Below are 105,450 nucleotides of genomic sequence, written 5' to 3' on the forward strand. Positions count from 1 at the left end.
CACGAATAATTGAGCGCATTTCAGAAGAGCCAGATTCAGGAATAGGAGGAGGAATAACTCCTTTTCCGATGCGACGCGCTGCATATTCCACTTCATTAAGTGGGCGATTTTGAAAACGACTATAGAGCCAGAAAAAAGCGACAACGATAATAATAAAAATAATCGCTTGCCGATAAACGGGGAGTAAGAAGTTTTGCCCTAATTCAGTCAACGGAACACGTATCCAAAGCGAGGGAGACATATGTGTATTGACCCATAAAACAGGGTATTCCAGCGTATTCTCGATCCAAATTTCGGTTTCTCCCCCCAGATGTTCAGTCATCTGCTCACTTAATTCATCATCTATTTTTGCCCAATAAAGACCTTCTTCAAGTGCTGCTTTTTTATCAAAGAAAGAAATGCCTAATTCGTTATAGATTTTATTGCGTAAAGCAGGGGATATTTTTAGCGGGGTGCCATCAACGAGGATCAATTCTTCAGGCATTAAAGTGCGTATTTCATACGCTAATACTTTATTAAATTGCTGAAGGCTTGGCCCAACAATAAGATGCTGCACAACGATATAACTGGCTATCAAGCTAAAAAAAAGTAGCGAGATAACCAGAAATAACGAGCGTGTTAGTTTATTGTGAGGGGAAAGCCTCAGCCTTCTCATTGAGCGCTGGTTCCATCAGGAACAAAGACGTAACCAAGACCCCAAACCGTTTGAATGTAACGAGGGTGTGTTGGATCTTCTTCAATCATGCGACGTAAACGAGAAATTTGAACGTCAATTGAACGCTCCATAGCACTGTATTCTCGACCACGAGCAAGGCTCATTAATTTGTCACGAGACAGTGGTTCACGAGGGTGTGATACCAGTACTTTCAATACAGCAAATTCACCACTCGTCAGAGGCATATGCTCTTCTTCGTGGAACATTTCGCGTGTACCAAGGTTCAGCTTGAACTTACCAAAAGAGATAATGGCGTTATCTTGTGAAGGTGCGCCCGGTAATTCATTTGCTTGACGACGAAGAACGGCGCGAATACGTGCGAGTAATTCTCTTGGGTTAAATGGTTTTGAGATGTAATCATCAGCACCAATTTCAAGCCCAACAATTCTATCAACCTCTTCCCCTTTCGCTGTCACCATAATAATAGGGATAGGGTTGTTTTGGCTTCTTAAGCGGCGGCAAATAGATAGGCCATCTTCACCTGGAAGCATTAAATCGAGCACAATAAGATGGATAGATTCGCGAGTGAGCAGACGATCCATCTGATCGGCGTTTGCAGCAGTACGGATTTGAAAACCCTGCTCTGTCAAATAGCGCTCTAAGAGTGAACGTAGACGTAAATCATCATCCACGATTAGCACTTTATAACTTTCTTGCATTTTTTAAGCTCCCGAAGTGCAAATGCTTTTATTAGCGAATTCTATCATCGATAAGAATATTAAACCAAAACCAAAGAATAAATGTTAATAATTTATAGATAAAACTTGTTCATTGGTCCTAGGGAAGGGCATAAAACTATTTATTTATCTTATTCCGAATGATATTTGATAGATAATACGCAGTAATTAACTTCACCACCTGGTGTCTGCACACTAATTTCATCATCAACTTGTTTACCAATGAGCGCTCTGGCAACGGGTGAATCAATAGAAATCCACTGTTTTGCTGGATCAAACTCATCGGGACCCACAAGTCGAAAAGTTTTGACGTTTTCGTCATCATCTTCAAGCGTGACCCAAGCACCAAAATAGACTTTTCCTTCTTGGCGAGGATCGGGGTCAACAATTTTTAGTTCATCAAGGCGTTTTGATAAAAAACGAACACGTCTATCAATTTCACGTAATCGCTTCTTTCCATAAATATATTCAGCATTTTCTGAACGGTCGCCTTGTGCTGCTGCTTCTGAAACCGATTGTGTAACACGAGGGCGCTCTTCTTTCCAAAGATATTTTAGCTCTTTGTCTAAGGCATACCAGCCATCGCGAGTAATATAGTTACTTTTTGCCATTACGAATAAAAACTATCATCAACATTGAATTTCATAAAGGTACTATAGCGTGAATGTTAAAATAATCTGTTAATTTCCTCATAATTGTCGAGCTAGATGGGAAATTTGCCAAATTTTTTTAGTGCTCTGCGTGTATAATAGCCATCTTTTTTAACTATTCCTCTCGGTAGGTAAATATTTTATGAATGAATCATTAAGCCGAATTATTGCAGATGAGCTCTCGGTTAAGCCCCAGCAAGTCCTTTCGGCGATAACGTTACTGGATGAAGGGAATACGGTGCCATTTGTTGCCCGTTATCGTAAAGAGGTCACAGGCGGATTAGATGATACTCAATTACGTCAATTAGAAACTCGCCTCGGTTACCTACGGGAACTCAACGATCGCCGCCAAACAATTTTAAAATCAATTGAAGAACAAGGAAAGCTGACGCCCGAATTGCGATCTTCAATTAATGAAACTCAAAGTAAAACAGAGCTTGAAGATCTCTATCTTCCTTATAAGCCTAAGCGCCGTACTCGTGGTCAGATTGCGATTGAGAATGGATTAGAACCCTTAGCGGATTTACTGTGGAATGAACCACAAAATAGCCCAGAAGAAGCGGCAGCCGCTTATATCAACACAGAAAAAGGTGTTGATGATACGAAGGCGGCTTTAGATGGCGCGCGTTATATTTTGATGGAGCGTTTTTCAGAAGATGCTGGATTATTGGCAAAAGTTCGCCAATATTTATGGAAAAATGCGCATCTTGTTGCCAAAGTGATTGAAGGAAAAGAAGCCGAAGGGGCGAAATTTAGTGATTATTTTGATCACCATGAGCCAATCGCTAATGTTCCTTCTCATCGCGCATTAGCGATGTTTCGTGGTCGAAATGAAGGGATACTTCAATTATCACTCAATCCAGATCCGCAATTTGAAGAAGCGCCTAAAGAGAGCTACGGTGAACAACTGGTCACGGAACATTTAGGATTACGTTTAAATAATCAGCCTGCTGATAGCTGGCGTAAAGCTGTTGTGAGTTGGACTTGGCGTATTAAAGTTTTAATGCATATTGAAACAGAATTGATGGGCCAATTACGAGAAAAAGCGGAAGAAGAAGCGATTAATGTTTTTGCTCGTAACCTTAATGATCTACTGATGGCGGCTCCTGCTGGCATGCGTGCCACAATGGGGCTCGATCCTGGTTTACGTACTGGTGTTAAAGTTGCGGTTGTTGATAGCACGGGTAAATTAATTGCCACAGATACAATTTATCCACATACAGGACAAGCTGATAAAGCGGCGGCAAGTGTAGCTGCATTGTGTATTAAGCATAATGTTGAACTGGTGGCGATTGGTAATGGTACGGCATCTCGTGAAACAGAGCGCTTTTTCGCTGAAACAGTAAAACGTTACCCAGAAGTCAAAGCGCAAAAAGTGATTGTCAGTGAAGCAGGTGCATCGGTGTATTCTGCGTCAGAGCTTGCGGCTAATGAATTCCCTGATTTGGATGTTTCTATCCGTGGTGCGGTTTCTATCGCGCGTCGCTTACAAGATCCGTTGGCTGAACTTGTAAAAATCGATCCTAAATCGATTGGGGTTGGTCAATATCAGCACGATGTTAGCCAAACATTATTAGCGAGAAAACTGGATACTGTTGTTGAAGACTGTGTGAATGGTGTTGGTGTTGATTTAAATACCGCATCAGTACCGTTATTAACGCGTGTTGCAGGGCTTAGCCAATCTATTGCTCAAAATATTATTAGCTGGCGTGATGAAAACGGTCGCTTTGTCGATAGAAAACAGTTGCTCAAAGTGGCGCGTTTAGGGCCGAAAGCCTTTGAGCAATGTGCCGGTTTCTTGCGTATTCGTGATGGTAAAAATCCGCTAGATGCCTCAACGGTTCACCCTGAAGCGTACCCAGTAGTTGAAAATATCCTGCAATCTACACATCAAAAAATTGATGATTTAATGGGTAATAGCGCTTTAATTTCACAAGTGGATGCAAGAGCATTTATTACAGATCAATTTGGTTTGCCAACAATTAATGACATCTTAAAAGAGTTAGCAAAACCGGGACGTGACCCTCGTCCAGAGTTTAAAACTGCAACCTTTGCTGAAGGTGTCGAAACGATGAATGATTTAGTCAGTGGCATGATCCTTGAAGGAACTGTGACCAACGTGACTAATTTCGGTGCATTCGTTGATATCGGCGTACACCAAGATGGTCTGGTTCATATCTCTTCTTTAGCAGACAGATTTATTGAAGATCCACATACAGTGGTGAAAACTGGAGATATTGTTAAAGTTAAAGTTCTTGAGGTTGATTTAGCTCGTAAACGTATTGCACTGACTATGCGTTTAGATGAAGTCGCAGGCGATAGTGATAAAAAACAATCATCATCAAATAATACGAATTCTGCTAGAAACAACAAAGGACAGAAACCAGCTCGCAATAACCGCCAGACAATAAATAATGGTAATAGTGCGGGAAATAGTGCAATGGGTGATGCTTTAGCTGCCGCATTTGGAAAAAAACGCTAATAGCGCATTTATTGCTACCGTATTAGTCGGTAAAAAGAGTGAAAATAATGAGCGTGATATAACTAATATTGGTTATATCACGTTTTTTATTACACATTATTTAGATGTTGCTTTTAGATAAAAATATTTATAAAAACTAATTAAATAGCAACGTAATACAAATTCTTTTTCATTTTTTTATAAGTTTAATTTTAAGCTGACTTAAGGGATATTGATAAAATAATAGATAAAGCATTCTCTATTTTATCTCTATATTTATTTGTTGTTGTTTTTATCACCCATCTTCTATTCTCCCCGCCGCTGATTGCCTTTATATTATAAATAAGAGCTGATATATCTTTTAACCTTATTATTACTGAGGTTTATAAGTGTGGGCTTTATGAGCTAAAACTGAAAATTATTATTTCCGTTTATATCAACTCTACTTCAATTAATAGAATGAATATCTATAGGTTTATTTCACCTTTATTGGGTTATTAATATGAATTTAAATAAATTATCACTTGGTTTGATCTTGGTTTCTGCATCATTACTTGCAGGATGTGCATCAGAATCTTCACGCTCTTTAGAAGTTGCTAAAGTTGCAACCTATAACACAACTTATACCGGCACTAAGAGCGCTATTTCTATTGGTAAGTTTGATAACCGTTCTAGTTATATGAATGGAATATTCTCTGATGGAGTTGATAGATTAGGAAATCAATCCAAAACGATTTTAATGACGCACTTACAGCAAACAGGGCGTTTTAATGTATTAGATAGAGCTAACTTATCTGAATTAAAAGAAGAAGCAGGCATTAAAGGCCAAAGCCAACAGTTAAAAGGTGCAACATATGTTATTACTGGCGATGTCACTGAATTTGGCCGTAAAGAAGTTGGTGACCGTCAATTATTCGGTATTTTAGGCCGTGGTAAAACACAAGTTGCTTATGCCAAAGTGAACTTAAACGTTGTGAATGTGAATACATCAGAAGTGGTGTTCTCATCTCAAGGTGCGGGCGAATACGAGCTTTCTAATCGTGAAATCATTGGGTTTGGTGGAACAGCAAGCTATGACTCAACACTTAACGGTAAAGTGCTTGATTTAGCTATTCGTGAAGCGGTTAATAACTTAGTTGCAGGCATTGAAAGCAATGCTTGGCAGCCTTCAAAATAATGCACATTCTATAAGGATATAACGATGTCAAAATCATTAATAAGCCTTGTTTTTGGTGCATTATTACTGACGGGCTGTGCAAGTGGTCCTAAACCACTTTATAACTGGGATAGTTATCAACAAGTGGTGTATCAGCACTATCAACAAAGTGAAAGTGATCCTCAAGTACAAATCGATGCATTAAAGAAAAGTATTGAGCTTTCTCGTGCCAAATCATTAGGTATTCCACCGGGATTACATGCACATTTAGGTATGTTATACGGTGCAACAGGTGCATTAGATTTAGCGATGGCTGAATTTAGTGAAGAGAAAGCACTTTACCCAGAATCAGCGGAATTTATGGATCGCCTGATGAAAAATAAAGGAATGCAAAAATGAGTCGCTTATTCACTTTAATTTGTTTGGCTTTTGCGCTGGTATTAACGGGATGTGCCCAGCCTGTTAAAACAGATTACTCCGCATTTAAACAGAGTAAACCAAAGAGCATTTTAGTCTTGGTGCCCCAAAACCATACAACAGAAGTTGGAGCTGGACACAGTTTCTTATCTCAAGTGACATATCCTTTAGCTGAAGCAGGATATTATGTGTTCCCTGTTGCTGTCGTTGAAGAGACATTTAAGCAAAACGGCTTATCCATGGCTGGGGATATTCATGCAGTAAGCCCTAATAAATTACGTGAAATCTTTGGCGCTGATGCTGTTTTATACTTAGATATCACCGAATTTGGAACGTCATACCAAATTATTTCTAGTGATACGCGAGTTACTGTCGCAGCCAAGCTTGTTGATCTTCGTAATGGTGGTGTGTTGTGGAGCAGTTCTGCAACGGCATCAAGTACAGAAACAGAAGGTTCATCAGGTAGTTTAGTCGGGATGCTTGTTTCAGCGGTTGTGAATCAAATCGTGAATACAGTATCAGATAAAAGCTATCAAATTGCGGGTATAACCAGTGTTCGCTTACTTTCTGCTGGAAATGCGAATGGCATTCTGTATGGTCCTCGTTCTCCTAATTATGGTAAAGAAGCAGAATAAATAAATGCTATAAAATAAGCATAATAAAGAGAAAGGCTCTGCTTATTAACTTTAAAATAAGTAGAGCCTTATTTTATTTATAGGTATAAATAATAATTATTCTTATTTGGTGCTAGGTAATGCTACATATATTTATTGTAAGATAAACGTGAAGTAGAAGAGTGAATAAAAGAGATGAATTGTTATTGAAGAGATAAACCATCCTTGGTTGCTAGTCCGTTTCCTTCCGTGGTTAATAATCCATAATTCGGGTATATAAAAGAGACTGATTAAATAAGAGAAACGTCAATTAGAATAAGATAAGGTATGGGGGATGCTATCTTTCCTTGTAATATAGCGACCTTTATTCTTTAAATGAGCCTCAAATTTAAATCAAAACACGACCTAGTTGGATATTAATCAATGTTTGTCTCTAGGATATGTAATATTATAATTTAGGTAAAGATATAATTGTTACTATTATTATAATCATCGAATTAAGAGGGAATAAAAGAATAATAAAACTAATATAACGAGATATTTAATTAATTTAAATCGTATTTTGAGTAATATATCGTTTTAAACTCGGCGTAAAAGTTTTCTTCTGATATTTCGCGATGAATTAAAACTACTAACATATTGAATAAACTTAATTTATTCATGAATATATTTAATGGATAAGACTATTTTTACATAATGTGATTTACATCACGTCGTATATTTGAGTGTTATCGCCTATCAATAAGAAGAAAGGGATTTATACGATACCTCTTTCGATCATATTCAGTTCTCGATTTATTGGTTACACTATTCTTTCAGATATTCATAATGTCTGTTTGCTGGTATGAAATATCAGCGGTTCACTTTTGGAAGGTAGAGGCATGTCAGAACAAACAATTATTTGGGATCTTGACCTGATCCATAAGTATAACTATTCAGGTCCTCGCTATACATCATACCCAACAGCATTAGAGTTTAATCAGCAATATGGCGATGATGATTTTATCAAAGCGACTCAACGTTATCTTGAGCGCCCTTTATCGCTTTATATTCATATCCCTTTCTGCCATAAGCTGTGCTATTTCTGCGGCTGTAATAAAATTATTACGCGGCATAAACATAAGGCAGATGAATATCTTGATGTTTTAGAAAAAGAAATTATTAACAGGGCTCGTTATTTTAAAGACAGAAAAGTGACTCAAATGCATTGGGGTGGGGGCACACCTACTTTTCTGGATAAGCAACAAATTAGCCGATTAGTTTCGCTATTACGTCACCATTTTCATTTTGTTGATAATGCAGAACTCTCTATTGAAATCGATCCTCGTGAAATTGAGCTAGATGTTATCGACCATCTGCGCCATGAAGGATTTAATCGCCTAAGTATGGGTGTGCAAGATTTCAATAAAGAAGTACAGCAAAAAGTCAATCGAGAGCAAGATGAAGCGTTTATTTTTGCATTGGTAGAGTGTGCGCGTGAAGTGGGTTTTCACTCCACCAGCATTGACTTAATTTATGGTTTACCTAAGCAAACCAAAGAGAGTTTTGCCTTTACATTAAAACGCGTTATTGAATTATCACCCGATAGATTAAGTGTTTTCAATTATGCACACTTACCTAATTTATTCGCTGCTCAGCGTAAAATTAAAGATGAAGATCTCCCTTTAGCTGAAGAAAAATTAGAAATATTACAAGAAACAATTTCTACGCTGACAACAAACGGCTATCAGTTTATTGGTATGGATCACTTTGCTAAACCTGATGACGAATTAGCAGTTGCTCAGCGCAAAGGTATTTTACATCGTAATTTCCAAGGCTATACCACTCATGAAGAGTGTGATTTATTAGGCATGGGAGTTTCTGCAATAAGTATGTTAGGTGATAACTATGCGCAAAATGAAAAAGTATTGAAAGAGTATTATGCGCGCGTAAATAGTGAAGGAAATGCACTATGGCGAGGTTTATCTCTGACTAATGATGATTGTATTCGTCGAGATGTAATTAAAACCTTAATTTGTAATTTTAGTCTGCGTTTTTCTGATATTGAAAAAATGCACAATATTGTCTTCCATGACTATTTTAAAGAAGATTTAGAATTACTTGTGCCAATGAAGGATGATGGTTTAGTTGAAATAACAGTAGACGGTATCCAAGTTACACCACGAGGACGTTTGCTAATTCGTAATATCTGTATGTGTTTTGATACCTATTTACGAAATCAAATGCGCCAACGTCAATTCTCGCGTGTTATTTAATTGATGAAGGGTTAGAGGATCAATATTCCTCTATCCCTAACTCTTTTAATTTGCGGGTTAATGTATTTCTACCCCAACCTAATAATCTTGCCGCATCTTGTTTATGCCCTTGTGTGTATGCCAAGGCACTAAGTAATAATGTACGTTCAAATTGGGGTAGGGCATCTGTTAAGATATTTTCTTTTCCTTCCCCTAATGCTTCATCTGCCCATAATGAAAGGTGCTGTGACCAGTGTTGAGAAGAAGCAATTCGACTGATATTTTTGGCTTTCTCATCAGGTTGGCGAATTTCTTGTGGTAAATCTTGAGGCATTATCTCTTGGCTTGCCGTCATTACGGTTAACCAGCGACACACATTCTCTAATTGTCTGACGTTACCTGACCAGTTGTATTCCATCATTATTTGCAAACTTTGCTGATGAAGCGCTTTGGTTTCGACACCTAATTCTTTTGCTGTTTTTTGCAGAAAATAGCGTGCTAAGCTGGGAATATCTTCCGTTCTATCTCGTAATGGGGGTAACTGAATACGTATTACATTGAGTCGATGATAGAGATCTTCACGAAAATCACCTGCTTGAACTCGCTTTTCTAAATCTTGATGTGTAGCGGCAATAATACGTACATCGACTTTTACAGGGGCATAACCACCTACTCGATAGAATTGCCCTTCAGCAAGGACTCGCAGTAAACGTGTTTGAATATCAAGAGGCATATCGCCAATTTCATCAAGAAACAGTGAGCCGCCATTCGCTTGTTCAAATCGACCTTGTCGTACTTGAGAAGCACCTGTAAATGCGCCTTTTTCGTGACCAAAAAGCTCTGATTCAATCAGGTCTTTAGGAATGGCTGCCATATTTAAGGCGATAAAAGGAGAGGAAGATCTCGGGCTGTGGCGATGTAATGCATGTGCCACTAATTCTTTCCCTGTCCCTGATTCCCCATTAATCAGCACACTAATTGAAGAGCGAGAAAGCCGACCAATAATACGGTAAACCTCTTGCATTGCAGGTGCTTCGCCAATCATATCTGAAACTGATTGCAATGAAGTTTCATCGTTATTCGGTTGTTTTTGCTCGCGATAATGAGTAATGGCGCGATCAATTAGTGCCAACGTTTCGTCGATATCGAACGGCTTTGGTAAGTAATCAAAAGCCCCTTGTTGATAGGCATTAACAGCAGCATCGAGATCGGAATGTGCCGTCATAATAATAACGGGAAGAGTTGGATATTGTTCTTTAATTATTTTTAGAAGAGATAAACCATCAATATCAGGCATACGAATGTCTGATAACAATACATCAGGTATTTCTGTATTAAGTGCATTAAGCACATCATTCGCATGTTCAAAGGTTTTACATGACAGACCTTCACGAGAAATAGCGCGTTCAAGTACCCAGCGAATAGAGTTGTCATCATCAACAACCCATACATTTCCTTTTTGCATTGGTTATCTCCTACTTAATTGGTAAATAAATAGAAAATTCAGTATTTCCGGGCCAACTGGTAAATTCAATTTTACCTGCATGCTGATCCACTAAATTACGTGCAATAGATAGCCCCAATCCATTGCCACCTTCTCGACCACTAACCATGGGATAAAAAAGTGTATCTTGCAGATGAGGAGGAATGCCATCACCGGTATCAATCACATCAATGCGAGCAACAAGGCGATGGCGTTCGCCATGAAGCGTGACTTGAAAAGCAGTACGGGTACGTAAAATAATCGTCCCTCCTGTTTTTTCAACGGCTTGTAAAGCATTGCGTGTAATATTTAGGAGTACCTGTTCTATTTGATCTGGGTAATGTGATAACTCAGGTAAACTCGGATCGTAATCTTTCAATAAGGTGACATTTTCAGGGCATTCAAGGGAAATAAGCTGAGCTACGCGCTCAACAACGTGATGAATACTCTGATGAGTTTTTGTCCCCGGATGTTGAGGACCAAGCAATCTATCCACCAGCACCCGTAGGCGATCAGCTTGTTCAATAATGACTTGCGTGTATTCCGTTAAAGCAGGATCAGGTAAGGATTTTGCTAGCAATTGAGCTGCACCTCGTAATCCTCCTAACGGGTTTTTAATTTCATGTGCCAGCCCCCTAACCAATTCCCTAGCAGCCATTTGTTGGGCTTGTTGGATCTGCTCTTGGCTTAACCGGCGTTGACTATCCATAGGCGCCAGTTCCAGCAAAATATGTTGCTCGGAAATAGGTTGGGCACTGAGCGACATTGTGTGTGATTGGTTATTGACAACCAATATCACTTCATTGTCGGTAAAGCTTTGTCCATTCGCTAATGTTTCACGCATTAAATCAGCATCAAAAGAGTAATAGCTGAAAAGGGCAGTGAAAGGTGTTTCAAATAGTTTTCGACGGCTTTGTGCTAAAACCTGTAACGCAGAATGATTTGCGTAGCAAATAATAAACTCTTTGTTGATAACCAATACAGAGTGTATCAGTGAGTCTAAAATTAATGTGTTGTCAGGTAAGTCTGCCGTTTCCATATTGAATACCCCATTGCACCATTTTAGTGCATCTTACCTTTATTACATTAATGAACCAATGCGTAAGTGAAAAGACTGACTCCTTAAGTGGGAGAAAAGTGCCCATCCGAAGATGGGCAAAATAGCTTCACGGCAAAAAAAACAGTTTTACATCTAGGCTTAAGTGTTTATTAGTAAAAATAGTCTTAAGCGCTGTAATACATTTCAAATTCAAGAGGATGCGGAGCCATACGTACACGTTGTACATCAGCACGTAATAATTCTAAATAAGCATCAATAGCATCATCAGTAAATACACCACCGCGAGTTAAGAATTCACGATCTGCATTTAATGTATTTAATGCTTCTTCTAATGAACCTGCGACAGTTGGGATCTCTTTCGCTTCTTCTGGTGGTAAGTCATAGAGGTTTTTATCCATAGCATCACCAGGGTGAATTTTATTGATAATTCCATCAAGACCAGCCATTAACTGCGCAGCAAACGCAAGGTAAGGGTTTGCTAACGGATCTGGGAAACGAACTTCAATACGGCGCGCTTTCATGCTAGCAACAACTGGAATACGAATTGACGCTGAACGGTTACGTGCAGAGTAAGCCAGCATTACAGGTGCTTCAAAACCCGGAACTAAACGTTTGTAAGAGTTAGTGGTTGGGTTAGTAAATGCATTTAATGCACGAGCGTGTTTGATAATACCGCCGATGTAATACAGTGCCATTTCAGATAATCCGCCGTATTTGTCACCTGCAAACAGGTTTACGCCGTTTTTAGACAGTGACATATGGCAGTGCATACCTGAACCGTTATCACCAACTAATGGTTTTGGCATAAAGGTCGCTGTTTTACCAAATACGTGAGCCACGTTTTGTACCACGTATTTATAAATTTGAGTTTCATCTGCTTTTTTGGTCATGGTATTAAAGCGAGTAGCCACTTCATTTTGACCCGCAGTTGCTACTTCATGGTGATGAGCTTCAACAACTAAGCCCATTTCTTCCATGATGTTACACATAGTAGAACGAATATCTTGTGATGAATCAACGGGTGGCAGTGGGAAATAACCCCCTTTAACCATTGGGCGGTGACCTTTGTTACCGTCTTCATATTTGGTATTGGTGTTCCATGCAGCTTCAATATCATTGATAGCGTAAGAAGCGCCTGAAATATCGTTTTTGAAACGAATATCATCAAACAGGAAGAATTCTGGCTCTGGCCCAAACAGCACTGTATCTGCGATACCACTTGATTTTAAATAGTCTTCAGCACGTTTTGAGATTGAACGTGGGTCGCGATCGTAACCTTGCATTGTGCCAGGTTCTAAAACGTCACAACGAATAATCAGGGTTGGATCTTGGAAAAATGGGTCAAGCATTGCAGTTGTTGCATCTGGCATCAGCACCATGTCTGATTCGTTAATGCCTTTCCAGCCACCAATAGAAGAACCATCGAACATTTTTCCTTCTTCAAAGAAATCATCGTTAACCTGATGAGCCGGAATAGTAAGATGTTGTTCTTTACCGCGGGTATCAGTGAAACGTAAGTCAATATATCTAACTTTATGTTCTTCAATCATGGATAACACATGTTCAAGGGACATAGGAACTCTCCTGGCGAATGGTTTTATTGAGTGCAGTGGCCTTACACATTTTTCGGTGAATTTTTTGCTCACCTAAATTCTATTGCGAAAAGCATGCCAACTTATCTAAAAAGGGATATATACTGTATTGATGAAGTTTAGTGTAGAATATCTCCTGTGATTTTTTAATTATTGCACAAAGTTGGTGCAAATTAAGCCTAATTAGTTGCACTATTTTGGTGCAATTGAACGGATGCTACTAAATTCTGAGGCGTGAAAAGGATCACAATTCAATTAATTGCATATTGTTAAGCAATCATTATTGTGATCTTGTTTAGTCTCTCGTCTAAAGCGTGTACAATACTGCGCTTATTTCTACAATGCCTGAGGCAAATTTTGTGATCGAAAACTTGCGTAATATCGCCATCATCGCCCACGTTGACCATGGTAAAACAACTATCGTCGATAAATTACTACAGCAATCTGGTACGTTCGGCGAACGTGAAACCGTTGCTGAGCGCGTGATGGACTCAAATGATCTCGAAAGAGAGCGCGGAATTACTATTCTTGCGAAAAATACAGCGATTAAATGGAATGACTATCGTATCAATATCGTAGATACCCCAGGACACGCCGACTTCGGTGGTGAGGTAGAACGCGTTATGTCTATGGTAGACTGCGTTCTATTGCTGGTTGACGCGATGGATGGCCCAATGCCACAAACTCGTTTTGTGACACAAAAAGCGTTTGCTAACAACTTAAAACCAATTGTTGTTATCAATAAAGTTGACCGCCCTGGTGCGCGTCCAGACTGGGTTGTTGATCAGGTATTTGACCTGTTCGTAAACTTAGGTGCAACTGACGAACAACTTGATTTCCCAATTATCTATGCATCTGCATTAAATGGTATTGCGGGAACAGATTACAATGACATGGCTGAAGATATGACTCCGTTATATGAAGCTATTGTCAAATATGTAGAGCCACCAAAAGTTGATCTGGAAGGCACATTCCAGATGCAAATTTCTCAGTTGGACTACAACAACTACATGGGTGTTATCGGTATCGGTCGTATCAAGCGTGGTAAGGTTAAACCTAACCAGCAAGTTACTATCATCGATAGCGAAGGTAATACTCGTAACGGTAAAGTCGGTAAAGTGTTAGGTCACTTAGGCTTAGAACGTATTGAAGTTGAAGTCGCAGAAGCTGGCGATATCATCGCAATCACAGGCTTAGGCGAACTGAATATTTCTGATACGATCTGCGAAACAGGTGCTGTTGAAGCATTACCTGCATTAGCCGTTGATGAACCAACTGTTAGCATGTATTTCTGTGTTAATACTTCACCTTTCTGTGGTCGTGAAGGTAAGTTTGTGACTTCTCGTCAGATTTTAGATCGTCTGAAAAAAGAGTTAGTCCATAACGTAGCATTACGTGTAGAAGAAACTGAAGATCCAGATGCATTCCGTGTATCAGGTCGTGGTGAGCTTCACCTGTCAGTTCTGATTGAAAATATGCGTCGTGAAGGTTACGAATTAGGTGTATCTCGTCCTAAAGTTATCTTCCGTGATATTGACGGCCGTAAACAAGAGCCTTTCGAACAAGTTACTATCGATATTGAAGAACAACACCAAGGTGATGTGATGCAAGCGATGGGTGAGCGTAAAGGCGAAATGCGTGATATGCAACCAGATGGTAAAGGACGTGTACGTTTAGACTACATTATCCCTAGCCGTGGTCTGATTGGTTTCCGTACTGAATTTATGACCATGACATCAGGTACTGGTTTACTGTACGCAACATTCAGTCATTATGATGATGTTCGTCCAGGAGAAATCGGTCGCCGTAATAACGGTGTTATGATCTCTAATGGCCAAGGTAAAGCTGTTGCTTACGCACTGTATAGCTTACAAGACCGCGGTAAATTATTCGTTACTCATGGTGCAGAAGTTTATGAAGGCCAAGTAATTGGTATTCATACTCGCTCTAATGACTTAACAGTAAACTGCTTGACGGGTAAAAAGCTGACTAACATGCGTGCTTCTGGTACAGATGAGGCGACAACGCTGACTCCACACCTGAAACAAACATTAGAACAAGCATTAGAATTTATTGATGACGATGAGTTAGTTGAAGTAACTCCGCAGTCTATCCGTCTGCGTAAGCGTTATCTGTCAGAAAACGATCGTCGTCGCGCTTACCGTAGCAAAGACTAATTCGTTATTCTGATAACATAATTCTTAGGGCGCGTTAGCGCCCTGAGTTTATACTCGTCATACTTTAAGTTACAGAGGCGTTTGACTACGCTCAGTTAGTCGAGTCACATAGCTTATCTATGTTCCCCGTCTATCCGTAACTCAAATTATTTAGAGTATAAGTACTATAAGACGAATGCGGTGGTTTATTTGCCATCGCATAAGTTTTTCTCTCCTTTCCTGTCTTTCTTTTCTTATCTTTTATTCCCAAGTTGCATTTACAACTTAGGCGTTGTTTTCTGGTATCAATATCAAAAGTCATCATCCACTCTATTATGCATTATAGATAATGATGCTTTTAGTCTCATTTTTCGTCTCTCCCTATTCTGGTTTTATGTTTTACAAAAAAATTAAGTGTGATTATTGTACTTTTTTGGTGTTTAAGCCTGTTCAGTAAAGCGATTTATGATTAAAGTAAAATGAGTTTTCTATTATGGAGAGGATTTATGCTTTATATCTTTGATATGGGTAATGTGATTATTGATATCGATTTTAACCGGGTATTCGCAGTATGGAGTAAACTCAGTGGTGTTCCATTAGCGAACATAAAAAAGAACTTCACCACAGGAGAGATCTTTAAATTACACGAACGCGGCAATATTACAGACATCGAGTTTGCAGAAGAAATCAGTTCAGAATTAGAAATGAATTTAAGCTTTGAACAGTTTGCTGAAGGATGGCAGGCTATTTTCGTCGCATTACGCCCTGAAGTCATTGATATAATGAATAAGTTAAGAGAGCAAGGACATCGGGTTGTGGTGTTATCAAATACTAACCGTTTACACCAAAATTACTGGCCGGAACACTATCCTGAAATAGCTGCCTCAGCAGATTTCCTCTATCTATCTCAAGATATCGGTATGAGAAAACCTGATCCTGAAATCTATAAATATGTTTTACAGTCTGAAGACGTCGAAGCACAAGATGCCGTTTTCTTTGATGATGTGAAAGCCAATGTTGATGCAGCCATTGCTGTAGGTATGAAAGGTGTACATGTCATTGATAAACAAACTGTCATTGACTACTTTAAAGATTATGATTTTTCTCTCCCAGTAGAAGAATAATGCTATTGTAAGGATAACAATGGATTGAATTTGTTATCCTTTTTTATTGATTTATTTTGGAGAGAGTATGATCGCGTTAATTCAACGAGTGACACAGGCAAAAGTGGATATTGCAGGTGAAACAGTCGGCGCTATTAATCAAGGTTTGTTGGTTTTATTAGGTGTAGAGAAAGACGACAACGAACAGAAAGCCAAAAGATTATGTGAAAAAGTGTGCGGTTATCGCATATTTAGCGATGAAAACGACAAGATGAACCTAAATGTGCAACAAGCAGGTGGTAGTTTATTAGTCGTCTCTCAATTCACCCTTGCCGCAGAAACACAAAAAGGAATGCGCCCTGGTTTTTCGAATGGTGCCCCCCCTGAATTAGCGAAAGATCTCTACCACTACTTTATAGAACAATGTCAGCAACAAGGTTTAGAAACACAAACAGGCCAATTCGCCGCGGATATGCAAATCACACTGACTAATGACGGTCCAGTCACCTTTTGGTTGCAGGTATAACGTCGAACATGTAGTGATGTTAAAAGGAGCTCAGATATGTACCATTTACGAACCCCAAAAACAGAGGCGGAATTTGATGCCTATTATGCTTTTCGCTGGGAAATGCTTCGTAAACCTCTACATCAACCTGAAGGCTCTGAAAAAGACGGTTATGATACCCTTGCTCATCACCAAATGGTTGTCGATGAAACCGGGCAACCTGTCGCGATTGGGCGGCTTTATATTAATGCGGATAACGAAGGCGCTATCCGCTTTATGGCAGTACGTACAGATGCACAAGGTAAAGGATTAGGCACTCTTGTTGCTATGGCGCTAGAGTCATTGGCTCGCCAAGAAGGTATAAAACGGATCGTGTGTAGTGCAAGAGAAGAGTCTGTAAACTTCTTCGAAAAATTGGGTTATGAAAATTGTGGTCTAGTCACAGGCCCACAAACTACACCCATTAAGCACTTCTTTATGAAAAAAAGTATTGAGTCTTTAGATGATATTCTTCATCGACCAGATTGGTGTGCTGAATTACAAAAACAGTGGCATCAACATATTCCTTTAAGTGAGAAAATGGGATTACGTATTACTCAATATACGGGAACCCGTTTTTATACCACCATCCCAGAAGCGGGAAACCAAAACCCTCATCACACTATTTTTGCTGGCAGCCAATTTTCACTCGCAACATTAACCGGTTGGGGATTGATTTGGCTATTAATGCGAGAGCATAAGTTGCAAGGTGATATTGTGCTGGTGGATGCTCATATTCGTTATCGCAAACCTGTATCAGGACGTCCTGCGGCCGTTGCAGATATGGAAAATTTAAGCGGGGATTTAGGGCGATTAGCGAAGGGCAGTAAGGCTCGCATTAAGCTAGATGTTGATATTTGTGGCGATGAAGGTGTTGGTGCTGTTTTTAGTGGTACTTATATTGTATTACCTTCACAAAATAAGCAATGTTAAGTGTACTTATTTTAATTAATTGAATTTAATCTGTTTTTTACCAATCTTATCGACGTTTTTGTTATCTTTTCTACGTTAAAGCGTGGGGATAATCAATCTATGCTCTAATGCTTATTTTATAGTGTTTCTATCGCTATCCAATTGATGTATATTTCGCAGTTTACGGAGGGAAGCATGGACACCAATTTATCTACTCGTCTTAATAAATATATCAGTGAAAGCGGGATCTGCTCACGCCGTGAGGCTGACCGTTATATTGAGCAAGGACTTGTCCTTATTAATGGCAAGCGTGCCGGTATTGGCGACCAAGTATTTGCTGGCGATGAAGTCAAAGTCAATGGTCGATTGATTGAAGCACAGGATAACTCTGAGCTAGTTTTGATTGCACTGAATAAGCCAGTAGGTATTGTCAGTACCACAGATGATGGCGAAAAAGATAATATTGTTGACTATGTTAACCACAGTACTCGTATTTTCCCGATTGGACGTTTAGATAAAGACTCTCAAGGGTTGATTTTCCTGACCAACCATGGCGATTTAGTGAATAAAATCCTACGTGCGGGTAATGATCACGAAAAAGAGTACCTCGTGACAGTGAATAAGCCGATCACAGATGAGTTTATTCATGGAATGGGTGCAGGTGTTCCTATCATGGGACAAAAAACCAAGAAATGTAAGGTTAAGAAAGAAGCGCCGATGGTGTTTCGTATTACCTTAGTTCAAGGGTTAAATCGTCAAATTCGTCGTATGTGTGAATATTTTGGTTATGAAGTCACTAAGCTTGAACGTATTCGTATTATGAATGTGAGCTTATCAGGATTGCCTGTTGGTGAATGGCGTGATCTGACTGATGATGAACTAATTACCTTATTTGAGGCGATTGAAAAATCAACTTCTGAAGCACCACCGAAACCAAAGCAAAATAAGCCGAAAAAACAAGTCAGTAGTAATGCAAAAGCATTGGGTATTCATATTCCTCAAACAAAAACCAAAGAAACGGAAAATAATTCCCGTAAGCGTTTTGTTCAGCCTGGTCGTAAAAAGAAAAAACGCTAAGTTTATTTTTGAAGATGCGATAAAAACAAAAAAACACCTGAAAGGGTGTTTTTTGTTTGTTCTATTTAAGACAAATTATACATCGATAAAATTAGTCTAAATCAAGTTCATCTAATTTATTTTGGCGACGTTCAAGTACAATCGCTGCAAGTTCAGCATCCATAACTCGCTCAATCAATGCATCATAATCTTCTTTAGAAAGGCAATAGAACAACGGAGTTTTGTTGTCATCACACACAAGCAGTGTGCTGTTATCTTCAAGTGCAGTTAAAGGAGATTGTTGAAACACATTTAAAGATATTTTTTCAGGGGAAAAATCTTCGTCAGACATGAAAACTCCACAATAAAGAAAAGGGCAATAGCGCATTGTAACGCTTTTTATAAAGGGAGCAATCCGTGCTCCTGCGAAAGATCAATATTATAGGTGATTAATTATTTCGCCATTTTGTATCACTGAGTTGAGTATTTGTTGCTCACCTTTACTTCCAGTTAATGTACCATTAAGTGTTGATTCCACTGGGCTTGAACGTAAATCCCCTTTCAATTTTAGTGTGAATTGGCCTATTTCGTCAGAGTAGGTTGTTTTTAAACCCAATGTGTAAGGCGTTGATAAAGGTACATTTAGTCCATTAGCAATAAGTGAGAATTGGCGCTGTTGGTTAGATTGCACTAAACCGGCTGAACCTCGAACAATGCCGTCACCAATAAATGCTGAATATTGCTCAACGATAGCGTTGTCTTGTTGAGTGACAATTTTTAAATCAGGGCGACGTAATTCAATACGATTTAATGTACCACTATCAGCATTAAATACCGCTGAGCCTTGCCATAATCCCCATTCCCCTTCTTTTGCAATCACTAAATTTTGCAGTTTTCCTGTTAAGTTGGTGAATTGGAATGGAAATTCTGGCGTGATATCAATCAAGATGGATTGATTGATAGATAATTGTTCGACAGTGATATTTTGAATATTACTCTTATCATCTATTGGTTTAGCTAAAAAAGTGAGCCAATTTTCAGGTAGTGTATATAAAAGGCCTGATAATGTGGCGTCTTGGATCGTAATAGTTTTATTGTCTTTATTCCAATTACCAGCAAGCTTAATTAAGCCTTTCTCGTAGCGTAGGCTGAGGCTATCTAGATTGAGTTGATGATTTTGTTGATTAAGTTTTGCGATAAGATCAGTGAAGTGTTCATCTTGAAAAACAACATCATTTGTATTGAGTTCACCAGTTGTAAATGAAAGAGCGTTATCCCAACTAAACTGAGAAAATTGCCCATCAAAACCACTGACTGCCCACTGTTTTCCTTCAGCAGTAAAATCAACAATATTAAGTGCTCTTATACTAATACGAGGGTAATTAGAGAGAGACTGAATTAATTCGTTAAAGGTTTGCGAGGATTGCCAGCGCAAGCCATTCATATAAACTTCATCAAGTTTCCATTGATTATCTTGATATTGCCCACTCAAAGATAGTGAGCCATTAAGTAGACGAGTACCTAATTTCTCTATTTGAATACTATTTGGTTGATATTGCCCAGAGATAATGAAATTACTGAATTTGTTATTATTTATCATGCCGTTAGCAATAGAAAACTGGAAATGACCCGCTCCAATCAAGTCGGTTGATGTTGGATTCCACGGCGTAATACCGCCAGTTACTTTCTTGGCATCAAAAGAAAAATCAGTTTTTTCACTGCTTAGCGCCATATTTTTAAATTGTAAGATATCGGCACTTAAGGGTATTGAAGACATTTTGTCTGCAAACTCAATATTGCCATTTTCTAATGTAATTTTTTGCAGATGAGAAGGGGTGGTAAAAAATTGCCAATTAAATCGAATTTGTGCTGATTTTGCCGATACTGTGGCTTTATCTTGTTTAGGATTAACGAGGAGATCATGAACAATGACTTGCTCGGGTTGCATAAGATCATGCTCAATACCTGAAAAGCGAATATCATAGTCAGTGTATTGTGTCAGCCATTCACTGGTTTTCTGCGCGCCCCACTGAGTCTGAATAAAAGCGTAAATTATAATAATAAATAAAATAACGATAAGTATCAGAGATACCAAACTTTTCATCAGCCAGCGCATAACCCTTCTCCTGTTTTATACTCCATCAAAACATTATACAGTTATGCCTGAAAACTAGACGATGCTCAAGTATTCATCGGATAAATCAAAGAGATTTCACTCATTTATTAAGGATGTTAGATATTCTAGTTGTCAGGTTTTCCGTATTGGGTAATTGTTTTAAATGACTGTTTACCTCCTCTAGTATTTTCATCACCAATTGGGCATGTTGTTCTTCTGTTGTACTTAATTTTTGCTGATGAAGTTTGTTACTGTAGTTAATTAACTGAGAAATCAAATCATTAGGCTCAAGACTTCCAGAATGGTAAACATCGTAGAGATTAGGTGTAATGTAAGATTGATTCTGTAAGTAATTAAATGAATATTTAAGGGCATCCACTGTAGGCTTATTAAGATATGGATTAGCTAAAAACGTACCTAAATCTTTTTTAATATGTTCTAAATTAAATTCAGCAACAGACTTATTTCCTAAATAAGTAAATTTATGATCACTATTAAATAACGAAAGAATAGAATCTTTGAGATAAGTAAAAAATTGCCCAATAGTTTGTATATGAAAATCTTGAGTAGATGGATGGCTTTTTAAGTATTCGAGTGCAGGGTTTTTAATTGGGTTCAATGGTGTAGTCATGTTATTTTCCTTTGATTTTCAGTATTGAGATAAAGATTTACCGTAACTCAAAGGACAATACTTTTATAAAAATACCATTGACCTAAAGATGATAAATAAAGCGCTATTTTCATAATCCAAAATAGCGCTTTACTCATTTGTTGCTAGTTAATTATTATTTTTCTGGTGGGAAAATCAGATTTAAAATAATGGCTGTTAAACCGCCCGCAGCAATACCTGATGACAGCAATGTTTTTAGCCAATCAGGGGCAAACTGTAATATTTGAGGCTGTTGCGAAACGCCTAACCCTACTGCAAGTGAAATAGCGAGGATCATGATAGCTCGGCGGTTTAATGCCTCTTTAGACACAATACGTACACCGGACGCAGCTATCGTACCGAACATCACTAATGTGGCTCCGCCTAATACTGGCTCAGGAATTCTTTGTACAAATTCAGCAACGAAGGGAAATAAACCCAAGATAACAAGCATTGCTGCAACAACATAACCTACGTAGCGACTAGCAACACCCGTTAATTGGATCACTCCATTATTTTGACCAAAACAAGAGTTTGGGAAGGTATTGAAAAATGCTGAAACCATGGAGTTAATTCCATTAGCTAATACGCCCCCTTTAATGCGTTTCATATACAAAGGACCGCTGACGGGTTGCTCTGAAACATCAGACGTTGCTGTGATATCACCAATAGTTTCTAGCGAAGTGATCATAAACACCAGCATTAAAGGGATAAGCAAATGCCAATCAAATGACAGCCCATAATAAAATGGCTCAGGAATAGTCATAAAAGGTGTTTCTTGATGTTCTGCGGGTGCGGGTAACATATCTAAAGCCCAAGCAAGAACATAGCCCACAGCCATTGCAATGACTAAAGAAGCTACTCGTAAGTAAGGATTTTTTTGTCGATTAAGTAAAATAATAACGATAAGAACAGAGCCTGCTAATAACAAGTTTTGTGGTGAGCCAAAGGTATTATTCTCGATAGCGGCATAACCACCACCAATAGAAGTTAATCCAACTTGAATTAAAGAGAGGCCAATTATCATCACTACGACACCTGAAACTAACGGTGTAATGATACGTCTTGCTAAGTGAAGTACACGAGAAAGAATAATCTCGGTTAATGAGGCAACCATTAATGTCCCAAAAAGGGCTGCCATCATCGTTGGAATATCAGCTCCACCATTTTTAAGCGCTAACCCCCCCATAATGAGCGGAGCAACAAAGTTGAAGCTCGTTCCTTGAATTGATAACAACCCTGAACCTATCGGACCCCAAGCTCGAATTTGAATAAGAGAGGCAATGCCTGATGCAAATAAAGACATGCTGATAATGCGTTGGGTATCGTGTGCAGGTAATCCTAATGCTTGGCAAATGAGGATCGCAGGTGTAATAACCGCGACAAACATGGCTAAAAGATGTTGGCAAGCAGCAAAAAGTGTTTGTGGTAATGGCGGTTTCTCTTCTAAAGCAAAAAGAAGTTCGCTATTTTTTTTAATTGAAACGTCACTATTTTTAGGCAATTTTTGATTTTCTGAAGTAACCATGGTGTGAATTTCTTATTCGACAAAAACGGTATTTTAATGATCTGCGCCACAAAAGCAATCGTTTGCGTAAAAATGATGTTATCAAAATGCATAAGAGGCGCTCACATTTTTATATGTTTTAACTTGTGTTTGTCTCCGTTTTTTTTTCTAATCGGGGATACCTGCTTTTGGCGTTGTTTATGGATGAACTTAGCGTCGTAGTATTTTTATATAAAATTAACAAATAAGACGGGGTACATAAATGTATCATCTTGATGTTTATGGCACGCTGGTTGCGGCCACTTTGGTTCTCTTGATCGGACGTAAGTTAGTGAAATCTGTTCCTTTTTTAGAACGGTATACGATCCCAGAACCGGTTGCAGGTGGGCTACTTGTTGCAGTTCTTCTATTAGCATTCAAATCTTTTATGGACTGGGAAGTGAGTTTTGATCTCTCACTTAAAGATCCATTAATGCTGGCCTTCTTTGCAACAATTGGTTTAAACGCAAACCTCGCGAGCTTAAAAGCGGGAGGAAAAGCGCTTTTTATTTTCATCTTTGTTGTTGTTGGGTTGTTGCTAGTGCAAAACACAGTCGGTATTGCATTGGCGAAAATGTTAGGTCTTGATCCATTAATGGGATTACTGGCTGGCTCGATTACATTATCGGGTGGTCATGGTACAGGGGCTGCTTGGGGTAAAACCTTTGTTGAAAGCTATGGTTTTATGAGTGCGTCTGAAGTGGCGATGGCTTGTGCGACCTTTGGTTTAGTTTTAGGGGGATTGATTGGTGGCCCAGTTGCACGCTACTTAATCAAAAATATCCCAACGCCGGGATTAGGTGCTGACGACCATGAAATGCCAACGGCGTTTGAGAAGCCAACAACAGGCCGAATGATTACTTCAATGGTTTTATTAGAAACTATTGCGATGATCTCTATCTGTTTAATGGCTGGTACGTTCCTTTCTCAACTGTTAGAAGGTACGGCATTCTCACTACCGACCTTTGTGTGTGTTCTGTTTATTGGTGTGATTTTAAGTAATAGCCTTTCAATGCTTGGGTTCTACCGAGTTTTTGATAGAGCAGTGTCAGTCTTAGGTAACGTGAGTTTATCGTTATTCTTAGCAATGGCATTAATGAGCTTGAAATTATGGGAGCTTGCGTCACTGGCGATCCCGATGCTGGTTATTCTAGGTGTTCAGGCGGGTGTTATGGCGTTGTACGCTATTTTTGTGACATTCCGTGTGATGGGTAAAAACTACGATGCAGCGATTTTAGCGGCGGGTCACTGTGGTTTTGGTTTAGGTGCTACACCAACGGCGATTGCGAATATGCAAGCTGTAACAGACCGTTTTGGACCGTCTCATCTTGCGTTTTTAGTCGTGCCAATGGTTGGGGCGTTCTTTATTGATATTGTGAATGCGATAGTGATCAAACTGTATCTACTGCTGCCATTCTTTACGCCTATAGCGGGATAGTTTTACTGTTATAACTTGAGAAATATCTCTGTATTAAATCGCACCCCAACGTTGGTTTTCAGCATTGGGGTGTTTTTTATGGTGTGTTCTATTTCAATATCGCACTAAATCGCGTTTAACGGCATGCTAAGGCTATGCAAAAAGTGATCTTACGCTTGGCTATATTGTGTCTTGGCAGGTAGCCAGCGTTCGATTAAGGCTTGAGAATGCTTAGGATAGTGTTGATGTAGGTAACGAGCGATACGTTGAACTTCAGGAATAAGCCCTTGATCACGTAATAAATCAGCGACTTTAAATTGTGCATTACCCGTTTGTTTCGTGCCTAAAAGCTCACCGGGGCCACGAATTTCGAGATCTTTTTGTGCAATGACAAAACCATCATTGCTATCCCTTAATACCTGCAATCGCAACCGCGCGGTTTGAGTGAGTGGGGTTTTATATAACAAGACACAATGAGAGGCGATAGCACCTCTGCCTACACGCCCACGTAATTGGTGTAACTGTGCTAGCCCTAGTCGTTCTGGGTTATCAATGATCATCAAACTTGCATTAGGTACGTCAACGCCAACTTCAATCACTGTTGTTGCAACTAAAAGTTGTAGCTCATTTTCTTTAAATGCCGCCATTACAGCTTGCTTCTCTGCGGGTTTCATTCGCCCGTGTACCAATCCTACTTTGATTTCAGGGAGCGCAATTGTCAGCTCATCATAGATAACTTGGGCTGCTTGTGCTTCAAGTACTTCCGAATCTTCAATTAAGGTACATACCCAATAAGCTTGTCGATCCTCTTCTGTGCAAGCTAGTCTAATGCGTTCAATAATGTCATTACGGCGAGTGTCAGGGATAGCGACAGTGGTAACAGGTGTACGCCCTGGCGGTAATTCGTCGATGATAGAGGTGTCCATATCAGCATAAGCGGTCATCGCTAATGTGCGTGGGATTGGCGTTGCTGTCATCACCAATTGATGAGGGTGAAAGCCTTGCTCTTCACCTTTTTTCCATAAGGCAAGGCGTTGATGCACACCAAAACGGTGTTGTTCATCAATAATCACTAAGGCTAGAGAGTGAAATTTAACTTGTTCTTGGAAAATCGCATGTGTTCCAATAATGATCGATACTTCACCATTCGCAATGGCATTTTGCTGCGTTTCGCGGGCTTTCCCTTTCTGTTTTCCTGCCAACCAACCTACTTGGATACCAAAAGGCTCAAACCATTTCCTAAAGGTTAATGCATGTTGCTCTGCCAATAATTCTGTTGGTGCCATTAAAGCCACTTGCTTGCCATTAGCAATAGCACGTAACGCACTTAATGCGGCAACTAGCGTTTTACCTGAGCCTACATCTCCTTGGATCAATCGCATCATTGGATAGTCTTTTTCTAAATCTGTTTCTATCTCATTGACGACACGTTGTTGTGCATTAGTCGGGGTAAAGGGGAGAGAGGCGAGAAACTGCTGACGTAATGTTGATGTATTTGGCATAAACAATGGCTCTGCACGATAAGATTGTGCGCCAGCTCTTGCATTGAGCATACCTAGATTGTGAGCCAGCAATTCTTCAATAATTAGCCTTTTTTGTGCAGGGTGCTGTCCTTTCTCAAGCTCTGCAAAAGCGATATCTGGAGGCGGATTATGCAGTGTACGTAATGCAGTAGCCAACGGCGGCAAACCGTGGATAAATTGCTCAGGTAATAATTCGTTAATAGCACAGGTATCAAGCAATTCTAATGCTTGCTCTATTAATTTACGTAATGATGTTTGGCGTAAGCCTTCTGTCGTTGAATAGATGGGAGTGAGTGTTTCTTGCAGTTTAACTTCAGAGCCTGCAACTTTGATTTTATATTCAGGGTGAATAATTTCAGGGCCCCGACTTCCTCGCTTAACTTCGCCATAAGCAGTGACTTGTTTACCTTGAGCAAGGTTATTTTTCATCGCCGCTGTAAAGTTAAAAAAGCGAAGTGTTAAAATTCCAGAGCCGTCAGAAATTTGACAGGTCATCATTTTACGACGACCAAAACTGACTTCAGTTCTTAATATTTCGCCAGAGACAGTGGCAGGAATACCGGGAAGGAGATCACTGATAGCATAGAGGTGCGTTTGATCTTCATAACGCAAAGGAAGGTGGAGTAACAAATCCTCAATAGTCACAAGCCCTATTTTTGCCAGCTTGTCTGCCTGACTTGCACCTACGCCGTGAAGAGTGGTTAAGGGGATTGTATCAAGCAGTTTTCCTTTCATGGGATCAATACTCCGTCTTTTTTAATTTCCTAAGTTGTTTTTGCGTCATTTGCATTTCCGCCCACCATGATTCAGGGGCTTCAATTTCACCGCTGCCATTAATATAAGGGCGAGGCAGTCCTTTACGACGAGAAACTTCTGCCAAAACCGGGTATCCGCCTTCAAAGAGAAGAATTTGCTGTTCTTCTTCTGTTAAGGTGCTCTCTGTTCGGTTATACATACCCGCAGCCTGACGTTGGCGTTGTGCTTCATATAAAATTAGTGCACTGGCGACAGAAACATTTAGGGATTGTACCATTCCCATCATCGGCACAATAATATCTTGATCTGCAAGCGCGATAGCATCTTGTGAGATACCTGTTTTTTCTTGTCCCATAATAATACAAGTTGGGCGCGTGTAATCAATCTCACGAAAATCAACCGCTTTATCTGAGAGATGAGTCGCAAGAACTTGCATACCTTGGGCTCGAAAGGCGTTAACCGCTTCTGTGATAGTAGGATGAGTTTCTACATTGACCCAGCTATTACTTCCTGCTGCGGGGGAAACTAACATCCGCATTTTTTCTTCAGGCCAAATAGCATGAATTTTAGGAATGCCCACAGCATCAGCCGTTCTGATAACGGCTGCAACATTATGGGATTTATGCACTTCTTCAAGGCAGACGGTAAGATCAGGCTGCCGCATCGCCATCATTTGGCAGATGCGGGCATATCGAATTGAATTCATGACTAGTTTTTATTACGGCTAACGCGCAGAACGTCTGGCATGATGCGAAGTTTACGCATGATATTGGCTAATTGAATTCTGTCTTTCGCCGTTAAGCGAATAAAAGCACAATATACGCGACCGTCTTTCTCTTCTGTATTCATACTTTGAATACTTGAGTTAGCATCGTTAATAGCTGCGGTTAAGTTTGCTAAAGCGCCTTGGTGGTTAATCATATCGACTTTAATTTCAGTAATGAAATCGCTGTTGATCTCTTTATCCCACTCGACAGGCATGAATTTTTCAGGCTCTTTTTGGTAACCACGAATATTACGACAAGATTCATGGTGAATAACCAAACCTTTACCTGGGCTAATATGTGCAACGATAGGATCACCCGGAATAGGGCGGCAACATTTAGCGAAGGAGATTAATACGCCATCAGCGCCTTTAATTGGGAGTTTAGGAGTTTCATCATTGGTTGTTTCTGCTTGTGCGTTTTCATCTTGATTTTGACTATCAATCAATAAATTACGCGCAACAACAACGCTCATGGTATTACCTAAACCAATTTCAGCCATTAAGTCGTCGATTGAATGAAGCTTCATACGCTTCAACTCGCGCTCAATATTTTCAGCTGAAATATCAGCAAGCTTGTGCTCGCCTAATGCGTGATTAAGTAAACGACGACCTAGATTAATAGAGTCTTCACGTTTTAGGTTTTTCAGTAGTTGTCGAATTTTAGAGCGTGCTCTTGAACTGACAACAAAGTTTAGCCAAGCCGCATTGGGTCTTGCACCTGGAGCGGTAATAATTTCAACCGTTTGTCCGGTGCGTAGCGATTGTGAAAGTGGGTAAGGTTGTCTATCAACCCTTGCACCTACACAGGCATGACCGATATCAGTGTGTACAGCATAAGCAAAATCGACAGGAGTAGCGCCTGTTGGTAATTCAACAATGCGACCTTCTGGCGTGAAAACGTAGATTTCATCAGGAAAGAGATCGGATTTTACGTTCTCAATAAATTCAAATGAGCTACCCGCGCTTTGTTGCAATTCAAGTAAACTTTGCATCCAGCGTTGAGCTCTAACTTGTGCCGTTGTGCCCGGTTGTTCACCTTGCTCTTTATAAGCCCAATGTGCTGCAACCCCCATTTCTGCCATTTGATCCATATCTTCAGTACGAATTTGCACTTCAACTGGCACGCCATGAGGGCCAATAAGTGAAGTATGAAGAGATTGATAGCCGTTGGCTTTTGGGATTGCAATATAGTCTTTAACTCGACCGGGGCGCGGTTTATAAAGACTGTGCATTTGACCTAAAACGCGATAACAGGTATCGACTTCTTTCACGATCACGCGAAAGGCGTAAATATCCATGATCGAGTGAAAACGTTGCTCTTTTAACAACATTTTCCGATAGATAGAGTAAAGGTGTTTTTCGCGACCGTTAACTTTGCATTCGATATGCGCTTCTGTCAGGCGACCTTCAATTTCAGAGAGGATTTTATTAATCATCTCTTTACGATTGCCTCGAGCTGCTTTAACGACTTCTTTGATTACACGGTAGCGATTTGGATGTAGCGCCTCGAAACCCAGCTCTTCAAGCTCTGTTTTGATATGGTGTATACCTAAACGGTGTGCGAGAGGGCTGTAAATTTCGAGTGTTTCGCGAGCAATACGGCGACGTTTATCTGGGCGTAATGATCCCAGTGTGCGCATATTGTGAGTTCGGTCTGCCAGCTTGATCAAAATGACGCGGATATCTTTTACCATCGCCATAATCATCTTACGGAAGTTTTCAGCCTGAGCCTCTTTTTTGTCTCTAAACTTCAATTTATCAAGTTTAGACACCCCTTCAACAAGATCGGCAACCGTACTACCAAAGAGGCTTTCGATATCTTGGAAGGTTGCAGGTGTATCTTCGATAACATCATGCAACAGCGCCGCCATCAGCGTTTGCTGGTCTAATCGCATATCTGCGAGAATACACGCAACCGCAACAGGGTGAGTAATATAAGGCTCACCACTTGAACGAGTTTGTCCCTCGTGGGCATTTCGGGCGACGATAAAGGCTTTTTTAAGTTGTTCAACTTGCTCCGATGGCAAGTATTTTTGAACGATTTGATTCAGGCTTTCAAACAGGTACAAGGCAGACCTACCCCTATTTTATAAAACGATTAACGACGACCTTCCGCAATCGCTGAAACAGCTTGTAATTCTGCTGCTTCTTGCTCTTGTTGCTCTTGGCGTTCACGAGCATCAAGAATTTTACCGTTAATCAGGCCTTCTTCGATTTCACGTAGCGCGACAACAGTCATTTTATCATTTTCTTCTGGAACTAAAGGATCTTTAGCGCCAACTTGTAACTGACGCGCACGACGTGCTGCGACCAGAACGAGGTCAAAACGGTTACCAATTTTCTCTACAGCGTCTTGAACGGTTACGCGTGCCATATTTGTGTTACTCCACCATTAACGAAATGACTGGGCATAATACTGAAAGTTAACTCAGTCTGCCAATAATTTGCTGATTAAATCACCATGTCGTAGCGTTTGACGATCAAGGCGTAATTTTTCTGAACGAATAATTGATTGTAAATCAGCAAGCGCAGTATTGAAATCATCATTAATCAGCAAATAATCATACTCATTAAAATGTTCCATTTCCGATACAGCTTGCGACATACGTTTTGTAATCACTTCTTCGCTATCTTGTCCACGTCCACGAAGTCGGCGGTAAAGCTCTTCTTTTGACGGTGGCAGAATAAAAATACTGCGAGCTTCTGGCATCGCTTTACGCACTTGCTGTGCGCCTTGCCAGTCGATATCTAAAAAAACATCTACACCACTGGCTAAGATTTCTTTGATAACTTTGCCGGATGTTCCGTAATAGTTACCAAAAACACAAGCATGTTCGAGGAAATCCCCGCTGTCTATCATGCTTTTAAATTCTTCTTCAGTAACAAAGAAGTAATGTTCACCATGGTTCTCTCCCGGTCGCATAGAGCGGGTTGTATGAGAGACAGAAACCTGTGTGTCATATAAAGGCTGTGTTTTTAACAGCGCTTGAATAAGACTTGATTTACCCGCACCGCTTGGAGCGGAAACAATATAAAGTGTTCCTTGGATCATGATGACTTTCTGAATTTGACTGGAGAATTAAGTATAAATACATGTTTAGGGAGCAAATCCCCCATATAGTATACACATACAATGAATGACATACAGTGCCCATGTTTAATACAGGGCCATTTTTTTCTTATTACATTCTATTTTCTGAATATAGAAACAAGAGAAAAATTAAACTATGTCAATATTAACATACAATTAAAGGCTCAGTGATAGGAATTACCTTTTATCACAATAGCGAAAAGAGATTATATTTTGAGATACCCCACAGAATCAAAAAGAACCGCTGTCGTTAAAACAGCGATTCGTTAATCTTGATTCTCGTAATTAAAGACAGGTAAGCCTAATTTATAACGAATAGCGAGAAGTCGAGCTGTTAACCCTGCAATTAGGGTAATGATGATAATGACGTCTCTTGGTAACGGTGTATAAAACAGTAATCCCATATAAAGCCACGCAGCACCAAAAGCGATACCGGCATAAATTTCTTTTTGGAAAACTAAAGGAATGGTATTACAAAGCATATCTCTTAATACGCCACCAAAAGCACCCGTAATCACCGCAGCAATAGCAGCAATAATTGGGCCATAGTCCATATCGAGTGCGATTTGCGCACCGATAATAGAGAAAACCATTAGACCAATGGCATCTAAGATAAGAAAGAGTCTCTGTAGGTGTTTCATCATGGGAGCAACCCACATGGTGATAACAGCAGCACATGCAACAGTGACGATATATTCAGGGTGTTTTACCCAACCCAGCGGGTAATGGCCGAGCAGAATGTCTCTGACAGAGCCACCACCAATGGCAGTTGCAGAGGCGATAATAATAACGCCAAAAACATCCATTTTACGACGACCAGCAGCAAGCGCACCGGTCATGGCTTCTGCAGTAATACCAATAATATAGAGAACACTAAGTAACATGATTTTCTAATTTTCTGACTATTTAGTGAGGGTAGAATAATTACCTTGCGAAAAAGTCTCGACTGAATTTTTTTAGTGCCAGGTAAAATTAATTAGTTTTTATAATGTGGAAATTTATTTCCCGATAAGGATAAATATGTCTTTTCAGGAACACCAGATTACGTTTGATAGCCGTCATCATCAGCTAACTAATATAAATGTTTGGACGCCAGATAGCCAGTGGTTAGTCTATGATGTACGTCCCAATGGGGGATCTTTTACAGGTCTAACCATAGAAAAAATTCATGCGAAAACAAAACAGCAACAGATCATTTACACAGCAACACAAGGGGCACATGCAGGGGTTGCGACAGTAAGCCCAACAGGGCCCGTGCGTTATGCCTTTATTCATGGGCCAGAAAACCCAGATAATGAATGGCATTATGACTTTCATCATCGTCGAGGTGTGATTGTTGATGAATCAGAAAATAATCGTGCATTTAATATCGACGCTTGTTCGTTGACATCACCTTATCAAGCCGGCGCATTACGTGGCGGTACACATGTTCACGTCTTTAGCCCTGACGGCACACGTTTAAGCTTTACCTACAATGATCATATTATGCATGAACTGGGGAGCGAATATGATCAACGTAATGTGGCTGTTGCTGTGCCACTAAAAGCGGTTAATGTCGCTAAAAAACATCCTCGTGAATATGACGGTGAATATTTTTGCACTGTAATAAGCCAAACTGTTGCTTATCCACAAAAGGGAAGCGACGAAATTAATAAAGCTTATGAAGAGTGTTGGGTTGGTACTCAAGGTTATATAAAGGCTGATGGTTCACAGCAGCGTTGGGCTATTGCATTTATCGGCGATACCATGAGTGAAAATGGTGATAAAGTCGCTGATATTTTCTTAGTGGATTTACCTGATGATAATCAGGCTTTCAGTGTTGAAGGTGATAAACCATTGGCAGGAACGGATACAACAATGCCCGCGGTGGCTAAAGGTATTCATCAAGTTCGCCTAACAAATACAGCAAATAGAAAATATGCAGGTGTTTTAAATCAGCCCCGTCACTGGTTAAGAAGTTCCCCAAAAGGTGATGCGATTGCTTTTTTAATGAAAGATGATAACGGTATTGTGCAGTTATATACGGTATCACCGAGTACGAAAGAGATAAAACAAGTCACCTCGCAGGATTGGGATATTCAGTCAGCCTTTACGTGGAATAGTAACGGACAATATCTCACCTTTATTTGTGATAACAGCGTGATGCTATGTAATGTGAAAACGGGTGAGTTAACTCGATTAACAGAAAGAACAGCACAAGCACCAAGTAGTGATGCAGTCGTATTCTCTCCAAATGACCAATATATTGCATTTATGCGTGATGTTGATGGTTATCGCCAAATATTTACAGTAGAGACTGGGTTGTAAAGTTTTATCATATATAAATAAGGTATCTTAAATAATAAGGTACCTTTTAATTTAATAAAAAACTAATAGTTTAAATATGAATTAAAATATTTGTTTATTTTGATTTGTTTTATTATTTTTTCTATTTTCATTTATTATGCTAAATTACTAAACTTTAGTAAGATAATAACTAGTAATATTTAAAAATAATTTATTATTAATGGAATGATATATAAAAATGGAATTGAATTTATGCTGGTGGAATATGGGATTATCTCCACCAATAAGGTCAAGTAAGCAAATAGATATAGAAGATATTGGATTGGCAAAACAATATCTTAGAAAAATAATAAAAGAGAGAACGCTTGATATAGTTGCACTTTGTGAGATTTCTAAAAGGGAAAACATAGATTTTAAACAATTAGCTTGCGAATTAAACATGGAATATGTCGATTTATCAGGAAAGATAGGTCGTATACTTATTGATATTTCTATAATGTACAATATGAATAAATTAGCATTTATCTCAAGTAAGTTTTTAACTAAACTTCAACCTGATAATAGAACAATAAGAGTGGGTGTCAGTGTTTCATTTAAAGATTTTGAAAATCAAAAAATGATCACATTCTTTTTATCACACTGGCCATCTGTACTAAGTACTGATGAAAAAACTAGGCGTATAGCTGCCCAAGAGTTGAGAAATAGTATTGATAAGTTATTTGAAAATAAAGGAAAAGACACACAAATTATTTGTATGGGTGATTATAATACTGAACCTTATTCTGATGTGATGATTAATACATTATATGCAACAAGAGACTATCACATCATAAAAAAGAAAAGAGAACTATTATTTAATCCATTTTGGTATCTTTTGTCGGATAAGAAAACGAATAACTTAGGCACGTATTATTATAATTCAGTATCAATAAATCGATGGTATGTTTTTGATCAAATGATTTTCTCTTCTTCATTTTTATATGGGAAAGAAGACTGCTTTAAGTTAGATCTCGAACAGCTTGATTTCTATCGGATATTAAATGATGCTAATCACTGCCTCGATGATATTTTCTTTAAAAAGTTTGATCATTATCCAATATTTTGTAGGGTTTCACATGAACGATGAAAATAATTTTTTTGAAAAGATAAAGGCTTCATTGGATAGAGCATCCTCTATTATTGATATAAAAAATAAAATAGAGAATAAAATAAATATAGTTATCGAAAAATTAGAAGTGATCACTAATAATAAAATTAAAGTATTATTTAAAGATAATCATCATTACAGCCCTAAATTTATTAATAGTGAAAGACTTATTTATATTGATAAATTAAATACAAGTGATAAGTCTGGATTTATATTATTTGGTTATAGTTTTAGTAAAATAAATGGTTTTCCTATTGAAATAGAAACTGAAATTGAATCTTTTTATGCGGAAGACATTGATGATTTACTGCATATTATTGTGAGTATTATTGATAAAGAATCGATAAGAATTATGGAGCTTGTTCATCATCCTTTAAAAGATAATTTAAGTAAGAATAATGATGTTTGATAAAAACCGGCATTGCTTTCACAATGCCGGTTTATCTACTAACAAGTATTTAGTAGAAATAATCTTAGATTGAAATTGCTTTATTATCTATTAAATTCAAAAGTCTCAGTGCTGCTCCATTGGGTTTAATTTCGTTCCGCTCCCATTTTGATACACTCTCTTTTGTCATATTTAGTATTAAAGCAAGAGACGATTGCGAAATGTTATTTTGCTCGCGAATTCTTTTTATATCTTCACCACTCATTGGAGTCAGGTGAGCATATCTTTCTTTTAATTCTTTGGCTTTTATTCTGGCTGCAATTCGTCTAGCCGATTCTCCATCGGTTATTCCCGCAACTTCCATTTCTTGTGCAAATTTCAGCATTTCTTTCATTTTATCAGTCATGTTTAACCTCCGTTAAAAGGCCTAGTGCAATCATCTTATCTATTTTATTTTTAGTTGCACTGAAGAGATCTTTTGCCAGATCTTTATAGGATTCTAGCTCATCATCTGTAATTTCTTTAGATTTTTTAGAGCTTAAGTGAGATTTTTTCCATCCATCAGCAAAGAATAAATTACTTCCCTGTTTATAAAATATAATTGTTCTAATTCCACTACTCTTTCCTTTTCCTTGGATACAGATCCGTTTTTTGATAATCCCACCACCTAAGTCAGCTTCAAAGTGTCCTGCATATACTTCGTTGGCAATATCTATTAAATCAGCATCATTGATAGGTATTTTCTTGAAATTATTTTTGAACATCTTTGTTTTATAGATAACCATCACTTCCTCTGTGGTAGTTTTTACTATGGTAAATTTTACCACTATAATTTTCTATGTAAATAAATCTTTTTTATGTCAATCCTATTAAAAATGAACAAAAAAACCGGCATTGCTTTCACAATGCCGGTTTCTGTTTTCTGGGGTTTACAACTTATTGTAAAACAGAAATATCCGCGACTTTTAAGAACAGTTCACGCAATTGGCTCAACATGGTTAAACGGTTGATACGAACTGCTTCGTCTTCATCCATTACCATGACTTTATCAAAGAAGTTATTGACCACATCACGTAATGAGGCAAGTTCAACTAATGCTTCTTGGTATTTGCGCTCTGCAAATAATGGTGCCAATTTATCTTGTAATACAGAAAGATTAGCCGCTAGTTGAACTTCTTCTGGTGCTTTTAAGACGGAAGCTAAAACAGTGTCATTCAGTTTTACATCAGCGGATTTTGCTAAGATGTTAGAAACACGTTTATTGGCTTCTGCTAATGCAGAGGCTTCGTCTAATGTGCGGAAGTAAGTTACTGCTTTAACGCGAGCATTGAAGTCAGCAGGTTGTGTTGGGCGACGTGCTAATACAGCTTGAATAGTATCAATGCTGTAACCCAGTTCTTGATACCAAGAACGGAAACGACCTAACATAAACTCAACCACATCACTGACCACATTTTTGTTGGTCAGTTTGTCACCATAAAGGCGAACCGCTTCTTGTGTTAATTCTTCAATATCTAACGGTAAGTCTTGCTCAACGATAATACGTAAAACACCCAGTGATGCGCGACGTAGAGCAAATGGGTCTTTATCCCCTTTAGGATGTTGACCAATACCGAAAATACCCGCAAGTGTATCCATCTTCTCTGCAATAGCGAGGGCGCTAGCAACAGGATTAGAAGGTAATTCATCACCCGCGAAACGAGGCTGATATTGTTCTTTCAATGCAACCGCGACTTCTTCGGCTTCACCATCATGACGCGCATAATACATACCCATAACACCTTGGGTATCTGTGAATTCGAACACCATGTTGGTCATTAAGTCACATTTTGACAGTAAACCTGCACGGGTTGCTTTATTAACATCAGCACCCATTTTGCCAGCAATAAAGCCAGCTAATGCTTGAATACGGTCTGTTTTATCACGCAGTGTGCCTAAATCTTTCTGGAATAATACGGTTTCAAGGCGTGGTAAGTTATCTTCTAAACGTTGTTTACGGTCAGTTTTGAAGAAGAACTCAGCATCAGCTAAACGAGGACGCACTACTTTTTCGTTACCGCTAATGATCTGTTGTGGATCAGAAGATTCAATATTAGTGACAAAAATAAAGTTAGGTAATAATTTGCCTTGCTTGTCATAAACAGGGAAGTATTTTTGGTCACCTTTCATGGTATAAACCAGTGCTTCAGCAGGAACTTCAAGGAATTTTTCCTCAAATTTTGCTGTTAACACAACTGGCCATTCAACCAATGAAGTGACTTCTTCGACTAAGCTATCGCTTAAATCTGCGATACCGCCAAGTTTTTCAGCAGCAAGACGAGCATCATGAAGAATAATTGATTTACGTGTTTCGTAATCAGCAATAACTTTTCCGCGCTCATAAAGAATTTCAGGATACTGATCTGCATTATCAATAGTGAATTCAGCTTCACCCATAAAGCGGTGACCACGAATAATGCGATCGCTTTGGATACCTAAAATTTCACCATCAATAACGGTATCACCTAATAATAAGGTGACGGTATGAACAGGGCGTACAAAGTGAGTTTCTTTATCACCCCAGCGCATTAATTTTGGAATTGGTAATTTTGATAATGCATTGCTTACCATGCCAATCAGTAATTGGTTAACAGCTTCACCTTTTACTTCTGCACGATAAAATAACCATTCGCCTTTATCTGTTGATAAGCGCTCTGCTTGGTCAACAGTAATGCCATTACCTCTTGCCCAACCTTCAGCCGCTTTTGTCGGTTTACCGTCAGCGTCAAATGCTTGAGCAATCGCAGGACCACGTTTTTCAATGGTTCTATCTGCTTGTGATTTCGCCATATTAACCACTTTAATGGCTAAACGGCGAGGAGCTGCAAACCAAGATACATCACCATGAGTGATATTTGCGTTATCCAGTTCAGCAGTAAAATTAGCAGCAAAAGATTCGGCTAAAGAACGAAGCGCTTTCGGCGGTAATTCTTCTGTGCCGATTTCCACGAGGAAAGTCTCAGTTGTCATGATAGCCTCTTACTTTTTACACATAGGGAAACCAAGCGCTTCACGAGAAGCATAATATGCTTCAGCAACCGCTTTGGTTAAAGTACGGATACGTAAAATATAACGCTGGCGCTCTGTCACAGAGATAGCTTTACGTGCATCCAATAAGTTAAAGGTGTGTCCTGCTTTTAAAATACGTTCATAGGCAGGTAAAGGCAGAGGTTTTTCTAACTCTAACAACTCACGAGCTTCTTTTTCATATTGCTCAAAGCAAGAGAACAGGAAGTCTACGTCGGCGTATTCAAAGTTATAGGTTGATTGCTCAACTTCGTTTTGATGATAGATATCGCCATAGGTGGTTTTACCTAATGGACCATCACACCAAACTAAGTCATAAACGCTATCAACACCTTGAATATACATGGCAAGACGTTCTAAGCCGTAAGTGATTTCACCCGTAACAGGCTTGCATTCTAATCCACCGACTTGTTGGAAATAGGTAAACTGCGTCACTTCCATGCCGTTGAGCCAAACTTCCCAGCCTAAGCCCCAAGCACCTAAAGTTGGGTTTTCCCAGTTATCTTCCACAAAACGAATATCATGAATTGTTGGGTCTAAACCTAATTCTCTTAATGAGCCAAGATAAAGTTCCTGAATATTATCAGGTGATGGCTTAATGATAACTTGGAATTGGTAATAGTGCTGTAAGCGGTTAGGGTTTTCACCGTAACGTCCATCTGTTGGACGACGAGAAGGCTGTACATAAGCCGCAGCGATAGGCTCTGGGCCTAATGCACGTAAACAAGTCATTGGGTGTGATGTGCCCGCACCCACTTCCATATCTAATGGTTGGACAATGGTACAGCCCTGGCGAGCCCAGTAATCCTGTAGTGTCAGGATAAGACCTTGAAAGGTTTTGGTATCAAACTTTTGCATGTTATATCCGCATGGCGATACATAGAATAAAAAGAAAGGTTTCAGTATACCTTCTAGACGAAAGATATACAGCAAGGAATGCGGGCAATTTTCCCTCGATCAAAAAAATAATCCCTTAATTGACTTTATGACTATGCTCAAAGAATTAGATTGAATTTTTTTTCACCTATTTACATGTATATTTATACAGTATATAAAATGGTGCTATTACAAGTTATTGGTAACAAGGAATGAGAAAATGAATAAACAGCGTTGCGATTGGGTAACCAGTGATCCTGAATATTTGGCATATCATGATGATGAGTGGGGTAAACCTGAACGAGATAAATACAAGCTTTTCGAAATGATCTGTCTTGAAGGTCAACAAGCTGGGTTATCTTGGTATACCGTACTTAAAAAAAGAGAAGGTTACCGCCGCTGTTTTTTTAATTTTTCACCCGAAAAAATTGCCAAAATGACAGATAAGGATGTTGAAGCTTTATTGCAAGATCCCGCAATTATTCGTCATCAAGGAAAAATTAACGCCATTATTAATAACGCCCGTATTTTCATGGCAATGGAAGAACAAGGTGAAGATTTTAGTCAGTTTATTTGGCAATTTGTTGATAATAAACCCATTATTAATCAGTGGAGCGATATATCTCAAGTACCTGCATCTACTGAAATCTCAGATAAAATGGCAAAAACGTTAAAGAAAAAAGGCTTTAAATTTGTTGGTACAACAACGTGCTACGCATTTATGCAAGCCGTTGGTATGGTAAATGACCATATTCTCTCTTGTTTTTGTCGCCAAGAAGGGAGTGAAAACGCCAATAAAAAGTAAAATATGAGTTGAGTTATCTTTAATCGAGAGTGTTATTGGCTTTATATTTCAATATTTAAAATCATATTAATATTACTATTCTATCATTTCGATTATAACTATTGATGCAGGTTAAAGCTCGCGGTATGGTATTTCTTAACGAGAAAGCAACATAGAAGATACCTGCAAAGATGACTCAACTATCACAATTTGGGCAAAAATTTGCTCAGCACTCAGGCATTGCTCGCTTGATGCAAGACTTAAATGAAGGAATACGTACACCCGGTGCGGTGATGCTAGGGGGCGGAAATCCTGCTCATATTCCTGAAATGGATAACTATTTTCGTCAATTACTTAAAGAGATGACCGAAAATGGCTCATTAAGTGATGCGGTTTGTAACTATGATGGTCCGCAAGGCAAAGATGCCATGTTACAAGCGTTGGCGGCATGTTTAAAAGAGAAGCTAGGCTGGAATATTTCGGCAAAAAATATTGCACTAACTAATGGCAGTCAAAGTGCTTTTTTCTACCTATTTAATTTATTAGGTGGCACAACCAAAGATGGAAAGAAACGTAAAATTCTTTTCCCAATTGCCCCTGAATATATTGGTTATACTGATTCTGGATTAGAAGAAGATCTGTTTGTTGCGAATAAGCCAACAATAGAAATGTTGCCGAATGGACAATTTAAATATCATGTCGATTTTGCTCATCTTGAAATTGGTGATGACATTGCCGCTATTTGTGTTTCTAGACCAACCAATCCAACAGGTAATGTAATTACTGACGATGAAGTTGAAAAGCTAGAGGCTTTAGCTAAACGGCACAATATCCCTCTGATTATAGATAATGCTTACGGTGTTCCTTTTCCGGGTATTATTTTCACTCAAGCAACACCTCGTTGGAATGACAACACTATCCTTTGTATGAGTCTGTCTAAGTTAGGCCTACCGGGAGCACGTTGTGGCATTATTATCGCCAATGAAGCGCTGATTTCAGCTATTACAAATGTTAACGGTATTATTAGTCTCGCGCCCGGTGGAATTGGACCTGCAATGGCATTAGAAATGCTAAAACGCGATGATTTAATGCGGTTATCTCAAGATGTGATAGGCCCCTTTTATCATCAACGAGTACTTGAAACTATTAATATTATCCGCCGCTACTTACCTGAAGAGCGTTGTCTTATTCATAAGCCGGAAGGTGCGATCTTTTTATGGCTTTGGTTTAAAGATTTACCTGTTTCTTGTGAAGAGCTTTACCGTCGTTTGAAAAAACGTGGTGTATTAATGGTGCCGGGACATTACTTCTTTCCAGGATTAGAAGATTCATGGGATCATGCTCATCAATGTATGCGGATGAATTACGTGCCAGAGCCTGAATTGATTGAGAAAGGAATAAAAATTCTGGCTGAAGAAATCGAGAACATCTATCAGCCAGTGAATATCTAATAAAAATGCCCCTTCAGCGAGAAGAAGGGGCAAAGACAATAACGAGGACTTTTGAGCATAAGTTTGACGGAAAGAAATTGATTACTAAAAATTTAGCAATCCGTCTCAATCTAAATTTCTTAGCACGAGAACTATTAAAACAGACATTTATAAAATCTATGGCTTAAATAAGAGCCATTCATTGCCTTAATTATCCCTCTGCTAAGCCAAATGTGGATTTTTATAACAAATTTGGTTCAACTATTTAATATATTTATTATTTTTACTACAAAGTCCATATAATAAGTGCCATTAATTGTGGTGTTATGATGCGTAAAAACATTGCTAAAGGATAAACTGTGGCATAGGAAAGCGCGGCGGCCCCACTTGAGCTATGAATTGAGTTTGCGAAGGCTAATGCAGGGGGATCGGTCATTGAACCAGCCAACATTCCGCAGAGGCTTAAATAATTAAGCTTAAAGAAGACTCTGGCAATCACACCGACAATCAATAACGGTAATAATGTAATCAAAATACCATAACCAATCCAACTCAAGCCTTGACCGTAAATTAATGTTTCGACAAATTCACCGCCAGAGTTTAGCCCTACCACAGCAAGAAACATGACAATACCTAGCTCTCGCAATGCCAAGTTTGCACTTGGAGGCATAAACCAATAGAGCTTACCAAATGTACCAATACGTCCTAAAATTAAGGCAACAACAAGAGGACCACCAGCTAAACCTAATTTAAGTGCCACAGGAATACCGGGAATAAAAATAGGAATAGAGCCAAGTAGAACCCCTAAGCCGATACCAATAAAGACAGGAAGCATTTGGACTTGTTCTAATTTCTGACGGGCGTTACCTAACAGAACTGTAATGGCTTCAATAGATTCAGGGCGTCCAACAACATTAAGAATATCCCCGAATTGCAACATACTATTATTACTTGGAATAAGTTCGATACCTGCGCGGTTCAATCGAGTCACTACAACATCGTATTTTCTTTTAAGATCCAGATCTTTTAAACGTTTACTGAGCACGGAATCATTCGTTACAACGACTCGTACTGATTGAAGTAAATTTGTTGATGTTGAAAGTGAAGCATCGACCTCTTCACCAAGTATTAGGCGAACTTTATTGAGATCTTCTTTTGAACCGACAATATGGAGTAAATCCCCTAACTGAATAATTGTTGATGGCATTGGTACCATAATGTTATCTCCACGTTTTAAGCGGGAGCAGACGATGGCATCTTCATTGAGCAGAGGAATATCTTGCATTAATAAGCCATCTAAATTGGGGTTTTTAATCGCAATATTAATGGTATGTAGTGTATCTTTAGTGCTGTGTTGTTGGTTACTAAAGGCTTTGGCTTCTTCATCAATGTTGATTTTAAAGAACACACGAATAAGCCACATTACGAGTAGAATGCCACAGATACCCATAGGATAAGCCATGGCATAGCCCATTCCCATTTGTCCCACAGAAGTTGGGTCAACATGCAGATCCGTCAGTATTTGTTGCCCAGCACCCAAAGAAGGCGTGTTGGTAACAGCACCAGAAAAAATACCCAAAATAATAGGTAAAGGAACGTCAAATAGACGATAAATAGAAGCGGTTATGATGGAGCCAAGAAGAATAATTAAGATGGCGAAGGCGTTTAGTTTTAAGCCTGAAACACGTAGTGAGGAGAAAAAACCCGGACCGACTTGGATACCAATAGTATAAACAAAAAGAATAAGCCCAAATTCTTGAATAAAATGAAGAGTTTGTGCATTAAGCGAAAAGTTATAATGCTGAGCAAAGTGGCCAATAATAATTCCACCAAAAAGAACACCACCTATCCCTAGGCTGACTCGATAGATTTTGATATTGCCAATCCAAAGACCTAGAGCGCCTGCTAATGACAACATCACCATTGTTAATGCAATATCACTCATAGAAAAGATCCTGTACCCAAAAATAAAAATGAGAAAATTTGAGCTAAAACGATAAACCTATTTTGGCAAAGAATAATGAAAGTCGCTGTGTCTTATCGCACAGATCTAGCATATATAGAGATAAAACAAACAAGAAAGATAAATATAAAGCTAAAATGTTTATTTAAAATAATGAAGGTTGAATTTTAATATCATGGAAACATAATAATTAATAATATTATTATGCTTTTTAAAATTAGATAAAGTGAAACTTTTTCACGCGAGACTTATTTATTTAATAACTAAAAAATTAAGCTTTTTTATATCATCTTTCTCTTGTCCTGTAAGAGAAAACAGGTTTAACTATATGATAAAAAGCGTTGACTACGGATCTCGTTTTATAGGTGCCCTATGATATTCAGAACGACAAGTAAAAATTTAACATTAGTCACATTTTTGACGACATTACTGACAGGTTGCTCAAGTGTTATGACTCATGCTGGTCCGAATAAAGAACTTTATTCAGGGACAAAAAATAACATGACAATGCTAAAAGATGATGAAACTGGATGGGCAATGAAACCATTGGTTATTCTCGATCTTCCTTTTAGTGCCGTATTAGATACTTTATTATTACCTTATGATTATTATACTCAGGGTGATGATAAAAGTGATAATTCACCTAAAGAACGCATAAAAAGATTGGAAAGTACAACTGCGAATAATAATCATGAAAATAAGAATTAATATCAAATTAATGACTAAATAATAAATAAGTAATTATATTTAGTCATTATCTGTTTATTTGATTATTTATTTAGTACCGTTTCTTCTTTAGGTCCAAACATTTTATTCAAACTATTAAGCTCTTGCATTTCCTTGTCACATATTACTTTTTGTTCTGACAGAGGCGCTGTCATTATCTGCTTTTTGCTTTGCTCGAAGTTAGCCTTAATCTCCGGCATATTATGTTTTAGATCTTCTCTTTGAGAAATGTACTGAATAAATCTATCCGCTTCTTTAAAGTACACTCGGCAAGCATGAACTGTAGATGCTTGAGCTGGAAGTGTGGTTGACAATAAAAGTAATGCGACACCCCACCAACGTTGTTTCATTCTCTAAACTACCTACCTTATTTGACATAAGGGAATTATATAAAAAGCACACTAATTAGACGATAATAATTAAGAATAAATTTGTTATTTTTTTTCATTTTTTATGGGTAACGTAAAGAAAGCCATAGTAAAACGAAGATAGACAGGTAAGCTTGTTACAATAACGCTAAAATTCACCTCTTTTTATGATAAAAAAGTTAAAAATCAACCGTTTTGGTTGAAAACCATACGAACAGTCAGGAGATACTAAAAAAGTATTGACGGAGTGGGCTTCAGGCAGTAAGATGCACCTCGTTTTCGGCGAGTAGCGCAGCCTGGTAGCGCAACTGGTTTGGGACCAGTGGGTCGGAGGTTCGAATCCTCTCTCGCCGACCATATTAAGAAACCCCGCTTTTAAAGCGGGGTTTTGTCGTTTTAGCCTTACCAAAAATACCTCACTCTTATTTTTGATTTCACCATAAAGGGTGTTTTCTCTCGATCAACCTTACTTCTATCTCATCTCTATTTACATTCCAAATTCCCATACAGTTCAGAAACAGAAGATCGTGGAAATATTTTCCAAATCAAGATAAATATTGGCTAAAAATGCAGTAGGTTTCGCTGATCTATAAAGTCGTTTAGGCATTAAATTATTTTAGAAATTTTTTAATGAACAACCTAAAGATGTCTGTAAATTTTCTTTCAATGCCACTTTTTATGGGCGATAGAACTTCTGGTAATGTTTAAAGAATATAAATTTTTCACTATGAAAGAATTAAAATCATTAATAACAGACTGAATTTCATGGTCTTATCTAGTTAAGTGATTTGCTAAGAGGTAAAAATTGATACTTTTCACTCTATTTGCTTGATTAAAACTAAAATCAGTATCCTCTAGTAAGATAATTATTTTTCTTCCATAACAGAATAAAGCGCCAAGTTCTTTGTTTCATTTCAAAATATTCGTTCAATATTTAAGCGGTTAATCACAAATTATGGCTTTTTTTAAAATAGTCATTTTACTTAAGGATTCCTTAATGTGTGGTTTTATTGACTAGATATTAGTCAGAGACTTATTTTTTTATTCTGAGTTTGTTCAATATTTGTTTCATTTGTGTTTATAACGAGTTCTTTTTACCTTCTAACACCTTATTGACGTAAGGGGATACAGTTGGTTAATTGAACAATGACAAAATAAAAAGGTATTCCGTTTTTAAACAGGAAACCAAAACACAACAGAACAATTTCGGAGAGTAATGATGAAAAGCTCCAAAAAACAGACAGGAATTTTGACCGCTACAATTGGATTGCTCGCATTAGCTGTTTCTGCGGGTGTACAGGCAAAAACATTGGTGTATTGCTCTGAAGGCTCACCTGAAGGATTTAACCCTCAGTTATTTACCTCTGGAACAACCTATGACGCAAGTTCAGTGCCTATTTATGACCGTTTAGTTGAATTTAAACTGGGTACAACAGAAATCATTCCAGGCTTAGCTGAAAGTTGGGATGTGAGCGATGATGGTAAAGTGTATACCTTCCATTTACGTAAAGGCGTGAATTGGCATAATAGTAAAACCTTTAAGCCAACACGTGAATTTAATGCGGATGACGTGATGTACACGTTTATGCGTCAAATGGACCCGAAACATCCTTACCATAAAGTGTCTGGCGGAAGTTATGAATACTTCTCCGGAATGGATATGAACAACATGATCGAGAAAATCGAGAAGGTTGATGATCATACCGTTCGTTTTGTTTTGACGCGTTCAGAAGCCCCTTTTATTGCTGACATGGCAATGGACTTTGCTTCTATATTATCCGCTGAATATGCGGATAACATGATGAAAGCAGGTACACCTGAAAAAGTGGACTTAGATCCTATCGGCACAGGGCCTTTCCAATTACAGCAATATCAGAAAGACTCTCGTATTCTTTATAAAGCTAATGACCAATATTGGGGTAAAAAACCAGATATTGATCGTTTAGTCTTCTCTATTACACCTGATGCCTCTGTACGATATGCAAAACTGCAAAAAGGCGAGTGTCAGGCAATGCCTTTCCCAAATCCTGCTGATATTGCGAAGATGAAACAAAATAGCGATATCAATCTATTAGAACAACCGGGCTTAAACGTGGGTTATATCTCTTTTAACGTTGAGAAAAAACCACTGGATAACCAAAAGGTTCGCCAAGCATTAAGTATGGCGGTAAATAAAGACGCCATTATTGAAGCTGTTTATCAAGGCGCAGGCCAGAAAGCGAAAAACCTCATTCCTCCTACAATGTGGGGTTATAACGACGATATCGTCGATTACGAATATAACCCTGAAAAAGCCAAAGCGCTGCTAAAAGAAGCGGGTCTTGCAGATGGCTTTACTATCGATTTATGGGCAATGCCAGTACAGCGCCCTTATAATCCAAATGCCCGCCGTATGGCTGAAATGGTACAAGCGGATTGGGAAAAAATTGGTGTTAAAACCAAGATTGTAAGTTACGAGTGGGGCGAATACCTCAAACGTGCTAAATCTGGTGAACACCAAGCAGTGATGATGGGTTGGACGGGGGATAATGGGGACCCAGATAACTTCTTTGCTACGCTATTTAGTTGTGCCGCAAAAGAGCAAGGATCTAACTATTCAAAATGGTGCTATAAGCCATTCGAAGATCTGATCCAACCTGCTCGAGTCGCAGCCGATCACGACAAGCGTGTTGAACTCTACAAACAAGCTCAAGTTGTTATGCATGATCAAGCACCCGCACTGATTATTGCTCACTCGACCGTTTATGAACCTGTGAGTAAAAAAGTAGAAAACTATGTGGTTGATCCGTTAGGCAAACATCACTTCGAGAATGTCTCTCTTAAATAATAGCAATACCTAATCGTTGGATTGCCTTAAGTACGGTGTCTTTCTTTATGAAAGGCACCGCTATTCAATAATAACGAATACATTCAGTACACTGTGGGCGCAGGGGACTTTCCCCTGATTTATCAGCGCTATCTTTTAGCTGATGTTTGAAAAGAGAATTAGGATATGCTGCAATTTATCCTTCAACGTTTGGGACTTGTGATCCCTACGTTTATCGGAATTACATTACTGACGTTTATTTTCGTCCATCTTATTCCCGGTGATCCGGTAATGATTATGGCGGGTGAGCGTGGCCTTTCTCCAGAGCGTCATGCTTATTTAATGGCAGAGTTGGGGCTGGATAAGCCTTTATGGCAACAATATATCAATTACCTAAATGGCATTCTTCATGGTGATTTGGGTATCTCATTAAAAAGTCGCATTCCTGTATGGGATGAATTTTTACCTCGCTTTAAAGCCACTTTAGAACTTGGCGTTTGCGCCATGATTTTTGCGGTTTCAGTTGGGATACCTGTTGGTGTTTTAGCTGCGGTAAAACGTGGGTCTATCTTTGATCATACTGCGATTAGTGTGTCCTTAGCAGGTTACTCCATGCCAATTTTCTGGTGGGGGATCATGTTAATCATGTTAGTGTCTGTAAAATTAGACCTAACTCCTGTCTCTGGGCGTCTCGCTGATAGTGTCTTTTTAGATGACAGTAATCCACTTACTGGGTTTATGCTGATTGATACTTTTTTTTGGGGTGAGGAAGGGGATTTCTTAGATGCCGTTCATCACATCATTTTACCTGCCATTGTATTAGGAACCATTCCTTTAGCGGTTATCGTGCGTATGACGCGCTCTTCGATGCTTGAAGTATTAGGCGAAGATTATATTCGTACTGCAAGAGCAAAAGGTTTAAGCCGTGCTCGCGTCATTCTTATCCACGCATTACGTAATGCGATGTTGCCTGTTGTCACCGTTATTGGATTACAAGTCGGGACAATGCTGGCAGGTGCAATCTTAACAGAAACCATTTTCTCATGGCCGGGATTAGGACGCTGGTTGATTGATGCTTTACAGCGACGTGACTACCCCGTTGTTCAAGGTGGTGTGCTTTTAATTGCAACGATGATTATCTTCGTCAATCTGTTGGTTGATGTTCTTTATGGCATTGTGAATCCTCGTATTCGCCATAAAAAATAAGGAATGCATAAATGACTGAAAATAAAGTAACACCGGTCATCAGTGCACCGGCTCCCATGACGCCCTTTCAAGAATTTTGGCACTACTTTAAACAAAATAAAGGTGCCGTAGTTGGGTTAATCTATATTGTAATTATGTTGCTTATTGCAGCACTTGCAGGTTTTCTTGCGCCTCATGCCCCCAATGAGCAATTTCGAGATTTCTTATTGGCACCTCCTGTTTGGCAAGAAGGTGGAAGCTGGCAATTTATTCTAGGTACAGATGATGTTGGCCGCGATATTCTTTCGCGCTTAATGTTTGGTGCTCGCCTTTCGTTATTGGTGGGCTGTATCGTTGTTGTGTTATCACTTATTTTAGGGATCATTCTAGGGCTGGCTGCGGGTTACTTCGGTGGTCTTGTGGATATCGGCATTATGCGTGTTGTCGACATCATGCTGGCATTACCAAGTTTATTATTGGCGTTAGTATTGGTCGCTATTTTTGGTCCCTCTATTGTTAATGCTTCTATCGCATTAACTTTTGTTGCCTTGCCGCATTATGTTCGACTGACTCGTGCTGCTGTTTTAATTGAAGTTAACCGTGACTATGTGATTGCTTCTCGTGTTGCGGGCGCAGGTTCAATGCGTCAGATGTTTATTAATATCTTACCTAACTGCCTTGCACCTTTAATTGTTCAAGCCTCTTTAGGTTTTTCTAATGCAATCTTAGATATGGCGGCATTGGGCTTTTTAGGTATGGGCGCGCAACCACCAACACCTGAATGGGGGACCATGTTATCTGATGTGTTGCAGTTTACACAAAGCGCATGGTGGGTTGTGACGTTTCCTGGTCTGGCGATTTTGTTTACCGTATTAGCCTTTAACTTAATGGGTGATGGTTTACGAGATGCGCTTGATCCGAAATTAAAGCAGTAACGGAGTAAGAACATGGCATTACTAAATATTAATCAACTATCTGTTCACTTTGGTGATGAAGATACTCCGTTTAAAGCGGTAGACCGAATTAGCTATCAGGTTGAAGAAGGGCAAGTGGTCGGCATTGTAGGGGAATCTGGTTCAGGTAAATCTGTTAGCTCGTTGGCGATTATGGGGCTTATTGATTTTCCGGGACGAGTGAGTGCACAAGAGCTCTATTTTGATGGTAGAGATCTTATGAAAATCTCTGAATCAGAACGACGCAATTTGGTTGGTGCTGATGTTGCGATGATTTTCCAAGATCCAATGACAAGCCTGAATCCTTGCTTTACGGTTGGCTATCAAATTATGGAAGCGTTAAAAGTCCATCAGGGTGGAAGTCGTAAAACACGTAAACAACGTGCTATTGATCTCTTAACGCTGGTGGGTATCCCTGATCCGGCTTCTCGCTTAGATGTTTATCCACACCAGCTTTCAGGGGGAATGAGTCAGCGTGTTATGATCGCAATGGCGATCGCTTGCCGCCCTAAATTATTGATTGCTGATGAACCGACCACTGCGCTGGATGTGACTATTCAGGCACAAATCATAGAGCTTTTGCTCGACTTACAAAAACAAGAAAATATGGCACTAGTGTTGATCACTCATGATCTCGCATTAGTGGCCGAAGCCGCAGATACTATTATTGTGATGTATGCGGGGCAAGTCGTGGAATCAGGAAAAGCATCAGAAATTTTTAAAGCGCCTCGCCATCCTTATACTCAAGCATTATTAAGAGCACTCCCAGAGTTCGCGAGTAATAAAGCACGATTAGCATCACTACCGGGCGTTGTACCGGGACGTTATGATCGACCAACAGGTTGTTTACTTAATCCACGTTGCCCATATGCTCATGATGAATGTTATAAGATTGAGCCTGAATTAAAAGAACTAGGAACGCACCGTGTGAAATGTCATACACCGCTAGATAATGCAGGGAGACCTACCCATGGCTGAAGTTAATCCCAATGTATCAACGCCCCTATTAAAAGCGGTTAATTTAGCGAAGTATTACAGCGTAAAAGGCGGGCTTTTCTCAAAAGAGAGAACGGTTAAAGCCCTTGATGGTGTCTCTTTTGAATTAGAGCGCGGTAAAACTTTGGCTGTTGTTGGTGAATCGGGATGTGGCAAATCCACATTAGGTCGATTATTAACGATGATTGAGATCCCTACTTCCGGTGAGCTTTCTTATCGTGGGCAAAATTTGTTAATTAAAGATAAATCGGCTGAGAAGTTACGTCGCCAGAAGATCCAAATTGTATTTCAAAATCCTTATGGATCATTGAACCCGCGTAAAAAAGTGGGGCAAATTTTAGAAGAGCCTCTATTGATCAATACAACACTGAATGCCTCTGAGCGTAAAGAAAAAGTATTATCAATGATGGCTAAAGTTGGATTAAAAACAGAACATTATAGCCGATACCCACATATGTTTTCTGGTGGTCAACGTCAGCGTATTGCTATTGCGCGTGGCTTGATGCTTGATCCAGATATTGTGGTAGCGGATGAACCGGTTTCTGCACTGGATGTATCAGTTCGTGCCCAAGTACTGAATTTAATGATGGATCTGCAACAAGATATGGGGCTTTCTTATGTTTTTATTTCCCATGATCTTTCGGTTGTTGAGCATATCGCCGATGAAGTTATTGTAATGTATTTAGGGCGTTGTGTAGAAAAAGGAACAAAAGCACAAATTTTTGAAAATCCACAGCACCCTTATACGCAGGCATTATTATCAGCAACACCTAGATTGACGCCTGAATTAAGACGAGAGCGCATTAAATTGACGGGCGAATTACCAAGCCCATTAAATCCGCCACCGGGTTGTGCTTTTGCTGCTCGTTGTCGTCGTGCATTTGGACCATGTAGTCAATTACAGCCAACATTAAAAGAGTATGACGGTCAGCTTATTGCTTGTTTTGCCGTGGAGCAAGATAACGCAATAGTTTAAATAAACTCATCTCATTAAATAAGAGCAATATATTGATTTATATTGTTCTTATTTTTTCATTAATAATATTTAATTAATCTTAACTAAATAATCTAATAATGATTTGATAGATATCAAATATTATATTTATGTGAATTTTTTAAAATATAAACTTCAACGATATTAAAGGGGAATAATATTTTCCATTAAGAAATATACTGTGCTTAGAATTGTTTTTTAACTCTGGATTAAGGGTTTAATAGTGTTTAATTTTATATGCTCTGGTGTTTTTTAGTGAATTGTATCTTTTCATTAATATAAAGTAGATTTGTTGTAAATAACAAAGAGAGTAAGATTTTATTTTTATTTTACTATTTTTATATTATAACTATACTCAAATAATAATAATTATATATTTATCTACTTTCATTTTAATGGATAGGCGCTTTTTATAACGTTATTTTCTTTATTGAGAGTGATACATAATCACAAAAATACAGTATAATCACTCTGATCAGACATGTATATTGGAAATAGCAACGATGAAACCTCATCTTAAACATTCATTAACAATAAAACAGATGGCCGCTGTTGCGGGCGTTACGTTGGTGACTATTGCTATTTTTATCAGTATTCAACTTGTTTATTTGATAGATCAACGTCGTGAAGATTATCAAAATCAGCTTTTTAATGCCGGTGTAAGTATCCAGCAACCACTCGCTGATGCATTGTTACGGTCAGATTTGAACGATGCTAAACAACAGATAGTTGCACTAAAAGCAACGGGGATTTTGGGTAAAGCGATTGTCATGCAACCCGAGAATGTGCAAGTAATGAATTTAGATTTTGCACCTAAAAAAGAAGTCTCTGAATTTTCAAGTTGGCTTTTTGGTATTCCCGTTGAAGCTGTTATTCCTTTACAGCCATTAGGTATTACTTCAACAGATGATAAGTCCTATAGTGGTCATCTCATTTTGCAGGCTGACACAAACCGTTTTTATCGTTTTGCCAGTAATACTGTTGCATTGATGCTAACAACATATCTGTTGATGGGGCTTATTCTGACGGTTGCTATTAGTTGGTGTATTAATCGTATTGTTGTAAAACCTTTACGCCAAATCGCCGTCACCCTCAATAAAGATAGCCAAGTTTCAGCGTTATCTTGTCCAAAATCACATTGTGATGATGAGATTGGTTTGCTGGTTAAAGGATATAATCATCAAAAATCTGATCAAAAATTGCCGAAGGTCTGAACCTTCTTACGCCATAATGAGTCTAATCACTATAGTGATTTCATTTCATGTTTCTGTGGTGATAAAGAATGATAATACAAAAAATAGACATCCAACATCTAACATGTCTTTTGGCACTTATTGTTAAACCTCATAAGTGGTTTAATACCAAGGATTAATACAACAGAGGTTCACATGCAGGGTGTAATGACACGAATTTTATTGGGAAGCGTTATGTTCGGCGCTGTTGTTTGCCAAGTTCAAGCAGAGGCTTTACAGCCTGATCCGGCTTGGCAAGAAGGGCGACTAGCAAATGGCTTTCAGTGGCAAATCTTACAAACACCGCAACGCCCAAATGATAGAATACAGATCCGTTTATTAGTCAATACGGGGTCTTTATCGGAAAAAAGCAGTGAAACGGGTTTTTCATCCTTGGTGTCCAAACTCAACGTTTTGGAAAATACAGGTTTAACGCCAGAAAAACGCGATAATCTATGGAAAAATGCGTTAGATCCTGACTATCCGTTACCTCCAATGATCGTTTCATACGATTTTACTGTTTATAATCTAAGTTTACCGAACAACCAGCCTGAGCTGTTAAAGGATGCTTTTGCATTATTAGCAGGTATTGCTAAACCTGCACAATATACAGAAAATGCAGTTCGTAACGCAGTTCAATCTCCACTTCCGATTGCAACATTTCCTCTTAATATTGAAGATCCTATCTGGCGCTCACGTCTTGAAGGTTCTAATTTAAAAGGTCACAATCCGGGCAAACCCGTTAATCAATCTGTAAATACTAAAGAGTTGTCGGATTACCAACAGCGTTGGTATACCCCAGATATGATGACGCTTTATGTTGCAGGTAATGTTGATAATCGAGTATTGACTGAAAGTATTAATCAGGCTTTTTCATCTCTATCAGGAAAACGTGTAACACCAGTTCCAGTCCCTATTCTTGCTGATATGAAACCTGAAACGCTATATGTGCAAGAACCTATGCGTGCAAAAGACCAGATTGCTTTAATTTGGGATTTAGATTGGTCGCCAGTAAAAGACTCTGACACGTTAAATAAATATTGGTTAAGTGATTTAGCTCGTGAAGTAATTTTTGTACATTTAGGTCGTAGTCTTGAACAACGCAAAGAAAACGACAGCACTCAAATTAACATTGATTGCCGAGTACAATATCAGCGTGCAAGTTGTTCTTTAAATCTTGATACTGCCACAGCACACATTCCTGCATTAGCATCATGGGTAGGAGAAGAATTAGGTCGCTTGCGTAACCAAGGTATTAGCGATGAGTTGTACCAAGAGCTTCAACAAGAGAAACAACTTCAATTAACTCAGTTGTTTGCGCGTTATGCAAAAACCAGTACGGCTATTTTAATTAATCAGCGTCTGTTATCACAACAAAGCAATATTATTGATATTCCACCTGAACAATATCAGCGTTTACGCCAAGCATTTTTAGCCGGATTAACAAAAGAGACGTTAAATCAGGAACTTTCAAGAATTTTATCTGAAGATATTGCTTTTGTACTAACGCAAAGTGGTGAAACGCCAACCGTAAATCTAGGTGAGTTACGTATTCAATTTGAAAAGCAAGTTCATCCAGAAACGGCAAATACACCAGCTCCTGTTGCAACTAATGCTACACCAAAATAAAGCAGTTGAAACCCCTGCGGTAACAACTCCAGTGGTGGAAACAACACCGACGAAGAAATCGTAATAAAACAGAGATAGGCTGATATTGAAAAAATATCAGCCATAAAGCAAATAAAAAGCCAAAAGTGTTATCGATACACTTTTGGCTTTTTATTTGTTTGATCTTAAAGACGTTTAAACGCTTCTTTAATAATAGCTATCAAATCTTCACGGCTATTTCTCTGGGTTGTAAAACCTGCAATAGCAATCTGTTTTTCAGGTAAATAATAAGCTACCGAGCCCCAGTAACCAAGGTGATAGTAAAGTGTGCCTAGGCTAGTTTCTTCAGCCATTAAACCTAAACGGTAATTTGCAGCACCCGTGTGCGAGCCTTGCCATTTCATCTCTTTCAAGGTTGATGTATGCAAGTAAACTCGATCTTCGAAGAGATCAGCTGTAAATTCAGCTAATTCAAGGGTTGTCATCACAAGTCCGCCGCCACCAAAAGTGTCCATTGAAGGATCAATATGAGTACCTTCATGCTCACCTGTAAATTGTCTAGCGCGTGCTTTAGGGGGCTTAGGTTGTAGCTCCAAACCTTCCCACCATGTTTGTGGTAAATTTAAGTCTTGAAAATGCAATAATTCACGAACGGCGATGGCCATATTTTTTCTCATAAACTGAGAAAGAATATCACCTAACAAAATGTAGCCTGTATCTGAATAAATAAAGCGTTTTCCTGCTGGGATAATGGGAAAGCCTTGTTGAGCATAGCGTGCTATTTGTTCTTCTCGTGTCCATTTATGAGAGGGATCTTTAATCACCTCTTCAAGGTAGGCTTCATTTGCATGATCGAATAAACCACTACTGTGGCTTAATAAATGGCGTAGTGTAATGGTTTTGAGATCATACCCTAGCTCTAATAATGTCTGTTGATAATTAGCACTTAAATACTTAGTTATGTCATCATCAAGGGATAGAGCATCTTGTTCCCATAAACGTAAAAAAGCGGCAGCAAGAAAGGTTTTTGTATTACTAGCGATTCGAAAAGGCGTATCTACAGTTAATTTTTTCTGGGTACTTTCGTCAGCAAATCCGTGTGCCATACCAAAGGGGTATTGAATACCTGCACCTGTAATATAGATAGCACTTGCTGAAGGTAAGGCATGAAAAGCATCAGTCATTGATTGAACCATAGTTACTTCCTTATCTGTCAGGAAAATAAATCAGCAAAAAGGGTGTACTTGGCACCCTTTATTTATATTACAGAATTCTTTATTTACTTTTTGTTGCTGCTCGTAATTCTGTTACTGTTTTACCGCCTATTCCCCAGTTATCTGTTTCAACTTCATCAATTACCACAACAGTGGTTGCTGGGTTTTTGCCTAATACATCAACTAAAAGTTGTGTCGCGCCTGCAATAAGTTGCTCTTTTTGCTCTGCGGTTGCACCTTCGCGTGTAATTTTAATATTAACGTATGGCATTGTTTTTCCTTATTACGTTATTTATAGGCGGTTAATGCAGGGAATTAACCATATAGTTTTATCATAAAGTTAAGATGTTGATTGCGTTTCAGCCAACTGTTCTTTACGCATATTTGGGCCATCAGTAGCGATCCACGCGGCACAAAAGAGCGTTAATCGGGCAAAAAAGTAGAAAAAAGCCATTAAACCTATCACTGAACCAAATGCAGCACCTGATGGTGAGCTTGCGATTTTGGGTAGCATCCATGTCATTACCGATTTCAATATTTCAAAACCAATGGCAGCGATAAGAGTACCTTTAATAAGTGAAATACGCTTTGGTTGATGGCGAGGTAGGATCCACAATATCCATAAAAATAGTAAATAGTTTGCAGTAATAGAAATGGTTAAGCCGATTGTTGTCCATGCGGGGGTTAGCCATTCAATACCGTCTAATCCCAATGTATGAACAATCATCCTTTGGGCCGAACCTGCTACTGAAGTAAGCGTAATCGTGACAATTAACGCAAAAAGTAAGCCAATTAGCGCTAAAAAGTCACGAAAATAGCGGAAATAGATTTTTTCTTGCTCTTCTTTATTTCTTTCCCATACGGGACGAGATTGCGCCAAAATGGCTTGGCGTAAATTACCCACCCAATTGACACCAGAATAAAGTGCAATCGCTAAACCAGTTAAACCAACGGTTGTACGCTGGCGAACTGCGGTATCAATACTCTGTTGAACCGTGGATGCAAGCGTTGGATCATCAATACTATTTGCAACACCTGTAATTAATTTAGCGAGTAAATCTGGGTTTGAGGCTAAAACGAAACCCGCACAAGCAAAGGAGAGCATTAATACAGGGATTAATGATAAGAATGAAAAATAGGTAATAGCGGCACCAAACTGATTTCCCATTCTGTCAGTAAAGCGTTCGGCGGTGCGAATTAGATGTGCAATAAAAGGAATGTTAGTAATAAAATTACTGATTTTTATCCCAACACCAATGGCTTTCTTTCCGCCGTGAAGCCCTTTTTCCAGCCCTTTCTTGAGTGGCTGAGTCAGTTGAGTTTTTTCATTTTCTGTTTTGGGTTGCTGCTCTTCTGACATATATCCTCTTTAATTAGATCTGTCCATTTTTAATAACTGAGTGTCACTACTATAGTTTTCATTCAAAAATATCATAGCTTAATTTCTATTACACACCTTATGCTTATTGTAATTAGCCACTGATTTAGGAGATGTATTTGTTTGTTCTGGCTTAAGTGTAGATGATGCACTATCAAAAGGCGTAGATAATCTTCTAATTAATAAAGGATAAAAAACCAATATAGCAATTCTGAAATTAAGTTTAGTTTAATAAGAGAATGGCTACTCACTTATTGTTTTATTCTGTATTTCACAGTCAAATAAGGAGTAGGCATTAATTACTGATGACAACTACTTTGTCAGTAGATTTAATTCTGCTTCAATTGCCTTTAAATCTGCCTTTTCTTCAGCCAGTTTTCTTTCTTGCTTAGCAATTTTGTCTGCATCACCTTTAAGTTGTGCCTCTTTTAATTCAAGTTCGCGCTCTTTAACATCAAGTTGTTTTTCGCGTAATTCAAGGCGTGTATTTTCAACCACTTTTTCAGGTGTGCAATAACGTTCAACATTTTGCAATGCTCGCTCTAAACCTTGGATACGATATTGATTACCATGTGCTTTTGCATATTCCATCTGTTTTTGGATATTCTGTTTTTTTATCTCACAGCCATTGGCTGGTCTATCTGCATAAGCATTGCTTGCGAGTAAACTTAAAGTTATGGCTGTAAAAAGTAATTTTTTCATCTTTATATCCTATTTAAACTTAAGTGAAATATAGACTTATCATAACGGCTGAATGCTAAGACACAACGTTTCTTTCGCTTTCAATGAAGAAGTTCGGCTTTTTCTGATACACTGAGTTTAATCACGATTTCAGAGTAAATTAATTACTAAGCTATACTTATTTCTAACGGAAGATAAAGAATGCTGAGCTATCGCCATAGTTTCCATGCTGGCAACCACGCCGATGTTTTAAAACATATTGTTCAAACACTCATCATTGAGTCTTTAAAAGAGAAAGAGAAACCTTTTCTTTATCTTGATACTCATGCTGGCGCTGGACGTTATCAATTAACCAATGCTCACGCGACTCGTACTGGCGAATATTTAGAGGGGATCGCACGCTTATGGCAACAAGAAGAGGTGCCTGAGCTTATTTTGCCTTACCTCGAAGCGGTTGGAGAATTAAACGCAAGCGGAGAATTGCGTTATTACCCAGGGTCTCCTCTATTAGCGGGTAAATTACTAAGAGAACAAGATTCCTTAGTGCTAACAGAATTACATCCAACGGATTTTCCTTTATTACGTACTGAATTCTCTCGTGACGAGCGAGCTAGAGTTTCTCGTGAAGATGGTTTTGGTCAATTGAAATCTAAGTTACCGCCTTCAAGCCGTCGCGGATTCGCATTAATTGATCCACCTTATGAACTTAAACAAGACTATTCTGCTGTTGTTAAAGGTGTTGTTGACGGTCATAAACGTTTTGCGACAGGAACTTATGCGATTTGGTATCCAGTTGTTCATCGTCAGCAAATTAAACGTATGTTAAAAGAGCTTGAAGCAACAGGGATCCGTAAGATTTTACAAATCGAATTAGCAGTAAAACCCGATAGTGATCAACTTGGAATGACGGCATCAGGCATGATTGTGATTAATCCACCTTGGAAATTAGAATCACAAATGAAATCAATACTCCCGTGGTTACATAAAACTTTAGTTCCTGAGGGTATTGGGCATACATTAGTTGAGTGGGTTGTACCAGAATAAGCATCTTTATTATTGTTTTTGCCTATTACTGTAAAAGCTAAAATCTGACGTGCTATGTTTTAAATTTTGTCATAATAGACATCATGATATGAAAGACTTAGCCTGTGAGTTACCTATTTTTCTACAGATAAATGGATCAGAGAAATGACGAGCAAACATTACGATTATATCGCCATCGGTGGCGGTAGTGGCGGTATTGCATCAATTAATAGAGCAGCAATGTATGGTCAAAAATGTGCATTAATTGAAGCGAAAGCATTAGGTGGCACTTGTGTAAACGTGGGTTGTGTACCTAAAAAAGTGATGTGGCATGCAGCGCAAATTGCCGAAGCTATTCATCAATACGGCCCTGATTATGGTTTTGATACCACAGTGAACCATTTTGATTGGGATACTCTCATCAGTAGCCGTTCTGCTTATATTGACCGTATTCATCAATCTTATGACCGTGTCTTAGGCAATAACAAAGTTGATGTTATCCAAGGGTTTGCTCGATTTGTTGATGCCAATACTATTGAAGTGAATGGTGAGAAGATCACCGCTGATAATATTCTGATTGCAACAGGGGGGCGTCCTGTTCAGCCTAATATTCCAGGCGCTGAGTATGGTATTAATTCTGATGGCTTCTTTGAATTAAAAGCTTTACCAAAACGCGTTGCAGTTGTTGGTGCCGGTTATATCGCTGTTGAACTTGCAGGTGTGTTAAATGCTCTAGGTAGCGAAACACATCTATTTGTACGTAAACATGCACCACTGCGTAATTTCGACCCATTAATCGTTGAAACACTGTTAGAAGTGATGGAAACCGAAGGGCCTAAGTTACATACACATGCTATTCCTAAAGCTGTGATTAAAAATGCAGATGGAAGTTTAACGCTACAACTAGAAAACGGCACAGAGCAGACAGTTGATACCTTAATCTGGGCAATTGGCCGTGAACCTGCAACAGATAACCTGAATCTGGCAGTAACGGGCGTTGAGTTAAATGAAAAAGGCTATATCAAAGTCGATAAATTCCAAAATACCAATGTAAAAGGAATTTATGCGGTTGGCGATAATACAGGAGCGGTTGAATTAACGCCTGTTGCTGTTGCAGCAGGACGTCGTTTGTCAGAGCGTTTATTTAACAACAAACCTAACGAACACTTAGACTATTCAAATATCCCAACTGTTGTATTTAGCCATCCTGCTATTGGTACTGTTGGTTTAACTGAGCCTCAAGCAGTTGAGCAATACGGTGCTGATCAAGTCAAAGTATACAAATCATCTTTCACAGCAATGTATAGTGCTGTGACTCGTCATCGTCAACCATGTCGTATGAAGTTGGTTTGTGTTGGTGCAGACGAAAAAATTGTGGGTATTCATGGTATTGGTTTTGGTATGGATGAAATGCTACAAGGTTTTGCGGTTGCACTGAAAATGGGCGCAACGAAGAAAGACTTTGATGATACTGTGGCAATCCACCCAACTGCAGCAGAAGAATTTGTTACGATGAGATAAGCTATTTCCATTTATATAGCTTAAGCTTATTTTCATTATTACGTAAAAAGCTAGAGTTAACTCTCTGGCTTTTTTTATTGTAAATTTGTACTGATCCCCGTTTTGTTTCGAACTCAAACATCTTCTTTTCTACGTATTTTTCAAAAAGCATATTCGTCTACAAACTAACCAATAAACCAGTTAGTAAGTAAAATCACTTATTTTGTAAAAAAAAGGTTATTACTTAGTCGATATCCTCTTTTTATTTTATGCATTTGTGCGATGGGTTTTGCTTATTTTGTAAACAAATATTGACAGGTTTACAGATTAATTTGTATCTAAATGTTAATTAAATAAACATTTATGTTTTTTATTAATAATTTGAAGTTTGGTAATTATATCTTTATTTATCAGCAGTTAACTGAAGTTTACTCAAGAGGAAGATGTCTTTAGATGATGTTTTCTTATGAGAAAAAGCGATTGAAGTAACCATATTTTATCTATGGATATTGTTGCTGATATAAATGATTAACAAATAATTATAATTATTAACAATATAATGAACTATGATATTATTCACTTTTAAAGATACAAATTAATAACATTATAAATATAAATGGTAAATCCATTACTGAGGTAGAAGATGAAAATTTCAAGGAGAAAGCTGCTTTTAGGTGTTGGTGCTGCGGGCGTTTTAGCTGGTGGTGCTGCGTTAGTTCCAATGGTTCGCCGCGATGGCAAATTCGTTGAAACTAAATCTAGAGTATCATTTGTCGAAGGTACAGAGGGTGCTCTGCCTAAAGAGTCTGATGCAGTGATTATTGGTGGTGGTATCCAAGGTATTATGACCGCTATCAACCTTGCAGAACGTGGCATGAGCGTCACTATTTTAGAAAAAGGCGAGATTGGCGGTGAACAATCGGGCCGAGCATACAGCCAAATTATTAGTTATCAGACATCACCAGAAATTTTCCCATTACATCATTACGGGAAAATCTTATGGCGTGGAATGAACGAGAAAATTGGTGCTGATACCAGTTATCGTACACAAGGTCGAGTAGAAGCCCTTGCTGATGAAAAAGCGTTTGATAAAGCTCAAGCGTGGATCAAAACAGCTAAAGAAACGGCTGGATTTGATACACCATTAAATACTCGCATCATTAAAGGTGAAGAGTTATCAAACCGTCTTGTTGGTGCGCAAACACCCTGGACTGTTGCCGCTTTTGAAGAAGACTCAGGCTCTGTTGATCCAGAAACGGGAACTCCTGCATTAGCTCGCTACGCTAAGCAAATCGGCGTAAAAATCTACACCAACTGCGCGGTAAGAGGCATCGAAACTGCGGGTGGTAAAATTTCTGATGTTGTAACAGAAAAAGGCGCAATTAGAACATCTCACGTTGTTCTTGCGGGTGGTATTTGGTCACGTTTATTTATGGGTAACATGGGCATTGATATTCCAACGCTGAATGTTTACTTATCACAACAACGTGTATCAGGCGTTCCGGGCGCACCTCGTGGCAACGTGCATTTACCAAATGGTATTCACTTCCGTGAACAAGCCGATGGTACTTATGCTGTTGCACCACGTATTTTCACAAGTTCTATCGTGAAAGATAGCTTCTTGTTAGGGCCTAAGTTCATGCACCTGTTAGGTGGTGGTGAGCTGCCATTAGAATTCTCTATCGGTGAAGATTTATTTAATTCATTCAAGATGGCAACATCTTGGAAATTAGATGAAAAAACACCGTTTGAACAATATCGTATTGCAACAGCAACACAAAATACTGAGCACTTAGATGCTGTATTCCAAAGAATGAAAGCAGAATTCCCAGTATTTGAAAAATCACAAGTTGTTGAACGTTGGGGTGCTGTTGTTAGCCCAACATTTGATGAATTACCAATTATTTCTGAGGTCAAAGAATACCCGGGTCTGGTTATCAATACCGCGACAGTATGGGGTATGACCGAAGGCCCAGCAGCAGGTGAAGTGACTGCTGATATCGTAACGGGCAAAAAACCAGTTATTGATCCAACGCCATTTAGTATGGATCGTTTTAAGAAATAAGTAACCCCTTGTTTTACTGTAAATTAAACATATTAAGGAGTTTTCATGCGCTATAAAAGTTTACTTGTTGCCCTACCTTTTATTTTTGGTGTAGCAAGTGCGAACGCGGAGGGTGTTGTGCACCATAAATTAAACGGTATGCCTATTTCGGAATCTGTTGAAGTTAGTGCAGGTAACAACCTTGTTTTCTTAAGCGGCAAAGTACCTGCAAAGAAATCAGCAGATGCGCCAGAAGGTGTATTAGCTTCTTATGGTAACACTGAAGAACAAACTATCAGTGTATTAGAGCAAATCAAAACTCACCTGAATGAACTTGGCTTAGACATGAAAGACGTTGTTAAAATGCAAGTCTTCTTAGTCGGTGGTGAAGAAACTAAAGGTGAGATGGACTTTAAAGGCTTTATGGACGGTTATTCTAAGTACTTTGATGCTTCGAAAACTGAACAACTGCCAGCTCGTTCAACGTTCCAAATCGCTAAACTGGCAAATCCAGCATGGCGTGTAGAAATTGAAGTTATCGCTGTTCGTCCTGCAAAATAAGAACGATAGCTTTTACTCAATTTTGAAGTAAAACATAATCGAATAAAACGCCAAAGAGGGGCAACTTTCTTTGGTGTTTTTTTATGGTATCGATATGTTATGGCGATATGTCGATATAAATGAGTTTTATAAACATATGAGTTGGTCTCCTAAAACACCCTATAACGATTTACCACTGTTACCACCAGATCTGGAACTCATTGAACACGTGAAATATTAAAAGCGTGCATCAATGCGCGCTCAGCAATTGCTGAATTAAAAACAGCAGGAGAGTTAATTCCTGATCAGGAGTTATTGATAAATATCCTTCCAATATTGGAAGCAAAAGACTCTTCACGTATTGAAAACATTGTAACAACCAGTGATCAGCTTTTTCAGTATATTGATCATCAAGTTGGTGCTGATCCTGCAACTAAAGAAGCACTTCGTTATCGTACTGCTCTTTATGATGGTTATACTCATCTTGAAACTTATCCACTTTGTACCAACACAGCGATAGCAATTTGCACCAAATTACGCGCAATACAAACTGATATAAGAAAAACCCCTAGTACCGTATTACGTGATCAGAATAATCATGTGGTGTATACGCCACCAGAGGGTGAAGAGTCTATTCGTAATTTGCTGTCAAATTGGGAGCGTTTTATACACAATGAAGATGATTTAGACCCATTAGTAAAAATGGCTATTGCACATTATCAGTTTGAATGCATTCATCCATTCCCTGATGGGAACGGTAGAACAGGGCGAATACTTAATATTTTGTATTTAATTCAAAGCGGATTACTTACATTACCTATTCTTTATTTATCACGCTTTATCTTGGAAAAGCGTGATGATTACTACACGCTTTTACGTAAAGTAACCGAAGAAGGTGATTGGGGATCTTGGATACTATTTATGTTAAAGGCTGTTGAAAGTACATCTCAATGGACAACAAGTAAAATATTATCTATACGTCAACTAATGGAAGAAACAACTGATTATGTGCGTGAAAACCTTCCTAAAATATATACTTACGAGCTAATCCAAATTCTTTTTATGCAGCCATATTGTCGGATTGATAATCTTGTTCAACAGGTTGTAGCTAAACGGCAAACAGCATCGATATATCTTAAACAGCTAGTTGAAATTGGTGTGTTGGAAGAAATGAGTGTTGGTCGTGAAAAGTTGTATCTCAATACCAAATTATTACAAGAGTTGAATCAATAATGTTTTTTATTGCCTCGATAACTTAGAGGCAATAAAGGAATAATTGACTTTATAATATATGCTTTAACTACTTTCACCTTGAATAAACTTCACTGGAATAACAGAGACGTTATCGGTTATTTCTTTATTCTCAATTAATGCACTAATCACTTCTACGCTTTTTTCAGCTAATCGTTCAAAGGGTTGTTCAATACAAGTTAATTGGCGCAGTGTCTGATTTAGCCAAGGGCTTCCATCGTAAGCAACGATTTTTAATTGTTCTGGAATGGCAATATTTCGTCTTGTTGCTTCATTAAATAATGCCATTGCTGGAATATCAGCGGCAAAAATGGCATCAATATCTGAATGCACAGAAAGTATTTTTGTGGCAAAAGAGTGAAAATAATCTTTCTCCTCTTCTTTCCAATTTACTTTGCATGGAATAGGTTTAATACCTGCCTGAATAAGCGTTTCTTTAAAAGCTAAACAGCTTTGATATGAAGGTGTTGATGATAAATAACTTGAGTTATCTTCAATATAGAGGATTTTTTGGCAACCTTTTTGAATAAGGTGTTCCGCTGCTAATCGACCGCCAGTATGGTGATCAGAGCAGACTAATGGAATATCACGAAGATGACGATCTAGTGTTACCACAGGCCTTTGAATATGTTGATATTCACTATCATCCAATAACAGATATTCTGCAATAATACCGTCGATCTGACCGCGTTTAAGCATATCAAAAAATATACGTTCGCGTACTTTGCTATTTTGTGTTGCACATAACATCATGCTATAGCCATTTTCAGCGAGCTTATTCTCAATAAAACGGGTTACTGTCGCAAAATAAGGGTATTCAAGGCTATTAATAATAACACCAACAACGGCACTTTTTTGTTGATATAAATTTCTTAGCCAAGTATCAGGAATATAATCTAATTCCTCTACCGCTTTCTTTATTTTTTCTCGTGCAGCTTGAGATACATAACCACTGTTATTTAATGCTCTAGAGACAGTACTTGCTGCGACATTGGCTTTTTTTGCGACATCACGGATCCCGGCCATTGAGTATGCTGTTGCTCCTTTCAATTAGTTGATGACCTAATATATCTTAATATGATTATGACAAACCCATCTTTATTGAGGTAATTGTGTTTTTTTAGTATGAGCCATTTCACATTTTAGTATGTTAATTACCTTCCCCTCTCTTTTAGTGCTTATAGTATCTTATATTAACTATGGAACTGTTCCATATATACTAATTACCTTAGTGAGGCGAATATGTCTAATACTTGGTGGAAAGAAGCGGTGGTCTATCAAATTTATCCCAAGAGTTATTATGATAGTAACGGGGATGGTGTTGGGGATTTAGCAGGGATCACAGAGAAATTAGATTATATTCAGTCACTCGGTACAAATGTTATTTGGTTATGTCCCATTTTTAAATCGCCAATGAAAGACAATGGTTATGATATTGCAGATTATTCTGTTGTCGATCCTATCTTTGGGGATAATAACGCGTTAGATAAGCTTATTAGCGAAGCTAAAAAACGAGATATTAAAATACTGTTAGATTTAGTATTAAATCACTCTTCTGATGAGCATCCGTGGTTTAAAGCGGCAATTGAAGATCCTAATAGCCCATATGCCGATTATTATATTTTTAAACAATGGGATAAACCGACCCCCCCTAATAATTTACGCACTTATTTTGACTGCTCTGTTTGGAGTCGTGTTGGAAAAACTAATCGTTGGTACTTCAATTCATTTGGTCCTGAACAGCCGGACTTAAATTGGGAAAATCCACAATTACGTAAAGACATTATCAATATGATTAATGTCTGGATCAAAAAAGGAGTTGCTGGATTTCGTATTGATGCGATTGGTAATTTAAAAAAATCTCCTGAAGCTTTATCTGAATATCAATTTGAACCTGATAAAGATGATGGTTCTGCATCTTTAGTGCCTTGGGTTTTAAATCAACCAGGTATTGATAAGTTTTTAACTGAATTAGTTGAGAATACTTTTAAGCCTGCAAATAGTATGACAGTTGCAGAAATTGACGTGCCTGAAAAAGATTTATGTGCTTATGTTGGTGAGAATGGTTATTTCTCGATGGTCTTTGATTTTAGTATTGCTGATTTAGATATCCGTAATGAAAAGCCATTCACTATTAACCCTATTACAGGTGAAAGATTAAAACCGGTCTTTATTAAAAGCCAATTAGATACTCAACGAGTAGGTTGGGGCGCACCTTATTTAGAAAATCACGATCAACCGCGTTCATTAAATAAATTTCTCCCTAAAGGAGGCATTAATCCGATTAGTGCCAAAATGTTAGCGACATTTTTGTTAACTCAACGAGGAACGCCTTTTATTTATCAAGGGCAAGAAATTGGTATGACAAATTGTCCGATGACATTAGAGGAACATGATGATTTACATGTTTTTAAATTGCATAAATGGGGCAATAAATTAGGTTATAGCGACAAGCAAATTGTTGAATACTTTAATGGTCGTAGTCGTGATAATTCAAGAACACCTTTCCAATGGAATAGTGAAATAAATGGGGGCTTTAGTACAGGTAAACCTTGGTTAAAAGTTAACCCCAACTACGTGGATATTAATGCACAGCAAGAAACGCAAGATAAGCACTCTCTTTTCGCTTATTACCAACAATTAATTGCATTAAGACGACATTCAGAGATCAGTGATATTTTGATTTACGGTGAGTTTTTACCATTAGATTCACCAGAAAATGTAATTGCTTTTAAGCGTACTCATAAAGGCAACTCAGTCAATATTTACTGTAATTTTAGTGGCGAAGAAAAAGCACTAACTATTAAAGCTAAAGATATTTATTTGCATAACAGCCCAATAGTGGAAGATGCTCAAGGCAACCTTATTCTTCAGCCTTATCAAGCAATTATTTTGAAATAAAAATAACTGCTTTAATAGATAGGTTCTGATTTTTATTGGAACCTATTTTTATTAATCTCTCCATTAGCTACATTTTATTGGTGATATTGTTTAAATTAGAAATTAATATTAGACATAAACTAAATTACCTTATTTTTATTACTAGAAAAAAAATGGATATTTCCCCAGTTATTGTTCATAAAGTAATCCAGCGTATTACGACAGAACGAAAATCTTATGACAAAGCGAAAAAGCGCTACTATAAAAAGCTAAGTCCAGATTTTTCACCTTTATCTCTATTCAAGATAAATGAAAACACAATTTCAAAATGCTTAGCATTTCTTCTTGATCCAACGGAAACGCATGCTCAAGGTAAATTATTTACTCGAAATTTTTATCAACATTTTATTAAAAATAATAAATATCAGTCTGTAAAATCGGTTTGCCTTGAACAAGCAGTTGAGCAAGATGATAGCTATCGACGTTTAGATATTTTCGTTGAAACATCTGATTTATTGATTGGTATTGAAAATAAACCATGGGCTGAAGATGAAGAAAACCAGTTATATGATTATGGCTGCTGGTTGAAAAAAAGAGCAGGAAGAAGTCGAAAAAAATGGATCTTATTTTATTTAAGTAACACCGAATATAGTGAGTATTCTTTATCTAACGATGCAGATAAAGAGATAAAAGATAATGTTCATCATATTACTTATTATGAAATTATTAAATGGCTAGAAGAGTGTACCTATAAAATAGAGTCAATTCAGGTAAAAATGTTTATTGAATCTATTATAAAATTTATTAACTCAGAGATTAATTACGAGCTAAATATGGAATTGCAAGACGAAATAGTAGAAAAAATATTAGAAGATAATGATGCAATTAGCTCTGCTCTTTTAATTTCTAAAAGTATTGAAAATATTAAATTGTCAATAATGAATGAGTTTATAACTCATATTATAAATAAGACGGAAGAGCTCTCTATAGAGTTTTATTTTGATGAGGAAAGCTTTAGAAAAGGGAAAAAATATACTGGATTTTATGTCGATTTTAACGATGACTGTCTTTATTCTTTGACATTCCAATTTGAGAGCTCAAATTTAAGAGATTTCTTCTGGGGCTTTGAAAGGAAAGATGAAGCGCCAAAAAGAGATAAATATAAAAATCATAAAGAAATTGGGAATGAGATTGAAAGAATATTTCCTAATTTTTATATAGCAACGGAATATAAAAATGAAACCTACCCTTGGAGTGCATATTCAGAAGAGAGCCTTAATATTCCACAGAATTGGAACGCTGATGATAATATTTGGCTAATGCTGAGAGATTTTGGAGAAGATAGTTTTGCAGAAACGGTGGTGACTATCATTAAAACAATCAGTGAAGAGTTTGATTTAGAATTATTAGAATGATATTTAAGAAACTGTTATTTAATGTGGGCTAATTTTATAGCCCACAACGATCATTTACTATTTTTCAGCCAATCTACAATAAATTCTGCGATAGCCTCGGGTGCGTTGATATCGAGTAATGGAAAATTGACGCTTAAATCACAATCACTGGCGACGGCAATAACATGCTCATCAAGTAAATCATTAAAATCACGTTCGTTGATATGGCGATAAAGGGCAATTTTAGGAATGGTCTCGCCTTTAAATCCTTCCACTAAGATTAAATCCAGCTTACTCGCATCAAAGCGAGATGCGAGGTAATACAAATCTAATTCTGGGAGTTCTGGCGTTTCAGTCATTAATGCCCAACGTTGTTGGCTTGCGACTAAAGTCTGGTCTGCTCCTGCTTTTCTAAGTTCGTAGCTATCTTTTCCGGGTTTATCCACATCCATATCATGATGAGTGTGTTTGATCATGCCTACACGAATTTCTCTTTTGCGTAATTGTGGAATAAGCTGTTTTAGCAGTGTCGTTTTACCTGTTCCACTCCACGCCGTGATCCCTAAAAGGGGTAAATCTACTTGTGCCATATTTTCATTCCTATTTTTTTAATTTGTTGGCTTTTTCAATATCGTCAGGGGTATTTAAATTAATAAAAGCATTTGCTTGATCTGCGAACAAAACAGGGTGCGCATTTATCTGCTTCATAAACAACATTAATTTTCGATCTCCTTGTGCTAAATAAGCTTCTAGCATAGGAATAATACGGCGATTTAACAGTGCTAAGGTAGGATGCTCTCTTTCACCATCATCAACATAAACGGCTAATGCCTCTCCTCTTTGTTCATAGAGTTTTTCAACTAAATCAAGAGGAAAATAGGGGACATCACAAGGTACAAAGGCAACCCAAGGTGTTGATGCTTGCTTTAATAACGTAAGCATGCCAGCTAAAGGCCCTGAAAATCCCTCTATTTCATCGGTAATCACGGGATATTGGCTTTGGCGATATTGTTCTAAATTTCGGTTAGCACTAATCAGTATGCTATCAACTTGAGGTGCTAGTTTTTGGGCTATATGGTGGTATAAAGGCTGTCCATGTAGAATTTGAAGCCCTTTATCAGCACCTCCCATTCGTGTTGCTTGGCCACCCGCAAGTATACCACCTGTAATATTCTTCATTTTCATATTCAATATTTGTGAATAAATTGGCTAAAATTTCCGAACGATTTTTATCAAGTAAAGACGATATACTAATAAAAAATATCGACTTAATGAGATTTCATGTAAAGCGACAGCAATTTTTATCAAAAAAGCGTAATCTTTACGCATATTGACAGAGGTTTCCTTTTTCTATCGGATAATAATTGGTACTTTGTTGTTGTAATTAATAATAAGGATTTTTTGTATGAAATGTCACCGTCTTAATGAAGTTATGGAATTACTGCACCCAGTTTGGGAAGAGAATTCTGATTTAAACTTAGTTCAATTATTGCAGAAACTGGCTGATGAAGCGGGTTTTAAAGGTCAATTATCTGATCTGACTGATGATATTTTGATTTACCATCTGAAAATGCGTGGTTCAGCACCAACAGATGTGATACCAGGACTGAAAAAAGATTACGAAGAAGATTTTAAAACCGCCATTTTACGTGCTCGTGGCGTGATTAAAGATTAAATTCAGGATAGAAAATGGAAATGTCTGCCTCATTTAATTTTCAGGGACTTTCACCTGATAACATTTGGGACGCGTTAGTTAAAATCGGTTTTTATCCTGAATCAGGGTTAACGGAATTAAATAGCTATGAAAATCGTGTTTTTCAATTTATGGATGAACATCGACAACGTTATGTGGTGAAATTTTATCGCCCTCAACGCTGGTCGTATGAACAAATAAAAGAAGAACATGAATTTGTTTTAGCATTAAAAGAGGCTGAGGTATCCGTTGCTGCCCCTTTAATGATTAATAGTGAGACAATTCATCTTTCTGATGATGGCTTTTATTTTGCAATATTCCCCAGCATAGGGGGAAGAGCATATGAAACTGATAATTTATTTCAACTAGAAGAAGTAGGACGCACATTAGGGCGCATTCATCAAATAGGTAGAAAAAAGAGTTATGAGTATCGACCGACAGTTTCTATTGCAGAATATCTGATAGCGCCAAAATTAGAATTTGAAAGTAGTGCGTTAATTCCTAATAACCTCAAACCCCAATTTATAGAGGTTATAGATAAACTTATTCATGATGTGCGTCCTAGAATTGAGGACTCTGCATGGCAAATATTACGGCTACATGGTGATTGCCATCCCGGTAATATATTGTGGCGTGATGAAGTTGTAATGGTTGATTTTGATGATTCCCGAATGGGACCTGCGGTACAAGACTTTTGGATGTTATTAAACGGCTCACGGCAAGAGCAGGTTATGCAATTAGATACGATCCTTGAGTCTTATTATGAATACCAAGATTTTGATTTACGTGAATTGTCATTAATTGAACCACTAAGAGCGATGAGAATGGTGCATTACCTCGCATGGGTATTAAAACGCTGGAATGATCCTGCTTTCCCACGCGCTTTTGTTTGGTTTAAAGAGCAAGATTTTTGGTTTAAACAATTAGCCTTATTCAAGGGACAAGTGGAGCAATTAAATGAGCCTCCTTTACAACTTAGTCCAATGTATTAATTCTTAGGAGACGATGAGAAATGAAAAAGATTTGGCTGGCGTTAGCAAGTATGGTATTGGCATTCAGTGTTTCTGCTGCCGATATTTCTGAAGGAAAACAGTACACTAACCTTTCTAAACCTGTTGCTTCGGCGCCTGATGTTGTTGAGTTTTTCTCTTTTTATTGCCCACACTGCTATCAGTTCTCTGAAGTGTATAAAGTTAATAGCACTGTAGAAAAGAATGCGCCAGAAAATACCAATATTGTCCGCTATCACGTTGATTTTTTAGGACCTTTAGGTAAAGATTTAACGCGTTCTTGGGCTGTGGCAATGGCATTAGGTGTTGAAGATCAAGTTTCTCCAGTTTTATTTAAAGGAATTCAAGAGACTCAATCTATCCGTTCTGTTGATGATATCCGTAATGCCTTTATTAACGCTGGCGTAAAAGGCGAAGATTATGATGCTGCAATGAATAGTTTTGTGGTGAATTCTTTAGTTAGCCAACAACAAAATGCTGTCGCTGATTTTCAAATCAATGGTGTTCCAGCCATGATAATTGGCGGTAAATATAAAATGAAAAATGATGGTATCAGCGCAAAATCACCAGAAGAGTATGCAAAAACATATTCCGAGATTGTGAATCAATTATTGCTGAAAAAATAATATAGGCTTAATCTTTTCCTATATGGACTAAGTAAAAGTATATAGATTTTTATATGAAAAATAGCACTCAAGAAATAAGAGTGCTATTTTTTTACTTTCATATTTTTGTCATAATATAAATATCCACATTAATAAAAAATACTACGATTAATTTATAATATCTTAATGAATTCTCTAAGTGATTGATTTTTTAATTGTGTTAATAAATTGAAAAGAAGCCTAACTTATTAATATAGAGAGAGTTACAAAACTACTCACAGAGTTATCCACAGGTTATTTTTATGCTGGTTAAAAAATAAAGCCTTAGTAGGAAAAGATGACACTAATATGACCGTTAATATTAATGATGAGTCAATGGCTTTATCTTAAATACTCTCTAAATAAAGTAGTCAGTTTGCTTTTTAGTCTTTATTTCTAATTAGGATCAGATTAATGGGAGTAGTTTCTGATAAAAAAGTACTTTAATTAATATTAATTTATCTTTCATACTTATTTTTTCTGTTAAGTTCGGTTAATAATAAATAATTGAGTATTTAAGCTGAATTTCTGCATTTAAGAACAGGTAATATTCGTCTATTGGGCTGTGATGTGGCATTCTAGTCATATCAACGAACCTCAGAACAATGATGAACAGATTATGGTCCAGATAGCAGAAAACCCCTTTATCCTTGTAGATGGCTCCTCATATCTTTACCGCGCCTATCATGCATTTCCACCGCTAACCAATAGCCAAGGTGAGCCAACTGGTGCGATGTATGGTGTGTTGAACATGTTACGTAGCCTGATAATACAGTATAAACCAAGCCATGTTGCGGTTGTGTTTGACGCTAAAGGTAAAACATTCCGTGATGAGTTGTATGAGGAATATAAATCTAATCGTCCTCCAATGCCGGATGATTTACGTGAGCAGATAGCGCCTTTACATGAGATGGTGCAAGCAATGGGTTTACCCTTGTTATCTATTTCAGGCGTGGAAGCGGATGACGTTATTGGAACATTGGCACTAAAAGCGGCGGCGGATGGACGTGATGTTTTAATAAGTACTGGTGATAAAGACATGGCGCAATTAGTGACGCCAAAGATCACGCTTATTAACACCATGACTAACGTTATTTTAGGCCCCGATGAAGTTAAAGAAAAATATGGTGTTCCTCCTGAATTGATTATTGATTTCCTCGCATTAATGGGTGATTCATCAGATAACATTCCTGGTGTTCCGGGTGTGGGTGAGAAAACCGCATTAGGCCTTTTACAGGGGCTTGGTAGTTTAGATGATATCTATCAACAGCTTGATAATATCGCAACCTTGAGTTTCCGTGGTGCCAAAACACTTGGCGCAAAAATGGCGGAGCATGAGAAAGTGGCAAAACTTTCTTATAAGCTGGCAACGATTAAAACGGATGTTGAACTCGATAAAACGTTTGATGATTTAGTGGTTAATGAGCCAAATTTAGATCAACTATTAGATATGTTCACGCGTTATGAATTTAAACGCTGGATAAGTGATCTTCAAAATGGTGGCTGGTTAGCACAACGTAGTACACACAAAGTCGCAGTGCCTTACACCTCAGAAACTGTAAAACCCAAAGAAGTACCTGCGTCAACTAATTTCCCTGTTATTACACAAGAGAATTATGAAGCTGTCTTAACGCACGAGAGCTTAGCGCGATGGGTTGAGCTTCTCAAAAAGGCATCGGCATTTGCATTCGATACAGAAACTGACAGCTTAAATAATATTGATGCTCGCTTAGTCGGATTGTCATTTGCTATTGAGCCGGGTAAAGCCGCTTATATTCCACTGCGTCATGAGTATTTAGATGCTCCAGACCAGCTTCCAGTTAATGATGTACTAGCGGCATTAAAACCTATTTTAGAAGATAAAAATATTCTAAAAATTGGGCAAAACTTGAAGTTTGACCGCGGTATTATGGAAAATGAAGGTATCGAATTAAACGGTATTCATTTTGATACAATGTTGGAATCTTACGTATTAAATAGCGTAAGTAATCGACATGATATGGATACGTTGGCTGAAAAACATTTAAACCATAAAACCACAACATTTGAAGAGATAGCGGGTAAAGGTAAAGGCCAACTGACTTTTAACCAAATCGAGGTTGAGCAAGCAACGTTATATGCTGCTGAAGATGCGGATATCACTTTATTACTTCATCAAGCGTTGTATCCTCAAATAGAAGCCATCGAGCCTCTTAAACATGTTTACCGCGATATCGAAATGCCATTAGTTCCTGTGCTTTCTAGAATGGAACGCAAAGGGGTATTAATTGATGCTCAAGTGTTAGCTGCTCAATCTCAAGAGATCACACAACGTTTAGCTGAAATTGAAAAAGAGACATTTGCGTTAGCGGGACAAGAGTTTAATCTCTCTTCACCTAAACAGTTACAAGAAATCTTATTTGATAAACTGCAATTGCCAGTTATCAAGAAAACCCCGAAAGGGGCACCATCCACCAATGAAGAAGTATTGGAAGAGTTAGCGCATAGCCATGAATTACCTCGCTTAATTTTAGAGCATCGTGGTCTTGCAAAACTAAAATCAACCTATACTGATAAATTGCCATTAATGGTGAATAGTAAGACGAAGCGTGTACATACTTCATATCATCAAGCGGTGACGGCAACGGGTCGTTTATCTTCTCGCGATCCGAATCTTCAAAATATCCCAGTGAGAAATGAAGAAGGACGTCGAATTCGCCAAGCATTTATTGCGCGTGAAGGTTTTAAAATTGTTGCTGCCGACTATTCACAAATCGAATTGCGGATCATGGCGCATTTATCGCAAGATAAAGGTTTGTTAGATGCCTTTGCGCAAGGTAAAGATATTCACCGTGCAACCGCATCTGAAGTATTTGGCATACCTTTAGAGGAAGTGACCTCTGAACAACGTCGTAGTGCGAAAGCGATCAACTTTGGTCTTATTTATGGCATGAGTGCATTTGGCTTATCACAACAGATTGGTGTTGAGAGAAGAGAAGCTCAGCGTTATATGGATCTCTATTTTGAACGTTACCCTGGTGTCTTGGACTATATGGAGCGCACACGTAAACAAGCTTCTGAACAAGGCTATGTTGAAACGTTAGATGGTCGTCGTCTCTATTTACCAGAAATAAATTCAAAGAATGCAATTCGTCGTAAAGCTTCAGAGCGTGAGGCAATCAATGCCCCAATGCAGGGTACTGCTGCTGATATCATCAAAAAAGCGATGATTGCTGTGGACAACTGGATTTGCAATGAATGCCCTGATGATGTGCATATGATTATGCAAGTACACGATGAATTAGTATTTGAAGTGCGAGAGTCTTATTTAGAGAACGCAAATATCATGATCCACAAATTAATGGAAAGCAGTATGGAATTAGCTATTCCATTAAAAGTTGAAGTGGGTGTAGGTAATAATTGGGATGAAGCACACTAGATTTTAAGTATTATTCTTAACTAGAAAAGGGCACAGGATTGTGCCCTTTTTTGTTTATGCTTTGGTGTTTAGATCAAGCTCTGATTCTTCGAATTCAAGAAAGTCTTCGTGCAAACCTTGGATTAATCTATCCGTTGTTGTGCCTTTGTTATCGAGTTCCATCAAAGACCAACCTACATTGTCATTCACGTCATAAAGATAGCCTTGATCAAGCATATCAATCACTTTACCAATGATTGATTTACCATAGAAATGCAGCAATTCCTTAAGTTCTTGCTCATCAAATTGGGAAGCTAGCTTTTGGTGTGCTTCGGTTGCTTCATCAGAGTAACTCTCTATTTCACTGAGATTTCCCTCAACATCACGATAGATATCGGTGAGTCCTTTTAACACAAGGAAGCGTGCAAATTGTGGAATGTTTTCTTGTAATTCACTATTTGCCCATGATTTTGGGTTTGTTGCACCGGCGGCTTTGAGTTGTTCACATAAATCCTTAAATCGACTATTTTCCATTTGTTCCTCAAGTGATTTACTGATGAGATTTTAAATCTATTGTATAAGGGATGGAGAGAAAAACAGTGAGAATTTATCTGTATTAGGCCTGAAAAAAGAAAAGCTCGGTTAATTACCGAGCTTTTTTATGTCAAAACTTATCAAAATGTGAAAAAGAGATAAGTGAATAATTAAGCAACTTGTGAGTCGATCAGTTTGCTCAATTTCTTCTGTTTTTTCTCAATACGTTGACGTTTTAACGGAGATAAATGGTCAATAAAGAGTTTGCCATCAAGATGGTCTAACTCATGCTGAATGCAGCCTGCAAACAAATCAGAGGCTTCAAGTTCAATTTCATCACCATTTCTATCCAATGCCTTAACCTTTAAGAAGCGGTAACGCTCTGTTGGGGCAAAAGAATCTGGAATAGATAGACACCCATCCATCATATCCATCACTTCATCTTCAGTGCTGATAATTTCAGGATTGATAAGTGCAATCGGTTGATCTCGGTTTTCAGAAACATCAATTACAACAATGCGTTTAGATACATTAACCTGAGGTGCCGCTAAGCCAATACCTCGTTCTGCATACATGGTTTCAATCATGTCATCGATTAATGTGCGTATTTCGTCATCTACTTTTTCCACTGGTACTGCGACTCTACGCAGACGCTCATCTGGAAAACGCAGGAGCGTTAATACAGCCATGGATACCTCATTTTATCGCTAATTACATATTTACTACGGTCTCGCGATAAGCGTATCACAAAATCATTAAGGATAAACCGCACCTTTTGTGTGATTTGTTCTATTTTTAATCATATTCACACAAGTGATTAAAGTCTCATAATTATGTAATTAAACTACATTTATTTATGGTTTGAATACATAAATACATTGCTGAATCGTGTCTGCATGTGAAAAAAAATTACAAAAGGGCTTTTATTAACCAATAAAATAGAGTACATTATCTCTCGTAGGGTACAGAGGTAAGATGTTCTATCTTTCAGACCTTTTACTTCACGTAATCGGATTTAGCTGAATATTAGCTGCCCCAGTCGACTTTATTTCGACTGGGGCATTTTTTTGCCTAAAATTCACTGGAGTGGTTTGTGCGAGAAGTGAAAGGGAAAAGTGATTTCCCTTTTATCAATAGAAGATCAGAACGCTATCGTTGAGGAAAAAGAAGATAATTAAGCGTTATCATCATTTGTAGGCTGCTCTTCTGAACCTGAAAACCATTCATTAAGTGTGTTACGTAGCTTATCAATGCCAATTTTTTTCAATGATGAAAAATATTCTACGCGGATATCGCCTACTTTATTTGCCAGCTCTTCACGTACGCTCATTAGCTGCTTTTTACGCGCACCTGATGCGAGTTTATCTGCTTTAGTCAGTAAAACCAGAGTAGGAAGCTCTGAGCCCACAGCCCAGTCAATCATTTGCATATCGAGATCTTTTAATGGATGACGAATATCCATTAAAATAACGACACCTTTTAGGCACTCTCTTTTTTGTAGGTATTCACCTAAAGAGCGTTGCCACTTACGTTTCATTTCTTCAGGAACTTGAGCATAGCCGTAGCCGGGTAAATCGACTAAGCGTAAACCTTCTTCAATTTGGAAAAGGTTGATTAATTGAGTACGGCCTGGCGTTTTACTGGTTCGGGCTAATCCATTTTGTTGGGTTAACGCATTTAAAGCACTGGATTTACCGGCATTAGAGCGACCCGCAAAGGCAATTTCAATTCCTGTATCTAGTGGTAAATGACGGATATCAGGCGCACTGATGATGAAATGTGCTTTTTGGTAGTTAAATTGGGCCATTATGGTATAAACCTCTCTGAAATAATGCGGCTTTTCATGCATACTCATTTCAATTTTGCATGAAAATGAATATCTAAAATATTTATTTGCTCTATTTTGGCGCAATTTAATGACTTATAACAGTGCTTAAAAATTAAAATTTACCCTGTTATAACGTAATTAGACTTATTGAGCGTAAATAAAGGTAAATGATTGGCACTATTTACCTCAGCGAATTAGAATCGCTGCATATTAAGTAAGTTGTAGACTATTAAAGTAAAGGATCCCTGCATGTTAAAACGTTTTCTTGTCACCTTCGTTACCGCTTGCACTTTAACAACAGCGACTTTTGCAATGGCAACGGGAGAAACCTTCGTTAAATTAGTCACCTCTGAAGGCAATATTGAAATATCACTGGATAATAAAAAAGCCCCAATTACAACGAAAAATTTTATTCAGTATGTCGAAGATGGATACTATAACGGCACCACTTTTCATCGTGTTATTCCAGGTTTTATGGTTCAAGGCGGTGGTTTTACTGCTGATTTACAGCAGAAACAAACCAGAGCGCCAATTAAAAATGAAGCCGACAATGGTTTACGCAATGTAAAAGGTTCTATTGCCATGGCGCGCACGTCAGATAAAGACAGCGCAACCAGCCAGTTCTTTATTAATGTGGCTGATAATGCATTTTTAGATCACGGCCAACGTGATTTTGGCTATGCCGTATTTGGTAAAGTTGTGAAAGGAATGGATGTAGTTGATAAAATTTCACAAACTCCAACTCGTAATATTGGACCTTACCAAAATGTGCCTGTAAAAACGGTCACTATTTTATCTGCGGAAGTCGTAAAACAATAAACGCATTATTAGGATAGGATATTTACTTATTCTGATAAGATAAAATGCATATAAACCGGAATGAATGTTTTCATTCCGGGGTTTTTGGTACGAAAAAAATATTTTTTATCCTTCCTTTTTTCGTGTGATCTCCTGCAATAAGTATTCACTACGCTATTAATCACTCTATTCATCATCAATTACCGTCATTCTTGTTATTGCGCAATAAATCAGCAGGTTTTCTTGCTTACTATTCATATTTTATACCTGTGCTATGATAATCGGCTTTGTTGTACCCAAGTCGGTTAAACAACGAGCTATTTTGGCAAATCTACACTCGCTTTAAAATAGTAATAAAATAGATAATGATAAGAAAATCAGTCGGATAGGCTAATATGCTGTTACTTATTGATAATTACGACTCGTTTACCTACAACCTCTATCAGTATTTCTGTGAATTGGGTGCTGAGGTTGTTGTTAAGCGTAACGATGAGATCGGACTTAAAGAGATAGAAAAGATGATGCCAGCACATCTTGTTATCTCGCCAGGACCTTGTACTCCTGATGAAGCCGGGATCTCTCTTGAGGCTATACAGCGGTTTGCCGGTGAAATTCCTATTCTTGGAGTTTGTCTTGGACATCAAGCAATAGGGCAAGCTTTTGGTGCATCGGTTATCAGAGCACGAGAAGTGATGCATGGTAAAAATTCATTAATACATCATAATCAACAAGGTGTTTTTAAGGGACTTAATCGACCTTTAAGTGTGACGCGTTACCACTCTTTAGTGATTGATGCGACAACATTACCAGTACCTTTTGAAGTGACGGCATGGAGCCAACATGATGGAAATGTTGATGAAATTATGGGAATTCGCCATCGTACACTTCCAATTGAAGGGGTTCAATTTCACCCAGAAAGTATTTTAAGTGAACAAGGACATGAGCTATTAAATAATTTCCTTAAATATTAAATGGATAGCATTTAAATAGCGAAATAACACCTTTTTATACAAAACCACATTTGATTTTTTATTCATATTTAGTGATTATATTTTCATATTGAATATGAATAACGATCAGGTGGGGTAATGACAAAGCAAAGCATCAACAGGGCAACTTACGATCAAGTAATGTTGCCAATTTATTCACCCGCAGAATTTATTCCTGTTAAAGGGATGGGTAGCCGTGTTTGGGATCAGCAAGGAAAATCGTATATCGATTTTGCTGGTGGTATTGCGGTTTTAGCACTAGGGCATGCCCATCCTGCTCTAAATCAAGCCTTAAAAGAACAAAGTGAGCAACTTTGGCACGTCAGTAATATTTTCACGAATGAACCTGCATTACGTTTAGCACAAAAATTAATAGATAATACATTTGCAGAACGTGTCTTTTTTGCCAATTCTGGCGCAGAAGCAAATGAAGCCGCATTTAAATTGGCTCGCCATTATGCCATTACTCGCCATAGCCCTTATAAAACAAAAATTATTGCCTTTCACAATGCATTTCATGGCAGAACGCTGTTTACAGTATCTGTTGGTGGACAACCTAAATATGCGGATGGTTTTGGTCCTAAGCCTGCCGATATCGTGCATGTTCCGTTTAATGACTTAGATGCCGTTAAAGCGGTAATGGATGACCACACTTGTGCCGTTGTTTTAGAGCCAGTTCAAGGTGAAGGTGGTGTAACAGCAGCAACGCCTGAGTTTATGAGAGGGCTACGTGAGTTGTGCGATAAGCATCAAGCTCTGCTTGTTCTTGATGAAGTACAAACAGGTATGGGGCGTACCGGCAAGCTTTTTGCCTATATGAACTATGATGTGACACCAGATATTATTACAACCGCCAAAGCGCTGGGAAGTGGTTTCCCACTCAGTGCGATGTTAACAACATATGAGATAGCTTCTGCAATGGGTGTTGGAACTCATGGTACAACTTATGGTGGCAATCCATTAGCTTGTGCAGTGGGTAATGTCGCATTTGATTTAATTAATACACCAGAGGTACTTGAGGGTGTAGAAAAGCGCTATCAATGGATTGTAGATGAGCTGGCGTCAATCAATCAAACGTATCAGGTCTTTTCGCAAATCCGTGGACAAGGTTTATTGATTGGTGCGCAATTAGCGCCACAATATAAAGGTAAAGCCAAAGAGTTACTCGGTCTTGCTGCTAAACATGGCTTAATGATGTTAAATGCAGGAGCTGATGTGATGCGTTTTACACCGTCGTTAATTATTACCCAAGAAGAGCTACAAGAAGGAATGGTGGCATTAAAAGCGGCTATTGCGGAATTTGTAAAAGGGTAGTATCAACTAAAAACCCCATCAGCGAGGATGGGGTTTACACAAAAAGTATATCAATAGCCCTGTTATGGGCTATTGTTTGTTCGAGCGGGGAAACTTAACGAGTCCCGTAAACGACGATAGTTTTACCGTGTGCGGAGATCAAGTTTTGATCTTCCAGCATTTTCAGAATACGGCCTACAGTTTCGCGTGAACAACCAACGATTTGACCAATTTCCTGACGTGTAATTTTAATTTGCATGCCATCAGGATGCGTCATTGCATCGGGTTGTTTTGCTAAGTTTAATAAGGTTTGTGCAATACGACCTGTTACATCAAGGAAAGCAAGATTACCTACTTTTTCTGATGTTGTTTGTAATCTATTCGCCATTTGAGCAGAAAGGCGCATCAGAATATCAGGGTTAACCTGAATTAATTGGCGGAATTTTTTATAGGAAATTTCTGCTACTTCACAGGCTGTTTTTGCTCGAACCCATGCACTACGTTCTTGATCTTCTTCAAATAATCCAAGTTCACCGATGAAATCCCCCTGATTTAGGTAGGAGAGGATCATTTCTTTTCCTTCTTCATCTTTAATAAGAACAGCCACGGAACCTTTAACAATATAATAAAGTGTTTCCGCTTTCTCACCTTGGTGGATCAGCGTGCTCTTGGATGGATATTTGTGAATATGGCAGTGTGACAAAAACCATTCAAGAGTCGGGTCTGTTTGCGGCTTGCCGAGAACCATTCGCGTTATCCTCTGTACGTTAAATGCAGCCTTTCAAAACGGATAGGCTCCCTTTTGAGACAGCGTGCTTAAAAATCCTATCTTTACCTATTAACTTCCTGAGAACACGGTAAGTTAATATGGAGTAGATTATAATAAATGAGAAAATAATGCATTGATCTTAACCACTATCATCAAGCAGATATTGTTTTTAACACAATTAGTGCATTAAGTCTCGTTTTACGCAGTCAGCATAATAAACCTATTTGCTAATTGCTAGTTGAATTATGAGAATGTACTCTTTTAGTTTCTGTCATCTTTAGGGGGAAAATAAATGGAAGCACGAGTTAAGTGGGTTGAAGATTTATCTTTTGTCGGCGAATCTTCATCTGGCCATCAAATTATGATGGATGGGAATTCAGGCGATAAAGCCCCAAGCCCAATGGAAATGGTATTAATTGCTGCGGGTGGATGTAGTGCTATTGATGTCGTAAGTATTTTACGTAAAGGGCGTCATCAAGTAACTGATTGTGAAGTGAAATTAACATCAGAGCGCCGTGAAGAAGCCCCTCGTTTATTTACTGATATCAATTTACATTTTATTGTTTCAGGTAAAGAATTAACGGATAAAATCGTAGAACGAGCGGTTCAATTATCCGCAGAAAAATATTGTTCTGTTTCTTTAATGCTAGGAAAAGCAGCCAATATTACGCATTCATTTGAAATAAAAGATGCTGACTAATTTTGATATTTTAAAATAAATTTTAATTTGAAAAATAATATCCCTTAATTAATGGGATATTATTTTTATAGAGAGAAATTTTATTTTGGTTAACTTATCTTTTCGCCATTTAATAATTTTTTGACTAATGGTGCCATAATTAATTCCATCGCTAATCCTAATTTCCCGCCCGGCACAACAATAGTGTTTATTGTTGACATAAACGAGCCATGTAACATCGCAAGTAAATAGGGAAAATCAATATCAGTTAAGCCACGAAAACGAATAACAATAAAGCTTTCATCGAGAGTGGGAATTGCTTTGGCAGAAAAAGGGTTCGAAGTATCAACAGTCGGAACGCGTTGGAAGTTAATATGAGTGCGTGAGAATTGAGGAATAATGTAGCTAATATAATCATCCATTGAGCGTACAACGGAATCTCTTACCGCCTCTTGTGAGTGTCCTCTTTCTGTCGTGTCTCGAATAAGCTTTTGTATCCACTCTAGGTTGACGATAGGAACAACACCAACCAATAAATCAACATGTTGAGCTACATCATGTTCGTTGGTAACAACGCCGCCGTGCAATCCTTCATAAAAGAGAACATCAGTATTATTAGCTAATGGCTCCCAAGGGGTAAATGTTCCCGGTAATTGGTTGTAAGGAGTTGCTTCATCATAAGAGTGTAGATATTTGCGAGATTGCCCTTGTCCTGTATCGCTATATTGACTTAAGGTCTTACTCAGTAAGCTAAAATCATTTGCTTCAGGGCCAAAATAACTGATATGTCTGCCTTGTTCTCTAGCTTTTCTTATCGCCATATCCATTTCAGGACGGGTATAGCGATGAAAACTATCTCCATCAATCAATGCAGCATTTGCATTGAGTTGTTGGAATATTTTACGAAAAGCTTGGCTTGTTGTGGTGGTTCCTGCACCGCTTGAGCCAGTCACTGCGATGATAGGATGCTTAATTGACATAGGTTATCCTTTTGCTAAATAAGGTTGGCCCTTATTGATGGCGATACATCGCTAACTTTGAATAACTAATCAGAGCGAAATTGCGATGCAGGCATAATATTGACGCTCTCATGAAGTTCAGACCAAACTAACACGGCCTCACCGGATTTAAGCTGTTTTTTGACGTCGGCAACTTTTTGTTCAAGCGTTTTCTCTTGGATACCATAATCAGTACCTTCTCGTAAAACGAAACTTTCAATGAGATTATCTAGTGTTTCAGTTGAAAGCTCGTTCCAAGGTATTATCATTTTGCTTTCTCCAAATAGGTCGCCAACCAGTCAGGAATACGGCTTTCTAGCCACATCACTGGTTTAGATAGCTTTCCTCCAACAAATCCTACATGTCCACCAAACTCAGTAAGTTGATATTCAATGTTATTGGGTAGTGTTTTGACATCAGGAATAACATCCGCAGACATAAATGGATCGTCTTTAGCATGAATGATAAGTGTCGTTTTCTTTATTTTATTTAATAAAGGCAACGCACTGCATTGGCGATAATAATCTAATGCATCTTTAAATCCGTGAATTTTAGACGTAATAAGATCGTCAAATTGACGTAGTTTTTTGATGGATTTTATCGTCAATAAGCTAATCGGTAAGGATTCTGGATAGCGAATAAGTTTTCGTGTTGCGTTGTTTTTGAGCTCTTTTAATAGATACCATTGGTAAAAACGGGAAAAACCATGTTCAATTTTTGTTGAGCATGGTTCTAGCATTAATGGTGCAGAGACAATAACAGCAGCGTCTACAACTGCATTTTCACCACTTTCAGCAAGATAATAGGCAAGCATATTTCCACCAAGTGAATAGCCAACTGCGGCTGTTGGTTGCTCGCCAAATTCCTTTTTCAACCAATTTAAGAAGTAGCGAGCATCTTCTGTTTCACCTGAGTGATAAATGCGATTTTGTCTATTGGGTTCACCACTGCATCCTCTAAAATGCATCACAACGCTTAGCCAGCCTCTCTCTTTTGCAGCAGCTAACATGCCATGAGCATAAGGACTACTAAACCCACCTTCTAAGCCATGAAAGATGACTAAGCGTGGTTTATCGAGTGCAGTTGTTGGGTCTTCACTCCATGCTAAATCGACAAAATCATTGTCTGGAAGATTGAGCCGCTGCCAATGTGGCGTAAGTTGTGGTGTCCTACGTACAATTCTTGGTAAGAGCGTTTGTAAATGTGGATTTTTAGCCCAACGCATTGGATTAAAGTATTGAGACATATTTCCCGTCTATCAAAATGAATTAACACTTGTTTGCTAAATAACATACTGCTATTTTCGGTGAAAATAAAACGTCTGTCACATCTTTGAGTACACTTCATGACAATTAGTCTTATTCTTTCCTTAACTATTTTCCTATTTATTGCCGCGATAACACCTGGTCCAAACAATTTACTACTTACTTCATCAGGGGCTAATGTAGGCTTTAAAGGCTCATTAAAGCTAATGGCTGGCATTATGCTGGGTATGCAATGCGTTTTATTAAGTTCTGCATTTGGCGTAGCCGCATTATTGATAATTTATCCTGCACTGCATATCGGATTGAAGATAGTCGGGAGTGCGTACTTACTTTGGCTTGCATGGAAAACAGCAACATCATCTTATCAGCGTTTAGATATTCCAGCAAAAACACCTCAAGCAGTAAGTTGGTTTCAAGGCGGATTATTGCAATTTCTAAATCCCAAGGCATGGATGATGGGATTAGGTGCAGTAGGGAGCTTTAGTCTATCGGGAGATGCTTATTTTAGCTCTGTTATTGCTATTAGTATTGTTATGGTTATTGTTAACTTCGTTGCTGGTATTGTTTGGATATTAGGCGGAACATTAATTAGCCTATTTTTACAAAGCAGACGCTCTTGGTTTATTTTCAATATCTCAATGGGGTTATTAACGGCGCTCTGTGTTCCTTTGATTTGGATAGAGTAAACTCATAAAATAGGTATAAATCAAGGGTTAATCAAACTTTTTTGATTTAAATGATGTTTTTTTAAGATTGGTTGAAATGATCTCTCTTGATATGTATCAAAAAAAGAGTATTCCTCTATAAAAAGAGAGATCTACGATCGCCCACTGACACAATCATTCATGTTAAAATGCTCTCTTATATCAAGTGATGACTGATTTTTAGTCGTTACATAGATCCTATTATTTAACTATTTAGTTTTTTATTTCTTATTATTAACACTATTAAAATGGACAACTAACTATTTTATATAGGAATTATTTATTCTTTTTAATGTTTCTATTAAAGTAATTTTTATTACGTTTATGTATTTGAATTGTTATTAAATAAAAGGAAGTGTTTGAAAATAATAATTTATTAAGAGTAAATAGATTAAGTCTATATCGTTCTATTGACCTAAAAGAATAAATTATTATTAAAAATAGAGAGGGAATAAATTAAGTATTATAAATGTAGGGATTGATGGGCATAGTTCTGATTGAAAAGATATTTATAAAACTATTATAAAAACAAGTATTCCAATAATAAGGTAATTTTTTCTATGCTTTATTGTGACTCATTTTCTATTTTTAATTGATTTTATTCTAAAAAATTAATTGTTTTAGGTATTAAACGCTGTACCAAGAATTACTCCATATATAACTATATAGTACTCGAAGTGGATATTGTCATTATGCCGACATTAACGAAAATTGCCTGGATAAAGCCGGGTATGGCTACAAATCAGCGAAAAATAGCAGACTACATTTTAGATAATCCAGAGAAAACAATCACTTTATCGTCACAGCAACTTGCTGAAACAATGGGTGTGAGTCAATCTGCTATTGTTAAATTTAGTCAAAAAATAGGATTCAAAGGCTTTCCTTCTTTGAAACTCGCCATTAGTGAAGAGCTAGGTCGAAAGAACGCGAATTCAGGAGCAAATCCGAGCCTATTACATAATCAAATAGGCTCGGAAGATAGTTTAGTGGTTATTGCACAGAAACTTGCTCAAGAGAAAAATAATTCAATTTGCGATACGACTCGCCAAATTAATTACCTTCATTTTGAAAAGGTGATCCAACTTATTGATGAAGCTCAACGAGTTCAGATTATTGGTATTGGTGGTTCAGGGCTAGTTGCTAGAGACTTAAGCTATAAATTACAGAAAATAGGAATAACCACGCTGATTGAAACAGATCATCATGTTCAGATATCTGTTGCCCAAATGTTAAGTTCAAAGGATTTACAGATAGTAATTTCTTATAGTGGCAAAAGAAAAGACATGTTAGTTGCAGCCTCTGTGGCTAAAAAACAAGGGGCAAAAATCATTGCTATTACAGGAGAAAAACACTCTCCATTAGGAAGGATTTCTGATTATATATTAGAAACAATTGCGGATGAAGGTGAGTGGCGAAGCGCTTCAATCTCTTCACGTACAGCACAAAACACGATCACTGACCTTATTTTTATGGCGTTATTAAAGAAACGAGATGAGTGTGCGAAGACATTAGTGCTAAGTTCACAGGCATTAATTAATAGCCTAGATAATTAAAAATTTTGAACTGATTCAAAAAACTAATATTTAAATGTAGGTATTTCCACTTATTACTAAAGTTATTCTCCTAACAGCCGAAACGATAGTTATTTAGGCAGTCTTTTTTTGTTGAGATGTTTTAATTTCAATGTCGAGGAGAGTAACTAATGCGTAACAATCAACCGGTGACACAGCGAGAATACCCGGTATCTGAAAACGCAACACTGATGTCGACGACAGATCTTGATGGCAATATTATTTATGCCAACGAGGACTTTGTCGAAGCCAGTGGGTTTTCAGTGGAAGAACTTGTGGGGCAACCCCACAATATTGTCCGACATCCAGATATACCTTCAGAAGTCTTTAAGGATATGTGGAGGACGTTAAAGCAAGGCGAAATTTGGACCGGGATCGTGAAGAATCGTCGTAAAAATGGGGATCACTATTGGGTAAGAGCGAATATCACTCCTATTATACGTCAGGGTAAGATTCAAAGTTTTATGTCAGTAAGGACTGCTGCAAAAAAAGAGGAAATAGCACAAGCCTCAGCACTTTACGCCGCATTTAATCAGGGTAAGTATCCTTCACACACGTTTTTAAAAGGTGCTTTTGTTTATAAAGGGTGGCAACGTTGGCGCTCATGGAATCAAACAATTTCATTAAAAAAACGGCTCCGTCTTTTTATTCTCTTACCCCTACCTTTTATGTTGTTAAGTGCATGGTTTGCTGGTTTGTCGGGTTATGCTCTTTTTATGCATATCGCGATTTTACTGGTATTACTGATGGCAAATGAACGTATTCTCTATTTTCAGATTGTTAAGCCCATTAGGCTACTTAATAAGCAAGCGAATCGTGTTGCAACAGGCGATGAACATAACGTTACATATATAAATCGCATCGATGAAGTGGGTATGACACAGCGTTCAGTTAATCAATTAGGACGCATGTTCCGTTGGTTAGTCAGTGATGTGAGTCATCAAATTCATCAAGTAGATATCTCTTGTGATCAATTAGCTGCAGGTAATCGTGATCTGTATGTAAGAACAGAGCAAACCGCCAGCAATGTTGAAGCAACCGCCTCAACGATGAATGAATTAACGACGGCGGTAAGCAGTAATAGTGAAACGGCAGGACAGGCAAACAACCTTTCCAATATTACTTGTGAGGCTGCGATAAAAGGAGGTGGTGCAATGGATAATATCGTCAATACGATGAATGATATTGCGAAGAGCTCTGATCGCATCAGTAATATCATTGGTGTTATTGATAGCATTGCCTTCCAAACTAATATCCTTGCACTAAACGCATCCGTAGAAGCCGCCAGAGCAGGTGAACAAGGTCGAGGTTTCTCGGTGGTTGCAACAGAAGTAAGGGAGTTAGCACAGCGCAGTGCAGAAGCGGCGAAAGAGATCAAAACATTGATCAGTGCTTCAAGTAGCAATATCAAAGTTGGCTCAAAGCAAGTCAATGAAACCGTCGAAACAATGGAAGATATTGTGGTGCATGTTAAAAATGTGACGGATTTAATTGGTGAAATTAGTCTTGCATCATCAGAACAGAGTGCAGGTTTAAAAGAGCTTGGTCGCGCTGTTGAAAAATTGGAATCGATTACGCATGAAAATGCGAATTATGTTTCTAAAGCATCAATGATTTCAGGTGAAATGAAAGTACAAACTAATTACTTAGTTAGTGCAATCAATGTATTTCATTAATTTGTCATTATTTAAGAAGTAAAAGAAAAAGACACCTACTAAAAATAGGTGTCTTTGTGTTTATCTAAATCATGTTTTTATCATGATCAAATCAATGAATTAAAAGCTTGTCCAATCATCATCTTCACCGTCATTTACAGTCGTTGTTTCTTTTGCCAGTTTTCTCTCTTTCAGGTCATCTTTGACTGTATTTTTTATCTTCTCATCTTTTGTATGCAATGATTTTTCAGATGAGAACTGTTTTTCTATTACTTTGTGTTGTGCCTTTTTATTAAACTGTTCACTTTCAGCCGTTTTAAACTGCTCAACAATTTGTTCAAGATTACTCGCCTCTTCAGTCAATAAGCTGGCAACAGCAGAAGATTGTTCAACCATAGTGGCATTTTGCTGTGTGGCTTTATCCATTTCAGTGACTGCAAGAGAGACTTGAGTGATACCTCGAGTTTGCTCTTCTGATGCAGATAAAATTTCTGTCATTGAATCTTCAACATGTTTTACAGATGTCAGTATTTCGCCCATAGAAATACTAACTTGTTCAACGAGATCATTACCATGGCGAACACGGCTAATAGAGGCATCAATTAACTCTTTTATTTCCTTTGCAGCTTCGGCACTGCGTTGTGCTAATTCTCTTACTTCGGTGGCAACGACTGAGAAACCTCGACCTTGTTCGCCTGCTCTGGCGGCTTCAACCGCAGCATTTAACGAGAGAATATTGGTTTGGAAAGCGATGCTATTGATAACCGCAGTGATTTCACCAATTTTTTGTGAGCTATCGGCAATATCAGTCATCGTTTTCACCATTCTATTGGTGACATCGCCCCCTTTGCTGGCAATATTGGAAGTCTGACTGATAAGGTGTGAAACTTCACGAGCACTTTCTGTATTATTTCTCACTGTTGCTGTGAGTTGCTCCATACTTGATGCGGTTTCTTCTAATGCACTCGCTTGCTCTTCGGTACGACAAGAAAGATCGGTATTCCCTGCGGATAATTCTTGAACGCCTGTATAAATATGATGGCTTGTCCCTCGGATCGCATTCACAATTAATGACAGTTCAGTACGCATATATTGAATACCTGTTATTAATTGGTCGATTTCATTATTTCCTTTCGCTGTGACGTCTTTATTTTCTAATAAGTTTCCTTGTGAAATTTCCGACATATAATCGACAATTTGATTGATACGTAAAACAATATTTCGACGTATCCAAAGTACAACAAGGACAGTAAAAAGAATAAAAACAAACATAAAGACAAAAGCTAAAACCAAGGTACGTTCATAATTACCTTGAGCTGCTTTTATTGCATGAGTAACAACGTTATCACTGAGATAATCTGTTGCTTCATAAAGGGATTGAGTAAAGCGCTCATTGGTATTATGTGCATAAAGAGATTGAAAACCGTAGTAATCACGAATTTCTAAACACGATACAAGTTGGTCAAGATCGTAAAGCACACGGTTAAAGAGTTTTTTCATGCTCTCTATTTTTTCGGGATCAAAATTTGCTTCTTCGGTAGCAGTGAAGTATGCAGTTATAATACGTGTAACTTCTTGTTTTCTTTTGGGATAAGAGGAAATGAAATCAGAAATTTTATTTTCTGCAATATCAGGAGTGAGATGAGCTTCAAACATAACATTTAGCATATCTTCACGTAATTTATTTAATTCAGCATAACCATAATCCATCGTTTTTATCTGTTCAAAGCCATTCGCTAATTGTGAGATCCGCTTATTTGTTAAACTCGCATCACGGATACTCATTGCACCAGAAAAAAGTTGAATGGCGCAAAACAGTATTAAGATAAACATTAAGCCATTAGATATTTTTATTCGTTTCAGCATAGCCTTACCTATTTAATTGGTTTGTAGGACACACAGCAAGGAGCGATAACTATTTATCAATTAAACTTATTCGGCTATATATTTAAAAACTTTACCTTTTCTACTCTTTTTGATAGTAAAGACGACTTATATTTCTTTTTTTAGCTTTAATTGCCAGCTAATGGCTAAAATTTTCTAATGATTAATAGAAAAGTCTATAAGTATATTAGCTTACTTATTTTTTGTGTTAATTGTTAACTTATAAATTTAAATAATATTTTGTTGAATATTAAAGCGATAATAAGCAGTATTTTATTTTTATTTGTCTTTTTATCTTATGATAAGACAAATAAAATTATTGCTTTCATAAACACTCTTAATTTTTCTTAAAAAATGTGTTTATTTCGTATAAAAAATGGTCTTTTTTTTGTGTTTATGTGCGGTGAGATTAGAAATACTCCCAGAAAAAGCACTGGGAGTATGGTAGGTAGAGGTTTTGTTATATGTTCTGGACTATTTTCTACACAGCTATCTTTCACATCATAGTGTGAGAGATATCATTAAAAGCTTTCCCAATTATCGTCAGTTTCATGATTATTGGTTTTGATTGTTGGTGTTTTAAGTGTTTCCGAGTCTTGTGATTTAGCTGAAAATGCAGGCAACTTAGTTTTAGTTGGCGCAACTTTTTCGTGCTCCACTTTGAATGTATTCACAATCGTATCCAACATACTTGCTTGTTCACTTAATGTGGCAGAAGCAGCCGTTGATTGCTCAACCATCGCCGCATTTTGCTGAGTGGCTTTATCCATTTCATTAACAGCAAGGCTGATCTGTGCAATACCACGGGTTTGCTCTTCTGATGCAGATAAAATTTCTTTCATCGAACCCGAAACATGATTAACAGATGTGACAATCTCACCCATTGATAAACTTACTTGTTCGACAAGATCATTACCTTGTCTAACACGTAATATTGTTGATTCAATCAGCTCTTTGATCTCTTTCGCCGCTTCTGCACTACGCTGTGCTAAATTACGAACTTCACTTGCAACCACAGAGAAACCACGGCCTTGTTCACCCGCTCTAGCCGCTTCAACGGCAGCGTTTAGGGCTAATATGTTGGTTTGGAAAGCAATATCATCAATAACTGCGGTGATTTCACCAATTTTTTGTGAGCGATCGGCAATGTCTGTCATTGTCATTACCATCTTATTACTATGCTCACCACCTTGAACAGCAATATCAGCAGTACTCATAACAAGCTCTGTGACTTCACGAGCGCTTTCTGTGTTGTTACGAATAGTTGCGGTCATCTGCTCCATGCTGGATGCCGTTTCTTCTAATGCACTGGCTTGCTCTTCCGTTCTGCTAGATAAATCATTATTACCCGCAGCAATCTCTTGTACGCCAGTGTAAATGGTTGCACTAGTATTTCGAATAGAGCTTACCATCTCTTTTAATTGAGCACGCATTTGCTGTAAGCCGAGCATGAGTTGATCAATTTCAGTCTTACCTGAAACATCGCTATCAATACGACTGACTAAATCACCTTTAGCAATTGCCTCTTGATAGATGATCATTTGGTTAATGCGCACAATGATGTATTTGCGGATCCAAATAAGCACTAAGGTGGTAAAGATGAGGAAGATACCCATAAAGAGTGATGCTATCCACAACATGCTGTGGTAGTTATCTTCTGCTTCAATCACTGAAGGATTCACAACTTCATCGGTAATAAAGTCCGTGGCTTCATACAATGAATTGGTGAAGTTAGTGTTTGCTGGGCTTTTTAAAATTAAACGAACTGCGTTAGTGTTGCGTTCACTTAAATACTGCGCCAGTAAATCAAGATCAGCTCGGCTCTTTTGATAGAGCTGTTTGATCTGAGCCATACGTTGCTGATCGAAACCTGTTTGAGCGGATAGCTCAACATACTCATTCATCAATGCATCAACTTGCGCTTTACGTGCAGGCATGGTTTGCATAAATGTGGTGATGTTCGCATCCTCAGCTTGAGGATTTGAAATATAACTAAATGCTTGTGCAATAATATCAGTACGTAATGTGTTCAACTCCGCATAGGTATTATCCATTGTGCGTAGTTGATCGAAACTGTATGAAATTTTTTTAAGAGTATTTTGAGTCTGGTAGGCATCGTGAATGCTTTGTACTCCAGAAATGATCTGAATAATACAAAACAGAGTCAGGACACACATTAAACCTTGAGAGATTTTAATTCGTTTTAACATAACCCTACCTATTAGCTTTGCCTTTTCGTTGGTAAGTGGGAGGTCCACTTAGCAGAATGATTAATTCGGCTGGAATGTTAAAAACTTTAGCGTGAAAGAATTTATTTCCCTTACTTAATATAAATAGGTAGAAAATAAACGTTAGATGGTTATTTTTATTGGGTTATTACTAGATAGGGTGAGATTATGTTTTGTGTAAATAGTGCTATTGTAAAATGATATAAATACCGTAAGTGAAATGAATTGTATAAATTTTCAGAATGAATTGAAGGGCGAAAATAAAGGAACTATTTCACTTAAAATAGTTCCTTTTTTAATGAATTGCGTTGTATTACTGGGCTTCAAATGTGTTTGTCATTTCTTCCAGTGTTTCTTGTAACTCCATCCACTCCATTTCCACTTCTTCTAGTGCAGATTTCGCAACACCTTGTCGGCTTAAGCAATCAGAAAGCTCATTTTTACGGCTAGTATCATAAATGCCACTATCAGAAAGAGCAGTTTCGATATCACTAAGCTCTTGGCTTAATTTATCCATCTTGCTTTCTAATGTTGTGAGTTTCTTGCGTAGAGGCTGGGTTTGTTGTCTAAACTCAGCTTCTTTGCGTTTTTGCTCTTTTTTATCTTGAGCGCTTAAATTGGTGCTTGTCGTGATATTGTCGTTATCTTGTTGGCTCTTATTTGCCTGTGTCTCTTGACGATTTTGATCAACTAACCACTGTTGGTAATCATCAAGATCACCATCAAATGGCTCAACTTGACCATCGTGTACCAGATAGAGATCGTCAGTGGTCGAGCGTAATAAATGCCTATCATGCGATACGACAACAATTGCCCCTTCAAAGCTAATTAAAGCTTGAGTGAGTGCTTGGCGCATATCTAGATCAAGGTGGTTTGTTGGTTCATCCATTAATAGCAAGTTAGGGCGTTGCCAAACTAAAAGTGATAAGACCAAGCGCGCCTTTTCACCCCCAGAGAATTGACCACATGCATCTGTGACTTTATCGCCATGAAAGCCGAAACCACCCAAGTAATCACGTAATTTTTGTTCAGTTTCTTTAGGTGCTAAACGAGTTAAATGTTGTAGTGCCGATTCATCTGAGCGTAAAAACTCTAATTGATGCTGGGCAAAATAACCAAGCTTAATACCTTTAGAAAGTGCCAATTTCCCCTGTAACGGTTCAATTTCACCTGCAAGTAATTTAATCAGTGTCGATTTACCTGCACCATTGCGTCCTAATAATCCAATACGCGAGCCGGGAACTAAATTGAGTTTGATATCATTAAGAATAACTTTTTCACCATAACCCGCACTGACTTTCTCCATTGATAAAAGTGGATTAGGCAAGCTTTCAGGTTGGCGGAAGCTAAAATGGAATGGGTTATCTGAATGCGCAGGAGCAACCTTTTCCATTCGCTCAAGCATTTTGACACGGCTTTGAGCTTGTTTGGCTTTTGTCGCTTTTGCTTTAAATCTATCTATGAAGCTCTGTAAGTGTGCAATTTTGGCTTGTTGATTTTCAAACAGAGCTTGCTGTTGTGCGAGTTTGGTTGCACGTTGCATTTCAAACGAAGAGTAGTTACCTGAATATTCAAAGATTTTTTCTTGCTCGATATGCAAGATTTTATCTACGATAGGATCAAGAAAATCACGGTCATGGGAAATTAAAATAAGCGTGCCTGTGTAGCTTTTTAGCCATTTTTCTAGCCAAATAACGGCATCTAAATCTAAGTGGTTGGTTGGTTCATCGAGTAGCAGTAAATCAGAGCGACAAATCAGCGCTTGTGCCAAGTTTAAACGCATTCTCCAGCCACCTGAAAATGATTTTACAGGTTCATTAAGCTGTTGTTGGCTAAAACCTAAACCATTCAGTAAAGTTGCTGCACGAGATTGTATCGTCCATGCATTAATCGCATCTAATTGCCCGTGGATCAGAGCGATAGCATGGCCATCATTTATTTCGTTCGCTTTTTGTAATCGTTGCTCTAACTGGCGATATTCTCTATCACCATCAATAACATAATCAATAGCAGGTACATCAAGCGCAGGTGTTTCTTGGTTAACCCATGCCATTGACCATGTACTAGGATAGGTGACATTGCCTGCTTCAGCTTGCAGCTCACCTTTCAATAAAGAAAGCAATGTGGTTTTGCCACAGCCATTTTTACCGACTAAACCAATCTTTTGCCCTGGATTAATGGTTGCACTGGCATTGTCCAGTAACACTCTGACACCACGGCGAATTTGCAAAGAAGAAAAAACAATCATAAATATCGTCTATTAAGAGTATGTAAATTAATATATAGAGTAAGTTGTTCGTAACAGTTGGTCACAATGCGTGCATGGTAACGGAAAAAACAGTTTCTGACACGTTTTGTAAGGAGGAATGATGTCAAACGCATCAAATGTATTACTGGTGTATGTTCATCCCGAGCCGCGCCAATCAGTCGCCAATAAAGCGTTATTAAAAGCGGTGAGGGATTTAGAGAATATAACTATCCATGATTTATATGCTACTTATCCTGATTTTTTTATTGATATACACCATGAACAATCCTTGTTGTGTAAGCACCAAGTGATCGTTTTTCAATTTCCATTGCAAACATATAGTTGCCCTGCGTTATTAAAAGAGTGGCAAGATAGAGTGTTAACTCGTCCATTTGCTAACAAAGTCGGTAGAGCGCAATTAAAGGGTAAGTCATTTCGTTGTGTTATTACAACGGGAGAGCCTGAGCAGGCTTATCAACATAATGGGAAGAATCACTACACGCTGACAGAATTATTACGTCCTTTTGAATTAATGGCAGAAATGTGTGGTATGCGCTGGCTATCACCAATGATTGTGTATTCAGCAAGACAACAATCTAAAACAACATTAACTCATATCGGCGAAGCTTATCGCCATTGGTTAAGTGCACCACTTGAAGGGGAACAAGCCTAATGGAAGATAATTGGATGATCAAAGCTGTGCTCTTTTTCTTGTGTGCTGCCGTGATTATGGTGCCGATTGCACAACGTCTTAAAATTGGTGCAGTACTCGGTTATTTGATTGCAGGTATTGCCATTGGTCCTTGGGGATTAGGGCTGTTTAAAGATGTTGATAACATCTTACACTTTGCTGAATTAGGCGTGGTCTTTTTAATGTTTCTTATTGGTTTGGAATTAAATCCAGCCAAATTATGGGAATTGAGACGTGCCATTTTTGGTGTTGGTTCAATGCAGGTGGTATTAACGGCTTCTATTTTTTCAGGGCTCATTCTCGTTTTTACTTCTTTTTCATGGCAGGCAGCTGTTATTGGAGGCTTAGGTATTGCGATGTCTTCTACGGCGATGGCATTGCAACTTATGAACGAGAAAGGGATGAATCATAATGAAGGCGGACAATTAGGTTTTGCTGTTTTACTTTTCCAAGATATGGCAGTTATTCCTATCCTTGCTGTTATCCCTTTGTTAGCTGGAGAAACGGCAAGCAGTGATTGGTATCGCATTGGCGTGAAAGTGGCAGCTTTTGCTGGATTGCTGATTTGTGGTCGTTATTTATTACGCCCACTCTTGCGCTTAGTGGTGAAATCGGGAGTAAGAGAAGTTTTTACTGCCGCAGCGCTGCTTGTTGTGTTAGGTGCTGCTATTTTTATGGAAACCCTAGGCTTTTCAATGGCAATGGGAACCTTTATTGCGGGTGTGTTATTGGCAGATTCAGAGTATCGACACGAATTAGAGATCTCTATTGAGCCTTTTAAAGGTCTACTTTTAGGACTCTTTTTTATCTCTGTCGGCATGTCTTTAGATATCGGTATCTTATGGCGGTATCTTCCACAAGTATTATTGGGTGTCTTAGTTCTGGTTATTGTAAAAGCATTGATACTTTATAGTATCGCTTGGTTAGCCAGACTGCGTTTTTCCACACGACTACAATTCTCAGCTGTGTTAAGCCAAGGCGGGGAATTTGCGTTTGTTGTTTTCTCGACATCGATGGCTATGGGCGTATTAGATAGTCAGCAAATGGCGTTATTGTTGGTTGTTGTCACACTTTCTATGATGACAACGCCTCTTGTGATGCAAATGACGGACGCCGTGTTTGCTCGTCGTTATAATGACGCTAAAACGGATGAACAGCCCTTTGTTGAAAATAACCACCCAGAGGCCATCCTTGTCGGATTTGGTCGAATGGGACAGGTTGTAGGGCGCTTGTTAATGGCGAATAAGATTAACGTCACGGTATTAGAGCATGATGTCGGAAGCATAAGCACCATGCGTAAATATGGCTATAAAGTTTATTACGGTGATGCCACTGATCTCAATTTATTGCGCGCAGCTGGTGCTGAACATGCTAAAACTATTGTTATCACCAGTAATGAACCTGAAGCAACGATGGAAATTGTTCATCTCTGTCAGCATCACTTCCCTAATTTGCATATTATTGCAAGGGCAAGAGGGCGTGTTGAAGCTCATGAATTGCTCAAAGCGGGTGTGACAGATTTTAGCCGTGAAACATTTTCGAGTGCTTTAGAATTAGGGCGTAAAACGTTGATTGAATTAGGAATGCATCCTCATCAAGCTTATCGAGCACAACAGCATTTTCGTCGTCTGGATATCAACTTATTGAGAAAGCTGGTGGATGAATCACCTGAAGAAGTTTCTAACGTTTCACGAGTAAAAGAAGCGAGACGGGAACTTGAGGAGTTATTTAGTGAAGAAATTCGTCAAGAGCACCATCAGCCTGATATTTGGGATGAATCTTTAACAGAAGACATTCCTCAAATACATAAAGAAAAAAAATCTATTGATAAATAGGAGAACTGACCCCATGTCTGCAACCCGTAAACGCTTTATCGCAGGAGCCGTGTGTCCACACTGTCAAGCTCAAGATACACTCAAAATGTGGCGTGAAGATAAAGTGGATATTGTGGAATGTGCGAAATGTGGCCATCAGCAACGGCAAACAGAGGGTGAAGTTAACGCCCTCGTTCGTGAAAATGAGCAGGTCATTGGGATCTTTACACCACAATAATTGTAGGTTTTTTGATATAACCCGATACAGAAGATTTATTTTTCGTTACAATCGGGAAAATTTTGCCCACGGGTATGTAGGAGATGTCATGAAAGTAGCAAACGACTTGGTAGTTAGTCTGGCTTATCAAGTAAGATCAGAAGACGGTGTTTTAGTTGATGAGTCCACGGTGAGCGCACCGTTAGACTATCTGCATGGCCGTGGTTCTTTAATCAGTGGTTTAGAAAATGCATTAACAGGTCGCGAAGTCGGTGAAAAATTCGACGTAGAAGTAGCTTCTGATGATGCATATGGTCAATACGACGAAAACTTAGTTCAACGCGTACCGAAAGATGTTTTTGTTGGTGTTGATGAGTTAGAAGTTGGTATGCGTTTTCTTGCTGATACCGATCAAGGTCCAGTACCAGTAGAAATTACAGGTATTGAAGGTGACGAAGTTATCGTTGATGGTAACCACATGTTAGCGGGTCAAAACCTGAAGTTTCATGTTGAAATCGTTGCAATTCGTGAAGCGACTGAAGAAGAATTAGCTCACGGTCACGTACACGGTGAAGAAGAAGAGCACGAATGTTGTGGTGGCCACGGTCACGGTGAAGAAGGCGGATGCTGTGGCGGTGGTCACGGTCATGGTCATTCACACGGTGAAGAAGGTGGATGCTGTGGTGGCGAAGGTCATGGTCACGGTGGTCACGGCCACGGTCATGGCGGTTGTGGTTGCCAGCACTAATCTTTCGTTGAAAAGATCAAAAGGAGCGTTTAAACGCTCCTTTTTTGTTTTCGGTTTTGATATCAATAACAAACGAGAACTTAGTAGTGAGGTGGAGGCGTTTCGTCCTCAGGTCTAGCAAGTATTGAAGTTTGAGAGTTTTTTAGGCGCTCAGAAACAATTTTTAAGGCTTCTTTAAAGCGGCTAATTTCAATTTGCTGCTGTGTGACCACCTGATTTAATTCTTCAATAGTCGCATCTTGGAAAGCAACTTTGCTTTCTAATTGAATGAGCAATCGCTCTACTTCCTTAATATCCATTGTGTTTTTCCTCCTTTAAAATGTCCTATTACGACGAATATGATGAACAAACTCGCGAAATTTAATCTTATTTACTGATATATACACAGGAAGACATAAATCTGGTTTGAGATAAAAGACTATTTTGCTAATGTGATAGCACTCTGTGCTGACAAAAATCCTAACATTAACTGTTAAGAGTGTCGGCAAATTTTTTAAATTCATATAAAATTGCTACCCGCGGATGAGATCTATACCGCAACGACAGCAAGATGTGATGCAAAACGTTTAAGCAAAGATCTATGATGATCGTTTGCAAAACGTAGCGACTCACTAACATATACTGGAGAATGGGATGAAATCTTTATTAAAAACGACGTTGCTGGCAACCAGTTTAGCTTTCGCATTCAGTGCACCTCATGCATTCGCTGAAGAAGCTACAGCTAAAGTGCCAACATTAAATAGCGCATTTAAAACTCAAAATGAGCAAAATGCCTATGCGTTAGGCGCGTCGATGGGTCGCTATATGGAAGCTGCATTACAAGAACAAAAAAATATTGGTATTACTTTAGATTCTAAACAACTGTTAGCAGGTGTTCAGGATGCATTTAATAGCAAATCAAAATTATCAGACGCTGAAATTGAATTAACATTAGCGGCTTTTGAAGATCAAGTCCGTACTGCTGCAACAGCAAAAATGGAAAAAGAAGCGACTGAGAACAAAACTGCGGGTGATAAATTCCGTACAGAGTTTGCCGCTGAGAAAGGTGTAGTAAAAACTAAATCAGGTCTACTGTATTTAGTTGAAAACCCAGGTAAAGGCAAAACACCAACAGATGCTGATCGTGTTACTGTAAACTACAAAGGCATGCTGATTGATGGTAAACAATTTGATAGCTCTTATGATCGTAACGAACCTCTGACAATCAGCCTGAAAAGCGTTATTCCTGGCTGGACTGAAGGTATGAAGTACATCAAAGAAGGCGGTAAAATCAAGTTAGTTATTCCACCAGAATTAGGCTACGGACAACGTGCAACAAGTGGTATTCCTGCTAACTCAACATTAGTATTTGAAGTTGAATTACTGAGTGTTGAAAGCGATAAGTAATTTATTTATCTCTAAATATCACTAAAAAAATGCTGACATTAATGTCAGCATTTTTATTTCTAATGTATAGCTTATTATTTGTTTTTTAACACATAGCGTTAGTCTACTGTCTCTTCAACAATAATGGCTTTGGGCTTTTTGAAAACAAACAGCAAGCCCACAATGATTGCGCCCATCCCAGCCAAACTTAGCCAAGACATCTCGTTACCTAAGAAGATGTAATCCATTAATGCGGTCACGCCAGGTACTAAATAAAATAAGCTAGTGACGTTAACCAAATTACCCGTAGTGAGTAAGCGGTATAATAGCAACTGAGCAACAACAGAAATGATCACCGCAAGCCAAAGTACAGGAATGATAAAACCAATGTCGAATGAAGCATGAAAAGGCTGGAAGGGGACAAATAATAAACACAACACAAGGCTAACAACATATTGTAGCGGTAAGGCATCCATCGGCGCTAATTGCAGTTTTTTCTGTGAGATTGCACCAAAGCTCATGCAAAGTAGTGCGACTAACGCATAAATCATTCCCGTCAATGAGATGGCCGTATTAAATAAACTTTGAGCAACCACTAACACTAACCCAGCCAAGGCGATTAAAAGCCCTAATAGTCGTGTCGCTGTAAAATTACGTTCTATGATCCATAATGTAATAATCGGCTGAACGCCCATAATTGTGGCTAACATTCCCGGTGTAATGCTATTAGCGAGCGCTAAAAGATAACAGATAGAATAACCACCAATGATAAGTAAACCGACCCATGCTGTTTTTAAACGGCTTCCTTTCGGTGGCAAAAAGCGATGGCGCTGAATACATAAAAAAGAGAGAAACGCTAAAGCGATAATAAAACGCCAAGTTAAAATTGCAAATGAGCTACCATTATCTAATCCCCAGCGAGAAAAGATAGCGCCACTACTCCACAATAAAACGAATAACGTTGTTGGGCCGAATTTTGCCCAATATTGACGTAAGTACATGATGATATACCTGTAAAATAAGCAATAAGAGAGCTTGATTATTTTTAATGATTATTAGCAAATTGATAAAATATCAATGAATAAACGCAAGCAACATATCACTATATAAGTGGTGATTAAGTACGTTCTTAAGCTAAGTAAACAAATCAAGCAACGCGAGTTGCAACAACAACCGTTGTATTGACTACAACCACTTTCACAGGCGGAGGTGGTGAAGAGAGAATCTCAATAGGTATAGAAGCAACAGAAATTAATCCTATTATTGATGAAGTTTGCTGAGATTGGCATATCATCAGTGTATTCATAGGATTAATCGCTCGTTAAAATAACAATAATTTGGAATATAGGTAATCTATTCAGTAGTGTCAATCTTTATCCTACCCACACCAAAAAAGGAAAATTTTCAAAAATAAAGGGTGGAAATAAGTCCAAAATATAAAGAAAAATGAAAAAAGCTGTGACCTATCACAAAGCTCTTATTCTAAGTCACTTGACGTAGATCTTCTGGCGATCTAACGTCAGAATCATTCTTAATTCTGTTTTTATATTTAAATTTTTTTAATATTGAATTGATCCGCAATGACGAATCGTTATAAAAAATAGAACCTCAAGTCATTATCATAATTAAAGCCTTTAAGGATTATATAATCAAATGTCTAGCCCGTTATTTAATGGTGACAGCAGCGAGTTTGAAAAACTAGATAGCCGACCTTTTACTCAAACTGATCACGAAATACTAAAGTCCTATGAAGCAGCTGTGGATGGTTTGGCAATGCTCATCGGCAATCATTGCGAAATCGTATTGCACTCTCTGGAAGATTTGAAATGTTCAGCGGTTAAAATCGCGAATGGAGAACATACTGGTCGTAAGATTGGTTCTCCAATTACCGATTTGGCATTACAAATGTTACATGACATCACAGATGAAGATTCAAGTTTTTCAAAGGCTTATTTTACTAGAGCAAAAAGTGGTGCATTGATGAAGTCAATCACGATTGCTATTCGTAATCGTGAACGTCGTGTCATTGGTTTATTGTGTATTAACATGAACCTTGATGTTCCATTCTCTGAAATAATCAAAACCTTTATTCCTGAAGAAACACATGAAGTTGCATCCGATGTTAACTTTGCCTCATCTGTCGATGATTTAGTGGCTCAAACATTAGAGTTTACGATTGAAGAAGTAAATAATGATCGTGAAGTTGCGAATAATGCCAAGAATAAACAAGTGGTGTTAAGCCTTTATGAGAAAGGTATTTTTGATATTAAAGATGCCATTAATCAGGTTGCAGATCGCTTAAATATCTCAAAACATACTGTGTATCTCTATATTCGCCAGTTTAAAAATGGAGAATAAGGCAACATTATGAGTTCCTTGACATATTGTTTAGTGGTTACAGGGCCTCATTACGGAACTGAACAAGCTTCAAGTGCCTATTTGTTCGCAAATGCCCTTCTTGAAAAGGGGCATCAAATTTCACAAATTTTCTTCTATCGAGAAGGTGTTGTGAATGCTAATAAATTGGCATCGCCTGCAAATGATGAATTTGATCTCCCTAAAGCGTGGGTTACATTGGCGAAAGAACATCAAATTCCCCTGCATGTTTGTGTTGCCGCCGCATTGCGTAGAGGAATTATCGATGAACAGCAGGCAAAAGAGCAGGAAATGGATAGCCATAACATGGCAACTGAATTTGAGCTAAGTGGGTTGGGTTCACTGGCTCAAGCGATGTTAACCTGTTCCCGTGTGGTGCAATTTTAATGAAGAAAATGAATTCAATCGCATTCCTTTTTACTCAAGCACCTCATGGCAATAGTGCAGGGCGAGAAGGTTTAGATGCTTTACTCGCAACCTCTGCATTAACAGAAGATATTGGTGTTTTTTTTATCTCTGATGGTGTGTTTCAACTTGTTGAAAATCAACAACCTGAAGGAGTGCTATCACGTCATCATGCTGCAACATTCAAAGTGCTACCCTTGTATGATGTGACAAACGTCTATATATCACAGAAAGACATGGCTCATCGTGGATTATCCTCTCAAACTTCTTTTGTGTTGGATGCACAGGTGATATCCCAAGAAGATATTGCTCAAAAATTGAGTGAATATGATGTGGTATTACGCTTTTAATACAGAAGTTAGTCAGGAAGGTTGAACGGTTATGTTGTATACTTATTCTGTCTCTATTTATCAAAGTGATTTAGAGGCTTTTTTATCTTTATTGACAAAAGAAGATGATGTTTTGTTAATACAAGATGGTGTACTGGCAGTTCTTGAAGACAATCCCTTATTAAAATATTGTCTCCAACAGCAAATTTCAGTTTACGCATTAATTGATGATGTTTTGGCAAGAGGCTTAAAAGATCAAGCATCTCATCACATTAAACTTATCAATTATGGTGATTTTGTCGATTTAACGGTAAAACACCCCCAACAAATTCATTGGGGAGCGTAGAATTGCTGTATAATTCTTGACACATGAGCCCGTCAGCAATAAAATTCTGCGTCCTCATGTTTTGTCTTGTTGACAAGACAGAGTTCAAATCCGTGTTTACGAAGCAAAAACCAGGAGCTTTTTTTAAATGGCAACTATTAACCAGCTGGTGCGCAAATCTCGTAGCTCGAAAGTTGTTAAAAGCAACGTTCCAGCTCTGGAAGCTTGCCCGCAAAAACGTGGCGTATGTACTCGTGTATATACTACCACTCCAAAAAAACCAAACTCAGCACTGCGTAAAGTATGCCGTGTGCGTTTGACTAACGGTTTCGAAGTTTCTTCCTACATCGGTGGTGAAGGCCACAACTTGCAGGAACACTCCGTAATCTTAATCCGTGGTGGTCGTGTTAAAGACTTACCAGGTGTGCGTTACCACACTGTTCGCGGCGCGCTGGACTGTTCCGGTGTTAAAGACCGTAAACAAGCTCGTTCTAAGTACGGTGTGAAGAAGCCAAAGGCTTAATGGTTCTCCGTTAAGTAAGGCCAAACATTTTTTCACCATTAATGTCAAAATAAACTCATTGAGTTTTGGACAACCCTGAATTTAAACGGAGTATTTCCATGCCACGTCGTCGTGTAATTGGTCAACGTAAAATTCTGCCAGATCCTAAGTTCGGATCAGAACTGCTGGCCAAATTTGTAAACATTCTGATGGTAGACGGTAAAAAATCTACTGCAGAATCTATCGTATATAATGCGCTTGAGACCCTGGCTCAGCGTTCAGGCAAAACTGAACTGGAAGCGTTCGAAATCGCATTAGATAACGTACGTCCTACTGTGGAAGTTAAATCCCGCCGTGTTGGTGGTTCAACTTACCAAGTTCCAGTTGAAGTACGCCCAGTTCGTCGTAATGCATTAGCAATGCGTTGGATTGTTGAAGCTGCTCGTAAACGCGGTGATAAATCCATGGCTCTTCGCCTGGCAAATGAATTATCTGATGCGGCTGAAAACAAAGGCGCTGCTGTTAAGAAACGTGAAGACGTTCACCGTATGGCAGATGCAAACAAGGCGTTCGCACACTACCGTTGGTAATCCACGGAGTATCGCAACTCTTTTCAGGACAGCTCTGCTGTCCTTTACCTGAATTGAACGCCCACGAGAGAGGAAAAAATGGCTCGTCAAACCCCCATAGCACGCTACCGTAATATCGGTATCAGTGCGCACATCGATGCCGGTAAAACCACTACAAGTGAACGTATTCTGTTTTATACCGGTGTAAACCATAAAATTGGTGAAACTCACGAAGGTTCAGCAACAATGGACTGGATGGAGCAGGAGCAGGAACGTGGTATTACTATCACATCCGCAGCAACTACTGCATTCTGGTCTGGTATGGCTAAACAGTTTGAGCCTCACCGTGTAAACATCATCGACACCCCGGGACACGTTGACTTCACAATCGAAGTAGAACGTTCTATGCGTGTTCTTGATGGCGCGGTTATGGTTTACTGTGCAGTTGGTGGTGTTCAGCCTCAGTCAGAAACAGTATGGCGCCAGGCTAACAAATATCATGTACCACGTATCGCGTTCGTTAACAAAATGGACCGTATGGGTGCAAACTTCCTGCGTGTTGTTGAACAAATCAAAACACGTCTGGCAGCAAACCCAGTTCCACTGCAAATCCCAGTAGGCGCTGAAGAAAATTTCACCGGTGTTGTTGATTTAATTAAAATGAAATCAATCCGTTGGAATGAAGAAGACCAAGGTGTTACCTTCGAATACGAAGACATTCCTGCAAATCTGCAAGATTTAGCTGAAGAATGGCACAACAACCTGGTTGAATCTGCTGCTGAAGCATCAGAAGACCTGATGGACAAATATCTGGGCGGTGAAGAACTGACAGAAGCAGAAATCAAAGCTGCTCTGCGTAAACGCGTTCTAGATAACGAAATTATCCTGGTTACCTGTGGTTCTGCATTTAAGAACAAAGGTGTTCAGGCAATGCTGGATGCGGTAATTGAATACCTGCCAGCACCAACAGATGTTCCTGCTATCAACGGTATGTTACCAGACGGTAAAGATACTCCAGCAGAACGTCATTCAAGCGACGAAGAGCCATTCTCATCTCTGGCATTCAAAATCGCTACTGACCCATTTGTTGGTAACTTAACATTCTTCCGTGTGTACTCTGGTGTTGTAAACTCAGGTGACACAGTTCTGAACCCGGTTAAAGACAAAAAAGAACGTTTTGGCCGTATTGTTCAGATGCATGCTAACAAGCGTGAAGAAATTAAAGAAGTTCGTGCGGGCGACATCGCTGCTGCTATCGGTCTGAAAGACGTAACTACAGGTGATACTTTATGTGCAATTGATGCACCAATCATCTTAGAACGTATGGAATTCCCAGAGCCAGTAATCTCTGTTGCTATCGAACCTAAGACTAAAGCTGACCAAGAAAAAATGGGTATCGCTCTGAACCGTTTGGCTCAGGAAGATCCATCTTTCCGCGTATCAAGCGACGAAGAAACTGGTCAGACTATCATTGCTGGTATGGGTGAACTGCACTTAGACGTGTTAGTTGACCGTATGCGTCGTGAATTTAAAGTTGAAGCGAACGTAGGTAAACCACAGGTTGCTTACCGTGAAACTATTCGTGATACAGTAACTGATATCGAAGGTAAGCACGCGAAACAATCTGGTGGTCGTGGTCAGTACGGTCATGTTGTTATCGACCTGTCTCCATTACCAGCAGGTGGTGAAGAGAACTACGTATTTATCAACGATATCGTTGGTGGTGTAATTCCTAAAGAATTCATCCCAGCTGTTGATAAAGGTATTCAAGAACAGCTGAAATCTGGTCCATTAGCAGGTTACCCTGTTGTGGATATTCAGGCTCGTTTACATTACGGTTCTTACCATGATGTTGACTCCTCAGAAATCGCGTTTAAAATTGCCGCATCAATGGCATTTAAAGACGGCTTCATGAAAGCTAAGCCAATTCTGCTTGAGCCAGTCATGAAAGTTGAGATTGAAACGCCAGAAGATTACATGGGCGACGTTATCGGTGACTTAAACCGTCGTCGTGGTATGGTTGAAGGTATGGACGATCTGCCTACCGGTAAGATCATCCGTGCTCAAGTACCACTGGCTGAGATGTTCGGTTATGCAACTGACCTGCGTTCACAAACTCAGGGTCGTGCTTCTTACTCTATGGAGTTCTTGAAGTACAACGAAGCGCCTAGCAACGTCGCTCAGGCTATTATCGAAGCTCGTAAAGCGAAATAAGATCCTTTCGAGTTCAATTTAGTTTACGCTCCCTCTAATTGAGGGAGCGATATTAAGGAATATAGTCGTGTCTAAAGAAAAATTTGAACGTTCCAAACCGCACGTTAACGTTGGTACTATCGGCCACGTTGACCACGGTAAAACAACTCTGACTGCTGCAATCACTACAGTTTTAGCTAAAACTTACGGCGGTGCTGCTCGTGCATTCGATCAAATCGATAACGCACCAGAAGAAAAAGCTCGTGGTATCACCATCTCTACTTCACACGTAGAATATGACACTCCAACTCGTCACTACGCA

At 38.4% G+C, this 105,450-nt stretch carries 96 protein-coding genes, 1 tRNA gene and 1 pseudogene (1 of these 98 running past the window's edge); 56 read left to right on the forward strand and 42 right to left on the reverse strand.

What is annotated here, in order from left to right; all coding sequences use genetic code 11:
* The 3 genes from envZ to greB form a co-directional block, all read right to left on the reverse strand.
* A protein-coding gene (gene envZ, locus AB4J89_RS15900; RefSeq protein WP_088494320.1) for a two-component system sensor histidine kinase EnvZ crosses the window boundary here: on the reverse strand, positions 1-655 show its beginning. The gene continues 686 nt to the left of window position 1, outside the view; the window shows 655 of its 1,341 coding nt (coding positions 1-655); the start codon lies at positions 653-655; the stop codon falls past the left edge of the window.
* A complete protein-coding gene (gene ompR / locus AB4J89_RS15905; RefSeq protein ID WP_036933800.1) occupies positions 652-1,374 on the reverse strand; it encodes a two-component system response regulator OmpR in 723 nt (240 codons plus the stop codon). Before ompR ends, envZ begins: the two co-directional genes overlap by 4 nt.
* 149 nt (positions 1,375-1,523) lie before the next feature.
* The gene (gene greB, locus AB4J89_RS15910; protein WP_006534574.1) at positions 1,524-2,003 is read right to left on the reverse strand and encodes a transcription elongation factor GreB; all 480 of its coding nucleotides are present in this window, start codon (positions 2,001-2,003) and stop codon (positions 1,524-1,526) included.
* A gap of 181 nt (positions 2,004-2,184) precedes the next feature.
* Here greB and AB4J89_RS15915 point away from each other — a divergent pair, with 181 nt between their 5' ends.
* The 5 genes from AB4J89_RS15915 to hemN all read left to right on the forward strand — a co-directional run bounded on the left by AB4J89_RS15915 (position 2,185) and on the right by hemN (position 8,945).
* Complete coding sequence (locus AB4J89_RS15915; protein WP_088494321.1) at positions 2,185-4,524, forward strand: Tex family protein; 2,340 nt, start codon at positions 2,185-2,187, stop codon at positions 4,522-4,524.
* Positions 4,525-5,005: 481 nt separating this feature from the next.
* Positions 5,006-5,680 (forward strand): CsgG/HfaB family protein, encoded by a 675-nt coding sequence (locus tag AB4J89_RS15920; RefSeq protein ID WP_075671346.1) that lies wholly within the window; start codon positions 5,006-5,008, stop codon positions 5,678-5,680.
* Between the two features lie 24 nt (positions 5,681-5,704).
* Positions 5,705-6,058: a DUF4810 domain-containing protein gene (locus tag AB4J89_RS15925; protein WP_088494322.1), complete on the forward strand. Its 354-nt coding sequence runs from the start codon at positions 5,705-5,707 to the stop codon at positions 6,056-6,058.
* Positions 6,055-6,711 (forward strand): DUF799 domain-containing protein, encoded by a 657-nt coding sequence (locus AB4J89_RS15930; RefSeq protein WP_088494323.1) that lies wholly within the window; start codon positions 6,055-6,057, stop codon positions 6,709-6,711. The genes AB4J89_RS15925 and AB4J89_RS15930 overlap by 4 nt, the downstream gene beginning before the upstream one ends.
* Before the next feature lie 860 nt (positions 6,712-7,571).
* Positions 7,572-8,945, forward strand: coding sequence for an oxygen-independent coproporphyrinogen III oxidase (gene hemN / locus AB4J89_RS15935; RefSeq protein WP_368469900.1), 1,374 nt, complete (start codon positions 7,572-7,574; stop codon positions 8,943-8,945).
* A gap of 19 nt (positions 8,946-8,964) precedes the next feature.
* Here the strand turns inward: hemN and glnG are convergent, their stop codons facing one another.
* The 3 genes from glnG to glnA form a co-directional block, all read right to left on the reverse strand.
* Positions 8,965-10,389, reverse strand: a complete 1,425-nt coding sequence (gene glnG, locus AB4J89_RS15940) for a nitrogen regulation protein NR(I) (protein ID WP_368469902.1) — start codon at positions 10,387-10,389, stop codon at positions 8,965-8,967.
* A 10-nt stretch (positions 10,390-10,399) separates the two neighbouring features.
* The gene (gene glnL / locus AB4J89_RS15945; protein ID WP_075671278.1) at positions 10,400-11,446 is read right to left on the reverse strand and encodes a nitrogen regulation protein NR(II); all 1,047 of its coding nucleotides are present in this window, start codon (positions 11,444-11,446) and stop codon (positions 10,400-10,402) included.
* A 185-nt stretch (positions 11,447-11,631) separates the two neighbouring features.
* Entirely contained in the window at positions 11,632-13,041 is a 1,410-nt protein-coding gene (gene glnA, locus AB4J89_RS15950; RefSeq protein ID WP_088494326.1) for a glutamate--ammonia ligase, read from the reverse strand.
* A gap of 359 nt (positions 13,042-13,400) precedes the next feature.
* Between glnA and typA the strand changes: the two genes are divergently transcribed.
* From typA to rluF, 5 genes are all read left to right on the forward strand, one after another.
* Positions 13,401-15,236, forward strand: a complete 1,836-nt coding sequence (gene typA, locus AB4J89_RS15955; protein WP_088494327.1) for a ribosome-dependent GTPase TypA — start codon at positions 13,401-13,403, stop codon at positions 15,234-15,236.
* Positions 15,237-15,721: 485 nt separating this feature from the next.
* Positions 15,722-16,339, forward strand: coding sequence for a glucose-1-phosphatase (gene yihX, locus AB4J89_RS15960; RefSeq protein WP_088494328.1), 618 nt, complete (start codon positions 15,722-15,724; stop codon positions 16,337-16,339).
* 67 nt (positions 16,340-16,406) lie between these two features.
* Positions 16,407-16,844: a D-aminoacyl-tRNA deacylase gene (dtd, locus tag AB4J89_RS15965; RefSeq protein WP_088494329.1), complete on the forward strand. Its 438-nt coding sequence runs from the start codon at positions 16,407-16,409 to the stop codon at positions 16,842-16,844.
* 36 nt (positions 16,845-16,880) lie between these two features.
* The gene (gene fabY, locus AB4J89_RS15970; protein WP_088494330.1) at positions 16,881-17,795 is read left to right on the forward strand and encodes a fatty acid biosynthesis protein FabY; all 915 of its coding nucleotides are present in this window, start codon (positions 16,881-16,883) and stop codon (positions 17,793-17,795) included.
* Between the two features lie 174 nt (positions 17,796-17,969).
* Positions 17,970-18,851, forward strand: coding sequence for a 23S rRNA pseudouridine(2604) synthase RluF (gene rluF, locus AB4J89_RS15975; protein ID WP_102949444.1), 882 nt, complete (start codon positions 17,970-17,972; stop codon positions 18,849-18,851).
* A 91-nt stretch (positions 18,852-18,942) separates the two neighbouring features.
* On the opposite strand, the gene AB4J89_RS15980 is transcribed toward rluF, so the two are convergent.
* The 4 genes from AB4J89_RS15980 to AB4J89_RS15995 all read right to left on the reverse strand — a co-directional run bounded on the left by AB4J89_RS15980 (position 18,943) and on the right by AB4J89_RS15995 (position 23,123).
* The gene (locus AB4J89_RS15980; RefSeq protein ID WP_088494331.1) at positions 18,943-19,182 is read right to left on the reverse strand and encodes a hypothetical protein; all 240 of its coding nucleotides are present in this window, start codon (positions 19,180-19,182) and stop codon (positions 18,943-18,945) included.
* 87 nt (positions 19,183-19,269) lie between these two features.
* Positions 19,270-20,946, reverse strand: coding sequence for an AsmA family protein (locus tag AB4J89_RS15985; RefSeq protein ID WP_368469906.1), 1,677 nt, complete (start codon positions 20,944-20,946; stop codon positions 19,270-19,272).
* Between the two features lie 100 nt (positions 20,947-21,046).
* Positions 21,047-21,577, reverse strand: a complete 531-nt coding sequence (locus tag AB4J89_RS15990; protein ID WP_088494333.1) for a hypothetical protein — start codon at positions 21,575-21,577, stop codon at positions 21,047-21,049.
* A gap of 154 nt (positions 21,578-21,731) precedes the next feature.
* Positions 21,732-23,123, reverse strand: coding sequence for a uracil-xanthine permease family protein (locus AB4J89_RS15995; protein WP_102949445.1), 1,392 nt, complete (start codon positions 23,121-23,123; stop codon positions 21,732-21,734).
* A 241-nt stretch (positions 23,124-23,364) separates the two neighbouring features.
* Here AB4J89_RS15995 and gltS point away from each other — a divergent pair, with 241 nt between their 5' ends.
* Positions 23,365-24,579, forward strand: a complete 1,215-nt coding sequence (gene gltS, locus AB4J89_RS16000; protein WP_088494334.1) for a sodium/glutamate symporter — start codon at positions 23,365-23,367, stop codon at positions 24,577-24,579.
* A 149-nt stretch (positions 24,580-24,728) separates the two neighbouring features.
* On the opposite strand, the gene recG is transcribed toward gltS, so the two are convergent.
* The 6 genes from recG to AB4J89_RS16030 all read right to left on the reverse strand — a co-directional run bounded on the left by recG (position 24,729) and on the right by AB4J89_RS16030 (position 31,578).
* Entirely contained in the window at positions 24,729-26,816 is a 2,088-nt protein-coding gene (gene recG, locus AB4J89_RS16005) for an ATP-dependent DNA helicase RecG (protein ID WP_088494335.1), read from the reverse strand.
* A gap of 4 nt (positions 26,817-26,820) precedes the next feature.
* Positions 26,821-27,543, reverse strand: coding sequence for a tRNA (guanosine(18)-2'-O)-methyltransferase TrmH (gene trmH, locus AB4J89_RS16010; RefSeq protein ID WP_088494336.1), 723 nt, complete (start codon positions 27,541-27,543; stop codon positions 26,821-26,823).
* A 2-nt stretch (positions 27,544-27,545) separates the two neighbouring features.
* Complete coding sequence (gene spoT / locus AB4J89_RS16015) at positions 27,546-29,672, reverse strand: bifunctional GTP diphosphokinase/guanosine-3',5'-bis pyrophosphate 3'-pyrophosphohydrolase (RefSeq protein ID WP_088494337.1); 2,127 nt, start codon at positions 29,670-29,672, stop codon at positions 27,546-27,548.
* 29 nt (positions 29,673-29,701) lie between these two features.
* Positions 29,702-29,977, reverse strand: coding sequence for a DNA-directed RNA polymerase subunit omega (gene rpoZ / locus AB4J89_RS16020; protein WP_006534607.1), 276 nt, complete (start codon positions 29,975-29,977; stop codon positions 29,702-29,704).
* A gap of 54 nt (positions 29,978-30,031) precedes the next feature.
* On the reverse strand, positions 30,032-30,655 hold the full coding sequence (gmk, locus tag AB4J89_RS16025; protein ID WP_088494338.1) for a guanylate kinase: 624 nt from the start codon (positions 30,653-30,655) through the stop codon (positions 30,032-30,034).
* 305 nt (positions 30,656-30,960) lie between these two features.
* Complete coding sequence (locus tag AB4J89_RS16030) at positions 30,961-31,578, reverse strand: trimeric intracellular cation channel family protein (RefSeq protein ID WP_088494339.1); 618 nt, start codon at positions 31,576-31,578, stop codon at positions 30,961-30,963.
* A gap of 136 nt (positions 31,579-31,714) precedes the next feature.
* Here AB4J89_RS16030 and AB4J89_RS16035 point away from each other — a divergent pair, with 136 nt between their 5' ends.
* From AB4J89_RS16035 to AB4J89_RS16045, 3 genes are all read left to right on the forward strand, one after another.
* Positions 31,715-33,001 (forward strand): DUF3748 domain-containing protein, encoded by a 1,287-nt coding sequence (locus tag AB4J89_RS16035; protein ID WP_368469912.1) that lies wholly within the window; start codon positions 31,715-31,717, stop codon positions 32,999-33,001.
* 217 nt (positions 33,002-33,218) lie between these two features.
* Positions 33,219-34,106, forward strand: coding sequence for an endonuclease/exonuclease/phosphatase family protein (locus AB4J89_RS16040; protein WP_368469914.1), 888 nt, complete (start codon positions 33,219-33,221; stop codon positions 34,104-34,106).
* Complete coding sequence (locus tag AB4J89_RS16045; protein WP_368469916.1) at positions 34,096-34,536, forward strand: hypothetical protein; 441 nt, start codon at positions 34,096-34,098, stop codon at positions 34,534-34,536. Before AB4J89_RS16040 ends, AB4J89_RS16045 begins: the two co-directional genes overlap by 11 nt.
* Before the next feature lie 64 nt (positions 34,537-34,600).
* Here AB4J89_RS16045 and AB4J89_RS16050 read toward each other — a convergent pair whose 3' ends face one another.
* The 4 genes from AB4J89_RS16050 to glyQ all read right to left on the reverse strand — a co-directional run bounded on the left by AB4J89_RS16050 (position 34,601) and on the right by glyQ (position 38,439).
* The gene (locus AB4J89_RS16050) at positions 34,601-34,921 is read right to left on the reverse strand and encodes a DNA-binding transcriptional regulator (RefSeq protein ID WP_088494342.1); all 321 of its coding nucleotides are present in this window, start codon (positions 34,919-34,921) and stop codon (positions 34,601-34,603) included.
* The gene (locus AB4J89_RS16055) at positions 34,914-35,300 is read right to left on the reverse strand and encodes a type II toxin-antitoxin system RelE/ParE family toxin (protein WP_088495983.1); all 387 of its coding nucleotides are present in this window, start codon (positions 35,298-35,300) and stop codon (positions 34,914-34,916) included. Before AB4J89_RS16055 ends, AB4J89_RS16050 begins: the two co-directional genes overlap by 8 nt.
* 151 nt (positions 35,301-35,451) lie before the next feature.
* Entirely contained in the window at positions 35,452-37,524 is a 2,073-nt protein-coding gene (gene glyS, locus AB4J89_RS16060; protein WP_368469918.1) for a glycine--tRNA ligase subunit beta, read from the reverse strand.
* Between the two features lie 9 nt (positions 37,525-37,533).
* Positions 37,534-38,439: a glycine--tRNA ligase subunit alpha gene (gene glyQ, locus AB4J89_RS16065; RefSeq protein ID WP_004246832.1), complete on the reverse strand. Its 906-nt coding sequence runs from the start codon at positions 38,437-38,439 to the stop codon at positions 37,534-37,536.
* Between the two features lie 238 nt (positions 38,440-38,677).
* Here glyQ and AB4J89_RS16070 point away from each other — a divergent pair, with 238 nt between their 5' ends.
* Positions 38,678-39,262 (forward strand): DNA-3-methyladenine glycosylase I, encoded by a 585-nt coding sequence (locus tag AB4J89_RS16070; protein ID WP_368469921.1) that lies wholly within the window; start codon positions 38,678-38,680, stop codon positions 39,260-39,262.
* Positions 39,263-39,432: 170 nt separating this feature from the next.
* Positions 39,433-40,692, forward strand: coding sequence for a valine--pyruvate transaminase (locus AB4J89_RS16075; protein WP_088494345.1), 1,260 nt, complete (start codon positions 39,433-39,435; stop codon positions 40,690-40,692).
* Between the two features lie 265 nt (positions 40,693-40,957).
* On the opposite strand, the gene AB4J89_RS16080 is transcribed toward AB4J89_RS16075, so the two are convergent.
* Entirely contained in the window at positions 40,958-42,616 is a 1,659-nt protein-coding gene (locus AB4J89_RS16080; RefSeq protein WP_368469923.1) for a putative transporter, read from the reverse strand.
* Positions 42,617-43,006: 390 nt separating this feature from the next.
* Between AB4J89_RS16080 and AB4J89_RS16085 the strand changes: the two genes are divergently transcribed.
* Positions 43,007-43,342, forward strand: coding sequence for a YceK/YidQ family lipoprotein (locus AB4J89_RS16085; RefSeq protein ID WP_088494347.1), 336 nt, complete (start codon positions 43,007-43,009; stop codon positions 43,340-43,342).
* A 62-nt stretch (positions 43,343-43,404) separates the two neighbouring features.
* On the opposite strand, the gene AB4J89_RS16090 is transcribed toward AB4J89_RS16085, so the two are convergent.
* Positions 43,405-43,710, reverse strand: a complete 306-nt coding sequence (locus AB4J89_RS16090; RefSeq protein WP_088494348.1) for a DUF5339 family protein — start codon at positions 43,708-43,710, stop codon at positions 43,405-43,407.
* 298 nt (positions 43,711-44,008) lie between these two features.
* Here AB4J89_RS16090 and AB4J89_RS16095 point away from each other — a divergent pair.
* From AB4J89_RS16095 to AB4J89_RS16130, 8 genes are all read left to right on the forward strand, one after another.
* Positions 44,009-44,085 (forward strand) — tRNA-Pro (locus tag AB4J89_RS16095).
* An 862-nt stretch (positions 44,086-44,947) separates the two neighbouring features.
* Positions 44,948-46,555 (forward strand): dipeptide ABC transporter periplasmic-binding protein DppA, encoded by a 1,608-nt coding sequence (gene dppA, locus AB4J89_RS16100; RefSeq protein WP_088494349.1) that lies wholly within the window; start codon positions 44,948-44,950, stop codon positions 46,553-46,555.
* Positions 46,556-46,720: 165 nt separating this feature from the next.
* The gene (gene dppB, locus AB4J89_RS16105; RefSeq protein WP_088494350.1) at positions 46,721-47,740 is read left to right on the forward strand and encodes a dipeptide ABC transporter permease DppB; all 1,020 of its coding nucleotides are present in this window, start codon (positions 46,721-46,723) and stop codon (positions 47,738-47,740) included.
* 11 nt (positions 47,741-47,751) lie between these two features.
* A complete protein-coding gene (dppC, locus tag AB4J89_RS16110; protein ID WP_088494351.1) occupies positions 47,752-48,654 on the forward strand; it encodes a dipeptide ABC transporter permease DppC in 903 nt (300 codons plus the stop codon).
* Positions 48,655-48,666: 12 nt separating this feature from the next.
* The gene (gene dppD, locus AB4J89_RS16115) at positions 48,667-49,650 is read left to right on the forward strand and encodes a dipeptide ABC transporter ATP-binding protein (RefSeq protein ID WP_194951381.1); all 984 of its coding nucleotides are present in this window, start codon (positions 48,667-48,669) and stop codon (positions 49,648-49,650) included.
* Positions 49,643-50,644 carry a dipeptide ABC transporter ATP-binding subunit DppF gene (gene dppF, locus AB4J89_RS16120; RefSeq protein ID WP_088494353.1) on the forward strand — a complete coding sequence of 334 codons (1,002 nt, stop codon included), beginning with the start codon at positions 49,643-49,645 and terminating at the stop codon, positions 50,642-50,644. Before dppD ends, dppF begins: the two co-directional genes overlap by 8 nt.
* A 521-nt stretch (positions 50,645-51,165) precedes the next feature.
* Positions 51,166-51,876, forward strand: a complete 711-nt coding sequence (locus AB4J89_RS16125) for a HAMP domain-containing protein (RefSeq protein WP_088494354.1) — start codon at positions 51,166-51,168, stop codon at positions 51,874-51,876.
* Positions 51,877-52,050: 174 nt separating this feature from the next.
* Positions 52,051-53,523: an insulinase family protein gene (locus tag AB4J89_RS16130; RefSeq protein WP_088494355.1), complete on the forward strand. Its 1,473-nt coding sequence runs from the start codon at positions 52,051-52,053 to the stop codon at positions 53,521-53,523.
* A 164-nt stretch (positions 53,524-53,687) separates the two neighbouring features.
* On the opposite strand, the gene AB4J89_RS16135 is transcribed toward AB4J89_RS16130, so the two are convergent.
* The 4 genes from AB4J89_RS16135 to AB4J89_RS16150 all read right to left on the reverse strand — a co-directional run bounded on the left by AB4J89_RS16135 (position 53,688) and on the right by AB4J89_RS16150 (position 56,796).
* Entirely contained in the window at positions 53,688-54,698 is a 1,011-nt protein-coding gene (locus AB4J89_RS16135; RefSeq protein WP_368469928.1) for a serine hydrolase domain-containing protein, read from the reverse strand.
* 79 nt (positions 54,699-54,777) lie between these two features.
* Positions 54,778-54,987, reverse strand: a complete 210-nt coding sequence (locus AB4J89_RS16140; RefSeq protein ID WP_006534633.1) for a 2-hydroxymuconate tautomerase family protein — start codon at positions 54,985-54,987, stop codon at positions 54,778-54,780.
* A gap of 69 nt (positions 54,988-55,056) precedes the next feature.
* On the reverse strand, positions 55,057-56,076 hold the full coding sequence (gene yhjD, locus AB4J89_RS16145) for an inner membrane protein YhjD (RefSeq protein WP_088494357.1): 1,020 nt from the start codon (positions 56,074-56,076) through the stop codon (positions 55,057-55,059).
* Positions 56,077-56,406: 330 nt separating this feature from the next.
* Positions 56,407-56,796, reverse strand: a complete 390-nt coding sequence (locus AB4J89_RS16150; protein ID WP_088494358.1) for a DUF1090 domain-containing protein — start codon at positions 56,794-56,796, stop codon at positions 56,407-56,409.
* Between the two features lie 180 nt (positions 56,797-56,976).
* Here AB4J89_RS16150 and AB4J89_RS16155 point away from each other — a divergent pair, with 180 nt between their 5' ends.
* The 5 genes and pseudogenes from AB4J89_RS16155 (at position 56,977) to fic (ending at position 63,115) form a co-directional block, all read left to right on the forward strand.
* Positions 56,977-57,819 carry a 23S rRNA (adenine(2030)-N(6))-methyltransferase RlmJ gene (locus tag AB4J89_RS16155; protein ID WP_088494359.1) on the forward strand — a complete coding sequence of 281 codons (843 nt, stop codon included), beginning with the start codon at positions 56,977-56,979 and terminating at the stop codon, positions 57,817-57,819.
* A 144-nt stretch (positions 57,820-57,963) separates the two neighbouring features.
* The gene (gene gorA / locus AB4J89_RS16160) at positions 57,964-59,319 is read left to right on the forward strand and encodes a glutathione-disulfide reductase (RefSeq protein WP_088494360.1); all 1,356 of its coding nucleotides are present in this window, start codon (positions 57,964-57,966) and stop codon (positions 59,317-59,319) included.
* A gap of 622 nt (positions 59,320-59,941) precedes the next feature.
* Positions 59,942-61,363 carry an FAD-binding oxidoreductase gene (locus AB4J89_RS16165; RefSeq protein WP_088494361.1) on the forward strand — a complete coding sequence of 474 codons (1,422 nt, stop codon included), beginning with the start codon at positions 59,942-59,944 and terminating at the stop codon, positions 61,361-61,363.
* 45 nt (positions 61,364-61,408) lie between these two features.
* On the forward strand, positions 61,409-61,903 hold the full coding sequence (locus AB4J89_RS16170) for a RidA family protein (protein ID WP_069369589.1): 495 nt from the start codon (positions 61,409-61,411) through the stop codon (positions 61,901-61,903).
* Positions 61,904-62,039: 136 nt separating this feature from the next.
* Positions 62,040-63,115: pseudogene (fic, locus tag AB4J89_RS16175) on the forward strand (protein adenylyltransferase Fic).
* 63 nt (positions 63,116-63,178) lie between these two features.
* Here the strand turns inward: fic and AB4J89_RS16180 are convergent.
* Entirely contained in the window at positions 63,179-64,159 is a 981-nt protein-coding gene (locus AB4J89_RS16180; protein WP_088494362.1) for a LacI family DNA-binding transcriptional regulator, read from the reverse strand.
* Positions 64,160-64,375: 216 nt separating this feature from the next.
* Between AB4J89_RS16180 and AB4J89_RS16185 the strand changes: the two genes are divergently transcribed.
* Both AB4J89_RS16185 and AB4J89_RS16190 read left to right on the forward strand, forming a co-directional pair.
* Positions 64,376-66,034, forward strand: a complete 1,659-nt coding sequence (locus tag AB4J89_RS16185; protein ID WP_368469933.1) for an alpha-glucosidase — start codon at positions 64,376-64,378, stop codon at positions 66,032-66,034.
* Between the two features lie 152 nt (positions 66,035-66,186).
* Positions 66,187-67,428, forward strand: a complete 1,242-nt coding sequence (locus AB4J89_RS16190) for a PD-(D/E)XK nuclease family protein (RefSeq protein WP_368469935.1) — start codon at positions 66,187-66,189, stop codon at positions 67,426-67,428.
* Positions 67,429-67,478: 50 nt separating this feature from the next.
* Here the strand turns inward: AB4J89_RS16190 and mobB are convergent, their stop codons facing one another.
* Positions 67,479-67,997 carry a molybdopterin-guanine dinucleotide biosynthesis protein MobB gene (gene mobB, locus AB4J89_RS16195; RefSeq protein ID WP_311755487.1) on the reverse strand — a complete coding sequence of 173 codons (519 nt, stop codon included), beginning with the start codon at positions 67,995-67,997 and terminating at the stop codon, positions 67,479-67,481.
* A 10-nt stretch (positions 67,998-68,007) separates the two neighbouring features.
* Positions 68,008-68,592: a molybdenum cofactor guanylyltransferase MobA gene (gene mobA / locus AB4J89_RS16200; RefSeq protein WP_088494366.1), complete on the reverse strand. Its 585-nt coding sequence runs from the start codon at positions 68,590-68,592 to the stop codon at positions 68,008-68,010.
* A gap of 220 nt (positions 68,593-68,812) precedes the next feature.
* On the opposite strand from mobA, the gene AB4J89_RS16205 reads away from it, so the two are divergent.
* The 4 genes from AB4J89_RS16205 to polA all read left to right on the forward strand — a co-directional run bounded on the left by AB4J89_RS16205 (position 68,813) and on the right by polA (position 74,172).
* Positions 68,813-69,082 carry a YihD family protein gene (locus AB4J89_RS16205; RefSeq protein WP_075673332.1) on the forward strand — a complete coding sequence of 90 codons (270 nt, stop codon included), beginning with the start codon at positions 68,813-68,815 and terminating at the stop codon, positions 69,080-69,082.
* Between the two features lie 14 nt (positions 69,083-69,096).
* Positions 69,097-70,092, forward strand: coding sequence for a serine/threonine protein kinase (locus AB4J89_RS16210; protein ID WP_270756471.1), 996 nt, complete (start codon positions 69,097-69,099; stop codon positions 70,090-70,092).
* Between the two features lie 20 nt (positions 70,093-70,112).
* Entirely contained in the window at positions 70,113-70,736 is a 624-nt protein-coding gene (gene dsbA / locus AB4J89_RS16215; RefSeq protein WP_088494368.1) for a thiol:disulfide interchange protein DsbA, read from the forward strand.
* 637 nt (positions 70,737-71,373) lie between these two features.
* A complete protein-coding gene (gene polA, locus AB4J89_RS16220) occupies positions 71,374-74,172 on the forward strand; it encodes a DNA polymerase I (protein ID WP_368469938.1) in 2,799 nt (932 codons plus the stop codon).
* Positions 74,173-74,226: 54 nt separating this feature from the next.
* Here the strand turns inward: polA and AB4J89_RS16225 are convergent, their stop codons facing one another.
* The 3 genes from AB4J89_RS16225 to yihA form a co-directional block, all read right to left on the reverse strand.
* Entirely contained in the window at positions 74,227-74,685 is a 459-nt protein-coding gene (locus AB4J89_RS16225) for a hypothetical protein (RefSeq protein ID WP_088494369.1), read from the reverse strand.
* Between the two features lie 170 nt (positions 74,686-74,855).
* Positions 74,856-75,374: a peptide deformylase gene (gene def / locus AB4J89_RS16230; protein ID WP_075673328.1), complete on the reverse strand. Its 519-nt coding sequence runs from the start codon at positions 75,372-75,374 to the stop codon at positions 74,856-74,858.
* A 485-nt stretch (positions 75,375-75,859) separates the two neighbouring features.
* On the reverse strand, positions 75,860-76,492 hold the full coding sequence (yihA, locus tag AB4J89_RS16235; RefSeq protein WP_075673327.1) for a ribosome biogenesis GTP-binding protein YihA/YsxC: 633 nt from the start codon (positions 76,490-76,492) through the stop codon (positions 75,860-75,862).
* A gap of 270 nt (positions 76,493-76,762) precedes the next feature.
* Between yihA and ppiA the strand changes: the two genes are divergently transcribed.
* The 3 genes from ppiA (at position 76,763) to AB4J89_RS16250 (ending at position 79,614) form a co-directional block, all read left to right on the forward strand.
* Positions 76,763-77,332, forward strand: a complete 570-nt coding sequence (ppiA, locus tag AB4J89_RS16240) for a peptidylprolyl isomerase A (protein WP_072064793.1) — start codon at positions 76,763-76,765, stop codon at positions 77,330-77,332.
* Between the two features lie 374 nt (positions 77,333-77,706).
* Complete coding sequence (locus AB4J89_RS16245; protein ID WP_036933913.1) at positions 77,707-78,282, forward strand: aminodeoxychorismate synthase component II; 576 nt, start codon at positions 77,707-77,709, stop codon at positions 78,280-78,282.
* A 117-nt stretch (positions 78,283-78,399) separates the two neighbouring features.
* The gene (locus AB4J89_RS16250) at positions 78,400-79,614 is read left to right on the forward strand and encodes an aspartate aminotransferase family protein (RefSeq protein WP_088494370.1); all 1,215 of its coding nucleotides are present in this window, start codon (positions 78,400-78,402) and stop codon (positions 79,612-79,614) included.
* A gap of 94 nt (positions 79,615-79,708) precedes the next feature.
* Here the strand turns inward: AB4J89_RS16250 and crp are convergent, their stop codons facing one another.
* On the reverse strand, positions 79,709-80,341 hold the full coding sequence (gene crp / locus AB4J89_RS16255; RefSeq protein ID WP_004246872.1) for a cAMP-activated global transcriptional regulator CRP: 633 nt from the start codon (positions 80,339-80,341) through the stop codon (positions 79,709-79,711).
* 313 nt (positions 80,342-80,654) lie between these two features.
* Here crp and AB4J89_RS16260 point away from each other — a divergent pair, with 313 nt between their 5' ends.
* The gene (locus tag AB4J89_RS16260; protein ID WP_023583286.1) at positions 80,655-81,062 is read left to right on the forward strand and encodes an OsmC family protein; all 408 of its coding nucleotides are present in this window, start codon (positions 80,655-80,657) and stop codon (positions 81,060-81,062) included.
* A gap of 89 nt (positions 81,063-81,151) precedes the next feature.
* Here the strand turns inward: AB4J89_RS16260 and AB4J89_RS16265 are convergent, their stop codons facing one another.
* The 3 genes from AB4J89_RS16265 to AB4J89_RS16275 form a co-directional block, all read right to left on the reverse strand.
* Positions 81,152-82,021, reverse strand: a complete 870-nt coding sequence (locus AB4J89_RS16265) for a phosphoribulokinase (RefSeq protein WP_088494371.1) — start codon at positions 82,019-82,021, stop codon at positions 81,152-81,154.
* A 65-nt stretch (positions 82,022-82,086) separates the two neighbouring features.
* Positions 82,087-82,308 (reverse strand): YheU family protein, encoded by a 222-nt coding sequence (locus AB4J89_RS16270; protein ID WP_036933921.1) that lies wholly within the window; start codon positions 82,306-82,308, stop codon positions 82,087-82,089.
* On the reverse strand, positions 82,305-83,285 hold the full coding sequence (locus tag AB4J89_RS16275) for a hydrolase (protein ID WP_088494372.1): 981 nt from the start codon (positions 83,283-83,285) through the stop codon (positions 82,305-82,307). Before AB4J89_RS16275 ends, AB4J89_RS16270 begins: the two co-directional genes overlap by 4 nt.
* Positions 83,286-83,384: 99 nt before the next feature.
* Here AB4J89_RS16275 and AB4J89_RS16280 point away from each other — a divergent pair, with 99 nt between their 5' ends.
* From AB4J89_RS16280 to AB4J89_RS16290, 3 genes are all read left to right on the forward strand, one after another.
* Positions 83,385-83,990 (forward strand): LysE family translocator, encoded by a 606-nt coding sequence (locus tag AB4J89_RS16280; RefSeq protein WP_088494373.1) that lies wholly within the window; start codon positions 83,385-83,387, stop codon positions 83,988-83,990.
* Between the two features lie 710 nt (positions 83,991-84,700).
* Complete coding sequence (locus AB4J89_RS16285) at positions 84,701-85,561, forward strand: SIS domain-containing protein (RefSeq protein WP_165122195.1); 861 nt, start codon at positions 84,701-84,703, stop codon at positions 85,559-85,561.
* A 149-nt stretch (positions 85,562-85,710) separates the two neighbouring features.
* Positions 85,711-87,255, forward strand: coding sequence for a PAS domain-containing methyl-accepting chemotaxis protein (locus AB4J89_RS16290; RefSeq protein ID WP_088494375.1), 1,545 nt, complete (start codon positions 85,711-85,713; stop codon positions 87,253-87,255).
* Between the two features lie 99 nt (positions 87,256-87,354).
* Here AB4J89_RS16290 and AB4J89_RS16295 read toward each other — a convergent pair whose 3' ends face one another.
* The 3 genes from AB4J89_RS16295 to AB4J89_RS16305 form a co-directional block, all read right to left on the reverse strand.
* Positions 87,355-89,100 carry a methyl-accepting chemotaxis protein gene (locus tag AB4J89_RS16295; protein ID WP_368469946.1) on the reverse strand — a complete coding sequence of 582 codons (1,746 nt, stop codon included), beginning with the start codon at positions 89,098-89,100 and terminating at the stop codon, positions 87,355-87,357.
* Positions 89,101-89,639: 539 nt separating this feature from the next.
* Complete coding sequence (locus AB4J89_RS16300) at positions 89,640-91,328, reverse strand: methyl-accepting chemotaxis protein (protein ID WP_088494377.1); 1,689 nt, start codon at positions 91,326-91,328, stop codon at positions 89,640-89,642.
* A gap of 331 nt (positions 91,329-91,659) precedes the next feature.
* Entirely contained in the window at positions 91,660-93,594 is a 1,935-nt protein-coding gene (locus tag AB4J89_RS16305; protein ID WP_368469949.1) for an ABC transporter ATP-binding protein, read from the reverse strand.
* Positions 93,595-93,715: 121 nt separating this feature from the next.
* Between AB4J89_RS16305 and kefG the strand changes: the two genes are divergently transcribed.
* The 4 genes from kefG to slyD all read left to right on the forward strand — a co-directional run bounded on the left by kefG (position 93,716) and on the right by slyD (position 97,064).
* The gene (gene kefG / locus AB4J89_RS16310) at positions 93,716-94,267 is read left to right on the forward strand and encodes a glutathione-regulated potassium-efflux system ancillary protein KefG (RefSeq protein WP_368469951.1); all 552 of its coding nucleotides are present in this window, start codon (positions 93,716-93,718) and stop codon (positions 94,265-94,267) included.
* A complete protein-coding gene (gene kefB, locus AB4J89_RS16315; protein WP_088494380.1) occupies positions 94,267-96,120 on the forward strand; it encodes a glutathione-regulated potassium-efflux system protein KefB in 1,854 nt (617 codons plus the stop codon). The genes kefG and kefB overlap by 1 nt, the downstream gene beginning before the upstream one ends.
* 13 nt (positions 96,121-96,133) lie before the next feature.
* Complete coding sequence (locus tag AB4J89_RS16320) at positions 96,134-96,337, forward strand: YheV family putative zinc ribbon protein (protein ID WP_088494381.1); 204 nt, start codon at positions 96,134-96,136, stop codon at positions 96,335-96,337.
* An 88-nt stretch (positions 96,338-96,425) separates the two neighbouring features.
* On the forward strand, positions 96,426-97,064 hold the full coding sequence (slyD, locus tag AB4J89_RS16325) for a peptidylprolyl isomerase (protein WP_072068764.1): 639 nt from the start codon (positions 96,426-96,428) through the stop codon (positions 97,062-97,064).
* 80 nt (positions 97,065-97,144) lie between these two features.
* Here the strand turns inward: slyD and AB4J89_RS16330 are convergent, their stop codons facing one another.
* Entirely contained in the window at positions 97,145-97,363 is a 219-nt protein-coding gene (locus AB4J89_RS16330; RefSeq protein ID WP_023583298.1) for a SlyX family protein, read from the reverse strand.
* Positions 97,364-97,697: 334 nt separating this feature from the next.
* Between AB4J89_RS16330 and fkpA the strand changes: the two genes are divergently transcribed.
* Positions 97,698-98,450 (forward strand): FKBP-type peptidyl-prolyl cis-trans isomerase, encoded by a 753-nt coding sequence (fkpA, locus tag AB4J89_RS16335; protein WP_088494382.1) that lies wholly within the window; start codon positions 97,698-97,700, stop codon positions 98,448-98,450.
* A 98-nt stretch (positions 98,451-98,548) separates the two neighbouring features.
* On the opposite strand, the gene AB4J89_RS16340 is transcribed toward fkpA, so the two are convergent.
* Positions 98,549-99,430 carry a DMT family transporter gene (locus AB4J89_RS16340; RefSeq protein ID WP_088494383.1) on the reverse strand — a complete coding sequence of 294 codons (882 nt, stop codon included), beginning with the start codon at positions 99,428-99,430 and terminating at the stop codon, positions 98,549-98,551.
* A 146-nt stretch (positions 99,431-99,576) separates the two neighbouring features.
* Complete coding sequence (locus AB4J89_RS16345) at positions 99,577-99,735, reverse strand: hypothetical protein (protein WP_193775141.1); 159 nt, start codon at positions 99,733-99,735, stop codon at positions 99,577-99,579.
* Positions 99,736-100,082: 347 nt separating this feature from the next.
* Here AB4J89_RS16345 and AB4J89_RS16350 point away from each other — a divergent pair, with 347 nt between their 5' ends.
* From AB4J89_RS16350 to AB4J89_RS16385, 8 genes are all read left to right on the forward strand, one after another.
* Positions 100,083-100,787: a transcriptional regulator gene (locus AB4J89_RS16350; RefSeq protein WP_023583301.1), complete on the forward strand. Its 705-nt coding sequence runs from the start codon at positions 100,083-100,085 to the stop codon at positions 100,785-100,787.
* A 9-nt stretch (positions 100,788-100,796) separates the two neighbouring features.
* Positions 100,797-101,192, forward strand: coding sequence for a sulfurtransferase complex subunit TusD (tusD, locus tag AB4J89_RS16355; RefSeq protein ID WP_368469956.1), 396 nt, complete (start codon positions 100,797-100,799; stop codon positions 101,190-101,192).
* Complete coding sequence (tusC, locus tag AB4J89_RS16360) at positions 101,192-101,560, forward strand: sulfurtransferase complex subunit TusC (protein ID WP_083629137.1); 369 nt, start codon at positions 101,192-101,194, stop codon at positions 101,558-101,560. Before tusD ends, tusC begins: the two co-directional genes overlap by 1 nt.
* A 31-nt stretch (positions 101,561-101,591) precedes the next feature.
* Positions 101,592-101,885: a sulfurtransferase complex subunit TusB gene (gene tusB, locus AB4J89_RS16365; RefSeq protein ID WP_088494385.1), complete on the forward strand. Its 294-nt coding sequence runs from the start codon at positions 101,592-101,594 to the stop codon at positions 101,883-101,885.
* Positions 101,886-102,012: 127 nt separating this feature from the next.
* Positions 102,013-102,387, forward strand: coding sequence for a 30S ribosomal protein S12 (rpsL, locus tag AB4J89_RS16370; RefSeq protein WP_004236497.1), 375 nt, complete (start codon positions 102,013-102,015; stop codon positions 102,385-102,387).
* Positions 102,388-102,485: 98 nt separating this feature from the next.
* The gene (gene rpsG, locus AB4J89_RS16375; RefSeq protein WP_004246897.1) at positions 102,486-102,956 is read left to right on the forward strand and encodes a 30S ribosomal protein S7; all 471 of its coding nucleotides are present in this window, start codon (positions 102,486-102,488) and stop codon (positions 102,954-102,956) included.
* 78 nt (positions 102,957-103,034) lie between these two features.
* Complete coding sequence (gene fusA, locus AB4J89_RS16380) at positions 103,035-105,149, forward strand: elongation factor G (protein ID WP_088494386.1); 2,115 nt, start codon at positions 103,035-103,037, stop codon at positions 105,147-105,149.
* Positions 105,150-105,216: 67 nt separating this feature from the next.
* Positions 105,217-105,450 (forward strand): GTP-binding protein (locus tag AB4J89_RS16385; RefSeq protein ID WP_286420384.1); only part of this gene is annotated, 234 nt, incomplete at its 3' end.

The organism is Proteus sp. STS61-E, from assembly GCF_040932335.1.
Taxonomy (GTDB): domain Bacteria; phylum Pseudomonadota; class Gammaproteobacteria; order Enterobacterales; family Enterobacteriaceae; genus Proteus; species Proteus mirabilis_B.

Coding starts and splice junctions, on each gene's coding strand:
- ompR (WP_036933800.1), bottom strand. CDS start 1,374: ATGCAAGAAAGTTATAAAGTGCTAATCGTGGATGATGATTTACGTCTA.
- greB (WP_006534574.1), bottom strand. CDS start 2,003: ATGGCAAAAAGTAACTATATTACTCGCGATGGCTGGTATGCCTTAGAC.
- AB4J89_RS15915 (WP_088494321.1), top strand. CDS start 2,185: ATGAATGAATCATTAAGCCGAATTATTGCAGATGAGCTCTCGGTTAAG.
- AB4J89_RS15920 (WP_075671346.1), top strand. CDS start 5,006: ATGAATTTAAATAAATTATCACTTGGTTTGATCTTGGTTTCTGCATCA.
- AB4J89_RS15925 (WP_088494322.1), top strand. CDS start 5,705: ATGTCAAAATCATTAATAAGCCTTGTTTTTGGTGCATTATTACTGACG.
- AB4J89_RS15930 (WP_088494323.1), top strand. CDS start 6,055: ATGAGTCGCTTATTCACTTTAATTTGTTTGGCTTTTGCGCTGGTATTA.
- hemN (WP_368469900.1), top strand. CDS start 7,572: ATGTCAGAACAAACAATTATTTGGGATCTTGACCTGATCCATAAGTAT.
- glnG (WP_368469902.1), bottom strand. CDS start 10,389: ATGCAAAAAGGAAATGTATGGGTTGTTGATGATGACAACTCTATTCGC.
- glnL (WP_075671278.1), bottom strand. CDS start 11,446: ATGGAAACGGCAGACTTACCTGACAACACATTAATTTTAGACTCACTG.
- glnA (WP_088494326.1), bottom strand. CDS start 13,041: ATGTCCCTTGAACATGTGTTATCCATGATTGAAGAACATAAAGTTAGA.
- typA (WP_088494327.1), top strand. CDS start 13,401: ATGCCTGAGGCAAATTTTGTGATCGAAAACTTGCGTAATATCGCCATC.
- yihX (WP_088494328.1), top strand. CDS start 15,722: ATGCTTTATATCTTTGATATGGGTAATGTGATTATTGATATCGATTTT.
- dtd (WP_088494329.1), top strand. CDS start 16,407: ATGATCGCGTTAATTCAACGAGTGACACAGGCAAAAGTGGATATTGCA.
- fabY (WP_088494330.1), top strand. CDS start 16,881: ATGTACCATTTACGAACCCCAAAAACAGAGGCGGAATTTGATGCCTAT.
- rluF (WP_102949444.1), top strand. CDS start 17,970: ATGGACACCAATTTATCTACTCGTCTTAATAAATATATCAGTGAAAGC.
- AB4J89_RS15980 (WP_088494331.1), bottom strand. CDS start 19,182: ATGTCTGACGAAGATTTTTCCCCTGAAAAAATATCTTTAAATGTGTTT.
- AB4J89_RS15985 (WP_368469906.1), bottom strand. CDS start 20,946: ATGCGCTGGCTGATGAAAAGTTTGGTATCTCTGATACTTATCGTTATT.
- AB4J89_RS15990 (WP_088494333.1), bottom strand. CDS start 21,577: ATGACTACACCATTGAACCCAATTAAAAACCCTGCACTCGAATACTTA.
- AB4J89_RS15995 (WP_102949445.1), bottom strand. CDS start 23,123: ATGGTTACTTCAGAAAATCAAAAATTGCCTAAAAATAGTGACGTTTCA.
- gltS (WP_088494334.1), top strand. CDS start 23,365: ATGTATCATCTTGATGTTTATGGCACGCTGGTTGCGGCCACTTTGGTT.
- recG (WP_088494335.1), bottom strand. CDS start 26,816: ATGAAAGGAAAACTGCTTGATACAATCCCCTTAACCACTCTTCACGGC.
- trmH (WP_088494336.1), bottom strand. CDS start 27,543: ATGAATTCAATTCGATATGCCCGCATCTGCCAAATGATGGCGATGCGG.
- rpoZ (WP_006534607.1), bottom strand. CDS start 29,977: ATGGCACGCGTAACCGTTCAAGACGCTGTAGAGAAAATTGGTAACCGT.
- gmk (WP_088494338.1), bottom strand. CDS start 30,655: ATGATCCAAGGAACACTTTATATTGTTTCCGCTCCAAGCGGTGCGGGT.
- AB4J89_RS16030 (WP_088494339.1), bottom strand. CDS start 31,578: ATGTTACTTAGTGTTCTCTATATTATTGGTATTACTGCAGAAGCCATG.
- AB4J89_RS16035 (WP_368469912.1), top strand. CDS start 31,715: ATGTCTTTTCAGGAACACCAGATTACGTTTGATAGCCGTCATCATCAG.
- AB4J89_RS16040 (WP_368469914.1), top strand. CDS start 33,219: ATGGAATTGAATTTATGCTGGTGGAATATGGGATTATCTCCACCAATA.
- AB4J89_RS16045 (WP_368469916.1), top strand. CDS start 34,096: ATGAACGATGAAAATAATTTTTTTGAAAAGATAAAGGCTTCATTGGAT.
- AB4J89_RS16050 (WP_088494342.1), bottom strand. CDS start 34,921: ATGACTGATAAAATGAAAGAAATGCTGAAATTTGCACAAGAAATGGAA.
- AB4J89_RS16055 (WP_088495983.1), bottom strand. CDS start 35,300: ATGGTTATCTATAAAACAAAGATGTTCAAAAATAATTTCAAGAAAATA.
- glyS (WP_368469918.1), bottom strand. CDS start 37,524: ATGACAACTGAGACTTTCCTCGTGGAAATCGGCACAGAAGAATTACCG.
- glyQ (WP_004246832.1), bottom strand. CDS start 38,439: ATGCAAAAGTTTGATACCAAAACCTTTCAAGGTCTTATCCTGACACTA.
- AB4J89_RS16070 (WP_368469921.1), top strand. CDS start 38,678: ATGAATAAACAGCGTTGCGATTGGGTAACCAGTGATCCTGAATATTTG.
- AB4J89_RS16075 (WP_088494345.1), top strand. CDS start 39,433: ATGACTCAACTATCACAATTTGGGCAAAAATTTGCTCAGCACTCAGGC.
- AB4J89_RS16080 (WP_368469923.1), bottom strand. CDS start 42,616: ATGAGTGATATTGCATTAACAATGGTGATGTTGTCATTAGCAGGCGCT.
- AB4J89_RS16085 (WP_088494347.1), top strand. CDS start 43,007: ATGATATTCAGAACGACAAGTAAAAATTTAACATTAGTCACATTTTTG.
- AB4J89_RS16090 (WP_088494348.1), bottom strand. CDS start 43,710: ATGAAACAACGTTGGTGGGGTGTCGCATTACTTTTATTGTCAACCACA.
- dppA (WP_088494349.1), top strand. CDS start 44,948: ATGAAAAGCTCCAAAAAACAGACAGGAATTTTGACCGCTACAATTGGA.
- dppB (WP_088494350.1), top strand. CDS start 46,721: ATGCTGCAATTTATCCTTCAACGTTTGGGACTTGTGATCCCTACGTTT.
- dppC (WP_088494351.1), top strand. CDS start 47,752: ATGACTGAAAATAAAGTAACACCGGTCATCAGTGCACCGGCTCCCATG.
- dppD (WP_194951381.1), top strand. CDS start 48,667: ATGGCATTACTAAATATTAATCAACTATCTGTTCACTTTGGTGATGAA.
- dppF (WP_088494353.1), top strand. CDS start 49,643: ATGGCTGAAGTTAATCCCAATGTATCAACGCCCCTATTAAAAGCGGTT.
- AB4J89_RS16125 (WP_088494354.1), top strand. CDS start 51,166: ATGAAACCTCATCTTAAACATTCATTAACAATAAAACAGATGGCCGCT.
- AB4J89_RS16130 (WP_088494355.1), top strand. CDS start 52,051: ATGCAGGGTGTAATGACACGAATTTTATTGGGAAGCGTTATGTTCGGC.
- AB4J89_RS16135 (WP_368469928.1), bottom strand. CDS start 54,698: ATGGTTCAATCAATGACTGATGCTTTTCATGCCTTACCTTCAGCAAGT.
- AB4J89_RS16140 (WP_006534633.1), bottom strand. CDS start 54,987: ATGCCATACGTTAATATTAAAATTACACGCGAAGGTGCAACCGCAGAG.
- yhjD (WP_088494357.1), bottom strand. CDS start 56,076: ATGTCAGAAGAGCAGCAACCCAAAACAGAAAATGAAAAAACTCAACTG.
- AB4J89_RS16150 (WP_088494358.1), bottom strand. CDS start 56,796: ATGAAAAAATTACTTTTTACAGCCATAACTTTAAGTTTACTCGCAAGC.
- AB4J89_RS16155 (WP_088494359.1), top strand. CDS start 56,977: ATGCTGAGCTATCGCCATAGTTTCCATGCTGGCAACCACGCCGATGTT.
- gorA (WP_088494360.1), top strand. CDS start 57,964: ATGACGAGCAAACATTACGATTATATCGCCATCGGTGGCGGTAGTGGC.
- AB4J89_RS16165 (WP_088494361.1), top strand. CDS start 59,942: ATGAAAATTTCAAGGAGAAAGCTGCTTTTAGGTGTTGGTGCTGCGGGC.
- AB4J89_RS16170 (WP_069369589.1), top strand. CDS start 61,409: ATGCGCTATAAAAGTTTACTTGTTGCCCTACCTTTTATTTTTGGTGTA.
- AB4J89_RS16180 (WP_088494362.1), bottom strand. CDS start 64,159: ATGGCCGGGATCCGTGATGTCGCAAAAAAAGCCAATGTCGCAGCAAGT.
- AB4J89_RS16185 (WP_368469933.1), top strand. CDS start 64,376: ATGTCTAATACTTGGTGGAAAGAAGCGGTGGTCTATCAAATTTATCCC.
- AB4J89_RS16190 (WP_368469935.1), top strand. CDS start 66,187: ATGGATATTTCCCCAGTTATTGTTCATAAAGTAATCCAGCGTATTACG.
- mobB (WP_311755487.1), bottom strand. CDS start 67,997: ATGGCACAAGTAGATTTACCCCTTTTAGGGATCACGGCGTGGAGTGGA.
- mobA (WP_088494366.1), bottom strand. CDS start 68,592: ATGAAAATGAAGAATATTACAGGTGGTATACTTGCGGGTGGCCAAGCA.
- AB4J89_RS16205 (WP_075673332.1), top strand. CDS start 68,813: ATGAAATGTCACCGTCTTAATGAAGTTATGGAATTACTGCACCCAGTT.
- AB4J89_RS16210 (WP_270756471.1), top strand. CDS start 69,097: ATGGAAATGTCTGCCTCATTTAATTTTCAGGGACTTTCACCTGATAAC.
- dsbA (WP_088494368.1), top strand. CDS start 70,113: ATGAAAAAGATTTGGCTGGCGTTAGCAAGTATGGTATTGGCATTCAGT.
- polA (WP_368469938.1), top strand. CDS start 71,374: ATGGTCCAGATAGCAGAAAACCCCTTTATCCTTGTAGATGGCTCCTCA.
- AB4J89_RS16225 (WP_088494369.1), bottom strand. CDS start 74,685: ATGGAAAATAGTCGATTTAAGGATTTATGTGAACAACTCAAAGCCGCC.
- def (WP_075673328.1), bottom strand. CDS start 75,374: ATGGCTGTATTAACGCTCCTGCGTTTTCCAGATGAGCGTCTGCGTAGA.
- yihA (WP_075673327.1), bottom strand. CDS start 76,492: ATGGCCCAATTTAACTACCAAAAAGCACATTTCATCATCAGTGCGCCT.
- ppiA (WP_072064793.1), top strand. CDS start 76,763: ATGTTAAAACGTTTTCTTGTCACCTTCGTTACCGCTTGCACTTTAACA.
- AB4J89_RS16245 (WP_036933913.1), top strand. CDS start 77,707: ATGCTGTTACTTATTGATAATTACGACTCGTTTACCTACAACCTCTAT.
- AB4J89_RS16250 (WP_088494370.1), top strand. CDS start 78,400: ATGACAAAGCAAAGCATCAACAGGGCAACTTACGATCAAGTAATGTTG.
- crp (WP_004246872.1), bottom strand. CDS start 80,341: ATGGTTCTCGGCAAGCCGCAAACAGACCCGACTCTTGAATGGTTTTTG.
- AB4J89_RS16260 (WP_023583286.1), top strand. CDS start 80,655: ATGGAAGCACGAGTTAAGTGGGTTGAAGATTTATCTTTTGTCGGCGAA.
- AB4J89_RS16265 (WP_088494371.1), bottom strand. CDS start 82,021: ATGTCAATTAAGCATCCTATCATCGCAGTGACTGGCTCAAGCGGTGCA.
- AB4J89_RS16270 (WP_036933921.1), bottom strand. CDS start 82,308: ATGATAATACCTTGGAACGAGCTTTCAACTGAAACACTAGATAATCTC.
- AB4J89_RS16275 (WP_088494372.1), bottom strand. CDS start 83,285: ATGTCTCAATACTTTAATCCAATGCGTTGGGCTAAAAATCCACATTTA.
- AB4J89_RS16280 (WP_088494373.1), top strand. CDS start 83,385: ATGACAATTAGTCTTATTCTTTCCTTAACTATTTTCCTATTTATTGCC.
- AB4J89_RS16285 (WP_165122195.1), top strand. CDS start 84,701: ATGCCGACATTAACGAAAATTGCCTGGATAAAGCCGGGTATGGCTACA.
- AB4J89_RS16290 (WP_088494375.1), top strand. CDS start 85,711: ATGCGTAACAATCAACCGGTGACACAGCGAGAATACCCGGTATCTGAA.
- AB4J89_RS16295 (WP_368469946.1), bottom strand. CDS start 89,100: ATGCTGAAACGAATAAAAATATCTAATGGCTTAATGTTTATCTTAATA.
- AB4J89_RS16300 (WP_088494377.1), bottom strand. CDS start 91,328: ATGTTAAAACGAATTAAAATCTCTCAAGGTTTAATGTGTGTCCTGACT.
- AB4J89_RS16305 (WP_368469949.1), bottom strand. CDS start 93,594: ATGATTGTTTTTTCTTCTTTGCAAATTCGCCGTGGTGTCAGAGTGTTA.
- kefG (WP_368469951.1), top strand. CDS start 93,716: ATGTCAAACGCATCAAATGTATTACTGGTGTATGTTCATCCCGAGCCG.
- kefB (WP_088494380.1), top strand. CDS start 94,267: ATGGAAGATAATTGGATGATCAAAGCTGTGCTCTTTTTCTTGTGTGCT.
- AB4J89_RS16320 (WP_088494381.1), top strand. CDS start 96,134: ATGTCTGCAACCCGTAAACGCTTTATCGCAGGAGCCGTGTGTCCACAC.
- slyD (WP_072068764.1), top strand. CDS start 96,426: ATGAAAGTAGCAAACGACTTGGTAGTTAGTCTGGCTTATCAAGTAAGA.
- AB4J89_RS16330 (WP_023583298.1), bottom strand. CDS start 97,363: ATGGATATTAAGGAAGTAGAGCGATTGCTCATTCAATTAGAAAGCAAA.
- fkpA (WP_088494382.1), top strand. CDS start 97,698: ATGAAATCTTTATTAAAAACGACGTTGCTGGCAACCAGTTTAGCTTTC.
- AB4J89_RS16340 (WP_088494383.1), bottom strand. CDS start 99,430: ATGTACTTACGTCAATATTGGGCAAAATTCGGCCCAACAACGTTATTC.
- AB4J89_RS16345 (WP_193775141.1), bottom strand. CDS start 99,735: ATGAATACACTGATGATATGCCAATCTCAGCAAACTTCATCAATAATA.
- AB4J89_RS16350 (WP_023583301.1), top strand. CDS start 100,083: ATGTCTAGCCCGTTATTTAATGGTGACAGCAGCGAGTTTGAAAAACTA.
- tusD (WP_368469956.1), top strand. CDS start 100,797: ATGAGTTCCTTGACATATTGTTTAGTGGTTACAGGGCCTCATTACGGA.
- tusC (WP_083629137.1), top strand. CDS start 101,192: ATGAAGAAAATGAATTCAATCGCATTCCTTTTTACTCAAGCACCTCAT.
- tusB (WP_088494385.1), top strand. CDS start 101,592: ATGTTGTATACTTATTCTGTCTCTATTTATCAAAGTGATTTAGAGGCT.
- rpsL (WP_004236497.1), top strand. CDS start 102,013: ATGGCAACTATTAACCAGCTGGTGCGCAAATCTCGTAGCTCGAAAGTT.
- rpsG (WP_004246897.1), top strand. CDS start 102,486: ATGCCACGTCGTCGTGTAATTGGTCAACGTAAAATTCTGCCAGATCCT.
- fusA (WP_088494386.1), top strand. CDS start 103,035: ATGGCTCGTCAAACCCCCATAGCACGCTACCGTAATATCGGTATCAGT.